Source organism: Streptomyces sp. NPDC058758 (assembly GCF_042746075.1).
Taxonomy (GTDB): Bacteria; Actinomycetota; Actinomycetes; order Streptomycetales; family Streptomycetaceae; genus Streptomyces.
Genome location: NZ_JBHYPS010000032.1, coordinates 1 through 91,911, shown reverse-complemented (window position 1 = coordinate 91,911; position 91,911 = coordinate 1). Strand labels below are relative to the sequence as shown.

Genomic DNA, 91,911 nt, shown 5'->3' with positions numbered 1-91,911 from the left:
TCGCTACGACAAGACCGCCACCATCTACCTCGCCGGACTCCACATCGCCGCCATCTTCATCTGGTCGGCGAGATGATCCGAAAGAAACTTCCTAGCCCGGGACGGGGGCCCGGCCGCCCCGGCCGGGCCCGCGCCCTCGTACGGAACCCCGGACTCCGCTCGCGCGTTCCCCGGATCGGGGCCGGAACGCGGCGCGACCGGGCCCCCGGGGACCCGCCACGGGGTGAGGAATTGGCACTCCGCTTGACCGAGTGCTAATCGCGGTCATAGTCTCGGCTCTGGCACTCCCCACCGGAGAGTGCCAGGACAGCGACGGGCAGGTCCGGCACCCGCGACGACGGATCCCAGCTGGTCGCGACCCCAGACAGTTAACCCCGCGAGATCTCCGAAGGGGGAGGTCGGATCGTGACGACCGCCAGCTCCAAGGTTGCCATCAAGCCGCTTGAGGACCGCATTGTGGTCCAGCCGCTCGACGCCGAGCAGACCACGGCCTCCGGCCTGGTCATCCCGGACACCGCGAAGGAGAAGCCCCAGGAGGGCGCCGTCCTCGCCGTGGGCCCGGGCCGCTTCGAGAACGGCGAGCGCCTGCCGCTCGACGTCAAGGTCGGCGACGTCGTGCTCTACAGCAAGTACGGCGGCACCGAGGTGAAGTACAACGGCGACGAGTACCTCGTCCTCTCGGCCCGCGACGTGCTCGCGATCATCGAGAAGTAAGAGACGACGTACCTGCTTTGAACCGCGCCCCTGACCCCTTGATTACTTGGGCGTCCAGGGGCGCGGTTTGTTTTCCCACACGATTTCCGAGAGGGCTGAATCGCTCCCATGGCGAAGATCCTGAAGTTCGACGAGGACGCCCGTCGCGCCCTTGAGCGCGGCGTCAACAAGCTTGCCGACACGGTGAAGGTGACGATCGGCCCCAAGGGCCGCAACGTCGTCATCGACAAGAAGTTCGGCGCCCCCACCATCACCAACGACGGTGTCACGATCGCCCGCGAGGTCGAGATCGAGGACCCGTACGAGAACCTCGGCGCCCAGCTCGTCAAGGAGGTGGCGACCAAGACCAACGACATCGCGGGTGACGGCACCACCACCGCCACCGTGCTCGCCCAGGCGCTCGTCCGCGAGGGTCTGCGCAATGTCGCCGCCGGCGCCTCCCCGGCCTCCCTGAAGAAGGGCATCGACGCCGCGGTCAAGGCCGTCTCCGACGAGCTGCTCGCCACCGCGCGCCCGATCGACGACAAGTCGGACATCGCCGCCGTCGCCGCCCTCTCCGCCCAGGACCAGCAGGTCGGCGAGCTCATCGCCGAGGCCATGGACAAGGTCGGCAAGGACGGTGTCATCACCGTCGAGGAGTCCAACACCTTCGGCCTGGAGCTCGACTTCACCGAGGGCATGGCCTTCGACAAGGGCTACCTGTCCCCCTACATGGTGACCGACCAGGAGCGCATGGAGGCCGTCCTCGACGACCCGTACATCCTGATCCACCAGGGCAAGATCTCCTCCATCCAGGACCTGCTGCCCCTCCTGGAGAAGGTCATCCAGTCCGGTGGCTCCAAGCCGCTGCTGATCATCGCCGAGGACGTCGAGGGCGAGGCGCTCTCCACCCTCGTCGTCAACAAGATCCGCGGCACCTTCAACGCGGTGGCCGTCAAGGCCCCCGGCTTCGGCGACCGCCGCAAGGCGATGCTCGGCGACATGGCCACCCTCACCGGTGCCACCGTCATCGCCGAGGAGGTCGGCCTCAAGCTCGACCAGGCCGGTCTCGACGTGCTGGGCACCGCCCGCCGCGTGACCATCACCAAGGACGACACCACCATCGTCGACGGTGGCGGCAACTCCGAGGACGTCGCGGGCCGCGTCGCCCAGATCAAGGCCGAGATCGAGTCCACGGACTCCGACTGGGACCGCGAGAAGCTCCAGGAGCGCCTCGCGAAGCTGGCCGGCGGCGTGTGCGTGATCAAGGTCGGCGCCGCCACCGAGGTGGAGCTGAAGGAGAAGAAGCACCGTCTGGAGGACGCCATCTCCGCGACCCGCGCCGCGGTCGAGGAGGGCATCGTCTCCGGTGGCGGCTCCGCGCTCGTCCACGCCGTCAAGGTCCTGGAGGGCAACCTCGGCAAGGAGGGCGACGAGGCCACCGGTGTCGCCGTCGTCCGCCGCGCCGCCGTCGAGCCGCTGCGCTGGATCGCCGAGAACGCCGGCCTGGAGGGCTACGTCATCACCTCCAAGGTCGCCGAGCTCGACAAGGGCCAGGGCTTCAACGCCGCCACCGGCGAGTACGGCGACCTGGTCAAGGCCGGCGTCATCGACCCGGTGAAGGTCACCCGCTCCGCCCTGGAGAACGCCGCCTCCATCGCCTCCCTGCTCCTCACCACCGAGACCCTCGTGGTGGAGAAGAAGGAGGAGGAGCCGGCGGACCACGGCCACGGCCACGGTCACGGTCACTCCCACTGACCCCTGAGGTCACGACGTCCTGACGTCACGAGGCCCGGTGCTCCCGTCGCGGGAGCACCGGGCCTCGCCCGTTCCCGGGCCCTGCCGGAGCGGCCCTCAGTCCTCCACCGCGCCGAGCTGTCCCATCAGCCCGAGCAGGTCGTACTGCCACCAGCCCTCGACGATCTTCCCGTCGTCGCGGAAGCGGTGGACGGTGGTCCCGGTCATGGTGACCTCCATGCCCGTCGGCTGGAGCCCCATGAAGTCCCCGACGTGGGATCCCCGCCAGGTCCACCGGGTGCACACGCGGTCGCCGTCCGCGATCTGGTCGTCGACGGCGAAGGCGAAGTCGAAGCCCTTGCGCCACTCCTCCACCTCGCGCCGGACCGCGTCCAGCCCGATGGCGTCCTGCGGGTTCGTCGGATCGTGGTCGTGGTAGCCCTCGGCCAGCAGGGTGTCGAGCAGCGCCAGGTCGGAGCCGTCCGCGAACCGCTCGAACAGCTGCCGCGCGTTCGCCTTGTACAGCGCCTCGTCCCGGACCACGTCCAGGTCGGTGAAGGTCGGCATCTCGTCGCAGAGGGCGACCAGCTCCCGGAAGATCCGGTCGGTCTCCGGCAGCTGCGAGTTGCGCATGGCCACGTCGTACGAGGGGAACTCGACGATCTCCACGACGTGCGAGGCGTCGGACCGGTCGGTCCCGACGACGGCGTGGGTGGCGGTCCGTTTCCCCCGGGTCTGCTCGACCCACCGGTCCATGAGCCGGTTGAGCTCCTCGACCCGGCTCGTCCTGCAATCGATGATCTGCACGAAGGTCATGGCCGCCTCCGACCGGGCGAAGCCGCGGATGGACCCCTCCAGTCTAGGCCGCTCTAGGCCGAGTGCGTCAGGTCGGCGGCCCTGACCTCCTCCGCGAAGGGCTCGCCGCGGGTGTAGCGGGCGATCTCGTCCAGGGCCTGGTCGGTCATGCGGTGCAGCTCGTTGCCGAGGGAGCCGGCGACGTGGGGGGTGAGGAGGACGTTCGGGAGGCTGTAGAGGGGGGAGTCCGGCGGCGGGAGTTCGGGGTCGGTCACGTCGAGCACCGCGTGCAGGCGGCCCGAGGTGAGGTGGGGGAGGAGGGCGTCCTCGTCGATCAGGGAGCCCCGGGAGGTGTTGATCAGGGTGGCGCCGTCGGGCAGGGCGGCCAGCTGCCGGGCCCCGATCATCCGGTACGTGGAGGGGAGTTGGGGCGCGTGCACGGAGACGACCGAGCTGCGGGAGCAGAGTTCGTCCAGGCCGGCGAGGGCCGCGCCCGGCGGGGGAGCGGTCAGGTACGGGTCGTACAGCAGCACCTCGACGTCGAAGGGGCGCAGGAGTTCGACGACCCGGCGGCCGATGCGGGAGGCGCCGACGATGCCGACCGTGCGGCGGTAGTTGCCCCAGGCGGCGGACTCGGCGAGCCAGGCGTGGCCGGCGCGGAGCTCGGCGTACCGCTGGGCCGCGCGCAGCACCCGCTTCCCGGCGAAGAGGATCGCGGCGAGGGTGTACTCGGCGACCGGGAGCGCGTTGGCGGCGGCCGCGCTGGTGACCCTGAGGCCGCGCTCCCAGCAGGCGTCGGTGATGTGGTGCTTGACCGAGCCGGCCGCGTGGACGACGGCCCGCAGCCGGGGGGCGCGCGCCAGCACCTCCGGGGTGAGCGGGGTGGCGCCCCAGCAGGTGAGGAGGAGTTCGGCCTCGGCGAGGGCGGCGGCGGTGCGCGGGTCGGGGTCGGCCAGGTCGTGGGCGACCAGGTGCGGGTCGGTGCGGGTGAGGGCCGCGAGGCGGGTGCGGTGGACGTCGGTGAGGAGGCGGCCGGCGACGCCGGGGCCCATCGCGAGCAGGAGGGAAGGACGGTGGTCGGTGGTCGGGTGCATGGCGGGACCTGTGCTCCTCACTTGACGCTGCCGGCGGTCAGGCCGGCCTTCCAGTGGCGCTGGAGCGAGACGAAGGCGACGACGAGGGGGACGACGGCGAGCAGCGAGCCGGTGACGACGAGGGGGTAGTAGTCCGGTTCGGCGTGGGCGTTGCTGTTCCACGCGTAGAGGCCGAGGCTCAGCGGGAAGAGCTTCTGGTCCGAGAGCATCACCAGGGGGAGGAAGAAGTTGTTCCAGACGGCGGTGAACTGGAAGAGGAAGACGGTCACGAAGCCCGGCATGACCGTGCGCAGTCCGATCGACCAGAAGACCCGCAGCTCGCCGGCGCCGTCGATCCGGGCGGCCTCCAGGGCCTCGTCGGGGACGTAGGCGGCGCACAGCACCCGGGACAGGTAGACCCCGAAGGGGTTGACGAGGACTGGGAGGAGCACGGCGGCGTAGGTGTTGACGATGCCGATCTCGCTGGCCAGCAGGTACATCGGCAGGGCGAGCGCGGTGGTGGGGACGAGGACGCCGAGGAGGACCAGGCCGAAGAGCTTCTCCTTGCCGCGGAAGTCGTAGACGTGGAAGGCGTATCCGGCGGCGACGCTGATCAGCGCGCAGGCGGCGGCGCCGACGCCGGCGTAGAGGAGGCTGTTGAGGTACCAGCGGAAGTAGACGCCGTCGTGGTACTCGGCGAGCCGGGCGAGGTTGCCGCCGAGGTCGAAGCCCTCGAAGGAGAAGGCGTCGCCGGCCAGGAGGCCGCCGGCGTCCTTGGTGGCGGCGGTGACCAGCCAGACGAGCGGGAAGAGCATGTAGCAGGTGGCGAGGGCGAGGACGCCGTTGACGGCGGTCTTCGACAGCCAGCGGGAGCGGGGGGTGCTCATGCGGTCCGCTCCTTCCGGTCCTTCCGGCCGCCCGTCAGCCGGGTCACCGCGAAGGAGAGCAGCGCGGCCGTCAGGGCCAGCAGGATCGAGGCGGCGGCGGCCAGCCCGTAGTCGTTGCGGTCGAAGGCGGCGGAGTACGCGTACATGTTCGGCGTCCAGGTGGAGGTGACGGCGGAGCCCGTGCCCCTGCTGAGGATCAGCGGTTCGGTGAAGAGCTGGAGGGAGCCGATGACGGTGAAGAGGCCGACCATCGCCAGGGAGCCGCGCAGCAGCGGGATCTTGACGGCGAAGGCGGTGCGCCAGGCTCCGGCGCCGTCGACGGTGGCGGCTTCGAGGACCGAGCGGTCGATGGCCTGGAGGGCGGCGTAGAAGATGATCAGGTTGTAGCCGAGCCACTCCCACAGGGCGATGTTCACGACGGACGGCAGGGCGCCCTCGGGGGAGAAGAAGTCGAAGCCGATCCCGCCGGCCTCCATCGCCTTCACGACCGGGCTGAGCTGGGGCGTGTAGAGGTAGACCCAGATCAGGGCCGCGATGATGCCGGGCACGGCGTGCGGCAGGAAGAGCGCGAGCTGGAAGAAGCGGCGGGCGCGGGCGAGGGCGGTGTCGAGGAGGAGGGCGAGGCCGAGGGCGCCGCCGAGCATCAGCGGCACGTAGAGCAGGCAGTAGCCGAGCAGGACGCCGAATCCGTCGCGGAAGGCCCGGTCACCCAGTGCCGCGGCGTAGTTGCCGAGGCCGGTGAAGACGGTCTCGGAGCCGCCGAAGCCCAGTCCGGACTGCTTCTCGGTGAAGAGGCTGAGCCAGACCGCGTATCCGATCGGCACCACCAGCGCCGCGGTGAAGAGCAGGAAGAACGGGGTCAGCAGGAGTGCCGCGGCACGGGTGCGGGCCTTCACGTGCTCAGCCCTCGACCTTCAGGCCGCGCTTGGTGAGTTCGGCGACGGTGGCGTCGTGACCGGCCTTCACCGCGTCGGCGAGGGTGGGGCCGCCGGGGGCGACGGCGCCGAAGCGGTCCTTGATCGCGGTGTTGGTGGTGCCGGTGCTGGGGCCCCAGGACCACTGGGGGGTGATGGAGGCGCCGGCCGCCTCGAAGAGGGCGTAGATGTCCTGGCCGCCGTAGTAGCTCGCGTCGAAGGCCTTCTTGGCGGCGGGGCGCAGGTCGGCGGCGGCGGGGAAGGCGCTGGAGGTGCCGGAGGCGATGCGGGCCTCGACGCCCTCCTCGGTGGTGGCCATCCACGTCGCGAACTCGACGGCGGCGGCCTTCTTCGTGCTGCCCTTGGTCACGGCGAAGGTGGAGCCGCCGAGCATGCCGGAGGCGGGCTTGCCGTCCCAGCTCGGCATGGGGGCGACGGCCCACTTGCCGGACTGCTCGGGGAGGGTGCCCTTGAGGACGCCGGCGCCCCAGGAGGCGCCGAGGTAGCCGAGGGTGGTGCCGTTCTTGAGGGAGCCGGTCCACTCGGGGCTGAAGGAGGCGTTCTTGTGGACGAGTCCGTCGTCGAGGAGGCCCTGCCAGTAGGCGGTGACCCTGGTGGTGGCCGCGTCCGTGGTGTCGATCTTCCAGGTGTCGTCCTCGGCCTTGAACCACTGGGCGCCGGCCTGCCAGGCCATCGCCTCGAAGGTGGTGGGGTCGTCGGGGAAGAAGGTGGCGATGCGGGCCTTCGCGTCGGCCTTCTTCACCTGCTCGGCGGCCTTCCTGAAGGCGTCCCAGGTGGTGGGGACCTCGATCCTGTGCTTCTCGAAGAGGTCCTTGCGGTAGTAGAAGGCCTGCGGGGCGGCGTCGAAGGGGACGGCCCAGGACTTGCCGCCGAGGGTGGTGAGGTCGACGGCCTGGGGGAGGAGCTTCGCGCGGTCGGCCTCGGTGAAGACGTCGCCGATGTCCTGGAGGGCGCCGGAGGAGACGAACTCGGGGAGCGAGGGGTACTCGATGGAGACGAGGTCGGGGGCGTTGCCCGCCTTCACCGCGTTGGAGATCTTGGCGTAGCCGCCGGCGTTGCCGGAGGGGATCTCCTCGTAGGTCACCTTGATGTCGGTGTGGGAGGCGTTGAAGGCGTCGACGACCTCCTTGGAGCCCTTGGCCCAGCCCCAGAAGGTGATCGTGACGGGCTTGCCTGCGGCGGAATCGGCGGCGTCACCGCCCCCGCCGCAGGCCGTGAGGACGGCGAGGGCGGTGGCGGTGCCGGCTATGACGCGGGACGTTCTGCTCCAACTGAGGCTCACGGCACGGCTCCTGATCGGCGGCGCGGACGGGGTTGGCCGTGATCCTGGGACCGTTCCTGAGCGAAGTCAAGAGCGAAAGATTGAATGATCGAAAAAAGATCAGATCGATCAGGGAGTGGGAGCCGGGCCCGGGGCCCCGCACGAGGCCCGCACCCGCAGCCGGGGCAGCAGGCTCACGTGCCGGCTCGCCGCCTCCTCGCCCCCGCCCCCGGTCAGCCGCTCCACCAGCAGCTCCGTGGCGTGCCGGCCCACCTGCCGCTTCGGCGGGGCGACCGCCGTCAGCGGGATGTCCGCCAGCGCGGCGACCTCGTCGTCGTACGCGATCAGGGCCAGGTCCTGCGGGACCCGCACCCCGAGCGGGGCGAGCCGCTGCACGATCTCGATCGCGTCCACGTCGTTGTGGACGAGCGCCGCGCTCGCCAGGCCCGAGCGGACCGCCTCGTACAGCGCCCGCACCGCCCGCTCGAAGCCCTCCGGGTCCGCCTCGGCCGGCACCGAGTCGATGACCGGCAGCGGCCGCTCCAGCCCCAGCACCGCCAGCGCCTCCGCGTATCCGGCCCGCACCGCGAGCGCGGTCGGCGAGTCCCCGCGGGCCACCAGCAGCGGGGTCGCGTGACCGAGCCCGAGCAGGTGGCGCAGGGCGAGCAGCACCCCGTGGGCGTGGTCGGAGGAAACCCGGTCCAGGCCGTCGAGCGGGCCGCCCGGCTCGGCGCGCCGCTCCAGCAGGACGGCGGGCACGGGCAGCTCCGCCAGCCAGTCGCCGTACGCGAGCCGGTCCTCCGGCCCGCGCCAGCCCGGCGCCACCAGCACGCCCTCGGCGCCGGCCGCGAGCAGCCCCTCGGTGCGGGCCCGGTCCTCCTCGGGGCGGTAGTCGGAGATCCGCAGCACCAGCCGGGCGCCCGCCCGGGCCGCCGCCTCGTGCGCCCCCCGGATGACCTCGGCGAAGTAGTACGTGGCGGAGGGCGCGAGCAGGCCGAGGACCAGGCCCTCGCCGGCGCCGGGACCGCTCTGGCCGCGGGGCCACGAGACCTGGCCGTGCACCCGGTCGAGCAGTCCCCGGGCGGCCAGCGCCTCGGCGTCGCGGCGGGCGGTGACGGGGGAGACCCCCAGCAGGCCGGCCAGTTCGGCGACGCGGACCGTGCCGCGCTCGCGCACCAGGTCCAGCAGTCGGGCGTGTCGTTCGGCGGCACTCTCGCGCACGTGCGGTTCCCCCTCGCGGTGGTGGTGGTTCCCCGACCTTAGATGAAGATGATCGAACGGCGGGATTTTCGATCATTCGATCCGGATCTCTTGACGTTTCGATCGGGCCCCGCCGAGGATTCCGGACGACGCCGGTGCCGATGCCGGCGAACCGGTGCCGACGCCGCCGTCGCCGTCGAAGGGGACGCCGAAGCGCCCCGGAGCCCAGGGAGCATCATGCCCACCCCGCCCGAGGACCGGGGGCTCAGCCCGTACACCGGCTGGACCCGCGCCCACTGGGAGGACGCCGCCGACCGGCTCCTCCTCGCCGTCCGCCCCCACGCTTCCCCGCACGGCGGCCTCATCGGCCTCCCCGGCCCCCGCCCCAGCTGGTCGGGCCCCCGCTCCGACGGCCTGGAGGGCTTCGCCCGCACGTTCCTCCTCGCCGCCCTCCGCGTCGCCGGCGCCCGCGGCGCCGACCCGCACGGCCACCTCGACCGGTACGCCGCGGGGCTCGCCGCGGGCACCCGGACGCCCGGCCGGCCGGACGCCGAGTCCTGGCCCCTGATGGCCGACACCCGCCAGGCGGTCGTCGAGTCCGCCTCGATCGCCCTCGGCCTCCGCCTCACCCGCCCCTGGCTCTGGGACCTCCTCGACGACCGCACCCGCCACCGCGTCGCCGACTGGCTGCTGCCCGCCCTCGGCCCGTCCCCCGTCGACAACAACTGGTGGCTCTTCGGCCTCACCGTCGCCGGCTTCCTCCGGGACGCCGGCGTCGAGGCCGACCGCGCCGCCGCCACGATCGACCGCTCCCTCGCCCGCGTCGAGGACTGGTACCTCGGCGCCGGCTGGTACAGCGACGGCGACAACCGCGCCTTCGACCACTACAACTCCTGGGCCCTGCACCTCTATCCGGTGCTCCACGCCCACCTCGCCGGCGACCGCGCGCTGCTCGACCGGTACGGCCCGAGGCTCCGCGCCCACCTCGACGACCACGTCCACCTCTTCGACGTGAACGGCGCCCCCGTCCCGTACGGGCGCTCCCTGATCTACCGCTTCGCCGCGGCCGCCGCCCCCTGGCTCGGCACCCTCACCGGCCACACCCCGCTCACCCCCGGCGCCACCCGCCGCCTCGCCTCCGGCAGCCTGCGGTACTTCCTCGACCGCGGCGCCACCGACCACCGCGGCCTGCTCACCCTCGGCTGGCACGGCCCCCATCCGCCGCTCGTCCAGGAGTACTCGGGCCCGGGGTCCCCCTACTGGGCCGCCAAGGGCTTCCTCGGCCTGCTGCTCCCCCCGGACCACCCCGCCTGGACCGACCCCGAGGAACCCCTCCCGGCCGAACGCGCCGACACCGCCCGCCCCTTCGGCCCCACCGGCCTCCTCGTCCAGACCACCGCCGCCGACGGCCTCGTCCGCCTCCACAACCACGGCAGCAACCACGTCGCCGCCGGCGGACCCGAGGGCGACGACCCGGGCTACGCCCGCTTCGCCTACGCCACCCGCACCGGCCCCACCGGCGCCCCCGACCCGGCCGACAACCACTTCGCGCTGCTCGCGCCCGACGGCACGGCCAGCCGGCGCGGCCCCGCCGAACCGCTCGCCACCGGCCCCGACCGGGCCGTCTCCGCGCACACCCCGCTCCCCGGCGTCCGGGTCGTCTCCACCACCCTCGTCCACGGGCGCGCCGAACTCCGCGTCCACCTGGTCCTGGACGCCCCGGAGGGGACCCCCGTACGGCAGACCGGCTGGGCCGTCGCCGAAGGACCGGACGCGCCGGTCTCCCAGCTCCACCCGGTCCACGGCTACGGCCCCGAGGTCGCCGACCTGCCCACCGGGGCCACCCTCCAGGGTCCGGCCCCGACCCGCACCCCCGCCGTCCACGGCACCACCCGCGGCCCCGTCGCGCTCTTCGCGGCGCTCGCCTCGCTCACCGGCGAGCCCGACCCGGCCCCGGCCGCGGCCCTCGCGGAGGTCGGGGTCACCGGCGGGACCGTGCTGCACGTCACGTGGTGGGACGGTGCCGCTGCGCGCGTCGACGCAGCGCCCGGCGGTCCGACCACGCGGTGACCAGCGCCTGGACGGCCATGGTCGCGGCGAAGGTCCCGACCGCGATCATGAAGGTGCCGACCGCGTAGAGACCGCTGGCGTCGTCCGACCAGTCGTAGAACACGGCGATCGTCAGCCCCGCCGTGGTGCCGACCGCACCGGCCCGGCCGTGCCCCCGCACCGCCATCCACACCACCGGCACCAGCAGGGTCAGCACCAGCCCGGCGCCCTGCCAGGTCTCGTACGGGCCCGTCTCCGAGCCGTCGGGGTGCACGTCGCGCTTCTGGTCCCAGCCCATCCAGGCGGCCCAGGCCGCCATCGCGAACAGGGCCGTCAGCAGCCCGGCGGCGGAGAGGGAGAGCTTGCGGAGAAGGATTCGGTCCATGCCCCGAGAATCGGGCACCCGACCGTCCCCCGGCAGGGCGCGGCGTACTCAATCCTCCCTGAGTACCGCCCCGGCCGGGCCTGGGTACGGGGCCCGCCGGGGCCCGCGCCCCCGGACCGCGCACGGGATCCACCGCGGCCGGTGCTTCCGGACCGCGCCGGGATCCACCGCGGCCCGTACTTCCGGACCGCGTACGGGGCCTACTGCGGCCCGTACTTGCGGCCCGCCTTCGACGACACCCCGCCGAGCAGCGCGCGCGGCGCCAGCTTCACCACGCCCATCAGGGCCTTGTAGCGCGGATCCGGGATCGACAGGGTCTTGCCGCGCGCCAGGTCCGACAGGGCCGCCGCCACCAGCTTGTCCGCGTCGAGCCACATCCAGCCCGGGATGTTGTCCGTGCCCATCCCGGCCCGCTCGTGGAACTCGGTGCGCACGAAGCCCGGGCAGAGCGCCATCAGCCGCACCCCGCTGCCCGCGAGGTCCCGGGCCGCGCCCTGGGTGAACTGCACGACCCACGCCTTCGAGGCGCCGTAGGTGCCGCGCGGCACGAAGGCCGCCACCGAGGCGACGTTCACCACCCCGCCCCGCCCGCGCTCCCGCATCGCGGCCGCCGCGGCCGAGGTCAGCCGGAGCACCGCCTCGCAGTGCACGGTCAGCATCCTCAGCTCGTCGGCCATCGACACGTCGAGGAAGCGGCCCTTGTTGCCGAAGCCCGCGTTGTTCACCAGCAGGTCGACCGGGCGGCGCGGGTCGGAGAGCCGGGCCTCGACCGCCGCGATCCCCTCCTCGTCGGAGAGGTCGGCGGCGAGCACCTCGGCCTCCACCCCGTGCCGGTCGTGCAGCTCGGTGGCCTGCTCCCGGAGGCGCGCCAGGTCCCGCGCCACCAGGACGACGTCGTGCCCGTCGGCCGCCAGCCTGCGCGCGAAGGCGGCCCCGATGCCGGCGGTGGCTCCCGTGATCAGTGCAGTGGTCATACCGGAACCGTAGTGCCCGGCGGCGCGCCACCGGGCACCCGTACGACCCGGTACGGCCTCGGTACGGCCGCGGTTCAGCCGCCGTACTCGTCCGCGTACCGGCGGGCCAGCGCGAGCAGTCCGGACTCCATCCACTCCGCGGCCACCAGGGTCTCCGGCAGCAGCGCGCGCTCGGTGGTCGCGGCCCGGTGCAGGAGGGCGACGGTGACGCCGTGGTCCGGCCGGCGCACCACCGTGACGGGGTCGCCGGCCCGCACCTCGCCCGGCTCGATCACCCGCAGCAGCGCGCCCGGCCCGGCCCCGGCCCGGGTGAACCGCCGCACCCAGCCCTTCGCGTCGACGCCCTGCTCCTCCAGATGGCCCTGGAAGGTGCGGCAGGGGATCCGGCCGCCGGTGACCTCCAGGACCACCGACCCGCCGATCCGCCAGCGTTCGCCGATCAGCGCCCCGTTCACGTCCAGGCCGCTCGTCGTCAGGTTCTCGCCGAAGGAGCCGTTCGCCAGCTCCCGGCCCAGCTCCCGCTCCCAGAGGTCCAGGTCCTCGCGGGCGAAGGCGTACACCGCCCGGTCCGCGCCCCCGTGGAAGCGCAGGTCGCACACGTCGTCCCCGGCGACACCGCTCGCCCCGACGCCGTTCGGTCCGGGGGACTCGATCCGGACGGGCCCGTCGACGGGCCGCTTGTCGATGCCCGTCGTCCCCGAGGCGGAGTCGGTGTAGCCGACGCGCTTCGCCCGGCCCGCGTTCACACTCAGCAAGGTCATGGGGGCAGCGTAGGCGGGTCCCCGCCGAACAAACTCAAAGATTTGATCGAACATTCGCGCCCGAACCCAAGATTCGCTTATGCTCGCACCATGATCGAGGCACGCCACCTCCGCGTCCTGCGGGCCGTCGCCGCCACCGGCTCCTTCTCCGCCGCCGCGCGCGAACTGGGCTGCACCCAGCCCGCCGTCAGCCAGCAGATGAAGGCCCTGGAGGGTTCGGCCGGCACCCCGCTGCTCATCCGGACCGGCCGCGAGATGCGCCTCACCCAGGCCGGCGAGGTCCTCGTCCGGCACGCCGCCGGCATCCTCGCCGGACTCACCGCCGCCGAGGAGGAGGTCGCCGCCATCGCCGGACTGCGGGCCGGCCGGGTCCGGCTGGTCTCCTTCCCCAGCGGCAGCTCGACCCTCGTCCCCACCGCGCTCGCGGCCCTGCGCGCCGCCCACCCCGGCACCCGGGTCTCCCTCGTCGAGGCCGAACCGCCGCGCTCCGTGGAGATGCTCCGCGAGGGCGACTGCGACATCGCCCTCGCCTTCCGGTACGGAGCGGGCCAGGCGCCCGGCGAATGGGACGACCTGGTGGTCCGCCCGCTCCTCACCGACCGGCTCGTCGGGCTGGTCCCCGAGGCGCACCCGCTGGCCGGCGCCGGCTCCGTGGGCATCGCCGAACTGGCCGGGGACTCCTGGATCGCCGGCTGCCCCCGCTGCCGCCGCCAGCTGGTCGACGTCTGCGAGGAGGCCGGCTTCGCCCCGCGCATCGACTTCGCCACCGACGACTACCCGGCGGTGGTGGGCCTGGTCGGCGCGGGCCTGGGCGTGGCCGTCCTGCCGGAGCTGGCCATCGAGTCCGTGCGGCCCAAGGGGGCGCGGACCGTCGCCGTCGAGCCCGCCGTGGAGCGGGAGATCGTGGCGCTGACCCTCCCGGACCTGGCCCAGGTCCCGGCGGTCGCGGCCACCCTCGACGAGCTGACCCGGGCCGCCACGCGCGCGTAGGGCGCCCCCGCCGCCACGCGCGCGTGGCGCCGGGCCCCGGATTCCGGGCGTGCCTCCGCCGGGTCCGTCGGATCAGGCGGGGTCCCCGCTTACGGGGAAACGTTCCTTCACATGTGCCCCGCGACCGAGCGGCCGGCGGACGCCGCCGTGGCCGTGGCGGGCGTGGCGCGTCCGGCGGCCGCCGTCGCGGGTGCCGCCGTGATCAACCGGTTGCGCGCTCGTCCCATGAGTTCTTCGCGTTCGTCCTCGGTGAGGCCGCCCCAGACGCCGTAGGGCTCCCGCACGGCGAGTGCGTGTGCCGCGCACTGCGCGCGGACCGGGCACCGCATGCAGACCTCTTTCGCCGAGTTCTCACGCGCACTCCGTGCCGCGCCGCGCTCTCCCTCGGGGTGGAAGAACAGGGAGCTGTCGACCCCGCGGCAGGCCGCGAGCAGTTGCCAGTCCCACAGATCGGCGTTGGGTCCGGGAAGGCGGGAGAAATCTGCCATTGCGCTAGTCCCCTTGAAACCGTGTCGAAACGGGTGGGTTGGGTGGGCGGGTGTGCGCCGTCGGTCCGGGGGTCCTCGGGCCCCGGTGGGTCCGGATCTGTCCGACTACTGTCGAAGTAGATGTAAATATGACTCATTGCGAATCTAGCCACAGACACCGCGAAAAGGGAAGAAAACCCGCTAAATGGGGCATAGCTTCTGGTGATGGACGCACGACCTGCGACGCTCTTCTCCGTGCACGGCCCCTCACAAGGAGTGCCGAAGGTCTCGTCCGACCCGTAACTCTTTCGAGTGACCATCGTTGAGAGTGCGAGGCGGTTGAATGAACAAGCGATCGGGCAGGTGTCCGGGAGCTCAACCGCACAGGTGACGATACGTACAGCCCTGGAGGCTCAAGGTGACGCGCATCAGCTGCGAGAGCCGCGGAGGTCGCTCATGACCTCCGTTCTCGTCTGCGACGACTCCCCGCTTGCCCGAGAGGCGCTTCGCCGCGCGGTCGCGACCGTGCCCGGCGTGGAGCGCGTGACCACCGCGGCCAACGGCGAGGAAGTCCTCCGCCGCTGGGGTGCGGACCGCTCGGACCTCATCCTGATGGACGTGCGCATGCCCGGCCTCGGCGGTGTGGAAACCGTCCGCCGGCTGCTTTCCGCCGACCCCGGCGCCCGGATCATCATGCTCACCGTCGCCGAGGACCTGGACGGCGTGGCGCTCGCGGTCGCCGCCGGCGCCCGCGGCTACCTGCACAAGGACGCCTCGCGCGCCGAGCTGCGGGCCACCGTCACCCAGGCGCTCGCCGACCCGACCTGGCGACTCGCCCCGCGCCGGCTCCGTTCGGCCGAGATGGGCGCCGCGCCCACCCTCACCGCGCGCGAGATCCAGGTCCTCGAGGGCATGAGCCACGGCCGGTCCAACGCGGAGATCGGGCGCGAGCTCTTCCTCTCCGAGGACACCGTCAAGACCCACGCCCGACGCCTCTTCAAGAAGCTCGGCGCCTCGGACCGGGCGCACGCCGTCGCGCTCGGATTCCGCTGGGGCCTGGTCCGCTGAATCGCCGTGCGCCGGCCGTCTCCCCGTCCGTACCCCCGTCCGCCGAGGGGCGGACGGGGCGGGCCTGTGTCACTTCCCCGCCCGATGCCGCATCCTTGAGGTGTGGAGTTCCTCGGGGACGAGTCGATCGAGCGGAAGGGGAGGGCGCCAGAGATGAATCCCGGCGCACCTGCTCATAACGCTTCGGTGCACAACTACGGACACGGTGCCACGGACGGACGGGCGTCAAGGCACCATGGAGCGATGCGCGACGACGAGACCATGGGCTCCCCCATGCCTGCCGGGCAGGGGGAGATCGGCGCGCTCGTCCACCGTGCCGTCGAGGGAGACGCGCAGGCCACCCACGACCTGCTGGCCCGCGTCCACCCCCTCGCCCTGCGCTACTGCCGCACCCGGCTCAACCGGCTGCCCGGCGACGCCCGCCACTTCGTCGAGGACCTCGCGCAGGAGGTCTGCGTCGCCGTCCTGATGGCCCTGCCCCGCTACAAGGACACCGGCCGCCCCTTCGAGGCCTTCGTCTTCGCCATCGCCGGACACAAGGTCGCCGACCTCCAGCGGGCCGCCATGCGCCACCCCGGCTCCACCGCCGTGCCCTCCGACGAGATGCCCGAGCGGCCCGACGACTCCCTCGGCCCCGAGGAGCGGGCCCTCCTCAGCGACGACGCCGAATGGGCCAAGAAGCTCCTCGCCAACCTCCCGGAGAACCAGCGGGAGCTGCTCGTCCTGCGGGTGGCCGTCGGACTGACCGCCGAGGAGACCGGCCAGATGCTCGGCATGTCCCCCGGCGCCGTCCGGGTCGCCCAGCACCGCGCCCTCAGCCGGCTGCGGGCCCTGGCCGAGCAGTAAGGCCCGCTCTCGGCCGTCGTCCCTTTCGTCCACGTACGAAAGCACAAAGCTTCCCGCTGATCTTGATCGTGGAATGAGACACCGCTCCGGGCCGTTAGCATGGACATCCCGCACCGATCAAGGCCATTTGGGAAGGTGTCATGACTGCCAACGTCGACGGAGTGCCCGGTAAATTCGCGACACTCGGGCTGACCTACGACGACGTGCTGCTGCTGCCGGGAGCCTCCGAAGTGCTCCCCAACGCGGTCGACACCTCGTCCCGCATCTCTCGTAACGTCCGGGTCAACATCCCGCTGCTCTCCGCGGCGATGGACAAGGTGACCGAGTCCCGCATGGCGATCGCCATGGCCCGTCTGGGCGGCGTCGGCGTGCTCCACCGGAACCTCTCCGTCGAGGACCAGGTCAACCAGGTGGACCTCGTCAAGCGCTCCGAGTCCGGCATGGTGACCGACCCGATCACGGTCCACCCCGAGGCGACCCTCGCCGAGGCCGACGCCCTCTGCGCGAAGTTCCGCATCAGCGGCGTCCCGGTCACCGCCCCGGACGGCAAGCTCCTCGGCATCGTGACCAACCGCGACATGGCCTTCGAGACCGACCGCAGCCGTCAGGTCCGCGAGGTCATGACGCCGATGCCGCTGGTCACCGGCAAGGTCGGCATCTCCGGCGTCGACGCCATGGAGCTGCTGCGCCGCCACAAGATCGAGAAGCTTCCGCTCGTCGACGACGAGGGCGTGCTCAAGGGCCTCATCACCGTCAAGGACTTCGTCAAGGCGGAGAAGTACCCGAACGCCGCCAAGGACGCCGAGGGCCGCCTGCTCGTCGGTGCCGCCGTCGGCGCCAGCCCCGAGGCCCTCGAGCGGGCCCAGGCGCTCGCCGCCGTCGGCGTCGACTTCCTCATCGTCGACACCTCCCACGGCCACAACAGCAACGCCCTCAGCTGGATGTCGAAGATCAAGTCGAGCGTGAACGTCGACGTGATCGGCGGCAACGTCGCCACCCGCGACGGCGCCCAGGCGATGATCGACGCCGGTGTCGACGGCATCAAGGTCGGCGTCGGCCCCGGCTCCATCTGCACCACCCGCGTGGTCGCCGGCATCGGCGTCCCGCAGGTCACCGCCATCTACGAGGCCGGCCTCGCGGCCCGCGCCGCCGGCGTCCCGCTGATCGGCGACGGCGGCCTGCAGTACTCCGGCGACATCGGCAAGGCGCTCGCCGCCGGCGCCGACACCGTGATGCTCGGCAGCCTCCTCGCGGGCTGCGAGGAGTCGCCCGGCGAGCTGCTCTTCATCAACGGCAAGCAGTTCAAGTCGTACCGCGGCATGGGCTCGCTCGGCGCCATGCAGTCCCGCGGCCAGGGCCGGTCCTACTCCAAGGACCGCTACTTCCAGGCCGACGTCACCTCCGACGACAAGCTCGTGCCCGAGGGCATCGAGGGCCAGGTGCCGTACCGCGGCCCCCTCTCCTCCGTCGTCCACCAGCTCGTCGGCGGCCTGCGCCAGACGATGGGCTACGTGGGCGCCGCCACCATCGAGGAGATGGAGTCCAAGGGCCGCTTCGTCCGGATCACCTCGGCGGGCCTCAAGGAGAGCCACCCGCACGACATCCAGATGACGGTCGAGGCGCCGAACTACAGCAGGAAGTAGTCCGCGCACACGGGAGGGGGCGGTTCCGGCATGTGGCCGGAGCCGCCCCCCGCGCGTGTGTCGGGGATACTGGTAGGCGCAGACATAGAGGGAAAGGCCACACATCGTGACTGAGATCGAGATCGGGCGCGGCAAGCGCGGCCGCAGGGCGTACGCGTTCGACGACATCGCCGTCGTACCGAGCCGGCGCACCCGGGACCCGAAGGAGGTCTCGATCGCCTGGCAGATCGACGCCTACCGCTTCGAGCTGCCCTTCCTGGCCGCCCCGATGGACTCGGTCGTCTCCCCGCAGACCGCCATCCGGATCGGCGAGCTCGGCGGCCTCGGCGTGCTGAACCTCGAAGGCCTGTGGACCCGGTACGAGGACCCGCAGCCGCTGCTCGACGAGATCGCCGAGCTCGACGAGGCCACGGCCACCCGCCGTCTGCAGGAGATCTACGCCGCTCCGATCAAGGAGGAGCTGATCGGGCAGCGCATCAAGGAGGTGCGCGACGCGGGCGTCGTCACCGCCGCCGCGCTCTCCCCGCAGCGCACCGCGCAGTTCTCCAAGGCCGTGGTCGACGCGGGCGTGGACATCTTCGTGATCCGCGGCACCACGGTCTCCGCCGAGCACGTCTCCGGCGCCGCCGAGCCGCTCAACCTCAAGCAGTTCATCTACGAGCTGGACGTCCCGGTCATCGTCGGCGGCTGCGCCACGTACACCGCCGCCCTGCACCTGATGCGGACCGGCGCCGCGGGCGTCCTGGTCGGCTTCGGCGGCGGCGCCGCGCACACCACGCGCAACGTGCTCGGCATCCAGGTCCCGATGGCGACCGCCGTCGCCGACGTGGCCGCGGCCCGCCGCGACTACATGGACGAGTCCGGCGGCCGCTACGTCCACGTCATCGCCGACGGCGGCGTGGGCTGGTCCGGCGACCTCCCCAAGGCCATCGCCTGCGGCGCCGACGCCGTGATGATCGGCTCCCCGCTGGCGCGCGCCACCGACGCGCCGGGCAAGGGCCACCACTGGGGCATGGAGGCCGTCCACGAGGACGTGCCGCGCGGCAAGCTGGTCGACCTGGGCATCGTCGGCACCACCGAGGAGATCCTCGCCGGTCCGTCGCACACCCCGGACGGCTCCATGAACTTCTTCGGCGCCCTGCGCCGCGCGATGGCCACCACGGGCTACAGCGAGCTCAAGGAGTTCCAGCGCGTCGAGGTCACCGTCGCGGACTCGCAGCACCGCCGCTGACGTCTTTCCGACCGTACGCGCGAGGGCCCCGCACCGACACCGGTGCGGGGCCCTCGCGCGTACTACGGGCGGATCAGGAGGCGGCCTTCTTGGCGCCGGAGAAGGCCGCGACGGGGCCGAGCGCGAGGAAGAGGAAGGTCAGCGGCTCCTTGGCCTCGTTCCACGCCGTGGTCAGCATCCCGAACTGCTCGAAGAAGATCTCGGTGAAGGAGACGTCGAACTCCTTGGCGGCGAAGACCGCGATGCCGACGAGCTGGCCCAGGTAGACGGCGCCGAGGGCGAGGACCGCGCTGACGACCGGCAGCACGGGGTTGCTCCCGCCGACCTTGCCGGCGGCGAAGCCGACCGCGAAGCCGACGCCGGCGGCGGCCCAGCCGATCTCGGCCTCGATGCCGCCGAGGATGGCGCCGTAGACGCCGGCCGTGACCAGCGCGGCGACCACGGCGGCGACGATGCCGAGGGAGACGTTGTGCCGGCGGGGCGCGGGCGCCGGCGGGTAGGCGCCGAACGGGTTCTGGCCGGCCTGCTGCGGGGGCACGCCCTGGGCGAAGGGGTTCCCGCCCGCGGGGGCCTGGCCGCCCGGGTTCTGCGCGTACGGGTTCTGGCCGACGGGCGGCCGGCCGGCGCCGCCGTCGGAGTACGGGTTGCCGGGCGGCGGAACGGGCTGGCTCATGGTGGTCCCCCCAGGACGGTGGCGCACTGGCGTGCGATCGAGAGGGCCGGAGACTAGCAGTCCGTCCGGACAACGGCCCACCCCGTTGTGCGGGCGGGCCTACAGGCGGTGCGCCGTGCCCGCGGGGGTGGCGCCGCGGGTGTCCAGGAGCAGCTGGGCCTTGACCGCGAGGCCCTGGAGGTCGTAGACGCGGTGGTGCTGGAGCAGGACCGTCAGGTCGGCGTGGGCGGCGGCCTCGTAGAGCGCGTCCGCGCGGGGGACGGGCAGGTCCCGCACCCGCCAGTCGGGGACGTGCGGGTCGTGGAAGCTGACCGCCGCGCCGAGGTCCATCAGGCGGCCCGCGATCTCGTCGGCGGGGGAGCCCTCGCGGTCGGCCAGGTCGGGCTTGTACGTGACGCCGAGCAGCAGGATCCGGGCGCCGCGGGCGGACTTGCCGTGCTCGTTCAGGAGGGTGGCGGCGCGCTGGACGACGTACTGCGGCATCCGCTGGTTGACCTGGCCGGCGAGTTCGACGAGGCGGAGCGGGCGATGGGCGCCCAGGTGCTCGACGGGGACGCCGTGGCCGCCGACGCCGGGGCCGGGGCGGAAGGCCTGGAAGCCGAAGGGCTTGGTCTCGGCGCAGCGGATGACGTCCCAGAGGTCGACGCCGAGTTCGTGGCAGAGCACCGCCATCTCGTTGACCAGGGCGATGTTGACGTGCCGGAAGTTGGTCTCCAGGAGCTTGACCGTCTCGGCCTCGCGGGGGCCACGCGCGCGTACCACCTTGTCGGTGAAGCGGCCGTAGAACGCGGCGGCGGACTCGGTGCACGCGGGCGTGAGGCCGCCGATCACCTTGGGGGTGCCGGTGAGGCCGTGCAGGCGGTTGCCGGGGTCGAGGCGGCCGGGGGAGTACGCGAGGTGGAAGTCGCGCCCGGCCCGCAGCCCCGAGCCGTCCTCCAGGAGCTCCCGGAGGAGGCCCTCGGTGGTGCCGGGCGGGACGGGGGACTCCAGGAGCACGGTGGTGTGCGGGCGCAGCCGGGCGGCCAGCGCGCGGGCGGCGGCGGTGACGGCGGTCAGGTCGAGGGCGCCGTCGGGGCCGAGGGGGGTCGGCGCGCAGAGGACGGCGGTGCGGACCCGGCCGAGCTCGGCCGGGCTGGTGGTGGCCCGGAAGCCGCCGGAGAGCATGCGGCGGATCTCGGAGGCGGTGAGGGAGCCGTCCACCGGTGGGCGGCCCGCGGCGAGTTCGGCGACCGGGCGGGGGTCGGTGTCGAAGCCGACGGTGGCGATGCCCGCGGCGGTCGCGGCCTGGGCGAGGGGGAGTCCGTGGTGGCCGAGGCCGATGACGGCGAGGTCTGCGGGCATGGGGGGTGGGCCGTCCTTCCCGATAGCGAACCCGATAGCGAACGCAATGTCAGACTAGGAGTAAATATGACCGTTATGCGGCATTGCATGATCGAAGGCCGCCGAGTGTTATCCACAGGTCCGCGCGGGGGCGGTGGCCGAAGCCGCCGGTCCGGTCCAGAATCGAGACGGTGAGCCGGGCCGCGCCGCGGTCCGGTCCACGCCTGGACGGACACGAGCACACGGGGACACGAGGACGCACGCGGGACGATCGGGAGGCGGCAGCCGTGAGGACAGCGACACTGGGACCCGCCGAGCGCGCCGAGGCGCTGGCGGCCATGGCCGAGCGCGAGCTGGACGTGCTCGTGGTCGGCGGCGGCGTCGTCGGCGCCGGCACGGCGCTCGACGCCGTCACGCGCGGGCTCTCCACCGGCATCGTCGAGGCCCGCGACTGGGCCTCCGGCACCTCCAGCCGCTCCAGCAAGCTCATCCACGGCGGACTGCGCTACCTGGAGATGCTCGACTTCGCCCTGGTCCGCGAGGCCCTCAAGGAGCGCGGACTCCTCCTGGAGCGGCTCGCCCCCCACCTGGTGAAGCCGGTGCCCTTCCTCTACCCCCTCCGGCACCAGGGCTGGGAGCGGTTCTACGCGGGCTCCGGCGTCGCCCTGTACGACGCCATGTCCGTCTCCTCCGGGCACGGCCGCGGCCTCCCCGTCCACCGCCACCTCAGCCGCAAGGGCGCCCTCCGCGTCGCCCCCTGCCTGCGCAAGGACGCCCTCACCGGCGCCCTCCAGTACTACGACGCCCAGATGGACGACGCCCGCTTCGTCGTCACCCTCGTCCGCACCGCCGCCTCCTACGGCGCCCTGGCCGCCGCCCGGGCCCGGGTCACCGGCTTCCTCCGGGAGGGCGAGCGGGTCGTCGGCGCCCGCGTCCAGGACGTCGAGACCGGCGGCGAGTACGTCGTCCGGGCCAAGCAGATCGTCAACGCCACCGGGGTGTGGACCGACGACACCCAGGCCCTCATCGGCGAGCGCGGCCAGTTCCACGTCCGCGCCTCCAAGGGCATCCACCTCGTCGTCCCCAAGGACCGCGTCCACTCCTCCACCGGCCTCATCCTGCGCACCGAGAAGTCCGTCCTCTTCGTCATCCCCTGGGGACGGCACTGGATCATCGGCACCACCGACACCGACTGGGACCTCGACAAGGCCCACCCCGCCGCCTCCAGCGCCGACATCGACTACCTCCTCGAACACGTCAACACCGTGCTCGCCACCCCGCTCTCCCGCGACGACGTCCAGGGCGTCTACGCCGGACTGCGCCCCCTGCTCGCCGGCGAGTCCGACGCCACCAGCAAGCTGTCCCGCGAGCACACCGTCGCCCACCCGGTGCCCGGCCTGGTCGTCGTCGCCGGCGGCAAGTACACGACCTACCGGGTGATGGCGAAGGACGCCGTCGACGAGGCCGTGCACGGCCTCGACCGGCGCGTCGCCCCCTGCGTCACCGAGGACACCCCGCTGATCGGCGCCGAGGGCTACCGGGCGCTGTGGAACGCGCGGGCCGGGACCGCCGCCCGCACCGGCCTCCACGTCGTCCGCGTGGAGCACCTGCTCAACCGGTACGGCTCCCTGGCCGAGGAGGTCCTCGCCCTCGTCGCCGAGGACCCCTCCCTGGGCGAGCCGCTCGCCGCGGCCGACGACTACCTCCGCGCCGAGGTCGTCTACGCCGCCTCCCACGAGGGCGCCCGCCACCTCGACGACGTCCTCACCCGCCGCACCCGGATCTCCATCGAGACCTTCGACCGCGGCACCCGCAGCGCGCGCGAGGCGGCCGAGCTGATGGCACCGGTCCTCGGCTGGGACGGGGACCGCGTCGAGAAGGAGGTCGCGCACTACGAGAAGCGGGTCGAGGCGGAGCGCGAGTCGCAGCGGCAGCCCGACGACCTCACGGCGGACGCCGCGAGGCTCGGTGCGCCCGACATCGTCCCGATCTGACGGGGGCTCCGGCTGACGGTATGTCCGGGACGGGAGGGAACCCGGGGGCCGATGTGGCGCGTCGTCATACCGGAGTACGGACCCGGGGGCGCCACCCGTCGCGAGGTGAGGGACAATGGGCTCTCTTCCAGGGCGGGTTGCCGCAGCGTGCGGAGTGCGGCGGACGCGGCGGAGATCAGGGAACGCAGAGGGGACGCATGTCGGAGTCGGAGCAGTCGCGGGACACGGCGAAGGACCCCCGGCGGGACGCCGCCGCGGGGGCCGCGACCGACGGCGGGCGGGGGACGGTTCCGGCCGCGCGCGAAGCGGACCGGACCACGGCGGCCGGGGCCGGGAACGGCGCCGACGCCGGGGCCGGTGCGGATCCGGACGGCGGTGCGCGGCCGGACGGCGGCGCGCGGTCCGAGGACGCGAAGCCCTCGGCCGCCGCGCCGCAGGACGCCAGGCCCCCGGCCGCCGCGCCCCGGGACCGGGTGCCGGGGACCGAGCCGTCCACCGGCCGGGCCGGTTTCGGCGCCGGGGACGGCGACGGGCAGCGGCCCGCGGCCGACCGGCTCCGCAAGGGGGGCGCGTCCGCCGCCGAGGAGACCGAGGGCCGGCTCCTCGCCGGCCGCTACCGGCTCGGCGCCCTCCTCGGCCGCGGCGGCATGGGCACGGTCTGGCGCGCCGTCGACGAGACCCTCGGCCGCACCGTCGCCGTCAAGGAACTCCGCTTCCCCAGCAGCATCGACGAGGACGAGAAGCGCCGCCTCATCACCCGGACCCTGCGCGAGGCCAAGGCCATCGCCAAGATCCGCAACAACGGCGCCGTGACGGTCTACGACGTCGTCGACGAGGACGACCGCCCCTGGATCGTCATGGAGCTCATCGAGGGCAAGTCGCTCGCCGACGCCGTGCGCGAGGACGGCGTCCTCACCCCGCACCGCGCCGCCGAGGTCGGCCTGGCCATCCTCGACGTGCTGCGCTCCGCGCACCGCGAGGGCATCCTGCACCGCGACGTGAAGCCGTCCAACGTCCTCATCGCCGAGGACGGCCGCGTCGTCCTCACCGACTTCGGCATCGCCCAGGTGGAGGGCGACCCCTCCATCACCTCCACGGGCATGCTCGTCGGCGCCCCCTCGTACATCTCGCCCGAGCGCGCCCGCGGCCACAAGCCCGGCCCCGCCGCCGACATGTGGTCGCTCGGCGGCCTGATCTACGCGGCGGTCGAGGGCTGCCCGCCGTACGACAAGGGCTCCGCGATCGCGACCCTCACCGCCGTCATGACCGAGCCCGTCGACCCGCCGAAGAACGCGGGCCCCGAGCTGGAGAAGGTCATCTACGGGCTGCTCGCCAAGGACCCGGCGCAGCGCCTCGACGACGCCCGCGCCCGGGTGCTGCTGCGCGCCGTCCTCGACGCCCCCGAGCCCGCGCCGGAGCCCTCGCCCGAGGTCACCCGGATCGTGCCGCTGCCGACCCGCCCCGAGCAGGCCCCCCAGGCGCCGGCCGCCGCCCGGGAGAAGGCCCCCGAGCCCGCCGCCGAGCGGATGCGGGGCGCCCTCGCCTCCGTGCGGAACGCGGCCGCGGCGGCCAAGGCCGAGGCGAAGGCGAAGGACCGCGCGAAGGACGGGCCCAAGGCGCCGGCCCGGCCGGTGCCCCCGAGGGCCGGCGCCCGGCAGGCCCCGGCCCGCGCCCCGCTCACCGACGTCGTGCCCCGGCGCACCCTGGTGATCATCGCCGCGGTCGCCGTCCTCGCCGTGCTCGGCACGATCCTCGCCGTCTCCCTGAGCGGCGGCGACAAGGGCACCGAGGGCAAGGGCGGCGACACCACCGCCTCGGCCGGGACGACCGCCGGGACCGACGGCGGCTCCGGCTCCGGCACCGACGGCGGCACGGGCGGCTCGCCCAGCGACCCCGGCCAGCAGGGCGGCGCCCAGCCCGGCGAGAACGGCGCGTCGGCCGACGGCGGCGCGGCGGCCACGGGCGGGACGGCCGGCACCGGCGGCGGCTCCACCGGGCAGACCGGCAGCGCCTCCCCCAGCGCCAAGCCCAGCACCGGCGCCGCGCTCCCCGCCGGCTACCGCCTGGTCACCAACGACCGCTTCCGCTTCTCCATGGCCATGCCCGCCTCCTTCACCATGCGCCCCATAGACGGTTACAGCGGGGGCGCCATATGGAGCGAGAGCGGCGGCTTCCCGCGCGTCCAGGTCGACTTCAACGCCAGCCCCAAGGACGACGCCAAGGCGGCCTGGCTGGCCGCCGTGGGCGTGACCCGGGCCAGCAGCACCGGTTACCGGCACATCCGCGTCGACAGCGTCTCGTACAAGGGCTACCCGACCGTCGCCGACTGGGAGTTCGAGCGGACCCAGAAGGGCGTGCGCGTCCACGTGCTCAACCGCGGCTTCAAGGTCGACGCCAAGCACGGCTACTCGATCATGGTCACCTGCAAGGCCGAGGAGTGGAACGGCGCGGAGTGCCGGACGCTGCGCGAGACGGCGTTCGCCACGTTCAGCCCCAAGGACTGACCCTCGCCCCGTATCGTGAGGGACGGGGGACGACCAACGCGCAGGGGGAGGCGCCATGGACGAGTACGCGGGACGGGTGCTCGCCGAGCGCTACCGCCTGCCGCTGCCGCCCCCCGGCGCGGCCGGACTCGTCGACCTCGCGGAGACGCGCGCCTTCGACACGTACAGCGGGCAGGAGGTGCGGGTCCGTCAGGTCCCGCTGCCGGAGATCGTCGACGCCGAGGTCCTCGGCGAGGGGCCCGGCCCTTCCGGCCCGTACGGCGCCGGGGGCGGCGCCACGCGCAGACCCGCCGAGCCGGTCGTCCGGCGGGCGATCGAGGCGGCCCAGGCCGCCGCCCAGATCCCCGACCACCCCTTACTCGACCAGGTCTTCGACGTCTTCGCGGAGGCCGGCTCGCTGTGGATAGTCAGCGAGCACGTGGCCGCCCGCCCCCTCTCCGCCCTCCTCGCCGAGGGCCCGCTCAACCCGTTCCGCGCCGCCGAGATCGCCGCGGACGTCCTGACCGCCCTGCGCGCCCTCCACGCCCACGGCTGGGTCCACCGCAACATCACCGCCCGCACGGTCCTGGTCTGCGACGACGGCCGCGTCCTCCTCACCGGACTCGCCGCCGGCGCCGCCGAGGAGGCCCTCTGCGGCTACGCCCCCGTCCCGGACCCCGACGACCCCGCCTTCCGCGCCCCCGAACTGGAGTACGAGCCGGAGGAGTACGGACCGGCCGCGTACGAGGCGGAGGCGTACGGACAGGAGGAGCACGAGGCGGGGGAGCACGAGCAGGAGGCGTACGAGCAGGAGGAGTACGAGCCGGAGGCGTACGCGCAGGAGCACGCCGGTGAGCCGTACGCGGTGGAGCCGTACGAGGCCGGGCCGTACGAGGCCGGGTCGTACGAGGCCGGGTCGTACGAGGCCGGGTCGTATGCCGAGGAGCCGCACGAGCCCGAGGCGCACCGGCCCGGGGCGTACGGACCGGAGACGTACGAGCCCGAGACGTACGGACCGGAGGCGCACGAGCCCGAGGCCTACGAGCCCGAGGCCTACGAGCCCGACGGGGGCGAGGTCTACGAGACGGGCGAGTACGCCGCTCCGGAGGGTGTCGACGGGCCCCCCGCCGCGCCGGAGGCCGTTCCGTACGGGGTCGACCCCTACGGGATCGCGACGCCCGCCCCGCGCCCCGCGAGCCCGCCCGAGGCCCCGGCGGTATCGCCCGGCGCCGACGCGCGGGCGGCCCGGGCGGGGGCCATCGCCGCCTACCGCGCGGCCACCCGCGCCGCCGCCGCGCGGCGCGGCGACACCGGCCCGCTCCCGGTCCAGCGGACCCCCGAGCCGGAGACCGGGACCGAGCCGGGCCCCGCCGCCGGACCGCCCGTCCTCCCGGAGGCCGCCCGCCCCGGGCCCGCGCCGCAGTGGTGGGCGCGGGCGGCGGACGACGAGGGCGACGACGACGAGGACGAGAGGCCGTACGGCGGCCCGCGTCCGCCGCGCGTGATGCTCAAGGGCAGTTGGAGCGAGGGCCCGCACACCTCCCGGGACGACGCGCCGCGCATACCGGCCGGCGGCGGTCCCGTGCTGCCCGGCTCGGGCCGGCCCGCGCTGCCCGCCGGGTACACCGCCGCCGCGCCGGAGCCCGCCCCCCGGACCCCGGCGCCCGCGCAGGCCGCGGTCCCCGCGCAGCCGGGCCCGGCGGAGGAGCGGTACCGGGGGCCGGCCACCCGGCTCGCCGCCGAGCGGGCCCGGCAGACCCGGATCGCGGTCGTCGGCGCCGTCACCGAGCGCTGGGCGCCCGAGCAGGCCGGGCCCGTCCACGAGAACTGGCGGCTCGCCCCGCCCATCGGCCCCGCCACCGACCTGTGGGCGCTCGGCGCCCTGCTCTACCGGGCCGTCCAGGGCCACGCCCCGTACCCCGAGGACAGCGCGGCCGAACTGGTCCAGCTGGTCTGCGCCGAACCTCCCGCCTTCGCCGAGGAGTGCGGTCCGCTGCGCCCGGTGGTGGAGTCCCTGCTGCGCCAGGACCCCACCGAACGGCCCGACTTCGAGGAGCTGCGCGGCTGGCTGCGGTCGCTGGTCCGCTCCGCCCCGGAGCCCGAAACGGACCTCGCGGTCGCGCCCCCGCCGCGGTTCGACGCGAAGCGGCTGCCGATCCTGCGCCGCCGGGGCGAGCTGGTGCGCCGCCGCCGCGCCGCCGCCGGGTCGGGCCGCCACCGGCACCGCCGGGGCAAGGACCTCCGCGGCAACCGGCCCCCCGCGTCCGTGCGTGAGCCCGAGCCCGCCCCCGTACCCGAGGAGGCGCGGTACGAGCCCGAGGAGCGGTACGAGCCCCGGCGGGACCACGAGCCCCGGGAGGAGTACGAGCCCCCGGAGGGGTACGCGTACGGCTACGAGGACGTCGAGCCCGAGCCCCCGCTCCGGCCCGCGCGCCCGTCGAGGGGCCCGGCCCCGCGCTCCCTCGGCCGGCGTCTGCTGCTCGTCGTCCTCCTGCTGCTCGGGGGCGCCCTCGCGTACGCCGCCGTCGCCCTGCCCAGGGGCGGCGAGAAGCCCTCCGGCGCCCGCCCGTCGGCGTCGGCCTCGGCACCGGCGACCGCTCCGCCGAAGTCCACCGCGCCCCCGGAGGGCACCCCGCCGCCGAAGGCGACCGCGACCACCGCCCCGCCGCCCACGACGACTTCGCCCCCGCCCGCCTCCGCCTCCGGCCCCGCCCTGGCCGCCGGCTACGCGCTGCGCGAGGACCCCGAGGGCTTCCGGATCGGCGTCCCCCGCGACTGGCGCCGCAGCCCCGTCAACGACGCGGGACAAGTCCGCTACACGGGAGGCGACTTCACGCTGATCGTCGTCCCCGGCCGGGACAGCGTCCGGGACAACGGCTCCGATCCGCTGGAGTACCAGAGCACCAGGGAGCGCGAGCTGGAGCCCTACCGGCAGTCCTCCTGGTCGGAGTTGGTGAAGGCCCGGCGGGTGGACATCGGCCGCACGCCCACCGCCGAGGGGCACTACACCTGGCTGGACGGCACCGGCCGCGAGGTCTTCGTCCGCAACCTCGCGCTCATCGAGGGCGGCCGCTACTACGTCGTCCAGGTGATCGGACCGGAGAGCGAACGGGACAAGGTCTCGGAGGTCTACGACGAGGCCGTGAAGGGCTTCCGTCCGGGCCGTTGAGCCCGCCCGAAGCCGCTCGGGGCCGGTTCGGGGATCCGTCCGGGATCCCGTCCGGGATTCCTCCGGGGCCGTTTCGGGGCCGGTCCGTCACCCGGCGGCGGTCACAGTGCGGTTCCTTTGCGGGCCCCTCGGTTCCGTCAGCCGTCCCCTCCTCCGTAACCTGGCATCCGAAGCAACGGGGCGGGGGCACGTGGAACATTCTCAGAGCACAGGGTCGGGGCTGCTGCTCGCCGGACGGTACCGGCTCGGCGAGTCCATCGGACGCGGCGGCATGGGCAAGGTCTGGCGCGCGCACGACGAGGTGCTGCACCGCGTGGTGGCGGTGAAGGAGCTGACGGCGGGCCGGTTCGTCGCCGAGGCCGACCGGCTGGTGCTGCACGCCCGCACCCAGAAGGAGGCGCGGGCCGCCGCCCGGATCACCCACCCCGGCGTGGTGACCGTCCACGACGTCCTCGAACACGACGACCGGCCCTGGATCGTCATGCAGTTCGTCGACGGCCCCTCGCTCGCCGACGCCGTCAAGGAGGCCGGGACGATCGCGCCCCGCGAGGCCGCCCGGGTCGGGCTGCACGTCGTCGGCGCGCTGCGCGCCGCGCACGCGGCGGGCGTGCTCCACCGGGACGTGAAGCCCGGCAACGTCCTGCTCGCGCGCGACGGACGGGTCCTCATCACCGACTTCGGCATCGCGGCGATCGAGGGCGACTCGACCATCACCCGGACCGGCGAACTCGTCGGCTCGATCGACTATCTGGCACCCGAACGGGTCCGCGGCGGCGACCCCGGCCCGGCCTCCGACCTCTGGTCGCTCGGCGCCACCCTGTACACGGCCGTGGAGGGCACCTCGCCCTTCCGCCGCACGTCCCCGATCAGCACCATGCAGGCCGTCGTCGGAGAGGAGCCTCCGTACCCGGCCAACGCCGGCCCCCTCGCCGCGGTCATCGTCGCCCTGCTGCGCAAGGACCCCGACCAGCGGCCGCGCGCCGACGAGACCGAGCGGATGCTGCTCGACGCGATGGAGGGCCGCAGCCCGGAGACGGCCCAGGCGTACGTGCCGACGCAGCGGATGGACCCGGAGGCGGTGGACGCCGGACGGGCGGCCGCCCCGGAGGACGTGCCGGCGCCGGTGACGCGGCCGTCCTCCCCGGCCCCGCGCACGGCCGAGTGGCCCGCCCCGGCCCAGACCTCCGCCGCCCCGTGGCCCGCCGCGGGCCCGGTCTCCCCGCCCGCCCCCACCTCCCCCCCGGCCGCCGGCGCCGGGAAGGGCCGCCGGCACTCCGCCGTCCTCACCGCGGTGCTCGCCGCCGCCGTCGCGGGCGGCGCCGTCTTCGCCGTGATGCAGTACGGGGGCGGAGGCGGGGGCGGTACGCCGGGCCCCGTGGCGAGCAGCGGTGCCACCCCCGGCCCCACCACCGCGAACCCCAAGGCGATCGCGGCGGACGAGGTCCCGCAGGGCTGGCAGCGGGTCGAGGACCCGGCGGGCTTCAGCCTGGTCGTGCCGGACGGCTGGAAGCGCCGGAAGGACGGCGACAACATCGACTACACCCCGGACGCGGGCCGCCACCGCATCCGGATCAGCATCGACGCCAGCCCCGACTTCGAGAACCCGTACATGCACGCCCTGGACCTGGAGAAGACGCTCCGGAAGCGGATGGACTACCAGCGGATCAACCTGAACCAGAACACCTACCGGGACCAGGTGAAGTCGGCGTCCTGGGAGTTCACCTGGACCGAGAAGCAGAACTTCCCCGGGCCGCGGCACGCGATCGACCAGCTGTACTACGCCGACGACGGCACCGAGTACGCGATCTACATGTCCTCCCCGGAGTCGAGCTGGGAGACCACCCGCGAGCAGTTCGACACCGTCCTCCAGCACTGGCGCGCGCCCGGGTCGTGAGACCGGAAAAATCTTCGCTCCGACCCCGGGACGGCCGTAAGCCCCTGATCAGGACTTATGCGCCAGTGATCACTGGCGCGATGTGTGCGGGGGGTGAAAACGCGTTACCGGCGGGTACCCAAAGACCGGAACGGCGCCTACGCTCGGCGTCATGACGGACTCGCTGGCCCCCGCCGCCCCCACGGTTCCCGCCGACACCGCCCCGGACGGCGCGACCAACCCGGTCGCCCCCGCGCCGGCCGGCGCCCGGACCGCCGCCGACGTCGTGACGCCCGAGCTGGTCGCCCGGCTCACCCGGGGGGTCATCGGCTCCGGCCGCACCGCCAACCACACCCCCTTCACCGGGAAGAAGCTGGCGGACCTGCCCGAGGCCACCCCGGAGGAGGTCGCCGAGGCCTTCGACCGCGCCCGCGCCGCCCACGCCGCCTGGGCCGCCACCCCCGTCCGGGCCCGCGCCGCCGTCCTGCTCCGCTTCCACGACCTGGTCCTGGCCCGCCAGTCCGAGATCCTCGACCTCATCCAGCTGGAGACCGGCAAGGCCCGGCTGCACGCCCACGAGGAGGTCCTCGCGGTCGCCGTCGCCGCCCGTCACTACGGCCGCAAGGCGTCCTCGTACCTCCGTCCCAAGCGGCACACCGGCGTCGTCCCGACCCTCACCAAGGTCACCGAGCTGCGCCAGCCGCGCGGGGTCGTCGGCCAGATCGCCCCCTGGAACTACCCCCTCGAACTCTCCGTCGGCGACGCCCTGCCCGCCTTCGTGGCGGGCAACGCGCTCGTGATGAAGCCCGACACCGAAACCGCGCTCACCGCGCTCTGGGCCCGTGACCTGCTCATCGAGGCCGGCCTGCCCTCCGAGGTCTTCCAGGTCGTGCTCGGCGAGGGCCCGGTCGTCGGCCCCGAGGTCGTCCGCCACGCCGACTACGTCTCCTTCACCGGCTCCACCCGCACCGGCCGCGAGGTCGCCCAGGGCGCAGCCGCCCGCCTCGTCGGCGTCTCCCTCGAACTCGGCGGCAAGAACGCCATGCTGGTGCTCGAGGACGCCGACGTGGAGAAGGCCGCCGCCGGCGCCGTCCGCGCCTGCTTCTCCTCCGCCGGCCAGCTCTGCATCTCCATCGAGCGCCTGTACGTGCACGAGTCGATCGCCGACGCCTTCGTCGAGCGCTTCGCCGCCCGCACCAAGGCCATGCGCCTCGGCAACTCCCTCGCGTACGGCGCCGACATGGGCTCCCTCGTCGGCGAGCGCCAGCTGGAGGCCGTCACCCGGCACGTCGACGAGGCCGTCGCCAAGGGCGCCAGGCTGGTCGCCGGCGGCGTCGCCCGCCCCGACATCGGCCCGCTCTTCTACGAGCCGACCATCCTCGACGGCGTCGAGGCCCCGATGGCCGTGTGCGCCGAGGAGACCTTCGGACCGGTCGTCTCGATCTACCGCTTCACCGACGAGGACGAGGTGATCGCGCGCGCCAACGCCACGCCGTACGGCCTCAACTCCTCGGTCTGGACGACCGACTCGCGCCGCGGCCACGCCGTCGCCGCCCGGCTGCGCACCGGCACCGTCAACATCAACGAGGGGTACGCGCCCGCGTACGGCAGCGTCCGCGCCCCGATGGGCGGCATGAAGGACTCCGGCCTCGGCCGCCGCCACGGCTCCGAGGGCATCCTCAAGTACACCGAGGCCCAGACCGTCGCCCAGCAGCGCCTGATGCCGCTGGCGCCCTCCTTCGGGATGGACGACGCGAAGTACGCGGCCGTGATGAGCCTGTCCCTGAAGGCGCTGAAGGCGCTGCGCCTGAGCTGACGCGGCGCCTGCGCGCCCCTGCCCGTTCCGCCCTTTTCCTTACGAGGTTCTGCGAGGAGAGCCATGACCGCGGTACCCCCTGCCCGAAATCAGGACGAGGAAGACGGGTACGACTACGACGTCCTCGTGGTCGGCTCCGGCTTCGGCGGTTCGGTCACCGCCCTCCGGCTCACCGAGAAGGGCTACCGGGTCGGCGTGCTGGAGGCCGGCCGCCGCTTCACCCGGGAGACCCTGCCCAGGAACTCCTGGGACCTGAAGAACTTCCTGTGGGCGCCGGCGCTCGGCCTCTACGGCATCCAGCGCATCCACCTGCTCGGCAACGTGATGGTCCTCGCCGGCGCGGGCGTCGGCGGCGGCTCCCTCAACTACGCGAACACGCTGTACGAGCCGCTGGCGCCGTTCTTCGACGACCCGCAGTGGAAGGACATCACCGACTGGCGCGCCGAACTCGCCCCGTACTACGACCAGGCGAAGCGGATGCTGGGCGTCCGGCTCAACCCGACGATGACCCCCTCCGACGTGCACCTGAAGGCCGCCGCCCAGGCGATGGGCATCGGCGACACCTTCCACATGGCACCGGTCGGCGTCTTCTTCGGAGACGGACGGGACGCCGTCGGCGAGGACGGGGTCGGTACGGCGAGGGCGAAGCCCGGCGGGGAGGTCGCCGACCCGTTCTTCGGCGGCGTGGGCCCCTCGCGCAAGGCGTGCACCGAGTGCGGCGAGTGCATGACGGGCTGCCGCCACGGCGCCAAGAACACCCTCAACGAGAACTACCTCTACCTCGCCGAGAAGGCGGGCGCGGTCGTCCACCCGATGACCTCGGTCGTCGCCGTCACCGAGGACTCCCGCGGCGGCTTCGCGGTCAAGACCCTCCCCACCGACGACCGGAAGAAGGGCAGGGGGCGCACCTTCACCGCCCGCCGGGTGGTCGTCGCCGCCGGCACGTACGGCACCCAGACCCTGCTGCACCGGATGAAGGACAGCGGCCTGCTGCCCCGGATCTCCGCCCGGCTCGGCGAGCTGACCCGCACCAACTCCGAGGGCCTGGTCGGCGCGCAGACGACGGACCGCCGCTACCGGCGCAAGCACGGCAAGGAGCGGGCCGACTTCACCCGAGGCGTCGCCATCACCTCGTCCGTCCACCCCGACGAGAACACCCACATCGAGCCGGTCCGGTACGGCAAGGGCTCCAACTCGATGGGCGGCCTCACCGTCCTCCAGGTCCCCTACGGCGCCCACCGGGTCCGCAACTGGGCCCTCAACATGGCCCGGCACCCGCTCCTCGCACTCCGCTCGCTCTCCAACCGGCGCTGGTCCGAGAAGACCATCATCGGCCTCGTCATGCAGTCCCTCGACAACTCGCTGACGACCTACCGCAAGCCCGGCGGCATCGGGAAGGGCCTGCTCACGGCCCGCCAGGGCCACGGGGCGCCGAACCCGACGCAGATCGAGGCGGCGACCCGGGCCGCCACCCTGCTCTCCGAGGAGATCAACGGCTTCGCCGGCTCGAACATCGGCGAGCTGATGGGGACCCCGCTGACCGCGCACTTCCTCGGCGGCTGCCCGATCGGCGCCGACGCGGAGTCCGGCGTCATCGACCCGTACCACCGCCTCTACGGCCACCCGGGCATCTCGGTCGTGGACGGTTCGGCGGTCTCCGCCAACCTGGGCGTGAACCCGTCCCTGACGATCACCGCCCAGGCGGAGCGGGCGATGTCCTTCTGGCCGAACAAGGGCGAGGAGGACCCGCGCCCGCGGCAGGGCGAGGCGTACGTGCGCGTGGCGGCGGTCGAGCCGAAGTCCCCGGCGGTCCCGGCCGAGGCGTTCGGCGCCCTGCGGCTGCCCTTCCTCGGCATCCCGGCGGTCCCGCCGAAGAAGCCCTGACGGGGCGCGGGGCGCGGCAGGCGGAGGGCGGGGGCACGGAAGACGGAAAGGGCGCTGCACCCCCCTCCGAGTGCAGCGCCCTTCCGGCTTTTCGGTGTTGCTGCATAGATGACCACCGGACCCCGCCTTTGGTTGTAGGCGTTGCACAGGATCTTCGTGTGACGCGCGTCACATAGGGTGGAGGGGTATGTGAAAGGGGCCCGCGCCGCGATTCCGGTCGCGGCGCGGGCCCTGCGCCGGCACCGGTGCCGGGGCGGCGGCGGTGCCGAGCGGAGCGGCGCCGGGGGGTCGCGCCGCATCGGGGGAGGGAAGATCGGGGGGAGAGAGATCGGGGGAGGGGGAAGCGGTGGGGGACGGGTCGTGGGGGACGGGCCGCGGGGAGGCGGAGGAGGAGCCGGTTGCGGTCGGCCCCGGGCGTCCCCGGGACCGACCGCCCTTTCTGGGTGACCGGACTGCTGTCCCCTGCCGTCCGGTCACGTGCGCTGGAGCGAGGTCCCACGACGTGCCAGAAGCACGCCACACGCCCCAGCGAAGCCACGCGTGGTTTCCAACGGGCCCGCCCCTGGCTGGCACGGACACCCCGCTCAACGAAGCCCGGCGAGCGCCGGTCACGCGCCGTACGGGTGAGTCCGGGCCCGAACGCGGGTGCGGGCACCCACCCTCCCCTGCCTGCCTGCCTGCCTGCCTGCCTGCCTGCCTGCCTGCCCGCTCGCCCGGCGGGCGGGCAGGGCGGCGCGCCCCGCTCCGCGTCGTCGCCTCAGACGCGGCCGCGGCACAGCTCCAGCATCGTCATCGCCAGCGTCGTACCCGGCTTGCCCAGCGCGTCCCGGTAGTGGGCCAGCACCTCCATCTCGCGGGCCAGGTTCACCCGCCGCCCCCCGGAGGTGATCCGGGCCTCCTGGATCACCGCCGAGACCGCCATCCGCTCCTGGATGAGACCGATGATCCGGTCGTCGAGCGCGTCGATCCGCTCGCGGGCGTCGCCGATCAGCGAGGCCGCCTCCTCGGTGCGGGCGCCGGTCTGCTCGGTGAGGGTCTGCTCGGCGGGGGTCTTCGTGGTCATCGGGGGCTCCTGGTGGTGTGGAGGCCCCGGTCCGGCACGGCCCGGGAAAAGCAGAACGCCCCGGGCCTTGTCGGCCCGGGGCGCCTGGGAAGTCGCTTGTCAGTTGCTCAAGCAGCACGACCATGGCAGCCGGTGGGCCGGATGCCATAGGTAAAGACGAAGGTCGGGTGCTTGCGCATGGCGCCCAGTATGGCCCCCGGGCTCCGGACCGGCGCAAGCCGGGCCCGGATGGTGAGACGAAGGCCACCCGCGTTCGGATGGTGAGACGAAAAGCGTCACGCGCGCGCCGGTAGAATCGACAAATAGCCCCCTCCTTCGGGGGAACCCTCCTACCGCCGGAAGGCCGCCGTAGTGTCATCAGCGTCCCCCGCTGCCGCGCCCGACGTCACCAACCCGGACGTAGTCCTCGTTGTCGACTTCGGCGCCCAGTACGCCCAGCTCATCGCCCGTCGCGTCCGCGAGGCGCGGGTCTACAGCGAGATCGTCCCGTCCACCATGCCGGTGGCCGAGATGCTGGCCAAGAACCCGAAGGCGATCATCCTCTCCGGCGGCCCGTCCTCCGTGTACGCGGAAGGCGCCCCGCGTCTCGACCGCGCGCTCTTCGAGGCCGGCGTCCCCGTCTTCGGCATGTGCTACGGCTTCCAGCTGATGGCGACGACCCTCGGTGGCACCGTCGACAACACCGGCGCCCGCGAGTACGGCCGCACCCCGCTGCACGTCTCCAAGGCCGGCTCCACCCTCTTCGAGGGCACCCCGGTCGAGCAGTCCGTGTGGATGTCGCACGGCGACGCCTGCTCCGCCGCCCCCGAGGGCTTCACCGTCACCGCCTCCACCGACGTGGTCCCGGTCGCCGCCTTCGAGAACGACGCGAAGAAGCTCTACGGCGTCCAGTACCACCCCGAGGTGCTGCACTCCACGCACGGCCAGCAGATCCTGGAGCACTTCCTCTACCGCGGCGCCGGCATCGAGCCCAGCTGGACCACTGGCAACGTCATCGAGGAGCAGGTCGCGGCCATCCGCGCCCAGGTCGGCGACAAGCGCGCCATCTGCGGCCTCTCCGGCGGCGTCGACTCCGCCGTGGCCGCGGCCCTCGTCCAGAAGGCCATCGGCGACCAGCTGACCTGCGTCTACGTCGACCACGGCCTGATGCGCAAGGGCGAGACCGAGCAGGTCGAGAAGGACTTCGTCGCCGCGACCGGCGCCCGCCTGGTCGTCGTCGACGCGCAGGAGCGCTTCCTCACCGCCCTCGCCGGCGTCTCCGACCCGGAGACCAAGCGCAAGATCATCGGCCGTGAGTTCATCCGCGTCTTCGAGCAGGCGCAGCTGGAGATCCTCCAGGAGGAGGGCCCCGAGGTCGCCTTCCTGGTCCAGGGCACCCTCTACCCGGACATCGTCGAGTCCGGCGGCGGCACCGGCACCGCCAACATCAAGTCCCACCACAACGTGGGCGGCCTCCCCGAGGACATCGAGTTCGAGCTCGTCGAGCCGCTGCGGCAGCTCTTCAAGGACGAGGTCCGGATGGTCGGCCAGGAGCTCGGCCTGCCCGAGGAGATCGTCCAGCGCCAGCCCTTCCCCGGCCCCGGCCTCGGCATCCGCATCGTCGGCGAGGTCACCAAGGAGCGCCTGGACCTGCTCCGCGAGGCCGACGCCATCGCCCGCGAGGAGCTGACCGCCGCCGGTCTCGACCGCGACATCTGGCAGTGCCCGGTCGTGCTGCTCGCCGACGTCCGCTCCGTCGGCGTCCAGGGCGACGGCCGCACCTACGGCCACCCGATCGTCCTGCGCCCGGTCTCCTCCGAGGACGCCATGACGGCCGACTGGTCGCGCCTGCCCTACGAGGTCCTCGCCAAGATCTCCACCCGCATCACCAACGAGGTCGCCGACGTCAACCGCGTCGTCCTCGACGTCACCAGCAAGCCCCCGGGCACCATCGAGTGGGAGTGACCCCTCCCGCTCCGTGAGCCGGCCGAAGCCGCCGCCCCCGCGAAGGGCGGCGGCTTCGTCGTGTTCACGTCCGGACTCTGGTGACTTGACCGGCCGGGCGTTACCTTCCGGCGCATGACCGAGATACCGGCCCCCGTCCCCGTCGACCGGCTCCACTTCGCCATGCCGCCCGTCCACGCGACGGCCGAGGAGGAACGGGCCCACCGCAAGCAGCGGCTCGCCGGCGCGCTCCGCCTCTTCGGACGGCTCGGGTACGAGGAGGGCGTCTCCGGCCACATCACCGTCCGCGACCCCGAGCACGACGACTGCTACTGGGTGAACCCCTTCGGCGCCCCCTTCGGCGACCTCACCGCGAGCGACCTCGTCCTCGCCAACGGCGACGGCCAGGTCGTCCTCGGCGGCCAGCACGTCAACCAGGCCGCCTTCACCGTCCACGCCCAGGTCCACCGCGCCCGCCCGGACGCCGTCGCCGTCGCCCACACCCACTCCACCCACGGCCGCGCCCTGGCCGCCCTCGGCGAACTCCTCGACCCCCTCACCCAGGAGGCCTGCGCCTTCTACCAGGACCACGCGCTCTACGACGCCTACACCGGCGTCACCGTCGACGCCGAGGAGGCCCGCCGCGTCGCCCTCGCCCTCGGCCCCTTCAAGGGCATCGTCCTGCGCAACCACGGCCTCCTCACCGTCGGCTCCTCCGTCGACGCCGCCGCCTGGTGGTTCATCGCCATGGACCGCTGCGCCCGCATCCAGCTCGCCGCCCGCGCGGCCGGCAAACCCGTCCTCATCGACCACAAGGACGCCGTCGCCACCCGCGAGCAGCTCGGCAGCGACCTCGTCGCCTGGATCAACTACCAGCCCCTCTGGCGCAGGATCAGCCGAGCGGAGCCCGAACTCCTGTCGTAACACCATCGCTTCACCCTTCTGTACGTCAATGGGATGGCGCGGCAATCACTCTCCGGCGGGGCGCACGCGGCTCTCGCGAGCACCCTCGGTGCGGCACAATTCCGAGGAATCAGCGGCATGTTGGGCTCGAAACCTCGAACTCGGGAAGTGACGGCACCGTGGCGGTTCAAGAGGCGAGACGGTACGGCGGGCGCCACGGCGCGGGCGAGCATCCGACGGCCTGCGCCGGCTGCGCCCACTGCGGCGAGACCGGACACCGCCGGGCCGTCGCCGCCTTCCTCGCCCGCCGTGAGGAACTCGCCGCCGGCCACGGCGTCCCCGCCGCCGTCGCCCACTCCCCGGTCGCCGCCCGCCAGTGGGTCTCCGACGAACTCGCCCAGTCCGCCCGCGCCGTCACCGCCCACGGCCGGGAGGCCTCGCTCGCCTGGCTCGCCCGCGTCCGCACCGGCAGCCTCGCCGCCGTCTGGGCCGCCGTCCTCGCCCTCCTCCTCGGCCAGGCCCTCACCGCCCTCGGCACCGGCTGGACCGCCACCCGCACCGCGGGCCTCTGCACCGCCCTCCTGCTCGCCGCCCCGCTCACCGCCGCCGCCCACGCCCACCGCGCCCGCGGCGGTCTCCTCGCCCCGCTCACCGGGGAGGACAACCGGCTCTCCACCACCCGTGCCGTCGCCGCCGCCTGGCTCCTCTTCCTCTGCTACACCCTCCTCTTCCTCACCTCCCGCGCCCTCACCACCGCCGCTCTCACCACCACCGCCTTCGGTCTCTCCGGCGCCGCCGGCCTCGTCACCGTCCTCGCCCTCGTCTCCGCCGTCGCCGTCACCGCCCGGCTCGTCGTCTCCAGCCGGATCGCCGGCCGACGCCTCCAGAAGGTCCGCGCCGACCGGCCCCGCGCCGCCGACCTCCTCTGCGACGACAGCGGCCGCGCCGACCTCGCCGACGTGCAGTACGTCCTCGTCTCCGGCGCCGTCCTCGCCTTCGCCGCCGTCCGGCTGGCCGCCGACCCGGCCCGCCTTCCCGAGCTGCCCTGGTCCCTCGCCCTCCTCGTCGCCGTCTCCGCCGTCTGGCACCTGGCCGCCAAGTGCACCGAGGGCGGCCCGCCCGCCGTCCACGCCGTGGTCCGCGCCCGCGAGGCCGGCGACCTCGACGCCCCCATCCGCACCGGCGACGACATCGAGATCCGCGGCCACGGCTTCGTCCCGCCCGGCGCCGCCGCCCCCGACCCGCTGACCCGGCTCGTCGTCCGCATCGGCCCGGTCCACGCCCACGTCCCCCTGGTCCCGGTCCCCGGCGGCTTCGCCAACCCGACCGACACCGTCCTGACCGTCCCCCTCCCCGCCGACGTCGAGCCCGGCCGGGTCGAGGTCTCCGTCGTCACCGCCGCCGGCTTCGAGACCAACCGGGTCACGATCGACGTCGCCGACTGAGGCACCCGCCCCGAAAGCCCCTCCTCCTGTGTCCCTTCACAGGACAAGCGGAGACAATCGGTCCGCGAACAGTCGTACGGGGTGTGGAGAGGTGACCGAGCATGACCGAGAACACGGACCGCCCCGGCGAGGCCGACACCCCCCGACGGCACGGCCGCCTGGAGAAGTGGCGCACACGCCTGGACGAGTGGAGGGCCACCGCCTCCCGCTACGCCCTCCTCCCGCTCCGGATCTTCCTCGGCGTCACCTTCGTCTACGCCGGTCTCGACAAGCTCACCGACCCGGCCTTCCTCGCCGACACCGGAGCCGGCTCCATCGGCGACACCATGCGCGGCGTCCGGGACGCCGCGGCCGTCCCCGGCCTCGTCGACCTCGCCCTCCACAGCCCCACCGGCTTCGGCTACGCCATCGCCTTCGGCGAACTCGCCGTCGGCATCGGCACCCTCCTGGGCCTCTTCGCCCGGCCGGCCGCCCTCGGCGGCGCCCTGATCTCGCTGAGCCTCTGGCTCACCGTGAGCTGGCAGGTCGAGCCGTACTACCTCGGCAACGACCTCGCCTATCTCATCGCCTGGCTGCCGCTGCTGCTCGCCGGGGCCCCGCTGCTCTCCGTCGACCGGCTCCTCGCCGACCGCCGCCGTATGCCGTAGGCCACCCAGGTCACCAGGCCGGCCACCCCCAGCCCCCCGCACATCACCGGGACCGCCAGCCACCACGGGACCGACCAGGCGCCGGCCAGCTCCCCGCCGTAGGCGCCGGCCAGGGCGAGCGAGGCCAGGCCGACGACCAGCCGGCCGGGACGGAACTCATGAAGCAGCACGGGTGACCTCCACCTGTCCGAGACCGACCTCCAGCGAGAGGTCCAGCGTCCCCGCCGGGTCCGTCCCGGCGGGCGGGTTCAGCGTCCGCGTCTCTTCGCGGTCGGGAGCGACGTCGATGTCGTCCGGCGCCTGCCCGGGCAGCTGGAGATCACCGAGCCCCACCTGGGCGTGGAGCCGCACCACCACGTCCTCCGGCACGACCACCTCCAGCTTCCCCGCGCCCACGTCGACCGCCGTCGACACCGTCGTCCCCTCCGGCACCGAGAGCCGGGACAGATCCAGCGTCCCCACCCCCGTGCCGAGGTCGTACTGCGGCTGCACGGCGGCCACCGTGGGCGGCGTCCACGTCTGCCGCGCCCAGTCCGTGGTGATCTCGTCCGGCAGGGCGACCGCACCGGCCAGCAGCGCCGCCGTCACCACCGCCTGGAAGATCGTGCCGAAGCCGGTGCGCCCCAGGAAACTGCTGACGACCAGTCCCAGGCCGAAGACCCCCAGTGCGGCCGCCAGCCCCGTGGCCAGGCTGGTGCCCAGCGGCTGCGACTCCCACGTCAGGGCCGTGCCCGCGACCGCGGCGGCGAACGCGAGGAGGTGGACCGGGCCGGTGATCGAGTACGGACTGCGCCGCACCGACGGCTCCGGGCGCTCCGCGTCCGCCGGCGGGCCCCACTGGCTGCCGGGCCTCGGCACCTCGCCGCCGACCCTGCCCTCCGCGTCCACGATGCCGTGCGGACCCCACAGGTAGCCGATGGCCACCTTGCCCGTCGACCCGTCCTTCACGATCGGGTCCCGCCACCACGAACTCATCTCCCTCTCGACGAAGGTCAGCGGCGGGGCCTTCGCCTCCGGCGGCACCGGGACCCGCCCGTGCGGGGCCTTCGGCTTCGCCTCCGGATCGGCCTCGGCCACCGCCTCGGCCAGGGGCCGCCGCTGCGACCAGTAGGCCGCCCCCGCCGTCGCCAGCGACAGCAGCAGCGCGAAGCCCAGCAGCGAGCCCGTGCGCAGCATCGACAGGAAGATGCCGCAGCCCACCAGCGCCATGAGTATCGCCGCGAGCGAGGCGCCGGACACCCGGCCGGTCAGCAGGCGCCGACCCTCGCTCTCCTCCTCGCCCGCGAGCGGGACCGCCAGCCACGCGAAGCCGTAGAACACCAGCCCGATGCCGCCGGTCACCGCCAGCACCGCCAGCACGATCCGGAAGATCACCGGATCCATGTCGAAGTGCCGGCCGAGACCGCCGCAGACCCCGCCGACCACTCGGCTCGTGCGCGAGCGGCGCGGGGGAGCCGCGGGGGCGGCGTCGGCCGTCGGTGGGGCCTCGTGCTGCGTGGGCCGCGAAGGCGTCGAACTCGTCATGCGTCCATGGTGACCGCCCGTGCCCCCCGGACGGCACCGGGAACGACCCTGGCACGACCCTGATATTCGGGAGCACCGCGACCCCGAGGCGATCCCGGGGTCGATCTCAGGGCCGACCCTGATGCCCCGGGAAGGCCGGACGTGTGACGATCGGTGCATGTCCGCAACCGCTCGTGTCACCGACATCGACGAACCGCCCGTGCGCAGGCTCTACCGGAGCGCCGACGGCCGGTGGCTCGGCGGTGTCGCGCGCGGTCTCGCCGGACACCTCGGGCTGCCCGTCGCCTGGGTGCGCGCCGTCTTCGCGGTGCTCGTCCTCACCGAGGGCCTCGGGCTGCTGCTCTACGCGGTCTTCTGGATCGTCGTCCCGCTCGGCGTCGGCGGCCGGGCCGAGCCCCGCCCCGTCTTCGAGACCACCGAGGACGGCCGGCGCCGGCTCCGCAAGCCCGATCGCGGCCAGATCCTCGCCCTCATCGCCCTCGCGATCGGCGCCGCGATCTTCATCGCGAACCTGCGGATCGACGGCGAGACGGGCCGGTACGTGTGGCCGACCCTGCTCATCGGCGTCGGCGTCGTCCTGGTGTGGCGGCAGGCCGACAACGCCCGCGCCGAGACCTGGAAGGGCCGGACGGTCAAGCACGGGCGCGGCTTCCACCTCGTGCGGGGGCTCCTCGGCGTGGCCCTGGTCGGCACCGGCCTCGCCGTCTTCGTGGTGGTGCGGGGCTCCATCGCCCAGATCGGCACCGCGCTGACCGCGGCCGTCGCCGTCCTCACCGGCATAGCACTGCTCGCCGGCCCCTGGCTGATACGCATGTCGCAGGACCTCACCGCCGAGCGGACCCTGCGCATCCGCGCCCAGGAGCGGGCCGAGGTCGCCGCCCACGTCCACGACTCCGTGCTCCACACCCTCACCCTGATCCAGCGCAACGCCGACGACGCCGGTGAGGTCCGCCGCCTCGCCCGCGCCCAGGAGCGGGAGCTGCGGAACTGGCTCTACAAGCCGGAGGGCACCGGCAGGGACGAGGAGCCGGAGACCCTCGCCGAGGCGGTGAAGAGGTCCGCCGCCGAGGTCGAGGACAAGCACGGTGTGCCGCTGGAGGTGGTCGTCGTCGGCGACTGCCCGCTCGACGAGAAGCTGACCGCGCAGATGCAGGCCGCGCGGGAGGCCATGGTCAACGCCGCGAAGTACGGTGGCGAGGGCGGGGCGGTGCAGGTGTACGCCGAGGTGGAAGGACGCACGGTGTTCGTCTCGGTCCGCGACCGCGGTCCCGGATTCGACCTCGACGAGGTCCCCGAGGACAGAATGGGCGTACGAGAATCGATCATCGGCCGGATGCAGCGCAACGGCGGTACGGCCCGCCTGCGGGCGGTGCCGGGCGGGGGCACGGAAGTCGAGCTGGAGATGGAGAGGGCGGACGCATGAGCGACGAGACCGGGGCGACGACCGGAGCCGACGGGGAGACCGGGCCGGGCGCGGCGGGCGGCGCCGGGCGCCGGGTGCGGGTCGTCCTCGTCGACGACCACCGCATGTTCCGCACCGGGGTGCAGGCGGAGATCGGGCGGACCGACGTCACCGGGGTCGAGGTCGTCGGCGAGGCCGCCGACGTCGACCAGGCCGTCACCGTGATCACCGCCACCAGGCCGGAGGTCGTCCTCCTCGACGTCCACCTGCCCGGCGGCGGCGGGGTCGAGGTGCTGCGCCGCTGCGCCGGGCTGATGGCCGCCGCCGAGGACCCGGTCCGCTTCCTCGCGCTCTCCGTCTCGGACGCGGCGGAGGACGTGATCGGCGTGATCCGGGGCGGTGCCCGGGGCTACGTCACCAAGACGATCACCGGCACCGACCTGGTGGACTCGATCTTCCGGGTCCAGGAGGGCGACGCCGTCTTCTCCCCGCGCCTCGCCGGCTTCGTCCTGGACGCCTTCGCCTCCACCGACGCGCCCCCGGTGGACGAGGACCTGGACCGGCTGACCCAGCGCGAGCGGGAGGTGCTCCGGCTGATCGCCCGCGGCTACGCGTACAAGGAGGTCGCCAAGCAGCTCTACATCTCGGTGAAGACCGTCGAGTCGCACGTCTCCGCGGTGCTCCGCAAGCTCCAGCTCTCCAACCGCCACGAGCTGACGCGCTGGGCGACCGCCCGCCGCCTGGTCTGAGCCCGCAGCCGACCGGTCCCGCAGTCGGCCCACCCCGCAGCCGACCGGTCCCGCAGCCGGCTGGCCCCGGAGCGGGCCGGCCCCGGAGCCGGCCGGGCGCCCTCAGGCGACCCGGGTCGCGCCCGCGAAGGGCATCTCGTCGATCGGCGCGATCCGGACGGGGGCGCCAGGCCGGGGCGCGTGGATCATCTGGCCGCCGCCGATGTAGAGGCCCACGTGGCTGATGCCCGAGTAGAAGAAGACCAGGTCGCCCGGGGCCAGTTCGGAGCGGGAGACCCGGCGCCCGGCGTTGATCTGGGTGTACGTGGTGCGCGGCAGGGACACCCCGGCGGCGCGCCAGGCGGCCTGGGTGAGACCGGAGCAGTCGTAGGCGGAGGGGCCGGTGGCGCCCCAGACGTACGGCTTGCCGAGCTGGGCGCGGGCGAAGGAGACGGCGGCCGAGGCCCGGCCGGTGGGGGCGGTCACCGGGCCCCGGTCGCCGGAGGAGCGGTCCGCCCGGGCCGTGGTGCCGCCCGAGGTGGTGCCGCCCGGCGTGGTGCCGCCCGCGACGGTTCCACCGGTGCCGGTGCCGGTGCGGGCCGTGGTGCCGGGCGCGGGTGTCGTGCGGGCGGCGAGGGCCGCCTCGTAGCGGGCCCGCTCCTCGGCGGTGAGCCGGGCCAGGAGCTCGCGGGCGGCGGCGAGCTTGCCGAGGACGGTGGCCTTCTGGCGCCGCAGCTCGGCCTCGTGGCCGCGCAGGGCGGCGAGCCGGCCGGCGGACTCGGCGCGCAGCTGGGCGAGGCCCGCGAGCTCCCGGCGCACGGCGGTGATGGCGGTGGCCTGCCGGTCGCCGGCCTTCTCGGCGAGGGCGGCCCGCTCCAGGTACTCGTCCGGGTTCGAGGTGAGGGCCAGCCGGACGGCCGGGTCGAGTCCGCCGGAGCGGTACTGGGCCGCGGCGAAGGCGCCGAGGCTCCGGCGGGCGGTGTTCAGCCGCTCGGTGCGGCGGGCGGCCTCGTCGCGCAGCCTGTCGTAGGAGGCGCGGGCGGCGTCGGCCCGTTCCTTCGCGCCGTTGTACCGCTCGGTGGCCTCCTCGGCCTCCTGGTAGAGCCGGTCGACCTCGGGCCTGACCTGGGCTGCGGTGCGGCCGGGCGCGGCCGGGTCGGCGTGTCCCGAGCCCTCGAAGAGGGTGGCGCCGGCCGCGGAGACCAGGGCGAGCGTGGCGGCCGTGCGGGCCGCGGGACGGCCGGGCGACGACGGCCGGGGTTTTCGGTGAGCTGCCACGAGGGCGGGTCACATCCTCTCCCTGTGGGGGACGGTGCCGGCCGGGGCCGGCGGCGGACCGCACAGGGGAGACGGGCCGCCGCCGGGGTTCTCCGGCGGGGGCGGCCGGCACCGCCGGGTGGACCGGCGGGGTGGGGAGCCGGCCACCTGGGGCAGGACGCTAGACCCGGGGGTCACGCCCCGGCGGCGGTTTGACCGCTATTGACGCCGGATGACCCTCCGGGACCGTTCCCTTTCGCCCCCCGGGGCGGTCGGCGCAGGATTCCATGGGGCGGACGACCGAAGCGGGGGAGTGGGCGGACCCGGCCGGGGAGCGGTGCTAAGGGCCCGGTTAGGCTCCGCCCCATGGACGTCCTCATCAATGTCTTCGTCGCCCTGCACATCATCGGCATCGCCTCCCTCCTGGGTGGTTTCCTCACCCAGATGAAGGCGATCGGGGCCGGCACGGCCCGCTTCACCCCCGCCATGCTGCACGGCGCGCTGACCATGCTGGTCACCGGCGTCGCGCTCGCCGGCCTCAACCAGGCCGACGACCAGACGGTCAACAACCTCAAGATCGGCATCAAGCTGCTGATCCTCGTGGTGATCCTGGGCATCGTCTACGTCAAGCGCGACGAGGAGACCGCCGACAAGGGCCTCTTCGGCGCCGTCGGCGGCCTGACCACGGCGAACATCTTCATCGCGACCCTCTGGACGTGAGGCGCGGCCCCGGGCCGCGGACCGGGGCGCGGCTCGGGGCGCGGCCCGGGGTGGGAGCCGTCACGCCGGCGACCTGACGAAGGCGGGACCGGATGTCGGCGCGGCGTCCTAGACTCGTGAGGCGATGAGCAGCCTCTTTGACGACAGTTTCCTGGCCGGCCTCCAGTCCCACGCCCCGGAGGAGGCCCCGCCCCCGCCCGAGGACGACGAGCACGGCGCCCCGCCGGCGGAGGACGTCCCGCACGACCTGTTCGGGGAGCACTTCGACGCGCCCCCGCCCCGGGACCCGTACTACCGCGACGGCGCCCACCGCCCCGCCGTGGACCCGGCCGCCCTGCTGGACGGGCTGAACGAACAGCAGCGTGCCGCCGTCGTCCACACCGGCACCCCGCTGCTCATCGTGGCCGGCGCCGGCTCCGGCAAGACCCGGGTCCTCACCCACCGCATCGCCCACCTCCTGGGCACGCGGCACGTGCACCCCGGCCAGATACTGGCGATCACCTTCACCAACAAGGCCGCCGGCGAGATGAAGGAGCGCGTCGAGCAGCTGGTCGGCCCGCGGGCGAACGCGATGTGGGTGATGACCTTCCACAGCGCCTGCGTCCGCATCCTGCGCCGCGAGTCGAAGCGGCTCGGCTTCACCTCGTCCTTCTCGATCTACGACGCCGCCGACTCCAAGCGCCTGATGGCGCTGGTCTGCCGCGACCTGGACCTCGACCCGAAGAAGTTCCCGCCGAAGTCCTTCAGCGCCAAGATCTCCAACCTGAAGAACGAGCTGATCGACGAGGAGTCCTTCGCCGACCGGGCCGCCGACGGCTTCGAGAAGACGCTGGCCGAGGCGTACCGGATGTACCAGGCGCGCCTGCGCGAGGCGAACGCGCTGGACTTCGACGACATCATCATGACGACGGTCCACCTGCTCCAGGCCTTCCCGGACGTCGCCGAGCACTACCGCCGCCGCTTCCGCCACGTCCTCGTCGACGAGTACCAGGACACCAACCACGCCCAGTACACCCTGGTGCGCGAGCTGGTCGGCACCGGCTACGAGGACCTCGGCCCGGCCGAGCTGTGCGTCGTCGGCGACGCCGACCAGTCGATCTACGCCTTCCGCGGCGCCACGATCCGCAACATCCTCCAGTTCGAGGAGGACTACCCGGACGCGACGACGATCCTCCTGGAGCAGAACTACCGATCCACCCAGACGATCCTCTCCGCCGCCAACGCGGTCATCGAGCGCAACGAGTCGCGCCGCCCCAAGAACCTGTGGACCAACGCCGGCGCGGGCGCGCAGATCACCGGCTACGTGGCGGACACCGAGCACGACGAGGCGCAGTTCGTCGCCGACGAGATCGACCGGCTCACCGACGCGGGCGACGCGAAGGCCGGAGACGTCGCCGTCTTCTACCGGACCAACGCGCAGTCCCGCGTCTTCGAGGAGATCTTCATCCGCGTCGGCCTGCCCTACAAGGTCGTCGGCGGCGTGCGCTTCTACGAGCGCAAGGAGGTCCGGGACGTCCTCGCCTACCTGCGCGTCCTCGCCAACCCCGAGGACAACGTGCCGCTGCGCCGGATCCTCAACGTCCCCAAGCGCGGCATCGGCGAGCGCGCCGAGGCGATGATCGACGCCCTCTCGCTGCGCGAGAAGATCACCTTCCCGCAGGCCCTCAAGCGGGTCGACGAGGCCTACGGCATGGCCGCCCGCTCGGCCAACGCCGTGAAGCGGTTCAACACCCTCATGGACGAGCTGCGCACGATCGCGGAGTCCGGAGCGGGCCCCGCCGTCGTCCTGGAGGCCGTCCTGGAGCGCACCGGCTATCTGGCCGAACTCCAGGCCTCCACCGACCCGCAGGACGAGACCCGGATCGAGAACCTCCAGGAACTCGCCTCCGTGGCCCTGGAGTTCGAGCAGGAGCGCGGCGAGGAGGAGGGGGCGGGGACCCTCGCCGAGTTCCTGGAGAAGGTCGCGCTCGTCGCCGACTCGGACCAGATCCCGGACGAGGACGAGGAGGGCTCCGGCGTCATCACGCTGATGACCCTGCACACCGCCAAGGGCCTGGAGTTCCCGGTGGTCTTCCTCACCGGCATGGAGGACGGCGTCTTCCCGCACATGCGCGCCCTCGGCCAGACCAAGGAGCTGGAGGAGGAGCGGCGCCTGGCGTACGTGGGCATCACCCGCGCCCGCGAGCGGCTCTACCTGACGCGCTCGTCGATGCGCAGCGCCTGGGGCCAGCCCTCGTACAACCCGGCCTCGCGCTTCCTGGAGGAGATCCCGCCGGCGTACCTGGAGTGGAAGCGGACGGGGCCGGTGGCGAAGCCCGCAGGGCCGACCTCGGGGATCGCCTCCTCGCTGACGTCCTCGCTCTCCTCGACCCGGGCCCGCTCCGGCCCGTCCGGTTTCGCCACCCGCCGCGCGGGCTCGGAGAAGCCGGTGGTCTCGCTGACGGTCGGCGACCGGGTCACGCACGACCAGTTCGGTCTGGGCACGGTCGTGGCGGTGACGGGCGCGGGTTCCGACGCCCAGGCCACGATCGACTTCGGCGACGAGAAGCCGAAGCGGCTGCTGCTGCGGTACGCGCCGGTCGAGAAGCTGTAGGCGGACGTGCGGAGGGGGCCCGGTCCGTCGGACCGGGCCCCCTCCGCACGTCGGGCGGGCGTCAGCTCGTGGGGTCGAGGCCCTTGCTGCGCAGCCAGGTCAGCGGATCGATCGCGGAGCCGCCGCCGGGCCGGACCTCGAAGTGGAGGTGCGGGCCGGTGGAGTTGCCGGAGTTGCCGGAGTAGGCGATGACGTCGCCGGCCTTGACCTGCCCCCAGCGGATCTTGGTGCTGCTGAGGTGGCAGTACCAGGTCTCGGTGCCGTCGGCGGCGGTCACGATCGCCATGTTGCCGTAGGCGGGGTTCCACTGGGTGCGGACGGTGCCGTCGGTCGCGGCCATGACGGGGGTGCCGTACTGCACGGGGAAGTCGATGCCGGTGTGCACCGACATCCAGTTGACGCCGGACTGGCCGAAGCGGGCGCTGAGCTGGTGCAGCTTCACCGGAAGCATGAACTTGGGGCGCATCGCCTCCTTGCGGGCGGCCTCCTCCTCGCGCTTCTTCTTGTCGGCGGCCTGGCGGGCCTTCAGGTCGATGCGCTCCTGGGTGCGGCTGGCGCGGTCGCCGAAGTCGCGGACGTCGGCGTCCAGGGCGCTGAGCTGGGTGTCGAGCGCGGTGTTGGCCGCGATCTGCTGCACGGCGGCCGGGTCGGCGGCGGCGAGTGCGGTGGTGTCCTTCTGCTTCGGGGCCTCGCCGCCGGTGCCGGTGAGCCCGCCGACGGAGGCGGCGGCGATGCCGGCGACGCCCATGACGCAGGCGGAGGGGACCGCGACGGTCAGCAGGGCGGAGCGCTTGGCGGGTGTGCGCCGCCGGGAACGGCTGCCGCCGGAGGAGCGGCGTACGGGACGGGCGGCGGCGTCGGTGCGGACCTCGGCGACGGGGGCGCCGGGCGCGCCGTCCTCGTCGGCCGGGCCGGCGGGGTCCTCGTGGCCGTCGTGACCGTCGTGGCCCTCGTGCTCGGCGGCGTCGTACGCGGCCGGCTCGGTCTCGTAGGCCGCTTCGGGCTCGTACGTCGCTTCGGGTTCCGCGGCCGGCTCGTAGGAGAAGGCGAACTCGGCGGTCTGGCCGGCGTGTTCGGCCTGGGGGACGTACTGCTGGGGGACCAGCGGCTCGACCGCGTCGGTGGCCTGGTTCCAGGCGGTGGCGTCGTAGGCGCCGGTGTCGGTCGCGAAGGCGGGGGCGGCCCACTGGCCGGTCGCGTCGTACGCGTCGTGGCCGTACGCGCCCTGCGCGGCGTAGGCGCCGGAGTGCAGGGTCTCGTACTGGCCCGTGTGCCGGGCCTCGGTCCAGGCGGTGGCGTCCCACTGGCCGGTCGTGTCGTACGCCTCGGGCTGCCCGTACGCCGTGTCCGTCGGGTAGGCGCTCGTGGCGGTGGCGTCCGTGGCGACGGTCCACTGGCCGGTGGTGTCCCACTGGCCCGTCGTGTCGTAGCCGTCCGTGCTTCCGGCGGTGGTGCTCCAGGCGCCCGTCTCGTACGCGCCGGTCGTGTCGTACGTACCGGTGGCGGCGTACTGGCCGAGGTCCCACTGGCCGCTGTGGCCGGCCCCGCCGGGGTCGGACCAGGTCCCGAAGAGCGGGTCGGTCGCGAAACCGCCGGTGGTGTGGGCGCCGTCTCCGGCGTACCCGGCGTGGGGGTGCTGGTCGTTCACCAACGTCTCTCTCGCCTCGGCAGCAGGACCAGTCCGGGGCGGGCCCGACAGGGGTGTCCCGGGGGGAAGCAGTGGCGCGACTGTACCCGGCGGTATGCGGGACCGACAATCTTCCAGGGGGTTCGCGGGCGCAGGAAACGGGCAATCGGCCGTGTTTCGCCAGCTCGGGCACAGACCTTTGGCCTTGTGTTCGATCGGCGTTCGAAGAACGGGGTCGGGGGTGTCGCCGCGGCGCGGCGAGTTCAGGCCACCGAGGCCGCTCCCTCACCGGCCACTTCCCCGCTCGCCGCTCCCGCGTCCGTCGCCTCCCCGGCCCCGTCGGCGTCGAGGGCCGCCACGATCCGCGCAGCGACCGTCGGGTGCACCGGCAGGGCGAGGTGGCCGATGCCGCTCACCCGCACGTTGTGCACCAGGAGGTCGGGGTGGTCGAGGCGGGCCGTCTCCACCGGCACCATGATCTGGTCCAGGTCGCTCCAGAAGCTCACGAACCGGGTCCGGCAGCCCGGTGCCGGAGCGGCCAGCTCCCGCAGCACCTCCGAGTCCGGCCGCATCTGCCGCACCAGCGGGTGCGCGTCGGCGAGCGGCGCCACGGCCGTGCCCGCGTGCGGGGTGCCGAGGGTGACCAGGGTCCGCACCCGCGCGTCGCCGCCCAGCCGCTGGACGTAGTAACGGGCGATCAGTCCGCCCAGGCTGTGGCCGACCAGGTCCACCTCGGTCCGGCCCGCGCGGTCCAGGACCGCGTCGATCCGCCGGCCCAGCGCCTCGGCGGCGGTCCGCAGGTCGCAGGTGAGCGGCGAGTAGTTCAGGGAGGAGACCCGGTCACGGCCGTGCCGGGCGAGCGTGCGGCGCAGCAGGAGGAAGACGGAGCGGTTGTCGACGAAGCCGTGCAGGAGCACGACCGGGCGCCCGGCCCCGCCGGTCACGGGCACGGGGCCGCCGTCGCCGGCCGCGGGGGCGAGCCGCTCGGAGACGATCCCGGAGGGGTAGAGGGCGAGACGGCCGGTGAGGATCGCGGCTTCCAGCGTGGTGGCCCTCAGCAGGGCGGTGACCTTGGCGAGCTCCATCGTCGGCCTCCCTCCCCCGGATCCCGTCCGGGGAGACCCGGCGCAGGGGGGCCGGGCAGTACGCCGGGCCGCCGGGGCCCCACGCCGCACGGACGACGGCACGGAACTCCGGCGACCGGCGTCGCGGCTCCTTTCGCGACCGGCCCCGCGGGCGGCTGGAGGGCCCAGGAGGAGGGCCCGGAGCGGGGTAGGCCGCGGAACGAACGTGTCCCACGTGTGATTTCCCCCTCGCCGGGCACCGCGAAACGGCCCGTTGCGGGATGCTGTCGATAACGTTCGTTCACCTCCCCGGCACAGACGCGCGGGGGTCGCATGTGGAGGCAGTGATGGGTGTGACCGGTCCGATCCGCGTGGTCGTCGCCAAGCCGGGTCTCGACGGCCACGATCGTGGGGCCAAGGTCATCGCGCGGGCCCTGCGCGACGCCGGCATGGAGGTGATCTACACCGGGCTGCACCAGACGCCCGAGCAGATCGTCGACACCGCGATCCAGGAGGACGCCGACGCGATCGGCCTCTCGATCCTCTCGGGCGCGCACAACACGCTTTTCGTCAAGGTCATCGAGCTCCTCAAGGAGCGCGACGCCGAGGACATCAAGGTCTTCGGCGGCGGCATCATCCCCGACGCGGACATCCCGCCGCTGAAGGAGAAGGGCGTCGCGGAGATCTTCACCCCGGGCGCGACGACCGCGTCGATCGTCGACTGGGTCAACGCGAACGTCCGTGTGACGGCCGCCTGACGACCGCCCGGACCCGCCCGCGCCGACGGCCGGGAGCCTCCTCCGACGGGGCTCCCGGCCGTCCGCGCGCGCACCTCGGGACGGCGCGTACCTCGGGACGGCGCGTACTGAGGACGGCGTGTACCGAGGACGGCGTGTACTGAGGACGGCGTGTACCGGGCGACGGCGTGTGCGGGCCGCCCGCGGGGGCGGGTCAGGGCGTCGTCCCGGTCGGGGTGCCGTCCAGTTCGGCTCGCATCCGGGCGCGCAGGTCCAGGGTGGCTGCCAGGCGCTGGAAGGCCTCGGACCAGTAGGCGTCCGCGCCCGGCGCGATGTCCTCGGTCCCCGGGGCGGCGGCCGCCGGCGCGGCGAGCCGCCGGGCCGCCGCGGGGGAGAGGCAGCGCTCCGCGAGCCCCATCACCCCGCTGAAGCTCCACGGGTAACCGCCCGCGTCCCGGGCGGTGTCCAGCGCGTCGAGCACCGCCTCGCCCAGCGGCTCCGCCCACGGCACCGCGCACGCCCCGAGCAGCTGGAACGCCTCCGACAGGCCGTGCGCCGCGACGAAGGCCGCCACCCACCGGGCCCGCTCCGCCGGATCCAGCGTCGACAGCAGCTGCGCCCGCTCGGCCAGCGACGAAGTGCCGGGCCCCGTCGCCGGGGGCGCCGACGGCGCGCCGAGCAGCGCCCGCGACCAGCGCGCGTCCCGCTGCCGCACCGCCGCCCGGCACCAGGCCGCGTGCAGCTCCGGCTGCCAGTCGTCGGCCACCGGCAGGGCCACGATCTCCTCCGGCGAGCGCCCGCCGAACCGGGCCGGCCAGCAGGACAGCGGCGCCGCCTCCACCAGCTGCCCCAGCCACCAGGACCGCTCGCCCCGCCCGTGCGGCGGCACCGCGGCCACGCCGTCCCGCCGCATGTCCTCGTCGCACTCGTGCGGGGCCTCCACGACGACCGTCGGCACGTCCGCCGTCCGGTCCAGGCCCACGCAGGTGGCCGCCCGGGCCGCCATGCGGCCCGCGAAGGCCGAGCCGGGCAGCGCCGAGAGCAGCTCGGCGGCCGTCGCCCGGACGTTGCGGCTGCGGTCGGCGAGGGCCGCCTCCAGGAACTCCTCGTCCGCCGCCGACAGCCCGGCGCGCAGCGAGTCCAGGAACATCAGCCGGTCCTCGGCCCGCTCCGCCGGCCAGGTGGACGCGAGCAGCGCCCGCCCGGCGGCCGGGTCCTTCGCCCGCACGGCGCCGAGCAGCGCGACCCGCTCGGCGAACAGCCCCTCCTCCCACAGCTCCCGCACCCCGCGGGCGTCCCCGGGGTCCGGCAGGGCTCCGCCCGCACCGCCGCCCCGCAGGGCGAACCGCCAGTCCGGGTTGAGCCGGGCCAGCCACAGCCCGCGCGGCCCGGCCAGGGCCAGCGCCCGGGGCCGTAGATCGGTGCGGGCCCGGGCCGCGTCGAGCAGCGCGGGCAGCGAGGCGGCCGGCGCCTTGTAGCCGCGCTCCCCGGCCATCGCCAGCCACTGCGGCAGCAGTTCGACGAGGTCCGGCGCGGTGCCCCGCCGACCGCCTGCCGGGGCCGGCGCGGCCCGTCCGGCCAGGAGGCCGTCGAGCCGGCGCCGGGCCGCGGGCGGCGGGTCGGGCCGCGGATCCTCCGGCGCCGGCTCGGGCGGCACGGCGGCGGGCCCGGGCCGCAGCCCCGCGCGCCGGCGCAGCGTCCGCCGGGCGGCGGCGTCCAGCAGCTCCCCGGCGGCCGCCGCCCCCCGCGCCCCCGAAGGCGGCCGCCGGTCGGTCCCCAGCAGCGCGGAGGTCACCAGCTCCTCCCACCCCGCGTCGGACGGGGTCCCGGTCGTCGTCACGTCTGCTCCTCGGTCACGGTCTCGGCGGCTGTCGCGGGCGTCGGCGGGGCGGGGCGGCGGTCACAGCAGCGGGACCGGCTCCCCGGGGGCGTGCGGGGACCAGGCGGCCAGCGGGGTGAAGCCGCGGTGGCCGCACTCGCCGAAGACCGTGACGGGGGCGCCGCCCGACAGGGCCAGGAGGCGCCACAGGCCGGGGCGGGAGCGGTCGCCGCCGGTCAGCGGCAGGGCCTCGCGGCCGTCGGCGTCGGCGAGCTGCCAGCCGTACTCCGCCCGCGCGGGCACCACGCCGGCGAGCGTCACCGGCCAGGAGTCCAGCCACGGGTCCTCCCGCAGCGCCCGGCCGTACGCGTCCAGCGCCGCCCCCACCGGCCCGCCGGGCGGCGGCGCGGCCGGGCCGGGGACCGGGACCAGCTCGCCGGGGTCCGCGCGGAGCTGCCCCGCGCCCGCGTGCGGGGTCAGCTCGCCGTCCACCACGGCCCCGACCGGCAGCGTCAGGGCGGGCGCGCGGCCCGCCGCGCCGAAGGAGAGCAGCAGGGCCGTACGACCGCTGCCCGCGCCGTACAGCCAGATGCGACGGGTCGTCAGCCGGCCGTCCCCCGTGTCGTACCGGGCGAGGACCAGCCACCGGTCCCGCACCGGCGTGCCGGCCGCGGCGGACGGGAGCCCGACCCGGGCCCGCACCGTCGCCGCGAGCGGGGCGGGCAGCCGGTCGCCGGCCAGCCAGGCGCGGTCGAGGAGATGGGTGAGCGCGCACTCCTCCAGGAGCCGCACCGGCCAGCCCGGGCCCGAGGCCGGTATCGCGCCCAGCTCGCGGACGCGGCCCGCGAGCCCGGGGGCCTGCGCGTCGACCATGCGGGCCGCGGTCTCCTCCCAGAAGCCGGACCCCTGCTGCCCGGCGGCGGCCAGCCCGCCGCGCACCAGGTCCGCGAGCCGCCGCTCCAGCTCCTCGGCGCCCGCCCTCACCCGGGCCGCCCGGCGCTCGGCCCGCCGCCGGGCGGCCGCCGGGTCGGCCGGGGCCGCGCCCGCGCCCCCCTGCGGCCGGGCCGGGCGCGCGGCCCAGCCGGGCGGCTCCGCCGCGTCCGGCACGGCCCCGCCGTCCGAGGCCCACAGCAGCAGCAGTCCGAGCGCGTGCTTGCAGGGGGACCTGCGGCTCGGGCAGGTGCACGCGTACGCGCGCCCCCGGGTGTCCACCACCGTGCGGTACGGCGCGCGGCCACCGCCCTCGCACCGCCCCCAGACGGCCCCGTCGGCGGCGCCCGTGCCGCTCCACGGCCCGGGCGTCCCGAGCGTGCTCCCCGCTCTGCGCGACGCCTCGTCAGGAGCCAGTGCCAGCACCTGCTCGGCCGTCCAGCGCACCCCCGTGACATTCATGTACCTGACGGTATTATCCGCCACTGACAACGCAGTTGACCTGCGGATTCGCTCCCCGCGGCGGACCCGGCGGCACGACAGCTTTACCCATCCTTTACGGTGCTGTGCGGGCTCGCGCGAACCAGCGCGCGACCCTGGAACCGCACCACCGTGCAGGGGGAGTACCACCATGAACCGCACCGTCCGCACCGCCGTCTCGGCCCTCGCCGTCACCGGCCTCGCGTTCGGGCTCGGAGCCTGTTCCGAGGCGGCCGACAAGGCCGCCGACCAAGTCGACAAGGCCGTCGCCGAGAGCTACGAGGTGACCTACGAGGTCACCGGCACGGCCGTGGAGTCGATCGAGTACCACGCCGGCGACGGTACCGCGATGCAGCCGCAGGTCGAGAGCGACAAGAAGCCCGCCGTGCCGTGGACCAGGACCGTGAAGCTGCACGGCATCATGCCGCCCGCCGTCATGCCCGTCTCCACCGAGCCCGCCGACCTCACCTGCAAGGTCGTCTACCAGGGCAAGGTCATCAAGGAGGCCAAGGGGGAGCAGGCGATGTCCGGCGGCTGCGTCGCCGTCTCCCCGGTCTTCAACTGACCGCCCCCACCCTCCGATTGCGCACCTGACCTGCGGCGGAAGCCGATTGTCAGTGGCGTGGTGCACGGTGGATCGCACAGCAGGTCGAACGATCTGGAGGGGGATCATGACCGTGCCCGAAACCACCGCCCAGCCCGGCGCCGGTGCCGTGACGGACACCGGCCCGGGCCGGCCGGGGCCCGCCGCCGGGGTCCTGCGGCCCCACGCCGAGCACGCCTTCGCCCACGAGCTGGCCGCACTCGCCGCCGCCGACGACCGCCCCCGGCCCGCCCGCTGGTGCCTCTCGCCCCGGGCCGTCGCCACCTACCTCCTCGGCGGCACGCTCCCCGACGGCACCGTGATCACGCCCAAGTACGTCGGCCCCCGCCGCATCGTCGAGGTCGCCGTCACCACCCTGGCCACCGACCGGGCCCTGCTCCTCCTCGGCGTCCCCGGCACCGCCAAGACCTGGGTCTCCGAGCACCTGGCCGCCGCCGTCAGCGGCGACTCCACCCTCCTCGTGCAGGGCACCGCGGGCACCCCCGAGGAAGCCGTCCGGTACGGCTGGAACTACGCGCGCCTGCTCGCCGAGGGGCCCAGCCGCGCCGCGCTCGTGCCCAGCCCCGTCATGCGGGCCATGGACCGGGGGGCGACCGTCCGCGTCGAGGAGCTGACCCGCATCCCCGCCGACGTGCAGGACACGCTCATCACGATCCTGTCCGAGAAGACCCTGCCCGTCCCCGAACTCGGCGAGGAGGTCCAGGCCGTCCCCGGCTTCAACCTGATCGCCACCGCCAACGACCGCGACCGGGGGGTCAACGACCTCTCCAGCGCGCTCCGGCGCCGCTTCAACACCGTGGTGCTGCCGCTGCCCGCCACCCCCGAGGAGGAGGTGGACATCGTCGCCCGCCGGGTCGAGCAGCTGGGCCGCTCCCTCGAACTGCCCGCCCCGCCCGACGGAGTGGCGGAGATCCGACGGGTCGTCACCGTCTTCCGCGAACTGCGCGACGGCGTCACCGCCGACGGACGCACCAAGCTCAAGTCCCCCTCCGGGACCCTCTCGACCGCCGAGGCGATCTCCGTCGTCACCGGTGGCCTCGCGCTCGCCGCCCACTTCGGCGACGGCGTGCTCCGGCCCGCGGACGTCGCCGCCGGCCTCCTCGGCGCCGTCGTCCGCGACCCGGCCGCCGACCGGGTCGTCTGGCAGGAGTACCTGGAGACCGTGGTCAGAGAGCGCGACGGCTGGAAGGACTTCTACCGCGCCTGCCGCGAGGTGAGCGCATGACGCCCACCGCCCCGGCCCCCACCGCCCCGGCCCCCACCGCCCCGGCCCCCGCGGGCCCCCGGGGGCGGGCGCCCGGGCCCCTGCTGCTCGGGGTCCGGCACCACGGGCCCGGCTCCGCGCGCGGGGTGGCCGCCGCCCTGGACGCGGCCCGGCCCGCCGCGGTCCTGATCGAGGGCCCGGCCGAGGCCGACGCGCTCGCCGCCCTCGCCGCCGACCCGGAGACGGTCCCGCCCGTCGCCCTCCTCGCCCACGCCGTCGACGACCCCGGCCGGGCCGCCTTCTGGCCCTTCGCCGCCTTCTCGCCCGAGTGGACCGCGCTGCGCTGGGCCCTCGACCGGGGCGTGCCCGTCCGCTTCGTCGACCTGCCCGCCGCCCACACCCTCGCCGCCGACCCCACCTGGGGCGACGGCGAGGAGGAGGCCGACGGCACCCCCCGGATCGACCCCCTCGCCGAACTCGCCGCGGCCGCCGGCCACGAGGACCCCGAGCAGTGGTGGGAGGACGTCGTCGAACTCCGCGGCGACACCGGCCCCCCCGACCCCCTCGCCCCCTTCGCCGCCCTCGCCGAGGCCATGACCGCCCTGCGCGAGCGGTACGACCACGGCGGGCACCCCCGCGACCTCGTCCGCGAGGCCCACATGCGGCTGCGGCTGCGCGCCGCCCGCAAGGAGTTCGGGGACGATGTCGCCGTCGTCTGCGGCGCCTGGCACGTCCCCGCCCTCGCCCGGCGGACCACCGCCACCGCCGACCGCGCCCTCCTCAAGGGCCTGCCCAAGGTGAAGACCGAACTGACCTGGGTCCCCTGGACCCACCGCAGGCTCGCCCGCCGCTCCGGATACGGCGCGGGGATCGAGTCCCCCGGCTGGTACGGACACCTCTTCGCCGCCCCCGACCGGCCCGTCGAGCGCTGGATGACCAAGGTCGCGGGCCTCCTCCGGGAGGCCGACCACCCCGTCTCCTCCGCCCACGTCATCGAGGCCGTCCGGCTCGCCGAGGGCCTCGCCGCCCTGCGCGGCCGGCCCCGCCCCGGCCTCGCCGAGACCACCGACGCCGTCCGGGCCGTCCTGTGCGAGGGCTCCGACGTGCCCCTCGCCCTCGTCCGGGACCGGCTCGTCGTCGGCGACGCCCTCGGCGAGGTCCCGGCCGCCGCGCCCGCCGTCCCGCTCCAGCGCGACCTCGACCGCCTCCGGCGGAGCCTGCGCCTCAAGCCCGAGGCCGACGAGCGCGAGCTCGACCTCGACCTGCGCGGCGGGACCGACGCCGCCCGCAGCCGGCTCCTGCACCGGCTCCGGCTCCTCGGCGTCGACTGGGGCACGCCCGCCCCCGGCCGCACCGGCACCGGCACCTTCCGCGAGTCCTGGCGGCTGCGCTGGCAGCCCGAGCTGCACGTGCGGGTCGCCGAGGCCGGCGTCTGGGGCACCACCGTCGAAGCCGCCGCCACCGCCCGCGCCGAGGCCCTCGCCCTCGCCGCGGACTCCCTCGCGGAGATCACCGCGCTCGCCGAGCGGTGCCTGCTCGCCGGCCTCGCCGACGCCCTGCCCGCCGTCCTCGGCGCCCTCGCCGACCGGGCCGCCCTCGACACCGACGTGGCCCACCTCGCCGACGCGCTCCCCGCCCTCGCCCGCTCCCTGCGCTACGGCGACGTGCGCGGCACCGACACGGCCGCCCTCGCCGACGTCGCCACCGGCCTGGCCGCCCGCGTCTGCGTGGGCCTCCCGCCCGCCTGCGCCGGCCTCGACCAGGACGCCGCCGCGGCGATGCGCGACCGCCTGGACGCCCTCCACCCCGCGATCGGCCTCCTCCAGGACGCCGCCCCGGACCCGCCCGCCGACGACCCCGCCGCGCTCGCCTCCCGCTGGGCCGGTGTCCTGCGCCGCCTCGCCGGCGCCGAGCGGGTGCCCGGCGCGATCCGCGGCCGGGCCGCGCGGATCCTGCTCGACGAGGGACGCCTCCCCGACGACGAGGCCGCGCGGCTCATGGGCCTCGCCCTCTCTCCCGGCACCCCGCCCGCCTCCGCCGCCGCCTGGACCGACGGCTTCGTCGGCGGCACCGGCGGCGGGCTGCTCCTCGTCCACGACGAGCGTCTCCTCGCCCTCCTCGACCGCTGGCTCGCCGGCGTACCGGCCGAGGCGTTCACCGACATCCTGCCGCTGCTGAGGCGCACCTTCGGGGCGTACGAGCCCGGCGTGCGGCGCACCCTCGGCGAGCTGGCCGCCCGGGGCCCCGGGGCCCCGGGACGCCCCGCCCCCGCCCCCGTGCCCGGCTTCGCCGCCGCGCCCGACGCGGAGCGGGCCGACGGCGTCCTGCCCCTCCTCGACCTCGTCCTCGGCGCCCCCGGCGTGAAGGAGGCGGCGTGAGCACCGGCACCCCCGACGAGCGGCTGCGCCGCTGGCGGCTCGTCCTCGGCGGCGCCGCCGAGGAGAGCACCGGCCGCCCCCTGTCCGGCACCGACGCCGCCGTGGACGCCGCCCTCGCCGCCCTCTACGACGGCCTGGGCCCGTCCGGGCCCGACGGCCGGGACGGCGGCGGCGAGCGCAAGGGCGGGCTCGGCGGCTCCGCGCCCTCCGTCGCCCGCTGGCTCGGCGACGTCCGCCGCTACTTCCCCCGCTCCGTCGTCCAGGTCATGCAGCGCGACGCCATCGACCGGCTCGGCCTCGCCGCCCTCCTCCTGGAGCCCGAGACGCTGGAGGCCGTCGAGCCCGACGTGCACCTCGTCGGCACCCTCCTCTCCCTGGGCAGGGCGCTGCCCGAGACCACCCGGGAGACCGCACGCGCCGTCGTCCGCAAGGTCGTCGCCGACCTGGAGGCCCGGCTGGCGAGCCGTACGAGGGCGGCCGTCGCCGGAGCCCTCGACCGCACCGCCCGGACCGGCCGGCCCCGTCATCGGGACATCGACTGGGACCGCACCCTGCGCGCCAACCTGAAGCACTACCTGCCCGAGCACCGCACGGTCGTCCCCGAGCGGCTGGTCGGTCACGCCCGCGCCGCCCGCGCGGTGCGCAAGGAGGTCGTGCTCTGCGTCGACCAGTCCGCCTCGATGGCCGCCTCGGTCGTGTACGCCTCCGTCTTCGGCGCCGTCCTCGCCTCCCTCAGGGCCGTCGCCACCCGGCTGGTCGTCTTCGACACCTCGGTCGTCGACCTCACCGACGCGCTCGACGACCCCGTCGACGTCCTCTTCGGCACCCGGCTGGGCGGCGGCACCGACATCGACCGGGCGCTCGCCTACTGCCAGTCGCGGATCACCCGCCCCGCCGACACCGTCGTCGTCCTCGTCAGCGACCTGTACGAGGGCGGCGTCCGCGGCGAGCTGCTCAAGCGGGTGGCCGCGATGAAGGCCTCCGGGGTGACCTTCGTCGCCCTCCTCGCCCTCTCCGACGAAGGAGCCCCCGCCCACGACCGCGAGCACGCCGCCGCGCTCGCCGCCCTCGGCGTCCCCGCCTTCGCCTGCACCCCCGACCTCTTCCCCGAGGTCATGGCAGCCGCCCTGGAGCGCCGCCCGCTGCCGCTGCCCGACCCGGCCTGACCCGCGTCCGGCCCGGCCTGACCCGTGTCCGGCCCGCGTCCGGCCCGGTGCACGGCGCGGGTCGGACCGGCGTGCGGAATCCGTCGTCGCCGGGCCACCCGGACGGACGCCGCCGGGCCGACTGAGGTCCATATCACACCCGAGGCGGGGAGCCCCTCACCCCGCGCACCGGCGTGGCGTGAGGGGCGCAAACCCCGCTCCCCGCCTGCTCGGTGGGCGCCCGGCGGGGGACGGCGGACGCCCACGGACAGCCCCTTCGTCCCTACGTTCTGTGACCCGTATCACCGCTCGGTTGTGATCTGCGATTTAGGGACCCACGTCCCACGGGGATAACCTGCGAGACGGACATGCCGCGTCCACGGACACCGTGTACGCCTCCCTAGTGACAGCGCAGTCACGTTGCCCTCCGCGGCACGCCCACGCAGACAACGAACCGCGATCATCTAGAAAAGGGACGCGCGTGGACCTGTTCGAGTACCAGGCGAGGGACCTCTTCGCCAAGCACGGTGTACCGGTGCTGGCCGGTGAAGTCATCGACACGCCTGAGGCGGCGCGCGAGGCCACCGAGCGTCTTGGCGGCAAGTCGGTCGTCAAGGCCCAGGTGAAGGTCGGCGGCCGCGGCAAGGCCGGCGGCGTCAAGCTCGCCGCCACCCCGGACGAGGCCGTCGCCCGCGCGACGGACATCCTGGGCATGGACATCAAGGGCCACACGGTCCACAAGGTGATGATCGCCGAGCTGTCCCCGGAGATCGAGGCCGAGTACTACGTCTCCTACCTCCTCGACCGCACCAACCGCACCTTCCTGGCCATGGCCTCGGTGCAGGGCGGCATGGACATCGAGGAGGTCGCGGAGAAGACCCCCGAGGCCCTCGCGAAGGTCCCGGTCAACGCCAACGACGGCGTCACCCTGGAGAAGGCCCGCGAGATCGTCGCCCAGGCGAAGTTCCCGGCCGAGGTCGCCGAGGGCGTCGCCGAGGTCCTGGTCACCCTGTGGGACACCTTCGTCGCCGAGGACGCCCTCCTCGTCGAGGTCAACCCCCTGGTCAAGACCAAGGACGGCCGCATCCTGGCCCTCGACGGCAAGGTCTCGCTCGACGAGAACGCCGACTTCCGCCAGCCGGAGCACGAGGCCCTGGAGGACAAGGCCGCGGCCAACCCGCTGGAGGCCGCCGCCAAGGCCAAGGGCCTCAACTACGTCAAGCTCGACGGCGAGGTCGGCATCATCGGCAACGGCGCCGGCCTGGTCATGTCGACCCTGGACGTCGTCGCGTACGCCGGTGAGAACCACGGCGGCGTGAAGCCGGCCAACTTCCTCGACATCGGCGGCGGCGCCTCCGCCGAGGTCATGGCGAACGGCCTGGAGATCATCCTCGGCGACGCGGACGTCAAGTCCGTCTTCGTCAACGTCTTCGGCGGCATCACCGCCTGCGACGAGGTCGCCAACGGCATCGTGCAGGCCCTGGAGCTCCTCGCCTCGAAGGGCGAGGAGGTCACCAAGCCGCTCGTCGTGCGCCTCGACGGCAACAACGCGGAGCTGGGTCGCAAGATCCTGTCGGACGCCAACCACCCGCTGGTGCAGCGCGTGGACACCATGGACGGCGCGGCCGACAAGGCCGCCGAGCTCGCGGCTGCGAAGTAAGGGAAGAGGGACAGAACAGCCATGGCTATCTTCCTCAACAAGGACAGCAAGGTCATCGTCCAGGGCATGACCGGTGCCACGGGCATGAAGCACACCAAGCTCATGCTGGGTGACGGCACCAACATCGTCGGCGGCGTGAACCCGCGCAAGGCCGGCACCGTCGTCGACTTCGACGGCACCGAGGTCCCGGTCTTCGGCACCGTCGCCGAGGCGATGAAGGAGACCGGCGCCAACGTCTCGGTCCTCTTCGTCCCGCCGGCCTTCGCCAAGGCCGCCGTCGTCGAGGCGATCGACGCCGAGATCCCCCTCGCCGTCGTCATCACCGAGGGCATCGCCGTCCACGACTCCGCCGCGTTCTACGCGTACGCCGTGGAGAAGGGCAACAAGACCCGCCTCATCGGCCCGAACTGCCCCGGTCTCATCACCCCGGGCCAGTCCAACGCCGGCATCATCCCGGGCGACATCACGAAGCCGGGCCGCATCGGCCTGGTCTCGAAGTCCGGCACGCTGACGTACCAGATGATGTACGAGCTCCGTGACATCGGCTTCTCGTCCGCCGTCGGCATCGGTGGCGACCCGGTCATCGGCACCACGCACATCGACGCCCTGGCGGCCTTCGAGGCCGACCCGGAGACGGACCTGATCGTCATGATCGGCGAGATCGGCGGCGACGCCGAGGAGCGCGCGGCCGACTTCATCAAGGCCAACGTCACCAAGCCGGTCGTCGGCTACGTCGCGGGCTTCACCGCGCCCGAGGGCAAGACCATGGGCCACGCCGGCGCCATCGTCTCCGGCTCCTCCGGCACCGCCCAGGCGAAGAAGGAGGCCCTGGAGGCCGCCGGTGTGAAGGTCGGCAAGACCCCCACCGAGACCGCCAAGCTGGCGCGCGCCATCCTCGCGGGCTGACACGCACAGCAGCTCGACAGGCCGTAGACGCGTGGGCCCCGTCCCTCCGGGAGACCGGAGGGACGGGGCCCACGCGTTTGCCGGCTACCCGGCGGTCGGGACCAGCCGCTCCGGTCCCGGGTTCGGCTCGGACCGCAGCCGGTCGCGCAGCTCCAGGTCCTCCTCGCCGAGCTTCTGCGGCCCGCCGCGCACCGGCACGCCGTTCACGGTCTGGCCGGGCGCGATGTCCGGGATGTAGCGGGTCGGCGCCGTCACCGCCGTCAGGGCCGTGACGCAGACCAGCGCCGCCGTGACCCCGACCACCGTCCGGGTCAGCCGCCGGGTCCGCCGCTCGCTGCCGCCGCGGACCGCGCGGGCCCCCGGCAGCGTCGCCGTCGGCGCCTCCGCGACCAGGTCGGCGAGCCGCCGCTGGAGCGCCTCGGGATCGGCCAGCTCCGGCACCTTCCTGCCGAGCTCCGCGTGCGCGTACAGCAGCCGGTTGGCGGCGGCCGGCGTGCTCGCCTCCGTCTCGGCGGCCGTCTCGGGCAGATCGAGCCCGAGCCCGTCGTAGAGCAGGACGGTGCGGCGGTACGGCGCGGGCAGGTCGAGCAGCGCCCCGAGCAGCGCCCGCCGCCCGGCCTCGGTCGGCGGGGCGTCGGGGTGCTTGTGGGCGCGGCGCAGCCGGTGCCAGGGGGAGAGGGCGTACTCGTACGCCGCCGCCCGCACCCAGCCGACCGGGTCGGCGTCCACGGCCACCTCCGGCCAGTGCTCCCAGGCGTGGCGGAAGGCGTGCTCGACGGCCTCCCGGGAGAGCCCGCGGCGCCCGGTCAGCAGGTACGCCTGGTGGACGAGGCCGGGGGCCGCGTGCCCGTAGAGCGCGTCGAACGCCTCCTCGGGCGTCAGCCCGGACGGCTCGGGCCCGCCCGCCTCCACCGCGTCCGGCTCCGGCTCAGGCTCCGGCTCCGGGGCCGGAGCCTGCGCGGGCTCCGCGGCCGGGGCGGCCCCCGGGACCGGTTTCAGGCGCTCCTCGGGCCGGGCGGGGGCCTTCGGGGGCTTGGCGGCCCGTCGGGCGGCGGGCCGGGGCCGCACGTGGGAGGAGGGCGCCGGCGTCGGCCCGGCGGGGGTCCTCGCCGGGGCCTCCGCCGGGGCGTCCGGCACGCCGCCGAGCAGCCGGGCGTACGCCTCGCGCTTGCGGCCCCGGGGGGCCGAGCGACCGGTCTCCCAGGCCCTGACCGTGGCCTTCGTGACGCCCATCGCCTCGGCGACCTGCTCCTCGCTCAGGGAGAGCGCCTCGCGCAGCCGGCGCCGTTCCTTCGGGGCCGGCAGCGCGGCGGCGGAGGGGGGTGCGGTGTCGCCGCCCCGGCTCGTCTGGCTCATCGGTGTCGACCTCCCGCGGAGCACCTCTGGGCGGAAAAGTACATAAACGTATATTGAGCGACACAGCGGATGTTTGCCTGTTACGCCGCGAAAGCGCGTGTCGTTGGCAGCATGGCCCCGTGACCCACCTGACCGAGCACTCCCTGGTCCAGGGCGGGCGTTCCGCCGCGTTCGCCACCGCCTGCGTCCGCGGCGGCGTCGCCGCCGGGCTCGGCGCCGGCGCGCTCGCGGTCCTGGTGATCGCCGCCTGGATCAGCTCGCCGTTCCCGGACGGCGGCGCGGGCGGCGCCCTCCACCTCGCCGCCGGGCTGTGGCTGCTGGCCCACGGCGTCGAACTCGTCCGCACCGAGACCCTCGGCGGGCTGCCCGCACCGCTCGGGATCGTCCCGCTGCTGCCCGCCGTGCTGCCGGCCTGGCTGGTCTTCCGGACCGCCCGCTCCACCCTCGACCCGGCCGACGAGACCCGCCCGCGGCCCTCCCCGGCGGGCGCGCTCGGCGCGGTCTCCGGGGGATACCTGCTGGTCGCGGCCGTGATCGTGGTCTACAGCGAGAGCGGGCCGCTGCCCGCCGACCTGGTCACCGCGGGCCTGTGGCTGCCCGGCGTGGTCCTCGGCGCGGCCGGCGCCGGCGTCTGGACCGCGCTGGGCCGGCCGCTGCCCGGACGGGAGGAGGCCGCCGCCGCGCTGCGCGGGGCCGCGGCCGGTCTGGTGGCCCTGCTCGCTGGCGGAGCGGTCCTGGCCGGGACCTCACTGGTCTGGCACGCGGACGCGGCGCGGGCCTCGTACGAGGGAATCGCGGGGGACTGGTCCGGTCGGGCGGCGCTGGCGCTGCTCGTCCTCGCGCTGGTGCCGAACGCGGCCGTGTGGGCCGCCGCGTACGGACTCGGCCCCGGCGTCGCCCTCGGTACGGGCGCGCTCGCGACCCCGCTGGGCTTCTCCGGCGACCCGGCCGTCCCGCCCTTCCCGCTCCTCGCGGCGCTGCCCCCGGAGGGCCGCGGCGGCTGGCCGCAGTGGGCCGCCGCGGCCGTGCCGCTCCTCGCGGCGGTGGTCCTCGGCCGCTCGGTGGGCCGGGCGACCGGCACGGGCAGGGCCCGGGAGACGGCGCTCGCGGTGCTGGGCGCGGCCTGGGCGTCCGGGGTGGCCGTCGCCGTCCTGGCGGGCGCGGCGGGCGGCCCGCTGGGCTCGGACCGGCTGCTCGCCTTCGGCCCGGTGTGGTGGCAGGCGGGCGCGGCGGCGGTGCTGTGGGGCGTGGTCGTCGGCCTGCCGACGGCGCTGGTGGTACGGGCCTGGGGCCGCCGGACGCCCCGCCCCGAGCGCTCCGGCCGGCCCAAGCCCCCCAAGCCCCCGAAGCAGTCGAAGTGGCCGAAGCGGTCGAAGGCGGCGGAGCGGTCCAGGACGCCGGAACCGGCCCTGTCGGCCGCCGCGCCCGCCCCGGCCCCGGCCGCCCCGGACCCCCTGGGCCCCGGCTTCGACTTCTCCCTGGACGACGACGAGGACGAGGGCTACGTGCCGTACGACTACCTCCCCGCGTCCTGGGAGACGCCCCCCGCGCCCCGGGCCTCGCCCACGCCCCTCGCGCCCCGGCCCCCGGACGCGGAACCGCCCCGGCCGTCCGAGACGACCGGGGCGGAGTGAACGGCGCGAGGCGCGGGAGCGGAACGAGGGAACGAGGGGCCGACGGGGCGGGGGAAGCGCGAGGCGCGGGACGGGAAGCGGGAAGCCGGGCGCGCGGCTAGTCGCGCACCCCGAACCCGTCCCGCAGCGGCTTGGGCAGCAGGTCGTTGCAGGCCACCGCGCCCGCGTGGGTGAGCGCGTCGTCCCGGCACTCGTAGAAGTCCTTGTAGGCCAGCTGCATCGCGAAGCCGAACGCGACGATCGACAGGGCCACGGCCGACGCCACCAGGCCGCTGATCGCCGCCGTCCGCATCGAGCGGAGCGGGCTCGGGGTGCTCGCCGCGGCGGACGGCTGTCCCGAGGGCTGGGACGCCGGCTGTGATTCCGGCGACACCTCGGCCGGCGCCTTCGGCTTGGCGCGCAGCGAGCTGACCGCCCAGTACAGCGACAGCGCGCCGAGCAGCAGGGCCAGCTCCGGGATGTCGAAGATCGCGAAGAAGAAGGCCCACATGCCGCCGAGGACCGCGTACCGCGCGCGTCGCTGGGCCGGGTCGGTGGGGTCCCAGCGCAGCCCCGGCCGCTCCGGCCCCGAGCCGCCCTGACCGCCCTGGCGCTCGGGCCCGCGCTCGGGTCCGCGCCCGAAACCGTCCGAGGAACGGCCCGGCTGGCGCGGGCTCCAGCGGCCGTCGGACGCGCCCGTCCCCGGCGACGACGGCTCGGCGCCCTCGCCGTCCGGGCCGTCCGAGCCCTCCGCGCCGTCCGGCCGGCGCGGCTGCCACGGCTGGTCGGGCCTGCCCTCGGGCGGCGGGGCGAACGGGTTGCTGTCGTTCGTGGACTGGCGATCCGGCATCTGCTGGACGTCTTCCCTCTGTCGTCGTGACCGCGTCGCACCGGGCGGCGTGACCGGCGTCGGACCCTGACGCTACCCCTCTGCTCCGCCCCCGTCCCGTGGGGGCCGTCCGGTGTGCCGGTATCGTTGCTGACGGTCGAGCCATTCGTAGGGTTCCCCGTATCGACGGGCACGATTCGTTCGTAGGACCGCACAAACACCACGGAAAGAGTGACCCTGTGGCTGCCGCCCGTCTTGTCGTCCTGGTCTCCGGGTCCGGTACCAACCTGCAAGCCCTGCTCGACGGCATCGCCGCCGACCCCGAGGGCTACGGCGCGGAGATCGTCGCCGTCGGTGCCGACCGCGAGTCCATCGCCGGCCTGGAGCGGGCCGAGCGCGCGGGGCTGCCCACCTTCGTCTGCCGGGTGAAGGACCACGCGACCCGCGAGGAGTGGGACCGCGCCCTCGCCGAGGCCACCGCCGCGTACGAGCCGGACCTCGTCGTCTCCGCGGGGTTCATGAAGATCCTCGGCAAGGAGTTCCTCGCCCGCTTCGGCGGCCGGGTCGTCAACACCCACCCGGCGCTCCTCCCCAGTTTTCCCGGTGCCCACGGGGTGCGTGACGCGCTCGCCCACGGCGTGAAGGTCACCGGGTGCACCGTCCACTTCGTCGACGACGGCGTCGACACCGGCCCGATCATCGCCCAGGGCGTGGTCGAGGTGCGGGAGTCGGACGATGAAGCCGCTCTGCACGAGCGGATCAAGGAAGTCGAGCGCTCGCTGCTCGTCGACGTCGTGGGGCGTCTCGCCCGGCACGGCTACCGCATTGAGGGACGAAAGGTTCAGATCGGTGAACACGGACACCGTTAAGCCCATCCGCCGCGCGCTGGTCAGCGTCTACGACAAGACCGGTCTGGAGGAGCTGGCCCGCGGTCTGCACGAGGCCGGTGTCGAGCTCGTCTCCACCGGCTCCACCGCCGGGAAGATCGCAGCCGCCGGCGTCCCGGTCACCAAGGTCGAGGAGCTGACTGGCTTCCCCGAGTGCCTGGACGGCCGGGTCAAGACCCTGCACCCGCGCGTGCACGCCGGCATCCTCGCCGACCTGCGCCTGGAGTCGCACCGCGAGCAGCTCGCCGAGCTGGGCGTGGAGCCCTTCGACCTGGTCGTCGTGAACCTCTACCCGTTCCGCGAGACCGTCGCCTCCGGCGCCACCCCGGACGAGTGCGTGGAGCAGATCGACATCGGCGGCCCGTCGATGGTCCGCGCCGCCGCCAAGAACCACCCGTCGGTCGCCATCGTCACCAGCCCGGAGCGGTACGCGGACGTCCTCGCCGCCGTCCGGGCCGGCGGCTTCGACCTGACCGCCCGCAAGCGGCTCGCCGCCGAGGCCTTCCAGCACACCGCCGCCTACGACGTGGCCGTCGCCTCCTGGTTCGCCGACGACTACGCCGCCGCCGACGACTCGGGCTTCCCCGACTTCCTGGGCGCCACCTACGCGCGCAAGAACGTCCTGCGCTACGGCGAGAACCCGCACCAGGGCGCCGCGCTCTACGTCGACGGCACGGGCGGCCTCGCCGAGGCCGAGCAGCTGCACGGCAAGGAGATGTCCTACAACAACTACACGGACACCGACGCCGCGCGCCGCGCCGCCTACGACCACGACGAGCCCTGCGTCGCGATCATCAAGCACGCCAACCCGTGCGGCATCGCCGTCGGCGCCGACGTCGCCGAGGCCCACCGCAAGGCCCACGCCTGCGACCCGCTCTCCGCCTTCGGCGGCGTCATCGCCGTCAACCGCCCGGTCTCGGTCGCGATGGCCGAGCAGGTCGCCGAGATCTTCACCGAGGTCATCGTCGCTCCGGCGTACGAGGACGGGGCCGTCGAGGTCCTCGCCAAGAAGAAGAACATCCGCGTGCTCCGGGCCGAGGGCGCCCCGAGCAACCCGGTCGAGGTCAAGCCCGTCGACGGCGGCGCCCTCCTCCAGGTCACCGACCGCCTCCAGGCCGAGGGCGACGACCCGGCGAACTGGACCCTGGCCACCGGCGAGGCCCTGAGCGCCGAGGAGCTCGCCGAGCTCGCCTTCGCCTGGAAGGCGTGCCGCGCGGTCAAGTCCAACGCGATCCTGCTCGCCAAGGACGGCGCCTCCGTCGGCGTCGGCATGGGCCAGGTCAACCGCGTCGACTCCGCCAAGCTCGCCGTCGAGCGGGCCGGCGAGGAGCGCGCGCGTGGCTCCTACGCCGCCTCCGACGCCTTCTTCCCCTTCCCCGACGGCCTGGAGATCCTCACCGCGGCCGGCGTGAAGGCGGTCGTCCAGCCCGGCGGCTCGATGCGCGACGAGCTCGTCGTCGAGGCCGCGAAGAAGGCCGGCGTGACGATGTACTTCACCGGCACCCGCCACTTCTTCCACTGACGGGACGCGACCGTGGGGCCCTCCGCTTCCGGAGGGCCCCACGGCCGTCTCTGGTCTAATGGACGGGCCCTGGCCCGGCCGGCAGTAGTGGAGACGTGGTGTTGGACGTACTGAGACGACCGTCGGCGGACCCCGCCGGCGAACGGCCCGCCGAGGACCCCGCCGCCGCGCCCGTCCCGTACCTCCCGTACGTCCTGGTCGCGGCCGTCCTCACCGCCCTGTACCTCCTCTACTCCTGGGTGCAGTACGACCACTTCCGCACCCCCTCCTGGGACCTCGGCATCTTCGGGCAGGCCGTCCGCTCCTACGCTGAGTTCAAGGTCCCCGTCGTCGACATCAAGGGCCCCGGCTTCCCGATACTCGGCGACCACTTCAGCCCGGTGACGGCGCTCCTCGCCCCGCTCTACTGGATCTGGCCCTCGCCGGTCTCGCTGCTCTTCGCGCAGGCCGCGCTCTTCGCCGGCTCCGCCGTGATCGTCGGCCGCACCGCCCAGCAGATCCTCGGCAGCCGGGCGACCGGCCTCGCCCTCACGGTCGCGTACGGGCTCTCCTGGGGCCTCCAGGAGGCGGTGAAGTCCGACTTCCACGAGATCGCCTTCGCCGTCCCGCTGCTCGCCCTCACCTGCCGCGCCCTGCTCCTCGGCCGCTGGACCGCCGCCGTCGCCTGGTCGGCGCCGCTCGTCCTCGTCAAGGAGGACATGGGGCTGACCGTCGCCATGGTCGGCGTCGTCCTCGCCCTCAAGGGGCAGCGGAAGCTCGGCGCCGCCCTCGCGGGCTTCGGCGTGGCCGCCTTCGCGCTCACCGTGCTCGTCCTCATCCCGGCCGCCAGCAAGCTCGGCCAGTACGACTACTGGGCCAAGATCGAGAAGACCGGCACCGGCGCCGAGACCTCCCTCGTCCAGATCGCCGCCGACGCCCTCACCTCCGGCGACCGCTGGGAGATGGTCCTCTACCTCTTCGCGATCACCGGCTTCCTCGCGCTGCGCTCCCCGCTGGTGCTGCTCGTGCTGCCCACCCTCGGCTGGCGCTTCGTCTCCCAGGACGCGAACCACTGGGGCATGCACTGGCACTACAGCGCGGTCCTGATGCCGGTCGTCTTCCTGGCGCTGGTCGACGGCGTCCGCGCGGTGCGCACCTCGCCGCGCGCCTGGCTCGCCGCGTACGGAAAGGTGGCCGTCGCCGTCTCCACGGCCGTCGCGCTCGCCCTCGCCGCGAACCTCCCGCTGCGCGAGCTGCTCAGGTCCGAGACGTACGCCCACGACGCCCGCGCCGAGCAGGCCAGGGCGGCGGTCGCGGCCGTCCCCGAGGGCGCCTCCGTCGAGGCCGACGTGCCGCTCCTCGCGCACCTCACCGCCGACCACCGGGTCTACTGGGTGGGCACCGCGAAGGGCGCCACCCCCGACTACCTGGCGCTCGACCTGCGGGGCTGGTCCGGACAGACCTCGGACCCGACGGTGACGGCTTCGCAGTTGCACCCGGAGGCGGCGTACGAGGTCGTCCACCGCTCGGACGGCTTCGCGGTGCTGAAGCGGAAGTAGCGGGTACGCCGAAGGGGCCCGGTTCCTGGTGGAACCGGGCCCCTTCGCGCCTGCCGCACCGGTCAGTAGCGCGGGCGGGCGAACCAGGCGGTGCCGCTGGGGACCACGGGGGCGAGCGTGATGATCACGCCGAAGACGACCCAGATCAGCGGGAAGATCACGGCCGTGGCCAGACCCGAGTCGAGCCCGATGAAGAGGCCGATGGCACCGACGATGGTGCCGAGCGCGCCGTAGATCACCGTGGTGATCCGCACACCCTGGCCACCGCTCCCGAACTTGACGCCGAGCGTGATCGAGAGGGCGCCGAGACCCAGGAAGACGAGGGCGATGGCGATGGCGGCGCCGGCGGCGAAGTCGCCGATGTCCTCGAACGGGTTGTCGCTGCCGTAGTCGGACGCGATGTCCGAGGCGTCGCTGGCGATGCTCGCCACGTAGACGTAGACGAGGCCGAGCACGATCTGCACCGCGGAGATCAGGTACAGGAACACCCGCGCCGTCGTCAGCAGACCCGGCATCGACTGCGGGATCTGGTTCGGGCCGCCCGGGTACGCGCCGTACGGCGAGACGCCCGGGGCCGCCGGGTAGCCGTAGCCGCCCTGCTGCGGGACGCCCTGGGGGGCCGCCGGGTAGCCGTAGCCCGGCTGCTGGCCCTGCGGCTGCTGGCCGTAGGGGTTGTTCGGGTCGCCGAAGCTCATCGGGTGTTTCCTCCGTGAATGTTCTCGTGCGGGGACGACGCGGCCCGCGCGGAGGAACTTTCACGGCATGTGAGCGGACTCCCCCCGGCACTTTCCGCGGCACTGCGCTGGTCATCGTCGTCGGAGCTCCGAGGTGTTGTCCAGTCGATACGCACCGGAGTTGTGCAAGTGCAACTCTTCGTTCCGTGGCGGGACGTTCCCCCGGGGCTCCGGGCGGGACCGAATTGGGAGAAGCCGGGGGTCATCCGGGAGGATGTCCCCCATGAGCGCCCAGATTCTCGATGGCAAGGCCACCGCCGCCGCGATCAAGTCCGACCTGACCGTCCGCGTGGCGGCCCTCAAGGAGAAGGGCGTCACGCCCGGTCTCGGTACCCTCCTGGTCGGCGACGACCCGGCCAGCCAGAAGTACGTCGCGGGCAAGCACCGCGACTGCGCGCAGGTCGGCATCGCCTCCATCCAGCGCGAACTCCCCGCGACCGCCACGCAGGAGGAGATCGAGGCGGTCGTCCGCGAGCTCAACGAGGACCCGGCCTGCACCGGTTACATCGTCCAGCTGCCGCTGCCGAAGGGCATCGACGAGAACCGCGTCCTGGAGCTGATGGACCCGGCGAAGGACGCCGACGGCCTGCACCCGACCAACCTCGGCCGGCTCGTCCTCAACGAGCCCGCCCCGCTGCCCTGCACGCCGAACGGCGTCATCAGCCTGCTGCGCGCCCACGGCGTGGAGATCAAGGGCGCCGAGGTCGTCGTCGTCGGCCGCGGCGTCACCATCGGCCGCACGATGCCGCTGCTGCTGACCCGCCGCTCCGAGAACGCCACCGTGACCCAGTGCCACACCGGCACCCGCGACCTCTCGGCGCACCTGCGGAACGCCGACATCATCGTGGCCGCCGCCGGCGTGCCGCACCTGATCAAGCCGGAGGACGTGAAGCCGGGCGCGGCCGTCCTCGACGTCGGCGTCTCGCGCAACGCCGAGGGCAAGATCATGGGCGACGTCCACCCCGGCGTCGCCGAGGTGGCCGCCTGGATCTCCCCGAACCCCGGCGGCGTGGGCCCGATGACCCGCGCGCTGCTGCTCGTGAACGTCGTCGAGGCCGCGGAGCGCGCGGCCGCGGCGCTCTGAGGTGACGCCGGGGAGCCCGGGTTCCCCCGGGGCCCCGGGCGGGCCGCGGGAGCTGCCGCGCGGCCGGGTGGCGAAGCTCCGCCGGGTGCGGGGCTCGCGCCGGCCGCCGACCGTCACCACCGACACGGCCCGGCCCGAGGGCGGCGGCCGGGCGGCGGGCGGCGACGCCCCCGCTCCGGCCCGGCAGTGGCCGCTGCTCCTCGTGCTGGGGACGGCGGCCCTCGGGCTGCTCGTGGTGGGGACGGATCCCTTCTGGCAGTCCTTCCGGGTCGGGACGATGCTGGTGGGGGCCGCGCTGCTGCTGGGCGCGGTGCTCCGCCGGGTGCTGCCCTCGGTGGGCATGCTCGCGGTCCGCTCGCGCTTCACCGACATGGTCACGTACGGCGTGATGGGCTCGCTGATCGTGCTGCTCGCGCTCATGGTGCAGCCGAAGCCCTGGCTCAGGATCCCGTTCCTGGAGGACATCCTCCACCTGACGGTGACCTGATCCGGTCGTGAGACGACGGCGCCCGCCCTCTCCCCCGTGGGAGGGCGGGCGCCGTCCGTGATCAAGGGTCATGTACGCGCCAACGAAGGGCAAGTTCAGGCCCCCCGCTGTGGCACGGAGGTGACCATTCCGGTACATCCGGCCACCCGCCCGGCTCCCGGTCGCCCGCCGGAGCTGCCATCCTTCGAGGAACTTCGACGAGGGGGTGCACATGTCGGCGTGGAAGGCGCTGCCCGGTGAACTCGACCCGGACGTGCGGGCGTTCGCGGAACGGCTGCGGCTGGTCATCGACCGCAGCGGACTCGGCGTCGCCGCCGTCGCCGAGCGCACGGGCCCGGACCGGGACGAGTGGGAGGCGTACCTGAACGCCCGCGGGCCCGTGCCGAGGAGCGCCGTCGTCGCGCTCTCCGACGTCACCGGCGCCGACCTCGGCCCCCTCACCGCCGCGTGGGAACACGCCGACCGCGCCTGGAAGCGCCTCCTGCGCGAACGCGCGGTGCCGGACGGGCCCCCGCCGTCCGGGGAGCCCGTACGGGACGGGGCGCGCGCGCCGGAGGGCGTACGGGACGAAGGCCGCCTCCCCGGGTCCGCGTGGGGCGCGGGACGCGCTCCGGAGCCCGTACGGGACGAAGGTCGCGCCCCCGGGGACGCACCCGCCGAGCGGACCATGCGCATCCGGCCCGTCCCGCCCGCCCCGGCCCCGGCCCCGGCATCCGCGTCCGTCCCGGCGTCCGCGTCCGTCCCGGCTCCGGCGTCCGCGCCCGCTTCCGGTCCCGCTCCGCGCAAGCGCCGCCGGGCCTCCCCGCTGCTCTACGCGGCCGGGGCCGCCGGCGCCGCGCTCGTCGTCACCGCCGCCGTCCTCCTCGTCGACCTCGGCGGGTCCGACGCGTCGCCCGGGGCCCTCCCGGCGCCGGCGCCGACCTCCGCCACCGCCCCGGCGCCCACGCCCAGCCTCCCGGAGGGCGTGGGATGCACCGGCGCCGACTGCGGCGGGATGGACCCGGAGGACATGGGCTGCGGCGGGCCGCTCGCCACCACCGTCGCCCGCACCCGGATCGGCGCCGCCCTCGTCGAGGTCCGGCACAGCGCGGTCTGCGCCGCCGCCTGGGCCCGAATCAGCGGGGGCGCCCCCGGCGACGAGGTCAGCGTCCAGGCGGGTACCGCCATCCAGGTCGCGAACGTCATGGAGGGGGCCGGCTCCGGCGCGTACACCACGATGATCCCGGTCGCCTCCCCGGACGCCGCGCGCGCGTGCGCGGCCCTCTCCGGCGGGGAGGACGGCTGCACGGGAGGGTGAAACAGGGCGGGAGGTGAGCCGGACCACAAGGGGGTGGGGGTGCGCATCGGCCCGGGTCCGATAGCCTGACCGCCGGATATCTCTTCACATCGAGACATCGATCGATCAGGGGAGCGATATCCAGCCTCAGGGGCAGGGAACCCCACCGCCAGCTGTCTTACGGAGATCGCCATGACCCGCACTCCCGTGAATGTCACCGTGACCGGCGCGGCCGGCCAGATCGGCTACGCGCTGCTCTTCCGCATCGCCTCCGGCCACCTCCTCGGCGCGGACGTGCCGGTCAAGCTGCGCCTCCTCGAGATCCCGCAGGGCGTCAAGGCCGCCGAGGGCACCGCCATGGAGCTCGACGACTGCGCGTTCCCGCTGCTCAAGGGCATCGACATCTTCGACGACCCGAACAAGGGCTTCGAGGGCGCCAACATCGGCCTGCTCGTCGGCGCCCGCCCGCGCGGCCCCGGCATGGAGCGCGGCGACCTGCTCGCCGCCAACGGCGGCATCTTCAAGCCGCAGGGCGAGGCCATCGCCGCGCACGCCGCGGACGACGTCAAGGTCCTCGTCGTCGGCAACCCGGCCAACACCAACGCCCTGATCGCCCAGTCGGCCGCCAAGGGCGTCCCGGCCGAGCGCTTCACCGCGATGACCCGTCTGGACCACAACCGCGCGCTGACGCAGCTGGCCCAGAAGACCGGCTCCTCCGTCACGGACATCAAGCGCCTCACCATCTGGGGCAACCACTCCGCGACCCAGTACCCGGACATCTTCCACGCGGAGATCGCCGGCAAGAACGCCGCCGACGTCGTGAACGACGAGGCGTGGCTGGCCGACACCTTCATCCCGACCGTCGCCAAGCGCGGCGCCGCGATCATCGACGCCCGTGGCGCCTCCTCCGCCGCCTCGGCCGCCAACGCCGCCATCGACCACGTGTACACGTGGGTCAACGGCACCGCCGAGGGCGACTGGACCTCCATGGGCGTCCCGTCGGACGGCTCCTACGGCGTCCCCGAGGGCCTCATCTCGTCCTTCCCGGTCACCTGCAAGAACGGCACGTACGAGATCGTCCAGGGCCTGGAGATCAACGACTTCTCCCGCGCCCGCATCGACGCCTCCGTCAAGGAGCTGTCGGAGGAGCGCGACGCGGTCCGCGAGCTGGGCCTCATCTGATCCCACCCGTCCGGCGGACGGAGTCCGTCGCAGCTTCCCGAAGCCCGGGAGGCCCCCCCGGGGCCGAGCGGCGCGAGGGGAGCGTCGGGACGTGGCGCGCGACGCGGCCCGCGAGCCGGGCCCCATCCGATCCCACGCGCGCAGGAGCCCCCCGGTCGTCCGACCGGGGGGCTCCTGCCGTTCTCAGTGGGCGCGCGGGGTGTAGTGGCCCGGGACCATGCGGGTCGTGACGGCGATGCGGTTCCAGGAGTTGATGACGACGATCGCGGCGATCACCTTGGCCAGCTCCTCCTCGTCGAAGTGCGCGGCGGCCGCGGCGTACGCCTCGTCGGGGACGAAGCCGTCGGTGAGGACGGTGACCGCCTCGGTGAGGGCGAGGGCGGCCAGCTCGCGCTCGGTGTAGAAGTGCCGGGACTCGCGCCAGGCGGCGAGCTGCACGACCCGCTCCACGGTCTCGCCCTCGGCGAGCGCGTCCTTGGTGTGCATGTCGAGGCAGAAGGCGCAGTGGTTGATCTGCGAGGCGCGGATCTTGATCAGGTGGTAGAGCACCGGGTCCACGCCCTTGGCGGCCTCCTGCTCCAGCCGGAGCATCGCCCGGTAGAAGTCGGGGACCCGCTCGGCGAAGGGCATGCGGGGGGCGTGCTCGTGGGCGAGCTCCTGGACGGGGGAGTGCGTTGCGGTGGTGGTCATGCGGCCACCGTACGCAGCGGTTGGCCTGCCGCTATGGTCCATTCCCATGCGGAACGACTGGGCCACTTTCGGCGCCGACCTCCACCTCGACCTGCGCGGCACCCGCCTCAGGGCCGGCCTCATGGACGCCCTGCGCGAGGCCGTCCGAGGTGGACGGCTGGCGCCCGGCACCCGGCTGCCGTCCTCGCGGCAGCTGGCGGCGGACCTCGGGGTGGCCCGCAACACCGTCGCCGACGCGTATGCCGAACTGGTGGCCGAGGGGTGGCTCACCGCCCGCCAGGGTTCCGGCACCCGGGTGGCGCTCCGGGCCGACCCCCGGCAGGCGGGGGCGCCGGAGCCCGGCTCCGGGGCGGCCGCTCCCCGGACCGCCCCCTCCGGACCGGCCCCGGGCGGCACCCCGTGGCGGCCGGCCGGCGGACCGGGCGCGCGCGCCGCGCGGAGGCGGGCCGGCGCGCCCGCGTACGACCTCCGCAGCGGCACCCCGGACCTCGCCTCCTTCCCGCGCGCCGCGTGGCTCAAGGCGTACCGGCGGGCACTGACCACGGCCCCCGACGCGGCGTTCGGGTACGGCGACCCGCGCGGCCGGGAGGAGCTGCGGACCGTCCTCGCCGAGTACCTGGCCCGCGCCCGGGGCGTGTACGCCCGGCCCGAACGGATCGTGGTCTGCGCGGGGTTCGCGCACGGCCTGATGCTGATCGCCCGGGCCCTGCGCCGGCGCGGCGCCCGCTCCGCGGCCGTGGAGTCGTACGGCCTCGGCCACCACGCCGGACTGCTGCGCGAGGCCGGGCTCGCCACCCCGCCCCTGCCCTTCGACGCGCGCGGCACCCGGGTCGACGCCCTGGCCGCCCTCGCCCCGGACGCGGTGCTGCTGACGGCCGCCCACCAGTTCCCGCTCGGCGGCGCGCTGCCCCCGGACCGGCGGACGGCGGCCGTCGACTGGGCGCGGGCGACCGGCGGCTTCGTCCTGGAGGACGACTACGACGGGGAGTTCCGCTACGACCGGCAGCCCGTCGGCGCGCTCCAGGGCCTGGACCCGGAGCGGGTGGTCTACCTCGGCACCGCGAGCAAGTCCCTCGCCCCCGGGCTGCGGATCGCCTGGATGGTGCTCCCGGAGGAGCTGGTGGACGAGGTCGCCACCGGCAAGGGGGCGGTGGTGGACTGGATGTGCGCGAGCCCCGACCAGCTCGCCTTCGCGGAGTGGCTCGCCTCGGGGGCGCACGACCGGCACGTCCGCGCCATGCGGCTGCGCTACCGGCGCCGCCGCGACCAGCTCGTCGCCGCGCTCGCCGCGCACGCCCCCGGGATCCGGGCCGGCGGGATCGCGGCGGGCCTCCACGCGGTGCTGCCGCTGCCGCCCGGCACCGAGCGCGCGGCCCTCCGCTCCGCCGCCTGGCACGGCCTGGCCGTCCAGGGCCTCGACCAGTTCCGCCACCCCGGCGCGCCGCCCGCCCTGGAGGGCCTGGTCGTCGGCTACGGCACCCCGTCCGACAGCGGCTGGCCCTCGGCCCTCCGGGCCCTCTGCCGGGTCCTGGAAGGGATCGGCGGCGAGGGGGCCGACGGGGCCGGGGAGGCCCCTTCTGGCAGGCTGGAGCCGTGACGTCGCACCCCGCCCCGGACGAACGCCCCGGCACCGACGCGGAGGCCGCCGCACGGGAGTTCACCGCCCACCGGCCCCGGCTGTTCGGCATCGCCTACCGGATGCTCGGGTCCGCCGCCGAGGCCGAGGACGCCGTCCAGGACGCCTATCTGCGCTGGAGCGGCGCCGACCGGACCGACCTCGTCCACCCGGGCGCCTGGCTCGCCAAGGTCGTCACCCGGCTGTGCCTCGACCGGCTCACGTCCGCCCGGGCCACGCGCGAGCGGTACCCCGGCACCTGGCTGCCCGAGCCGGTGCTCACGGCGGGCGGCGGGCTGTCCGGCGCGCCCGGCACCGGCCCGCTGGAGGCCGCCGAGCGGCGCGACGAGGTCTCCACGGCCCTGCTCCTCCTCCTGGAGCGCCTCACCCCGGCCGAGCGCGCCGTCTACGTGCTCCGCGAGGCCTTCGGCTACCCGCACCGGGAGATCGCCGGCCTCCTCGACCTCGGCGAGGCCAACTGCCGCCGGCTGTACGGCCGGGCCGCCCGGCGGGTGGCCGAGTCCGGAGACGGCGGGGCCGCCGCCCGCTTCGGCCCGCCCGCGCCCGAGCGGTACCGGGAGTTCGTCGAGTCCTTCGTCGCCGCCGCCCGCGACGGCGACCTCGCCGGCCTGGAGAAGGTCCTCGCGGCGGACGTCGTCTGGTGGAGCGACGGCGGCGGCAGGGTCAGGTCCGCCCTCCGCCCCGTCCGCGGCCGCGACCGCGTCCTCCGCTTCCTCGCCGGGGTCGCCCGCCGCAGGGAGGAGGGCGCCCGGCTCACGGTCGCCGAGGTCAACGGCGCGCCCGGCTTCGTGCTGCACGTCGGCGCGCGGCTCCTCGGCGTCGCCTCGGTGGACGTCCGCCCGGACGGCCTCGTCACCGACGTGCGGATGGTGATGAACCCGGACAAGCTCGGTTACGCGTCCCGGCAGTTCGCCGCGCACCCGGAATCCGGCGGCTGAGGCCGTCACCTCCGCGCGGCCGGACCCGCCCGGCCCGTTCCGTACGGCCGGTCCCGCCCGGCCGGCGGACGGTCCGTCAGTCCGGGGCGGCGGCCCGCTCCGGAGGGTCCAGCGGCGCCGCCTCCGGGGCCTCGCCGAAGCGGGCCAGGGCCGGGAGGCGGCGACGGCCACGGCGAAGCCGGTGACCGCCAGCCAGCCGAGGCCCTCGCGGGTCCGGTCGCCCAGCCAGAGGACACCGGCCGCCGCCGGGCCCAGCGTCTCGCCGAGGACCATGCCCGCCGTCGCCGTCGTCACCGAGCCCCGCTGGAAGGCCGAGGTCAGCAGCAGGAACGCCGCGCCGCCGCCGAGGAGCAGCGCCCACAGGGCCGGGTCGGCCGGGTCCACCCCGTCCAGGAGCCGCACCGCCACCTCCACCACCCCGAAGCCGAGCCCGGCCCCGAGGCCCAGGGCCAGCGCCCGGGAGCGGTCGGGGAGCCGCCCGGCCGCCGCGCCGAGCAGCAGCACCCCGGCCGCGATCCCGAGCAGCGCCCACGGCAGCGCCGCGGGCCCGTCCCGGTGGCCCTCCGGGCCCGCGGCGAGCGCCAGCATGCCGAGCCCCAGGCAGACCGCCGCCACCGCGCCCCACTCGACGCGGCTGAGGCGCACCGGGAGCATCCGGGAGGCCAGCGCCGCCGTGACCGCGAGGCTCGCGGCGAGCGCGGCGCCGACCGCGTACAGGGGGAGGACGCGCAGGGCCGCGACCTCCAGGGCGAAGCCGAGGCCGTCGAGGCCGAGCCCGACGAGGTACCGCCACCGCCGCAGCGCCCGCCAGAGCAGCCCGAGGTCGACCCCGCTGCCCGACCCGGGCTCGGCCTCGCGGGCGCCGGCGGCCTGGAAGACGGTCGCGGCGCCGAAGCACAGGGACGAGCCGAGCGCGCAGACCATACCGAAGAGCACATAGCGACTCTAGGTGCCGCAGCCGGAAAGCGGCGGCCTACACTGTGCGGTCGCGAGGCACGCGGTCATACGAACGGCCGCGCGGCCGGGCCACGCGCACACGAGGGTGCGCGGCCACGCGAAGGGGAGGCGAGGGACATGCGGAGGCTCAGGTCGAGCACGGTGGTGCTCGGCGGTATGGGCGTGCTCGCGGCGACGATCACCGCCTGCGGCGCCGAACCCGACCGCCGGTGCGCGGACCCGGTGACGCTGGAGGAGCTGCCGAGCTACCGGTGCGACACCGGCGGCTCCGGCGACGACGACGATGACGACGGCACGACCACCCGCGGCGCCTACTACTACGGCGGCCGCGTCAGCAACGCGCGGGTGTCCGGCGGCAGCTTCGACAAGAAGGCCGTCGACACCGGCGGCTTCGGCTGCTCGTCCTCCGGGTCGGGCGGCGGCTGAGGCGCGGGACCCACGGACGGACGGACCGGCACCATGGAACGGCACACCATCGAGCCCCGCCCGGGCTGGCAGGAGATCGTCGAGGAGCAGGGCCTCGTCTATCCGCTGACCCGCTACCCGGACGGCTCGCTCCGCCCGTACTGGGACGAGAGCGCGTACTACTCCTTCACGCTGCCCGAGGTCGAGGCGCTGGAGGAGGTCGTCGAGGAGCTGCACGCCATGTGCCTCGCGGCGGCCGCGCACATCGTCGAGCGGAATCGTTTCGCCGACCTCGGGATCACCGACCCCCGGGTCGCGGAACGGGTCGCCGAGTCCTGGCGGCGACGCACTGAACTCCCCTCCCTCTACGCCCGCTTCGACCTCGTCTACGACGGCACGGGCCCGGCGAAGATGCTGGAGTACAACGCCGACACCCCCACCTCCCTGGTGGAGGCGGCGAGCCCGCAGTGGTTCTGGATGGAGGAGCGCTTCCCCGGCGCCGACCAGTGGAACTCGCTCCACGAGCGGCTCGTCGACGCCTGGAAGCGGCAGGCGCCGCTGCTGCCGCCCGGCCCCGTCCACTTCGCCCACTCCGAGACCGACGAGCTGGGCGAGGACCTGATGACGGTCGCGTACCTGCGCGAGACCGCCGAGCAGGCCGGGCTCGCCACCGAGGCGCTCTCCGTCGAGCGGATCGGCTGGGACCGGCTCTCCCGCCGCTTCGTCGACGAGAAGCTCCGCTTCATCCGCAGCTGCTTCAAGCTCTACCCGTGGGAGTGGCTGGTCACCGACCGCTTCGGCAGGCACGTCCTGTCCACCCTGGACAACGGCGGCGGCTCCGGCACCACCTGCTGGATCGAGCCCGCCTGGAAGATGCTGCTCTCCAACAAGGCGCTCCTGGCGATCCTCTGGGAGCTCTACCCCGGTCACCCCAACCTGCTGCCCGCCTACCTCGACGGGCCGCGCGAGCTGGCGGCGACCACCGGCTGGGCGGCCAAGCCGCTGCTCGGCCGCGAGGGCGCCGGCGTCACCCTGCACGAGGCCGGCAGCGAGCCCGCCGTCCGCGACGAGCCCTGCTGCTACCAGGGCCTGGCCCCGCTCCCCGACTTCGACGGCAACCGCACGCTGCTCGGCGCCTGGGTCGTCGAGGACGAGGCCGCCGGCCTCGGCATCCGGGAGTCGGCGGGCGCGATCACCGACGAGTACGCCCGCTTCCTCCCGCACGTCATCCTGTAGGGCCTACTCCGGCACGTACTCGCGCAGCGGCGCCGGCTTCAGCCCCGCCGCGTCGGCCAGGGCCAGGGCCCGCTCCAGGTCCTGCTCCAGCGTCTCGTTGAAGTGCAGCAGGACGATGTCGCCGGCCTTCAGCTCCGGGGCCGGCGGCGTCCACTGGCCCCAGGTGGTCAGGTCGTACGTCCACGTCACCACGGCCTTCGCCCCGCAGGCGCGGGCGGCGGTCCGGGTGGTCGCGTCGTACGCCCCGTACGGCGGGCGCAGCAGCCGCGGCCCGTCGCCGAACTCCGCGAGGTGCGCGTCCCGCGCCCCGCAGACCTCGGCCTCCTGTCCGGCCGCGTCCAGCGCGGTGAGGTCCGGGTGGCCGACCGTGTGGTTCTCGATCCGCACCCGCCCCTGGTCGAGCAGCCGGTGGAAGTAGCCGGAGTCGTACGAGTACGCCCCCGGCAGCAGGAACAGCGAGGCCGGCACCCGGCGGTCGAGCAGCAGCCGCGCCGCGGCGGGGTCGTGGAACCAGCCGTCGTCGATGGTGAGGAAGACGACCGGGTCGGTGGTCTCGATCCGGGAGATCACGGGCGCGGGCTCGGGCCAGGCCGCCGGCGGGGCGGCGTGCGCGGGTCCGCCGCCAGCCCCCAGGAGGGCGAGCGGGACGAGGGCGGCGAGCGCGGCGCGCACGGCGTGACGCAGACGGAGTCTCGGCATGGCCGCATCATTGGCCTAGACCAACTGCGGTGTCAATGGGCCGAGTTGCCCGGTGCGGCGCCCGGTGCGGCGGGCCGCTCGCGCGCGTCCCGCCGCACCGGAAACGGACCCCGTCAGTCCGAGAGCACCGCCCGCAGCTGCTCCAGGCCCCAGTCCAGGTCCTCCTTCGAGATCACCAGCGGCGGGGCGATCCGGATCGTCGAACCGTGGGTGTCCTTCACCAGCACCCCCCGCTCCATCAGCCGCTCCGAGACCTGCCGGCCCGTCCCGCGCTCCGGCGCGATGTCCACGCCCGCCCACAGGCCGCGGCCCCGCACCGCCTCCACCGCGCCCCCGCCGACGAGGAGGCCCAGCTCCGCGTGCAGGTGCTCGCCCAGCTCCGCCGCCCGCTGCTGGTACTCCCCGGTCCGCAGCATCGCGATCACCTCCAGGGCCACCGCGCAGGCCAGCGGGTTCCCGCCGAAGGTCGAACCGTGCTCGCCCGGCCGGAACACCCCCAGCACGTCCGCGTCCGCGACCACCGCCGACACCGGCACCACGCCGCCGCCGAGCGCCTTGCCCAGGACGTACACGTCCGGGACGACGTCCTCGTGGTCGCAGGCGAAGGTCCGGCCCGTCCGGCCCAGGCCGGACTGGATCTCGTCGGCCATGAACAGCACGTTCCGCCGGGCCGTCAGCTCCCGCACCCCGCGCAGGTAACCGGCCGGCGGCACCAGCACGCCCGCCTCGCCCTGGATCGGCTCCAGCAGCACCGCCACCGTGTTCTCGGTGACCGCCGCCTCCAGCGCCGTCAGGTCGCCGTACGGCACGATCTCGAAGCCCGGCGTGTACGGCCCGTAGTGGTCCCGGGCCTCGTGGTCCGTGGAGAACGACACGATCGTCGTCGTCCGCCCGTGGAAGTTGTTCCCCGCCACCACGATCTTCGCGTGCCCGTTCGGCACGCCCTTCACCTCGTACCCCCACTTCCTGGCCGTCTTCACGGCCGTCTCGACCGCCTCCGCGCCGGTGTTCATCGGCAGCACGGTCTCCTTGCCGCACAACTCGGCCAGCCGGGTGCAGAACTCGGCGAACCGGTCGTGGTGGAAGGCCCGCGAGGTCAGCGTCACCCGCTCCAGCTGGGCCTTCGCCGCCTCGATCAGCCGGCGGTTGCCGTGCCCGAAGTTCAGCGCCGAGTAGCCGGCGAGCATGTCCAGGAAACGGCGCCCCTCGACGTCGGTCATCCAGGCCCCCTCCGCGGAGGCGACGACGACGGGCAGGGGGTGGTAGTTGTGGGCGCTGTGCGCGTCCGAGGCAGCGATCTCGTCTTGCGTTCTCGACACGGGATCTCCGATCGTCCTGCGGCCGGGGTGTGTGGTGGCCCCTTCTTATCGTCGCTCGCATCCCGGACCGGGAAACCTCGGCAACGGCGCGCCCGCTAGTCTGTGCCCACGTGCGGCGACTGGCGTACGGGGAACCGACCCCGGGGGAGCCGCGCGCGCCCCACCACACGAGGTGCCGCTCGCCTGGGCATCACGGGACCGCCCGCGTCCCGTGCGGCACCCGCCCCGGGACGTTCCGACGCACGCCCGGAGGAACACGTGACCACCCCGCAGACCGCGCCGCCCGCACGGCACCCCGCGCTCGCCGCCGCCGACCCCGAGCTCGCCGCCCTCGTCGGCGCCGAGGAACGGCTCCAGGCCGACACCCTCCGCCTGATCCCCAGCGAGAACTACGTCTCCGCCGCCGTCCTCGAAGCCTCCGGCACCGTCCTCCAGAACAAGTACAGCGAGGGCTACCCCGGCCGCCGCTACTACGAGGGCCAGCAGGTGATCGACCGGGTCGAGACCCTCGCCGTCGAGCGGGCCAAGGCCCTCTTCGGCGTCGCCCACGCCAACGTCCAGCCCTACTCGGGCTCCCCGGCCAACCTCGCCGTCCACCTCGCCTTCGCGAAGCCCGGCGACACCGTCATGGGCATGGCGCTCCCGATGGGCGGCCACCTCACCCACGGCTGGGGCGTCTCCGTCACCGGCTCCTGGTTCCGCGGCGTCCAGTACGGCGTCCACCGCGACACCGGCCTCATCGACTACGACCAGGTCCGCGACCTCGCCCTCGCCGAACGCCCCAAGATCCTCTTCTGCGGCGGCACCGCCCTGCCCCGCACCATCGACTTCGCCGCCTTCGGCGAGATCGCCCGCGAGGCCGGCGCCGTCCTCGTCGCCGACATCGCCCACATCGCCGGCCTGGTCGCCGGCGGCGCCCACCCCTCCCCGGCCGGCCACGCGGACGTGATCTCCACGACCACCCACAAGACCCTCCGCGGCCCGCGCGGCGCCATGCTCATGTCCACCGAGGAGCACGCCAGGGCCCTCGACAAGGCCGTCTTCCCCGGCCTCCAGGGCGGCCCGCACAACCAGACCACCGCCGCCATCGCCGTCGCCCTCCGCGAAGCCGCCCAGCCCTCCTTCCGCGCCTACGCCCACGCCGTCGTCGCCAACGCCAAGGCCCTCGCCGACGCGCTCCTCGCCCGCGGCTTCGACCTGGTCTCCGGCGGCACCGACAACCACCTGATCCTGATGGACCTCACCCGCCGGCGGGTCCCCGGCAAGATCGCCGCCAAGGCCCTCGACCGGGCCGGCATCGTCACCAACCACAACACCGTCCCCTACGACCCCCGGAAGCCCTTCGACCCCTCCGGCCTCCGCATCGGCACCCCCTCCCTCACCTCCCGCGGCCTCGCCCCCGCCCACATGGACCGGGTCGCCGACTGGATCGACCGCGCCGTCACCGCCGCCGCGACCGGGGACGAGGACGCCCTCGTGAAGGTCCGCGCCGAGGTCGCCGAGCTCATGGCCGCCCACCCGGCCCCCGGCCTGCCCGTCTGACCCCGCCGGACGCCCGGGGCGCACGGGGAACAGGATCACTCCGGCCACCTGAGAGAATGATGTGCATGGCCTCTGATGTCCGTCCCCGCGCGCTCTCCGGAATCCAGCCCACCGCGGGCTCGTTCCACCTCGGCAACTACCTCGGTGCGATCCGGCAGTACGTCGCGCTGCAGGAGACCCACGACGCCTTCTACATGGTCGTCGACCTGCACGCCATCACGGTCCCCCAGGACCCGGCCGAGCTGCGCGCCAACACCCGCTTCGCCGCCGCGCAGCTCCTCGCCGCCGGCCTCGACCCGGAGCGCTGCACCCTCTTCGTCCAGAGCCACGTCCCCGAGCACGCGCAGCTCGGCTGGGTGATGAACTGCCTCACCGGCTTCGGCGAGGCGTCCCGCATGACCCAGTTCAAGGACAAGTCCGCCAAGCAGGGCGCCGACCGCGCCACGGTCGGCCTCTTCACGTACCCGATCCTCCAGGTCGCGGACATCCTCCTCTACCAGGCGACCCACGTCCCGGTCGGCGAGGACCAGCGCCAGCACATCGAGCTCACCCGCGACCTCGCGGAGCGCTTCAACGGCCGCTTCGGCGACACCTTCACCGTCCCGGCGCCGTACATCGTCAAGGAGACCGGGAAGATCTACGACCTCCAGGACCCGACGATCAAGATGAGCAAGTCGGCGTCCACGCCGAAGGGCCTCATCAACCTCCTGGACGACCCGAAGGTCACCGCCAAGAAGGTCAAGAGCGCCGTCACCGACACCGACACGGTGATCCGCTTCGACCCGGAGGGCAAGCCCGGCGTCTCCAACCTCCTCGTGATCCTGTCCACCCTCACGGGCACCGGCATCGCGGAGCTGGAGAAGAGCTACGAGGGCAAGATGTACGGCGCCCTCAAGACCGACCTCGCCGAGGTCATGGTGGACTTCGTCACTCCCTTCCGGGCCCGCACCCAGGAATACCTGGACGACCCGGAGACGCTGGACTCGGTCCTGGCCAAGGGCGCGGAGAAGGCCCGCGCGGTCGCCGCCGAGACGCTGGCGCAGACGTACGAGAGGATCGGCTTCCTGCCCGCCAAGCACTGAGCCGGGAAGCCGGACCACGCCGGGTCCGAGGACCCTGGCCAGGAGGGTGGTGCAGGCCGCACACTGGCGGCTGCACCACCACACACCGAACCGATCGGAACGACGGAGGAGAACGACGTGGGGACCGTAACGCTCGGCGTTTCGATCGCGGTCCCGGAGCCTCACGGCAGCCTGCTCCAGGAGCGGCGCGCGGGCTTCGGCGACCCCGCCGCGCACGCCATCCCCACCCACGTCACCCTCGTCCCGCCCACCGAGGTCGACCGGGACCGGCTGCCGGAGATCGAGGCGCACCTCGCCGGCGTCGCCGCCGACTGGCTCCCCTTCGGGATCCGGCTCAGCGGCACCGGCACCTTCCGCCCGCTCTCCCCGGTGGTCTTCGTCACCCTCGCCGAGGGCGTCGCCGGCTGCGACCGGCTCCAGGCCCGCCTCCGGGAGGAGGGCGGCCCGCTCGTGCGCGAGCTGCAGTTCCCGTACCACCCGCACGTCACCGTCGCCCACGGCATCACCGAGGAGGCGATGGACCGGGCCTACGAGGAGCTGGCCGGCTACGAGGCCGCCTGGACCTGCTCCTCCTTCGCCCTCTACGAGCAGGGCGCGGACGGCGTCTGGCGGAAGCTGTACGACTACGAGTTCGGCAGCGGCCGTCCCGTCCCGGCCGTCCCCTCCCAGGGCGGCAGCCCGGTCCGCTCCTCCTGAGCGACGGCCGCGGAGCCCGTACGGCCCGCCCCGGCGGCGCTCACACCGGCAGCCGCCGGTGCAGCGGCCGGGGCACGTGCCGCAGCGCCGAGGCCACCAGCCGCAGCGAGCCCGGCACCCACACCGTCTCCGAGCGGCGCCGCAGCCCCAGCTCGATCGCCCCCGCCACCGCCTCCGGGGTGGTCGCCGGCGGGGCGTCCGGCCGTCCCGGCGTCCGCGCCGCGCGCACGGCGCCCGGCCGCACCACCATCACGTGCACGCCCGTGCCGTGCAGCGCGTCCCCCAGCCCCTGCGCGAAGACGTCGAGCCCCGCCTTCGACGAGCCGTAGATGAAGTCGGCGCGGCGCCCCCGCTCGCCCGCCACCGACGACAGCACCACCAGCGAACCGTGCCCCTGCGCCTGGAGCGCGCCCGCGCACACCAGCCCCGCCGACACGGCGCCCGTGTAGTTGGTCTGCGCGACCCGCACCGCCGCGGCCGGGTCGGACTCGTCCCGCGCCTGGTCGCCGAGGACCCCGAAGGCCAGCAGCACCAGGTCGACGTCGCCCTCGGCGAAGACCCGCCCGAGCCGCTCCGCGTGCCCGTCCGTGTCCAGCGCGTCGAAGGGCACCACGTGCGCCTCCGCCCCCAGCGCGCGCAGCGACTCCGCCGCCGCCGTCAGCGCGGGGGAGGGGCGGCCGGCCAGCCACACCGTCCGGGTGCGGCGGGCGATCAGCCGGCGGGCGGTGGCGAGCCCGATGGCGGACGTGCCGCCGAGCAGCAGCAGGGACTGGGGGGCACCGAAGGCGTCCTTCACGACATCACTCCTGATCGCTTCTGCACTTCTGCGTCACTCCCGCGGCACTCCTGCGTCATCCCTGCAGGCCGAGCCGGCGGGCGAGGTCCGAGCGGAACACGGACCGGGGGTCGAGCGCGGCCCGCAGCCCGCGGAAGGCGTCGAGCCGCGGGTACATCACGGGCAGCAGGGCGGGCCGCAGCCGGGCGTCCTCGGCGAGGCAGACCCGCCCGCCGGCCGCCGCCACCCGCTCGTCGAGCCCGTCGAGGAACCGCCCCAGGCCGGGCGCCCCCGCCGGCGCGTCGAAACCGAGGACCCAGCCGCGCAGCGGGAACGCCAGCGGACCGGCCCCGCCGGCGTATGCCCGCTCCACGCGCGCGTGCCGGGCGGCCCGGGCCGGCGAGCGCCGGTGGGCGAGCAGCGCGAGCAGCTCCCGCAGCGCCTCCTCCCGCCCCTCGGGGACCGCGCACCGGTACCGCACGAAGGGGGCCCCGGCCCCGGAGCCGTACGCGCCCGCCCACGGGCCGTACGGGCCCGCCGCACGCGCGCGTGCCAGGCCCGGCAGCGGCCGCAGCCCGCCGGGGGCCCGTACGCCGCCCGGGAAGGACGGCGGGGCCAGCGGCGCGCGGCGGGCCCGGTGGCCCCGGGGGAGGCCCGCGTACGGGACGGGGGCGGCGGTCGTGAGGACGGCGCGGCCCCGGCCGGCCAGCTCGACCAGGGCCCGCGCGTACGGCTCCCGGGGCGCGCCGGTCCCCGTCCAGTGGGCCAGCAGCGCGTCGGCGTCGCGGAAACGGGTGGTCCGCTCCCGCAGGAACGCCGTCTCGACCGGCCGCAGGGCCAGCGTCACCGAGAGGACCACCCCGGTGAGGCCGAGCCCGCCGACGGTCGCCCCGAAGAGCGGGTCGCCGCGCCGGACGGTCCTGGACTCCCCGTCGGCGCCGAGGAGTTCGATCGCCTCGACGCCGTCGGCGTGCCCCGAGGCGACCGACCCGCCGGCCGTCCAGCCGCCCGCGCCCGTCCGGGGGTACAGGCCGAGGGGAAGCAAGGTCCGGGCGAGGGCGCCCAGTTCGGTCCCCGCCTCGCAGACCACCAGGCCCGCCGCCGCGTCGAGGCCGCGGATCCGGTCGAACGCGGTCAGGTCCAGGACCGTGCCGCCGGCGTTCTGGGCCGCGTCGCCGCAGGACCGGCCGAGGCCGCGGGCGACGGCGCCGCGCGGCCCCCGGCCGAGGACCGCCCCGGCGGCCTCGGCCGCCGAGCGGGGGCGGGCGAGCAGCGCGAGCGAGGGCGCGGTGCGCCCGGCGCCCGTGAGAGCCACGAAGTCGTCGTCCAGGACGAGGGGTTCGACAGCCATGGAGTGACGGTATCGCCGCGTATGTCGCTTATGCCGGTATTGCTGTTCCCGTCGCGCGGTGTCGGTCCGCGTGCCCCGGCCGCCGACGGGGGATGCTCGGTGCCATGGACTGGCTGACCAAGCTCCCCGTCATCGGCCCCTGGGCCGCCCGGCTGATGAGGACGCACGCCTGGCGCTCCTATGAGCGGCTCGACGAGGTCCACTGGAGCCGGCTAGCGGCCGCCGTCACCTTCCTCTCCTTCCTCGCCCTCTTCCCGCTGATCACGGTCGCCGCCGCGATCGGCGCCGCGCTGCTCACCGACGACCAGCTCGACACGATCGAGGAGAAGCTCTCCGACCAGGTCCCCGGCATCTCCGACCAGCTCGACATCGGCGGCCTCGTCGCCAACGCCGGCACCGTCGGCCTCGTCGCCGGCGCCCTGCTGCTCTTCACCGGCATCAGCTGGATCGGCTCGATGCGGGACTGCCTGCGGGCGGTCTGGCGCCTCGACGACATCGACGAGGGCAACCCCGTCCTGCGCAAGGGCAAGGACGCCGTCGTCCTCTGCGGCCTCGGCGGCGTCGCCCTCTGCTCGCTCGCCGCCTCCTGGCTCGGCTCCACGGCCGTGGGCTGGAGCGCCGACCGGCTCGGCATCTCCGGCGGCGGGGCGGGCGGCGTCCTGCTCCAGGGCGCCGCCGTCGTCGTGGCGACGGCCGCCGACTTCCTGATCCTGCTCTACGTCCTGAAGCTGCTGCCCGGCGTCGACCCGCCGCGCCGCCGCCTCGTGGTGGCCGCCCTGATCGGCGCGGCCGGCTTCGAACTCCTCAAGCTGCTGCTCGGCGGCTACATGCGCGAGGTCGCGGCGAAGTCGATGTACGGGGCCTTCGGCGTGCCCGTGGCCCTGCTCCTGTGGATCAACTTCACCGCGAAACTCCTGCTGTTCTGCTCCGCGTGGACGGCCGTGGACGCCGAGGACCCGCGCCCGGACGCCGAGCAGGCGGGGCCGGACGCCGCGGGGGCGGGCCCGGACGCTAAGGACGCACGTCCGGATCCGGACCGGCGGCCCGCGAGCGGGAACGGGAGCGCTCCGCCGCGGGCCAGCGACGGTTGACCAGGAAGACCGCGGCCGCCAGCAGCACCGCCACCCCGCCGGCGACGGCCAGCGCGATCCCGACCCCGCCCGAGTGCTCCTCGGCGGCGGCCGCGACGGCCGGACCGCTCGTCTCCGGGTGCTGCTTGCCCGCCGCGGGCGCGGCTCCCGACTCCGTGCCGCCGGACGGCCGCGCCACCGGAACCGCGTTCTTCGGCGGCACCAGCTCGCCCACCGGCGTCACCTTCCCGGACGCCGCGAACCCCCAGTCGAGCAGCCGCGCGGCCTCCTTGTAGACCGCGTGCTGCTCCTTCGAGGAGGGGTTCATCACCGTCACCAGCAGCACCCGCCCGTTCCGCTCGGCGACGCCGGTGAAGGTGGCACCCGCGTGTGTGGTGTTGCCGTTCTTCACCCCGGCGATGCCCTGGTACGGGGCGATGCCGAAGTCACCGGTCAGCAGCCGGTTGGTGTTCTGGATCTCGAAGGTCTCGCGCTTCTTGCCCGGCTTCGCCTCGCCGGGGAAGGCCGCGCGCGGGGTCGCGGCGTACTCCCGGAACTCCGGCTTCTGCATGCCGTTGCGGGCGATCAGCGTCAGGTCGTACGCCGACGAGACCTGCCCCGGGGCGTCGTAGCCGTCCGGCGTCTTCACGTGCGTGTCCAGCGCCTGGAGTTCGGCCGCGTGCGCGTTCATCTCTGCCACGGTCTTGCCGAGCCCCTGGTTCATCCGCGTCAGGACGTGCACCGCGTCGTTCCCGGACCGCAGGAAGACCCCCAGCCACAGGTCCCGGACCTTGTAGCTCTGCTTCTCCTTTATCCCGACCAGGCTCGACCCCTCGCCGATCCCGGCCAGGTCCTCGCCGGTCACCAGGTGGACCTGGTTCCGGTTCGGGAACTTCGGCAGCAGGGTGTCCGCGAACAGCATCTTCAGGGTGGAGGCGGGCGCCAGCCGCCAGTGCGCGTTGTGCGAGGCGAGCACCGCGCCGCTCTCCGCGTCGGCGACGATCCACGACCGCGCCGACAGCTCCTTCGGCAGCACCGGCGCCCCGGCCCCCAGCTTCACCTGGGTCCCCGGCAGTCCGAGCAGCACCCCGCCCACCGACGACATGTTCGCCGGCGGCTTCGGCTGCTCCTCCTTCTTCTCCTCCGGAGCCTTCCGGGTCGCCCCCGGCTTCACGGGCTCGTCCGCGAAGGCGGGTCCGGCACCCAGCGCGAGCGGCATCAACAGTGCGGCAATGACCGCACAAGCGATCCTCTTCGAAGCAGACACGATCGAGAACGTACATGCCCGACCCGCCGATCCGAACCCCGCGCCCCCCTTCACGCCCGCGCGTTCGCCCGCACGCCGCGCAGACCGATCACTCCCACCGCCGTGCCCAGGAGGAAGGACGTGACCGCCAGGGCGAGGTGGACCCACAGATAGGCCGTCGGGTCGCCCGCGTCGTCGAAGGCGAGTCCGCTGGCGTCCTTGAAGAGGTTGCGCGCGAAGGTGATCCAGATCACCCAGGACCAGACGCCGAACGCGAGCAGGAACCAAGACGTGGGCCGGTTGAGTTTCACGGGTGCCCTTCCGAGGGGTGAGCGGGTCGGCCCTGCCAGTATCCGACGCGTTCCCCCCGGTCCGGCGGCGGGGGTTCCGCAGTCCGCCGCCGTCCCCGTCTACTGACACAAGTGAGGTTCCGGGCGTGTTCGCCTTCCTGCCCTTCCTGGTCGTGGCTCTCGCGCTGCTCGGCGCGGTCCACTGGTACGTGTGGCGCCGGCTGGTCCGGGACGTCACCGCGGCCCGTGGGCCGGCGCGGCGGATCGGGACCGCCGCCGTGGTCGTGCTGCCGCTGCTCTCGGTCGCCGCGCTCGTCTCCGGGCGGGCGGGGGCGCCGTTCCCCTTCCAGCAGGTCGTGGCCTGGCCCGGCTTCCTGTGGCTCGCGGTGCTGCTCTACCTGGTGCTGGCGCTGGTCGTGGGGGAGGCCGTGCGGCCGCTGCTCGCGCGGTGGCTCGCGCGGCGGGCCGCCGCGGCCCCGGCCGCCGTGACCCCGGCCGCCGTGGC

General features: G+C 74.4%; 74 protein-coding genes, 2 pseudogenes and 1 riboswitch. Of the genes and pseudogenes, 46 read left to right on the top strand and 30 right to left on the bottom strand.

The genetic code is table 11. The features are described 5' to 3' along the window. The first annotated feature begins 405 nt into the window (after positions 1 to 405). Entirely contained in the window at positions 406 to 714 is a 309-nt protein-coding gene (gene groES / locus ACFW6A_RS29610; RefSeq protein WP_004955293.1) for a co-chaperone GroES, read from the top strand. Positions 715 to 822: 108 nt separating this feature from the next. Next, positions 823 to 2,451, top strand: a complete 1,629-nt coding sequence (groL, locus tag ACFW6A_RS29605) for a chaperonin GroEL (RefSeq protein ID WP_386476189.1) — start codon at positions 823 to 825, stop codon at positions 2,449 to 2,451. 96 nt (positions 2,452 to 2,547) lie between these two features. Here the strand turns inward: groL and ACFW6A_RS29600 are convergent, their stop codons facing one another. The 6 genes from ACFW6A_RS29600 to ACFW6A_RS29575 form a co-directional block, all read right to left on the bottom strand. Next, the gene (locus tag ACFW6A_RS29600) at positions 2,548 to 3,246 is read right to left on the bottom strand and encodes an ester cyclase (RefSeq protein ID WP_351845742.1); all 699 of its coding nucleotides are present in this window, start codon (positions 3,244 to 3,246) and stop codon (positions 2,548 to 2,550) included. A 53-nt stretch (positions 3,247 to 3,299) separates the two neighbouring features. After that, positions 3,300 to 4,319 (bottom strand): hydroxyacid dehydrogenase, encoded by a 1,020-nt coding sequence (locus tag ACFW6A_RS29595; protein ID WP_386644258.1) that lies wholly within the window; start codon positions 4,317 to 4,319, stop codon positions 3,300 to 3,302. Between the two features lie 17 nt (positions 4,320 to 4,336). Next, positions 4,337 to 5,185 (bottom strand): carbohydrate ABC transporter permease, encoded by an 849-nt coding sequence (locus ACFW6A_RS29590; protein ID WP_386476185.1) that lies wholly within the window; start codon positions 5,183 to 5,185, stop codon positions 4,337 to 4,339. Then, positions 5,182 to 6,081: a carbohydrate ABC transporter permease gene (locus tag ACFW6A_RS29585; protein WP_386644255.1), complete on the bottom strand. Its 900-nt coding sequence runs from the start codon at positions 6,079 to 6,081 to the stop codon at positions 5,182 to 5,184. Before ACFW6A_RS29585 ends, ACFW6A_RS29590 begins: the two co-directional genes overlap by 4 nt. A gap of 4 nt (positions 6,082 to 6,085) precedes the next feature. Continuing rightward, positions 6,086 to 7,402, bottom strand: a complete 1,317-nt coding sequence (locus ACFW6A_RS29580; RefSeq protein WP_351845734.1) for a sugar ABC transporter substrate-binding protein — start codon at positions 7,400 to 7,402, stop codon at positions 6,086 to 6,088. A gap of 108 nt (positions 7,403 to 7,510) precedes the next feature. Continuing rightward, on the bottom strand, positions 7,511 to 8,602 hold the full coding sequence (locus tag ACFW6A_RS29575; RefSeq protein WP_351845732.1) for a substrate-binding domain-containing protein: 1,092 nt from the start codon (positions 8,600 to 8,602) through the stop codon (positions 7,511 to 7,513). Positions 8,603 to 8,818: 216 nt separating this feature from the next. Here ACFW6A_RS29575 and ACFW6A_RS29570 point away from each other — a divergent pair, with 216 nt between their 5' ends. Beyond that, positions 8,819 to 10,651 carry a DUF2264 domain-containing protein gene (locus ACFW6A_RS29570; RefSeq protein ID WP_386644252.1) on the top strand — a complete coding sequence of 611 codons (1,833 nt, stop codon included), beginning with the start codon at positions 8,819 to 8,821 and terminating at the stop codon, positions 10,649 to 10,651. On the opposite strand, the gene ACFW6A_RS29565 is transcribed toward ACFW6A_RS29570, so the two are convergent. The 3 genes from ACFW6A_RS29565 to ACFW6A_RS29555 form a co-directional block, all read right to left on the bottom strand. After that, complete coding sequence (locus ACFW6A_RS29565) at positions 10,587 to 11,015, bottom strand: hypothetical protein (protein WP_351845728.1); 429 nt, start codon at positions 11,013 to 11,015, stop codon at positions 10,587 to 10,589. The genes ACFW6A_RS29570 and ACFW6A_RS29565 overlap by 65 nt on opposite strands. A 200-nt stretch (positions 11,016 to 11,215) precedes the next feature. Further along, positions 11,216 to 11,989, bottom strand: coding sequence for an SDR family oxidoreductase (locus tag ACFW6A_RS29560; RefSeq protein WP_351845726.1), 774 nt, complete (start codon positions 11,987 to 11,989; stop codon positions 11,216 to 11,218). Between the two features lie 74 nt (positions 11,990 to 12,063). Beyond that, entirely contained in the window at positions 12,064 to 12,750 is a 687-nt protein-coding gene (locus ACFW6A_RS29555) for an MOSC domain-containing protein (RefSeq protein WP_351845724.1), read from the bottom strand. Positions 12,751 to 12,840: 90 nt separating this feature from the next. Here ACFW6A_RS29555 and ACFW6A_RS29550 point away from each other — a divergent pair, with 90 nt between their 5' ends. Next, positions 12,841 to 13,740 carry a LysR family transcriptional regulator gene (locus tag ACFW6A_RS29550; RefSeq protein ID WP_351845722.1) on the top strand — a complete coding sequence of 300 codons (900 nt, stop codon included), beginning with the start codon at positions 12,841 to 12,843 and terminating at the stop codon, positions 13,738 to 13,740. Between the two features lie 107 nt (positions 13,741 to 13,847). On the opposite strand, the gene ACFW6A_RS29545 is transcribed toward ACFW6A_RS29550, so the two are convergent. After that, positions 13,848 to 14,228, bottom strand: a complete 381-nt coding sequence (locus ACFW6A_RS29545) for a WhiB family transcriptional regulator (protein ID WP_351845720.1) — start codon at positions 14,226 to 14,228, stop codon at positions 13,848 to 13,850. A 435-nt stretch (positions 14,229 to 14,663) separates the two neighbouring features. Here ACFW6A_RS29545 and ACFW6A_RS29540 point away from each other — a divergent pair, with 435 nt between their 5' ends. The 4 genes from ACFW6A_RS29540 (at position 14,664) to ACFW6A_RS29525 (ending at position 18,995) form a co-directional block, all read left to right on the top strand. After that, a complete protein-coding gene (locus ACFW6A_RS29540; protein WP_003948568.1) occupies positions 14,664 to 15,275 on the top strand; it encodes a response regulator transcription factor in 612 nt (203 codons plus the stop codon). A gap of 243 nt (positions 15,276 to 15,518) precedes the next feature. Next, positions 15,519 to 16,121: a sigma-70 family RNA polymerase sigma factor gene (locus ACFW6A_RS29535; RefSeq protein ID WP_030750140.1), complete on the top strand. Its 603-nt coding sequence runs from the start codon at positions 15,519 to 15,521 to the stop codon at positions 16,119 to 16,121. A 140-nt stretch (positions 16,122 to 16,261) separates the two neighbouring features. Beyond that, on the top strand, positions 16,262 to 17,764 hold the full coding sequence (guaB, locus tag ACFW6A_RS29530) for an IMP dehydrogenase (RefSeq protein WP_351099787.1): 1,503 nt from the start codon (positions 16,262 to 16,264) through the stop codon (positions 17,762 to 17,764). A 106-nt stretch (positions 17,765 to 17,870) separates the two neighbouring features. After that, the gene (locus ACFW6A_RS29525; protein ID WP_351845717.1) at positions 17,871 to 18,995 is read left to right on the top strand and encodes a GuaB3 family IMP dehydrogenase-related protein; all 1,125 of its coding nucleotides are present in this window, start codon (positions 17,871 to 17,873) and stop codon (positions 18,993 to 18,995) included. 73 nt (positions 18,996 to 19,068) lie between these two features. Here ACFW6A_RS29525 and ACFW6A_RS29520 read toward each other — a convergent pair whose 3' ends face one another. Next, positions 19,069 to 19,668 carry a hypothetical protein gene (locus ACFW6A_RS29520; protein WP_386644249.1) on the bottom strand — a complete coding sequence of 200 codons (600 nt, stop codon included), beginning with the start codon at positions 19,666 to 19,668 and terminating at the stop codon, positions 19,069 to 19,071. A gap of 99 nt (positions 19,669 to 19,767) precedes the next feature. Then, complete coding sequence (locus tag ACFW6A_RS29515; RefSeq protein WP_351845713.1) at positions 19,768 to 21,009, bottom strand: nucleotide sugar dehydrogenase; 1,242 nt, start codon at positions 21,007 to 21,009, stop codon at positions 19,768 to 19,770. Positions 21,010 to 21,275: 266 nt separating this feature from the next. Between ACFW6A_RS29515 and ACFW6A_RS29510 the strand changes: the two genes are divergently transcribed. The 6 genes from ACFW6A_RS29510 to ACFW6A_RS29485 all read left to right on the top strand — a co-directional run bounded on the left by ACFW6A_RS29510 (position 21,276) and on the right by ACFW6A_RS29485 (position 34,207). Then, positions 21,276 to 22,982 (top strand): glycerol-3-phosphate dehydrogenase/oxidase, encoded by a 1,707-nt coding sequence (locus ACFW6A_RS29510; RefSeq protein ID WP_351845711.1) that lies wholly within the window; start codon positions 21,276 to 21,278, stop codon positions 22,980 to 22,982. Between the two features lie 197 nt (positions 22,983 to 23,179). Further along, a complete protein-coding gene (locus tag ACFW6A_RS29505; protein ID WP_386644246.1) occupies positions 23,180 to 25,486 on the top strand; it encodes a serine/threonine-protein kinase in 2,307 nt (768 codons plus the stop codon). A 55-nt stretch (positions 25,487 to 25,541) separates the two neighbouring features. Then, positions 25,542 to 28,634: a protein kinase gene (locus ACFW6A_RS29500; RefSeq protein WP_386644243.1), complete on the top strand. Its 3,093-nt coding sequence runs from the start codon at positions 25,542 to 25,544 to the stop codon at positions 28,632 to 28,634. 190 nt (positions 28,635 to 28,824) lie between these two features. Continuing rightward, positions 28,825 to 30,528, top strand: coding sequence for a protein kinase (locus ACFW6A_RS29495; protein WP_386644240.1), 1,704 nt, complete (start codon positions 28,825 to 28,827; stop codon positions 30,526 to 30,528). 151 nt (positions 30,529 to 30,679) lie between these two features. Then, the gene (locus ACFW6A_RS29490; protein ID WP_386476170.1) at positions 30,680 to 32,323 is read left to right on the top strand and encodes a succinic semialdehyde dehydrogenase; all 1,644 of its coding nucleotides are present in this window, start codon (positions 30,680 to 30,682) and stop codon (positions 32,321 to 32,323) included. Between the two features lie 63 nt (positions 32,324 to 32,386). Next, a complete protein-coding gene (locus ACFW6A_RS29485; RefSeq protein WP_351845701.1) occupies positions 32,387 to 34,207 on the top strand; it encodes a GMC family oxidoreductase in 1,821 nt (606 codons plus the stop codon). Between the two features lie 757 nt (positions 34,208 to 34,964). Here ACFW6A_RS29485 and ACFW6A_RS29480 read toward each other — a convergent pair. Beyond that, positions 34,965 to 35,270, bottom strand: a complete 306-nt coding sequence (locus ACFW6A_RS29480) for a chorismate mutase (RefSeq protein ID WP_386476166.1) — start codon at positions 35,268 to 35,270, stop codon at positions 34,965 to 34,967. Between the two features lie 351 nt (positions 35,271 to 35,621). Here ACFW6A_RS29480 and guaA point away from each other — a divergent pair, with 351 nt between their 5' ends. The 4 genes from guaA (at position 35,622) to ACFW6A_RS29460 (ending at position 40,188) form a co-directional block, all read left to right on the top strand. Continuing rightward, positions 35,622 to 37,214: a glutamine-hydrolyzing GMP synthase gene (gene guaA, locus ACFW6A_RS29475; RefSeq protein ID WP_351856606.1), complete on the top strand. Its 1,593-nt coding sequence runs from the start codon at positions 35,622 to 35,624 to the stop codon at positions 37,212 to 37,214. Between the two features lie 114 nt (positions 37,215 to 37,328). Beyond that, on the top strand, positions 37,329 to 38,117 hold the full coding sequence (locus ACFW6A_RS29470; RefSeq protein WP_351856604.1) for a class II aldolase/adducin family protein: 789 nt from the start codon (positions 37,329 to 37,331) through the stop codon (positions 38,115 to 38,117). A gap of 158 nt (positions 38,118 to 38,275) precedes the next feature. Further along, positions 38,276 to 39,541, top strand: coding sequence for a hypothetical protein (locus ACFW6A_RS29465; protein ID WP_351856602.1), 1,266 nt, complete (start codon positions 38,276 to 38,278; stop codon positions 39,539 to 39,541). 101 nt (positions 39,542 to 39,642) lie between these two features. After that, entirely contained in the window at positions 39,643 to 40,188 is a 546-nt protein-coding gene (locus ACFW6A_RS29460) for a DoxX family protein (RefSeq protein WP_351856600.1), read from the top strand. A gap of 156 nt (positions 40,189 to 40,344) precedes the next feature. On the opposite strand, the gene ACFW6A_RS29455 is transcribed toward ACFW6A_RS29460, so the two are convergent. After that, positions 40,345 to 41,712, bottom strand: coding sequence for a PspC domain-containing protein (locus ACFW6A_RS29455; RefSeq protein WP_351856598.1), 1,368 nt, complete (start codon positions 41,710 to 41,712; stop codon positions 40,345 to 40,347). Between the two features lie 157 nt (positions 41,713 to 41,869). Between ACFW6A_RS29455 and ACFW6A_RS29450 the strand changes: the two genes are divergently transcribed. Next, positions 41,870 to 43,135, top strand: a complete 1,266-nt coding sequence (locus ACFW6A_RS29450) for a PspC domain-containing protein (RefSeq protein ID WP_351856596.1) — start codon at positions 41,870 to 41,872, stop codon at positions 43,133 to 43,135. After that, positions 43,132 to 43,863, top strand: coding sequence for a response regulator transcription factor (locus ACFW6A_RS29445; RefSeq protein ID WP_351856594.1), 732 nt, complete (start codon positions 43,132 to 43,134; stop codon positions 43,861 to 43,863). Before ACFW6A_RS29450 ends, ACFW6A_RS29445 begins: the two co-directional genes overlap by 4 nt. Positions 43,864 to 43,965: 102 nt before the next feature. On the opposite strand, the gene ACFW6A_RS29440 is transcribed toward ACFW6A_RS29445, so the two are convergent. Next, positions 43,966 to 45,120, bottom strand: a complete 1,155-nt coding sequence (locus ACFW6A_RS29440; protein ID WP_351856592.1) for an NlpC/P60 family protein — start codon at positions 45,118 to 45,120, stop codon at positions 43,966 to 43,968. A 345-nt stretch (positions 45,121 to 45,465) separates the two neighbouring features. Between ACFW6A_RS29440 and ACFW6A_RS29435 the strand changes: the two genes are divergently transcribed. Further along, a complete protein-coding gene (locus ACFW6A_RS29435; protein ID WP_386644234.1) occupies positions 45,466 to 45,819 on the top strand; it encodes a hypothetical protein in 354 nt (117 codons plus the stop codon). Positions 45,820 to 45,943: 124 nt separating this feature from the next. Then, positions 45,944 to 48,412: a DNA helicase PcrA gene (gene pcrA / locus ACFW6A_RS29430; protein WP_351856588.1), complete on the top strand. Its 2,469-nt coding sequence runs from the start codon at positions 45,944 to 45,946 to the stop codon at positions 48,410 to 48,412. Positions 48,413 to 48,473: 61 nt separating this feature from the next. Here the strand turns inward: pcrA and ACFW6A_RS29425 are convergent, their stop codons facing one another. Both ACFW6A_RS29425 and ACFW6A_RS29420 read right to left on the bottom strand, forming a co-directional pair. Beyond that, positions 48,474 to 50,060 carry a M23 family metallopeptidase gene (locus tag ACFW6A_RS29425; RefSeq protein ID WP_351857209.1) on the bottom strand — a complete coding sequence of 529 codons (1,587 nt, stop codon included), beginning with the start codon at positions 50,058 to 50,060 and terminating at the stop codon, positions 48,474 to 48,476. Between the two features lie 242 nt (positions 50,061 to 50,302). Continuing rightward, on the bottom strand, positions 50,303 to 51,124 hold the full coding sequence (locus ACFW6A_RS29420; protein WP_386644231.1) for an esterase/lipase family protein: 822 nt from the start codon (positions 51,122 to 51,124) through the stop codon (positions 50,303 to 50,305). Positions 51,125 to 51,450: 326 nt separating this feature from the next. Here ACFW6A_RS29420 and ACFW6A_RS29415 point away from each other — a divergent pair, with 326 nt between their 5' ends. Further along, positions 51,451 to 51,861 (top strand): cobalamin B12-binding domain-containing protein, encoded by a 411-nt coding sequence (locus ACFW6A_RS29415; protein WP_030494332.1) that lies wholly within the window; start codon positions 51,451 to 51,453, stop codon positions 51,859 to 51,861. A gap of 193 nt (positions 51,862 to 52,054) precedes the next feature. Here ACFW6A_RS29415 and ACFW6A_RS29410 read toward each other — a convergent pair whose 3' ends face one another. Beyond that, positions 52,055 to 53,680 carry a DUF5691 domain-containing protein gene (locus tag ACFW6A_RS29410; RefSeq protein WP_386644228.1) on the bottom strand — a complete coding sequence of 542 codons (1,626 nt, stop codon included), beginning with the start codon at positions 53,678 to 53,680 and terminating at the stop codon, positions 52,055 to 52,057. A 60-nt stretch (positions 53,681 to 53,740) separates the two neighbouring features. Beyond that, positions 53,741 to 55,051: an SWIM zinc finger family protein gene (locus tag ACFW6A_RS29405; RefSeq protein ID WP_351857024.1), complete on the bottom strand. Its 1,311-nt coding sequence runs from the start codon at positions 55,049 to 55,051 to the stop codon at positions 53,741 to 53,743. A 169-nt stretch (positions 55,052 to 55,220) separates the two neighbouring features. Here ACFW6A_RS29405 and ACFW6A_RS29400 point away from each other — a divergent pair, with 169 nt between their 5' ends. From ACFW6A_RS29400 to sucD, 6 genes are all read left to right on the top strand, one after another. Then, positions 55,221 to 55,634 (top strand): MmpS family transport accessory protein, encoded by a 414-nt coding sequence (locus ACFW6A_RS29400; RefSeq protein WP_351857022.1) that lies wholly within the window; start codon positions 55,221 to 55,223, stop codon positions 55,632 to 55,634. A gap of 106 nt (positions 55,635 to 55,740) precedes the next feature. Further along, the gene (locus ACFW6A_RS29395; RefSeq protein ID WP_351857020.1) at positions 55,741 to 56,898 is read left to right on the top strand and encodes an AAA family ATPase; all 1,158 of its coding nucleotides are present in this window, start codon (positions 55,741 to 55,743) and stop codon (positions 56,896 to 56,898) included. Then, positions 56,895 to 59,255, top strand: a complete 2,361-nt coding sequence (locus tag ACFW6A_RS29390) for a DUF5682 family protein (protein ID WP_386644223.1) — start codon at positions 56,895 to 56,897, stop codon at positions 59,253 to 59,255. Before ACFW6A_RS29395 ends, ACFW6A_RS29390 begins: the two co-directional genes overlap by 4 nt. After that, positions 59,252 to 60,421 carry a VWA domain-containing protein gene (locus ACFW6A_RS29385; protein WP_351857015.1) on the top strand — a complete coding sequence of 390 codons (1,170 nt, stop codon included), beginning with the start codon at positions 59,252 to 59,254 and terminating at the stop codon, positions 60,419 to 60,421. Before ACFW6A_RS29390 ends, ACFW6A_RS29385 begins: the two co-directional genes overlap by 4 nt. A gap of 460 nt (positions 60,422 to 60,881) precedes the next feature. Next, positions 60,882 to 62,060, top strand: coding sequence for an ADP-forming succinate--CoA ligase subunit beta (sucC, locus tag ACFW6A_RS29380; RefSeq protein WP_030750058.1), 1,179 nt, complete (start codon positions 60,882 to 60,884; stop codon positions 62,058 to 62,060). A gap of 21 nt (positions 62,061 to 62,081) precedes the next feature. Then, positions 62,082 to 62,966, top strand: coding sequence for a succinate--CoA ligase subunit alpha (sucD, locus tag ACFW6A_RS29375; protein WP_030750055.1), 885 nt, complete (start codon positions 62,082 to 62,084; stop codon positions 62,964 to 62,966). 84 nt (positions 62,967 to 63,050) lie between these two features. Here the strand turns inward: sucD and ACFW6A_RS29370 are convergent, their stop codons facing one another. Beyond that, positions 63,051 to 64,322, bottom strand: coding sequence for a helix-turn-helix domain-containing protein (locus ACFW6A_RS29370; protein WP_386644219.1), 1,272 nt, complete (start codon positions 64,320 to 64,322; stop codon positions 63,051 to 63,053). A 119-nt stretch (positions 64,323 to 64,441) separates the two neighbouring features. Here ACFW6A_RS29370 and ACFW6A_RS29365 point away from each other — a divergent pair, with 119 nt between their 5' ends. Further along, positions 64,442 to 65,956, top strand: a complete 1,515-nt coding sequence (locus ACFW6A_RS29365; protein WP_386644216.1) for a DUF6350 family protein — start codon at positions 64,442 to 64,444, stop codon at positions 65,954 to 65,956. 97 nt (positions 65,957 to 66,053) lie between these two features. On the opposite strand, the gene ACFW6A_RS29360 is transcribed toward ACFW6A_RS29365, so the two are convergent. Then, positions 66,054 to 66,785, bottom strand: coding sequence for a hypothetical protein (locus ACFW6A_RS29360; RefSeq protein WP_386644213.1), 732 nt, complete (start codon positions 66,783 to 66,785; stop codon positions 66,054 to 66,056). Positions 66,786 to 67,003: 218 nt separating this feature from the next. On the opposite strand from ACFW6A_RS29360, the gene purN reads away from it, so the two are divergent. The 3 genes from purN (at position 67,004) to ACFW6A_RS29345 (ending at position 70,711) form a co-directional block, all read left to right on the top strand. Next, entirely contained in the window at positions 67,004 to 67,633 is a 630-nt protein-coding gene (gene purN, locus ACFW6A_RS29355; RefSeq protein WP_043225947.1) for a phosphoribosylglycinamide formyltransferase, read from the top strand. Continuing rightward, positions 67,614 to 69,173 carry a bifunctional phosphoribosylaminoimidazolecarboxamide formyltransferase/IMP cyclohydrolase gene (gene purH, locus ACFW6A_RS29350; RefSeq protein WP_386644209.1) on the top strand — a complete coding sequence of 520 codons (1,560 nt, stop codon included), beginning with the start codon at positions 67,614 to 67,616 and terminating at the stop codon, positions 69,171 to 69,173. The genes purN and purH overlap by 20 nt, the downstream gene beginning before the upstream one ends. A gap of 101 nt (positions 69,174 to 69,274) precedes the next feature. After that, positions 69,275 to 70,711 carry a DUF2079 domain-containing protein gene (locus tag ACFW6A_RS29345; RefSeq protein WP_386644261.1) on the top strand — a complete coding sequence of 479 codons (1,437 nt, stop codon included), beginning with the start codon at positions 69,275 to 69,277 and terminating at the stop codon, positions 70,709 to 70,711. Between the two features lie 62 nt (positions 70,712 to 70,773). Here ACFW6A_RS29345 and ACFW6A_RS29340 read toward each other — a convergent pair whose 3' ends face one another. Next, positions 70,774 to 71,406: a hypothetical protein gene (locus ACFW6A_RS29340; protein WP_351849780.1), complete on the bottom strand. Its 633-nt coding sequence runs from the start codon at positions 71,404 to 71,406 to the stop codon at positions 70,774 to 70,776. 262 nt (positions 71,407 to 71,668) lie between these two features. On the opposite strand from ACFW6A_RS29340, the gene ACFW6A_RS29335 reads away from it, so the two are divergent. The 4 genes from ACFW6A_RS29335 (at position 71,669) to ACFW6A_RS29320 (ending at position 75,474) form a co-directional block, all read left to right on the top strand. Then, complete coding sequence (locus tag ACFW6A_RS29335; protein ID WP_351849782.1) at positions 71,669 to 72,529, top strand: bifunctional methylenetetrahydrofolate dehydrogenase/methenyltetrahydrofolate cyclohydrolase; 861 nt, start codon at positions 71,669 to 71,671, stop codon at positions 72,527 to 72,529. Between the two features lie 85 nt (positions 72,530 to 72,614). Continuing rightward, positions 72,615 to 73,016, top strand: coding sequence for a DUF3017 domain-containing protein (locus ACFW6A_RS29330; protein ID WP_351849785.1), 402 nt, complete (start codon positions 72,615 to 72,617; stop codon positions 73,014 to 73,016). 211 nt (positions 73,017 to 73,227) lie between these two features. Beyond that, positions 73,228 to 74,313, top strand: coding sequence for a DUF2690 domain-containing protein (locus ACFW6A_RS29325; RefSeq protein ID WP_386644205.1), 1,086 nt, complete (start codon positions 73,228 to 73,230; stop codon positions 74,311 to 74,313). A gap of 171 nt (positions 74,314 to 74,484) precedes the next feature. After that, entirely contained in the window at positions 74,485 to 75,474 is a 990-nt protein-coding gene (locus tag ACFW6A_RS29320; protein WP_351849789.1) for a malate dehydrogenase, read from the top strand. Positions 75,475 to 75,657: 183 nt separating this feature from the next. Here ACFW6A_RS29320 and ACFW6A_RS29315 read toward each other — a convergent pair whose 3' ends face one another. Next, entirely contained in the window at positions 75,658 to 76,164 is a 507-nt protein-coding gene (locus ACFW6A_RS29315; protein WP_351849790.1) for a carboxymuconolactone decarboxylase family protein, read from the bottom strand. A gap of 46 nt (positions 76,165 to 76,210) precedes the next feature. Between ACFW6A_RS29315 and ACFW6A_RS29310 the strand changes: the two genes are divergently transcribed. Together ACFW6A_RS29310 and sigJ are read left to right on the top strand one after the other, a co-directional pair. After that, a complete protein-coding gene (locus ACFW6A_RS29310) occupies positions 76,211 to 77,761 on the top strand; it encodes a PLP-dependent aminotransferase family protein (RefSeq protein ID WP_351849792.1) in 1,551 nt (516 codons plus the stop codon). Continuing rightward, complete coding sequence (gene sigJ / locus ACFW6A_RS29305) at positions 77,758 to 78,738, top strand: RNA polymerase sigma factor SigJ (RefSeq protein ID WP_351849794.1); 981 nt, start codon at positions 77,758 to 77,760, stop codon at positions 78,736 to 78,738. The genes ACFW6A_RS29310 and sigJ overlap by 4 nt, the downstream gene beginning before the upstream one ends. Before the next feature lie 76 nt (positions 78,739 to 78,814). Here sigJ and ACFW6A_RS29300 read toward each other — a convergent pair. Further along, positions 78,815 to 79,662 (bottom strand): annotated as a pseudogene (locus tag ACFW6A_RS29300) (hypothetical protein). Between the two features lie 150 nt (positions 79,663 to 79,812). Between ACFW6A_RS29300 and ACFW6A_RS29295 the strand changes: the two are divergent. Together ACFW6A_RS29295 and ACFW6A_RS29290 are read left to right on the top strand one after the other, a co-directional pair. Then, entirely contained in the window at positions 79,813 to 80,121 is a 309-nt protein-coding gene (locus ACFW6A_RS29295) for a hypothetical protein (protein ID WP_351849797.1), read from the top strand. Positions 80,122 to 80,154: 33 nt separating this feature from the next. Next, the gene (locus ACFW6A_RS29290) at positions 80,155 to 81,336 is read left to right on the top strand and encodes a glutathionylspermidine synthase family protein (protein ID WP_351849798.1); all 1,182 of its coding nucleotides are present in this window, start codon (positions 80,155 to 80,157) and stop codon (positions 81,334 to 81,336) included. Positions 81,337 to 81,339: 3 nt separating this feature from the next. Here ACFW6A_RS29290 and ACFW6A_RS29285 read toward each other — a convergent pair whose 3' ends face one another. Further along, on the bottom strand, positions 81,340 to 82,035 hold the full coding sequence (locus ACFW6A_RS29285) for a polysaccharide deacetylase family protein (protein WP_351849800.1): 696 nt from the start codon (positions 82,033 to 82,035) through the stop codon (positions 81,340 to 81,342). A gap of 113 nt (positions 82,036 to 82,148) precedes the next feature. Beyond that, the gene (gene rocD / locus ACFW6A_RS29280; RefSeq protein ID WP_386644199.1) at positions 82,149 to 83,354 is read right to left on the bottom strand and encodes an ornithine--oxo-acid transaminase; all 1,206 of its coding nucleotides are present in this window, start codon (positions 83,352 to 83,354) and stop codon (positions 82,149 to 82,151) included. Positions 83,355 to 83,459: 105 nt separating this feature from the next. Then, a riboswitch (ZMP/ZTP riboswitch) is annotated at positions 83,460 to 83,550 on the top strand. 62 nt (positions 83,551 to 83,612) lie between these two features. Here rocD and glyA point away from each other — a divergent pair. The 3 genes from glyA to ACFW6A_RS29265 all read left to right on the top strand — a co-directional run bounded on the left by glyA (position 83,613) and on the right by ACFW6A_RS29265 (position 86,674). Further along, the gene (gene glyA / locus ACFW6A_RS29275; protein ID WP_351849803.1) at positions 83,613 to 84,896 is read left to right on the top strand and encodes a serine hydroxymethyltransferase; all 1,284 of its coding nucleotides are present in this window, start codon (positions 83,613 to 83,615) and stop codon (positions 84,894 to 84,896) included. A gap of 65 nt (positions 84,897 to 84,961) precedes the next feature. After that, on the top strand, positions 84,962 to 85,978 hold the full coding sequence (trpS, locus tag ACFW6A_RS29270; RefSeq protein WP_351849805.1) for a tryptophan--tRNA ligase: 1,017 nt from the start codon (positions 84,962 to 84,964) through the stop codon (positions 85,976 to 85,978). Positions 85,979 to 86,095: 117 nt separating this feature from the next. Continuing rightward, positions 86,096 to 86,674 (top strand): 2'-5' RNA ligase family protein, encoded by a 579-nt coding sequence (locus ACFW6A_RS29265; protein WP_351849806.1) that lies wholly within the window; start codon positions 86,096 to 86,098, stop codon positions 86,672 to 86,674. A 40-nt stretch (positions 86,675 to 86,714) separates the two neighbouring features. Here the strand turns inward: ACFW6A_RS29265 and ACFW6A_RS29260 are convergent, their stop codons facing one another. Together ACFW6A_RS29260 and ACFW6A_RS29255 are read right to left on the bottom strand one after the other, a co-directional pair. Beyond that, positions 86,715 to 87,470, bottom strand: coding sequence for a decaprenylphospho-beta-D-erythro-pentofuranosid-2-ulose 2-reductase (locus ACFW6A_RS29260; RefSeq protein WP_351849808.1), 756 nt, complete (start codon positions 87,468 to 87,470; stop codon positions 86,715 to 86,717). A 55-nt stretch (positions 87,471 to 87,525) separates the two neighbouring features. Further along, a complete protein-coding gene (locus ACFW6A_RS29255; protein ID WP_351849811.1) occupies positions 87,526 to 88,800 on the bottom strand; it encodes an FAD-binding protein in 1,275 nt (424 codons plus the stop codon). A gap of 104 nt (positions 88,801 to 88,904) precedes the next feature. On the opposite strand from ACFW6A_RS29255, the gene ACFW6A_RS29250 reads away from it, so the two are divergent. Next, entirely contained in the window at positions 88,905 to 89,891 is a 987-nt protein-coding gene (locus ACFW6A_RS29250) for a YihY/virulence factor BrkB family protein (protein WP_386644194.1), read from the top strand. Here ACFW6A_RS29250 and ACFW6A_RS29245 read toward each other — a convergent pair. Both ACFW6A_RS29245 and ACFW6A_RS29240 read right to left on the bottom strand, forming a co-directional pair. Next, positions 89,812 to 91,137 (bottom strand): D-alanyl-D-alanine carboxypeptidase family protein, encoded by a 1,326-nt coding sequence (locus ACFW6A_RS29245; RefSeq protein WP_386644191.1) that lies wholly within the window; start codon positions 91,135 to 91,137, stop codon positions 89,812 to 89,814. The two genes, ACFW6A_RS29250 and ACFW6A_RS29245, sit on opposite strands and share 80 nt — an antisense overlap. 50 nt (positions 91,138 to 91,187) lie before the next feature. Then, complete coding sequence (locus tag ACFW6A_RS29240; protein ID WP_386644188.1) at positions 91,188 to 91,427, bottom strand: SCO4848 family membrane protein; 240 nt, start codon at positions 91,425 to 91,427, stop codon at positions 91,188 to 91,190. Between the two features lie 125 nt (positions 91,428 to 91,552). On the opposite strand from ACFW6A_RS29240, the pseudogene ACFW6A_RS29235 reads away from it, so the two are divergent. Further along, a pseudogene (locus ACFW6A_RS29235) lies at positions 91,553 to 91,911 on the top strand (metallophosphoesterase); the annotation flags it as partial.

Excerpts from the sequence above, each read along its gene's own strand:
- groL (WP_386476189.1), top strand. The coding sequence starts at position 823 with ATGGCGAAGATCCTGAAGTTCGACGAGGACGCCCGTCGCGCCCTTGAG.
- ACFW6A_RS29390 (WP_386644223.1), top strand. The coding sequence starts at position 56,895 with ATGACGCCCACCGCCCCGGCCCCCACCGCCCCGGCCCCCACCGCCCCG.
- ACFW6A_RS29505 (WP_386644246.1), top strand. The coding sequence starts at position 23,180 with ATGTCGGAGTCGGAGCAGTCGCGGGACACGGCGAAGGACCCCCGGCGG.
- ACFW6A_RS29395 (WP_351857020.1), top strand. The coding sequence starts at position 55,741 with ATGACCGTGCCCGAAACCACCGCCCAGCCCGGCGCCGGTGCCGTGACG.
- sucD (WP_030750055.1), top strand. The coding sequence starts at position 62,082 with ATGGCTATCTTCCTCAACAAGGACAGCAAGGTCATCGTCCAGGGCATG.
- ACFW6A_RS29550 (WP_351845722.1), top strand. The coding sequence starts at position 12,841 with ATGATCGAGGCACGCCACCTCCGCGTCCTGCGGGCCGTCGCCGCCACC.
- ACFW6A_RS29420 (WP_386644231.1), bottom strand. The coding sequence starts at position 51,124 with ATGGAGCTCGCCAAGGTCACCGCCCTGCTGAGGGCCACCACGCTGGAA.
- ACFW6A_RS29450 (WP_351856596.1), top strand. The coding sequence starts at position 41,870 with ATGTCCGCAACCGCTCGTGTCACCGACATCGACGAACCGCCCGTGCGC.
- ACFW6A_RS29405 (WP_351857024.1), bottom strand. The coding sequence starts at position 55,051 with ATGAATGTCACGGGGGTGCGCTGGACGGCCGAGCAGGTGCTGGCACTG.
- ACFW6A_RS29535 (WP_030750140.1), top strand. The coding sequence starts at position 15,519 with ATGCGCGACGACGAGACCATGGGCTCCCCCATGCCTGCCGGGCAGGGG.
- pcrA (WP_351856588.1), top strand. The coding sequence starts at position 45,944 with ATGAGCAGCCTCTTTGACGACAGTTTCCTGGCCGGCCTCCAGTCCCAC.
- ACFW6A_RS29310 (WP_351849792.1), top strand. The coding sequence starts at position 76,211 with ATGCGGAACGACTGGGCCACTTTCGGCGCCGACCTCCACCTCGACCTG.
- ACFW6A_RS29490 (WP_386476170.1), top strand. The coding sequence starts at position 30,680 with ATGACGGACTCGCTGGCCCCCGCCGCCCCCACGGTTCCCGCCGACACC.
- ACFW6A_RS29445 (WP_351856594.1), top strand. The coding sequence starts at position 43,132 with ATGAGCGACGAGACCGGGGCGACGACCGGAGCCGACGGGGAGACCGGG.
- ACFW6A_RS29540 (WP_003948568.1), top strand. The coding sequence starts at position 14,664 with ATGACCTCCGTTCTCGTCTGCGACGACTCCCCGCTTGCCCGAGAGGCG.
- ACFW6A_RS29320 (WP_351849789.1), top strand. The coding sequence starts at position 74,485 with ATGACCCGCACTCCCGTGAATGTCACCGTGACCGGCGCGGCCGGCCAG.
- ACFW6A_RS29370 (WP_386644219.1), bottom strand. The coding sequence starts at position 64,322 with ATGAGCCAGACGAGCCGGGGCGGCGACACCGCACCCCCCTCCGCCGCC.
- ACFW6A_RS29290 (WP_351849798.1), top strand. The coding sequence starts at position 80,155 with ATGGAACGGCACACCATCGAGCCCCGCCCGGGCTGGCAGGAGATCGTC.
- ACFW6A_RS29470 (WP_351856604.1), top strand. The coding sequence starts at position 37,329 with ATGACCGAGATACCGGCCCCCGTCCCCGTCGACCGGCTCCACTTCGCC.
- ACFW6A_RS29435 (WP_386644234.1), top strand. The coding sequence starts at position 45,466 with ATGGACGTCCTCATCAATGTCTTCGTCGCCCTGCACATCATCGGCATC.
- ACFW6A_RS29460 (WP_351856600.1), top strand. The coding sequence starts at position 39,643 with ATGACCGAGAACACGGACCGCCCCGGCGAGGCCGACACCCCCCGACGG.
- ACFW6A_RS29285 (WP_351849800.1), bottom strand. The coding sequence starts at position 82,035 with ATGCCGAGACTCCGTCTGCGTCACGCCGTGCGCGCCGCGCTCGCCGCC.
- ACFW6A_RS29590 (WP_386476185.1), bottom strand. The coding sequence starts at position 5,185 with ATGAGCACCCCCCGCTCCCGCTGGCTGTCGAAGACCGCCGTCAACGGC.
- ACFW6A_RS29360 (WP_386644213.1), bottom strand. The coding sequence starts at position 66,785 with ATGCCGGATCGCCAGTCCACGAACGACAGCAACCCGTTCGCCCCGCCG.
- ACFW6A_RS29455 (WP_351856598.1), bottom strand. The coding sequence starts at position 41,712 with ATGACGAGTTCGACGCCTTCGCGGCCCACGCAGCACGAGGCCCCACCG.
- ACFW6A_RS29555 (WP_351845724.1), bottom strand. The coding sequence starts at position 12,750 with ATGACCTTGCTGAGTGTGAACGCGGGCCGGGCGAAGCGCGTCGGCTAC.
- ACFW6A_RS29255 (WP_351849811.1), bottom strand. The coding sequence starts at position 88,800 with ATGGCTGTCGAACCCCTCGTCCTGGACGACGACTTCGTGGCTCTCACG.
- ACFW6A_RS29515 (WP_351845713.1), bottom strand. The coding sequence starts at position 21,009 with ATGCCCGCAGACCTCGCCGTCATCGGCCTCGGCCACCACGGACTCCCC.
- ACFW6A_RS29485 (WP_351845701.1), top strand. The coding sequence starts at position 32,387 with ATGACCGCGGTACCCCCTGCCCGAAATCAGGACGAGGAAGACGGGTAC.
- ACFW6A_RS29565 (WP_351845728.1), bottom strand. The coding sequence starts at position 11,015 with ATGGACCGAATCCTTCTCCGCAAGCTCTCCCTCTCCGCCGCCGGGCTG.
- ACFW6A_RS29520 (WP_386644249.1), bottom strand. The coding sequence starts at position 19,668 with ATGAGCCAGCCCGTTCCGCCGCCCGGCAACCCGTACTCCGACGGCGGC.
- ACFW6A_RS29400 (WP_351857022.1), top strand. The coding sequence starts at position 55,221 with ATGAACCGCACCGTCCGCACCGCCGTCTCGGCCCTCGCCGTCACCGGC.
- ACFW6A_RS29335 (WP_351849782.1), top strand. The coding sequence starts at position 71,669 with ATGAGCGCCCAGATTCTCGATGGCAAGGCCACCGCCGCCGCGATCAAG.
- ACFW6A_RS29560 (WP_351845726.1), bottom strand. The coding sequence starts at position 11,989 with ATGACCACTGCACTGATCACGGGAGCCACCGCCGGCATCGGGGCCGCC.
- ACFW6A_RS29570 (WP_386644252.1), top strand. The coding sequence starts at position 8,819 with ATGCCCACCCCGCCCGAGGACCGGGGGCTCAGCCCGTACACCGGCTGG.
- ACFW6A_RS29545 (WP_351845720.1), bottom strand. The coding sequence starts at position 14,228 with ATGGCAGATTTCTCCCGCCTTCCCGGACCCAACGCCGATCTGTGGGAC.
- ACFW6A_RS29315 (WP_351849790.1), bottom strand. The coding sequence starts at position 76,164 with ATGACCACCACCGCAACGCACTCCCCCGTCCAGGAGCTCGCCCACGAG.
- guaB (WP_351099787.1), top strand. The coding sequence starts at position 16,262 with ATGACTGCCAACGTCGACGGAGTGCCCGGTAAATTCGCGACACTCGGG.
- ACFW6A_RS29325 (WP_386644205.1), top strand. The coding sequence starts at position 73,228 with ATGTCGGCGTGGAAGGCGCTGCCCGGTGAACTCGACCCGGACGTGCGG.
- ACFW6A_RS29500 (WP_386644243.1), top strand. The coding sequence starts at position 25,542 with ATGGACGAGTACGCGGGACGGGTGCTCGCCGAGCGCTACCGCCTGCCG.
- ACFW6A_RS29250 (WP_386644194.1), top strand. The coding sequence starts at position 88,905 with ATGGACTGGCTGACCAAGCTCCCCGTCATCGGCCCCTGGGCCGCCCGG.
- ACFW6A_RS29595 (WP_386644258.1), bottom strand. The coding sequence starts at position 4,319 with ATGCACCCGACCACCGACCACCGTCCTTCCCTCCTGCTCGCGATGGGC.
- ACFW6A_RS29295 (WP_351849797.1), top strand. The coding sequence starts at position 79,813 with ATGCGGAGGCTCAGGTCGAGCACGGTGGTGCTCGGCGGTATGGGCGTG.
- ACFW6A_RS29480 (WP_386476166.1), bottom strand. The coding sequence starts at position 35,270 with ATGACCACGAAGACCCCCGCCGAGCAGACCCTCACCGAGCAGACCGGC.
- ACFW6A_RS29415 (WP_030494332.1), top strand. The coding sequence starts at position 51,451 with ATGGGTGTGACCGGTCCGATCCGCGTGGTCGTCGCCAAGCCGGGTCTC.
- trpS (WP_351849805.1), top strand. The coding sequence starts at position 84,962 with ATGGCCTCTGATGTCCGTCCCCGCGCGCTCTCCGGAATCCAGCCCACC.
- ACFW6A_RS29600 (WP_351845742.1), bottom strand. The coding sequence starts at position 3,246 with ATGACCTTCGTGCAGATCATCGATTGCAGGACGAGCCGGGTCGAGGAG.
- ACFW6A_RS29340 (WP_351849780.1), bottom strand. The coding sequence starts at position 71,406 with ATGAGCTTCGGCGACCCGAACAACCCCTACGGCCAGCAGCCGCAGGGC.